General features: G+C 73.2%; 100 protein-coding genes and 1 pseudogene. 52 read left to right on the top strand and 49 right to left on the bottom strand.

Going from position 1 to position 110,431, the window contains the following annotated elements; genetic code table 11:
• Positions 1–278 precede the first annotated feature (278 nt).
• Both ACWGKU_RS04235 and ACWGKU_RS04230 read right to left on the bottom strand, forming a co-directional pair.
• Entirely contained in the window at positions 279–740 is a 462-nt protein-coding gene (locus ACWGKU_RS04235) for a spore-associated protein A (RefSeq protein ID WP_401054732.1), read from the bottom strand.
• Between the two features lie 238 nt (positions 741–978).
• Complete coding sequence (locus ACWGKU_RS04230; RefSeq protein WP_401054730.1) at positions 979–1,506, bottom strand: GNAT family N-acetyltransferase; 528 nt, start codon at positions 1,504–1,506, stop codon at positions 979–981.
• 292 nt (positions 1,507–1,798) lie between these two features.
• Between ACWGKU_RS04230 and ACWGKU_RS04225 the strand changes: the two genes are divergently transcribed.
• Positions 1,799–2,629: a TIGR03621 family F420-dependent LLM class oxidoreductase gene (locus tag ACWGKU_RS04225; RefSeq protein ID WP_401054728.1), complete on the top strand. Its 831-nt coding sequence runs from the start codon at positions 1,799–1,801 to the stop codon at positions 2,627–2,629.
• Between the two features lie 83 nt (positions 2,630–2,712).
• Here the strand turns inward: ACWGKU_RS04225 and ACWGKU_RS04220 are convergent, their stop codons facing one another.
• Positions 2,713–3,636 (bottom strand): JmjC domain-containing protein, encoded by a 924-nt coding sequence (locus ACWGKU_RS04220; RefSeq protein WP_401048648.1) that lies wholly within the window; start codon positions 3,634–3,636, stop codon positions 2,713–2,715.
• A gap of 201 nt (positions 3,637–3,837) precedes the next feature.
• Between ACWGKU_RS04220 and ACWGKU_RS04215 the strand changes: the two genes are divergently transcribed.
• From ACWGKU_RS04215 to ACWGKU_RS04205, 3 genes are all read left to right on the top strand, one after another.
• Entirely contained in the window at positions 3,838–5,805 is a 1,968-nt protein-coding gene (locus ACWGKU_RS04215) for a M13 family metallopeptidase (RefSeq protein ID WP_452177361.1), read from the top strand.
• Between the two features lie 151 nt (positions 5,806–5,956).
• Complete coding sequence (locus tag ACWGKU_RS04210) at positions 5,957–6,628, top strand: thiamine pyrophosphate-dependent enzyme (RefSeq protein WP_401048652.1); 672 nt, start codon at positions 5,957–5,959, stop codon at positions 6,626–6,628.
• Positions 6,629–6,749: 121 nt separating this feature from the next.
• Positions 6,750–7,667 (top strand): transketolase family protein, encoded by a 918-nt coding sequence (locus tag ACWGKU_RS04205; RefSeq protein ID WP_452177360.1) that lies wholly within the window; start codon positions 6,750–6,752, stop codon positions 7,665–7,667.
• A 71-nt stretch (positions 7,668–7,738) separates the two neighbouring features.
• Here ACWGKU_RS04205 and ACWGKU_RS04200 read toward each other — a convergent pair whose 3' ends face one another.
• Positions 7,739–8,992: an MFS transporter gene (locus ACWGKU_RS04200; protein ID WP_401048654.1), complete on the bottom strand. Its 1,254-nt coding sequence runs from the start codon at positions 8,990–8,992 to the stop codon at positions 7,739–7,741.
• 550 nt (positions 8,993–9,542) lie between these two features.
• Between ACWGKU_RS04200 and ACWGKU_RS04195 the strand changes: the two genes are divergently transcribed.
• The 8 genes from ACWGKU_RS04195 (at position 9,543) to ACWGKU_RS04160 (ending at position 19,517) form a co-directional block, all read left to right on the top strand.
• Positions 9,543–10,400, top strand: coding sequence for a JmjC domain-containing protein (locus ACWGKU_RS04195; RefSeq protein WP_452177359.1), 858 nt, complete (start codon positions 9,543–9,545; stop codon positions 10,398–10,400).
• Positions 10,397–11,242 (top strand): hypothetical protein, encoded by an 846-nt coding sequence (locus ACWGKU_RS04190; protein WP_452177358.1) that lies wholly within the window; start codon positions 10,397–10,399, stop codon positions 11,240–11,242. Before ACWGKU_RS04195 ends, ACWGKU_RS04190 begins: the two co-directional genes overlap by 4 nt.
• Positions 11,243–11,349: 107 nt before the next feature.
• Positions 11,350–12,549 carry a YcaO-like family protein gene (locus ACWGKU_RS04185; RefSeq protein ID WP_452177357.1) on the top strand — a complete coding sequence of 400 codons (1,200 nt, stop codon included), beginning with the start codon at positions 11,350–11,352 and terminating at the stop codon, positions 12,547–12,549.
• Complete coding sequence (locus ACWGKU_RS04180) at positions 12,540–13,244, top strand: TfuA-like protein (RefSeq protein WP_452177356.1); 705 nt, start codon at positions 12,540–12,542, stop codon at positions 13,242–13,244. Before ACWGKU_RS04185 ends, ACWGKU_RS04180 begins: the two co-directional genes overlap by 10 nt.
• A 341-nt stretch (positions 13,245–13,585) precedes the next feature.
• Complete coding sequence (locus ACWGKU_RS04175; RefSeq protein ID WP_401054395.1) at positions 13,586–14,569, top strand: ABC transporter permease; 984 nt, start codon at positions 13,586–13,588, stop codon at positions 14,567–14,569.
• A 139-nt stretch (positions 14,570–14,708) separates the two neighbouring features.
• Complete coding sequence (locus tag ACWGKU_RS04170) at positions 14,709–15,569, top strand: ABC transporter permease (protein ID WP_452177365.1); 861 nt, start codon at positions 14,709–14,711, stop codon at positions 15,567–15,569.
• Complete coding sequence (locus tag ACWGKU_RS04165; protein WP_452177355.1) at positions 15,566–17,767, top strand: dipeptide ABC transporter ATP-binding protein; 2,202 nt, start codon at positions 15,566–15,568, stop codon at positions 17,765–17,767. Before ACWGKU_RS04170 ends, ACWGKU_RS04165 begins: the two co-directional genes overlap by 4 nt.
• Positions 17,768–17,831: 64 nt before the next feature.
• Positions 17,832–19,517: an ABC transporter family substrate-binding protein gene (locus ACWGKU_RS04160; protein WP_452177354.1), complete on the top strand. Its 1,686-nt coding sequence runs from the start codon at positions 17,832–17,834 to the stop codon at positions 19,515–19,517.
• Positions 19,518–19,598: 81 nt separating this feature from the next.
• Here ACWGKU_RS04160 and ACWGKU_RS04155 read toward each other — a convergent pair whose 3' ends face one another.
• Positions 19,599–20,723 carry a hypothetical protein gene (locus ACWGKU_RS04155; protein WP_452177353.1) on the bottom strand — a complete coding sequence of 375 codons (1,125 nt, stop codon included), beginning with the start codon at positions 20,721–20,723 and terminating at the stop codon, positions 19,599–19,601.
• Positions 20,724–20,979: 256 nt separating this feature from the next.
• Between ACWGKU_RS04155 and ACWGKU_RS04150 the strand changes: the two genes are divergently transcribed.
• Positions 20,980–22,266 carry a hypothetical protein gene (locus ACWGKU_RS04150; protein WP_401049358.1) on the top strand — a complete coding sequence of 429 codons (1,287 nt, stop codon included), beginning with the start codon at positions 20,980–20,982 and terminating at the stop codon, positions 22,264–22,266.
• A gap of 80 nt (positions 22,267–22,346) precedes the next feature.
• On the opposite strand, the gene ACWGKU_RS04145 is transcribed toward ACWGKU_RS04150, so the two are convergent.
• From ACWGKU_RS04145 to ACWGKU_RS04125, 5 genes are all read right to left on the bottom strand, one after another.
• A complete protein-coding gene (locus ACWGKU_RS04145; protein WP_452177352.1) occupies positions 22,347–22,511 on the bottom strand; it encodes a hypothetical protein in 165 nt (54 codons plus the stop codon).
• Positions 22,512–22,638: 127 nt separating this feature from the next.
• A complete protein-coding gene (locus ACWGKU_RS04140; protein ID WP_452177351.1) occupies positions 22,639–23,769 on the bottom strand; it encodes a hypothetical protein in 1,131 nt (376 codons plus the stop codon).
• A gap of 68 nt (positions 23,770–23,837) precedes the next feature.
• Positions 23,838–24,995, bottom strand: coding sequence for a serine/threonine-protein kinase (locus tag ACWGKU_RS04135; protein WP_452177350.1), 1,158 nt, complete (start codon positions 24,993–24,995; stop codon positions 23,838–23,840).
• Positions 24,996–25,011: 16 nt separating this feature from the next.
• Positions 25,012–25,932: a trypsin-like peptidase domain-containing protein gene (locus tag ACWGKU_RS04130; protein ID WP_452191336.1), complete on the bottom strand. Its 921-nt coding sequence runs from the start codon at positions 25,930–25,932 to the stop codon at positions 25,012–25,014.
• Between the two features lie 30 nt (positions 25,933–25,962).
• The gene (locus tag ACWGKU_RS04125; protein ID WP_401049362.1) at positions 25,963–26,430 is read right to left on the bottom strand and encodes a hypothetical protein; all 468 of its coding nucleotides are present in this window, start codon (positions 26,428–26,430) and stop codon (positions 25,963–25,965) included.
• A gap of 283 nt (positions 26,431–26,713) precedes the next feature.
• On the opposite strand from ACWGKU_RS04125, the gene ACWGKU_RS04120 reads away from it, so the two are divergent.
• The 3 genes from ACWGKU_RS04120 (at position 26,714) to ACWGKU_RS04110 (ending at position 29,304) form a co-directional block, all read left to right on the top strand.
• Entirely contained in the window at positions 26,714–27,331 is a 618-nt protein-coding gene (locus ACWGKU_RS04120) for a TMEM175 family protein (protein ID WP_401055159.1), read from the top strand.
• A 421-nt stretch (positions 27,332–27,752) separates the two neighbouring features.
• Positions 27,753–28,001 carry a hypothetical protein gene (locus ACWGKU_RS04115; protein ID WP_452177348.1) on the top strand — a complete coding sequence of 83 codons (249 nt, stop codon included), beginning with the start codon at positions 27,753–27,755 and terminating at the stop codon, positions 27,999–28,001.
• A 151-nt stretch (positions 28,002–28,152) separates the two neighbouring features.
• A complete protein-coding gene (locus ACWGKU_RS04110; RefSeq protein WP_452177347.1) occupies positions 28,153–29,304 on the top strand; it encodes a hypothetical protein in 1,152 nt (383 codons plus the stop codon).
• Here the strand turns inward: ACWGKU_RS04110 and ACWGKU_RS04105 are convergent.
• Both ACWGKU_RS04105 and ACWGKU_RS04100 read right to left on the bottom strand, forming a co-directional pair.
• Complete coding sequence (locus ACWGKU_RS04105) at positions 29,273–30,079, bottom strand: GNAT family N-acetyltransferase (RefSeq protein ID WP_452177346.1); 807 nt, start codon at positions 30,077–30,079, stop codon at positions 29,273–29,275. The genes ACWGKU_RS04110 and ACWGKU_RS04105 overlap by 32 nt on opposite strands.
• A gap of 117 nt (positions 30,080–30,196) precedes the next feature.
• On the bottom strand, positions 30,197–31,042 hold the full coding sequence (locus ACWGKU_RS04100) for a class I SAM-dependent methyltransferase (protein WP_380540768.1): 846 nt from the start codon (positions 31,040–31,042) through the stop codon (positions 30,197–30,199).
• 239 nt (positions 31,043–31,281) lie between these two features.
• Between ACWGKU_RS04100 and ACWGKU_RS04095 the strand changes: the two genes are divergently transcribed.
• The gene (locus ACWGKU_RS04095) at positions 31,282–32,733 is read left to right on the top strand and encodes a N,N-dimethylformamidase beta subunit family domain-containing protein (RefSeq protein ID WP_452177345.1); all 1,452 of its coding nucleotides are present in this window, start codon (positions 31,282–31,284) and stop codon (positions 32,731–32,733) included.
• On the opposite strand, the gene ACWGKU_RS04090 is transcribed toward ACWGKU_RS04095, so the two are convergent.
• Both ACWGKU_RS04090 and ACWGKU_RS04085 read right to left on the bottom strand, forming a co-directional pair.
• A complete protein-coding gene (locus tag ACWGKU_RS04090; RefSeq protein WP_401046052.1) occupies positions 32,684–33,442 on the bottom strand; it encodes an HAD family hydrolase in 759 nt (252 codons plus the stop codon). The two genes, ACWGKU_RS04095 and ACWGKU_RS04090, sit on opposite strands and share 50 nt — an antisense overlap.
• A gap of 10 nt (positions 33,443–33,452) precedes the next feature.
• Positions 33,453–34,628, bottom strand: coding sequence for a serine/threonine protein kinase (locus ACWGKU_RS04085; RefSeq protein ID WP_380540777.1), 1,176 nt, complete (start codon positions 34,626–34,628; stop codon positions 33,453–33,455).
• 222 nt (positions 34,629–34,850) lie between these two features.
• Here ACWGKU_RS04085 and ACWGKU_RS04080 point away from each other — a divergent pair, with 222 nt between their 5' ends.
• From ACWGKU_RS04080 to ACWGKU_RS04065, 4 genes are all read left to right on the top strand, one after another.
• On the top strand, positions 34,851–36,113 hold the full coding sequence (locus ACWGKU_RS04080) for an extracellular solute-binding protein (RefSeq protein WP_452177344.1): 1,263 nt from the start codon (positions 34,851–34,853) through the stop codon (positions 36,111–36,113).
• Positions 36,103–37,014, top strand: coding sequence for a carbohydrate ABC transporter permease (locus ACWGKU_RS04075; protein ID WP_359904643.1), 912 nt, complete (start codon positions 36,103–36,105; stop codon positions 37,012–37,014). Before ACWGKU_RS04080 ends, ACWGKU_RS04075 begins: the two co-directional genes overlap by 11 nt.
• Positions 37,011–37,835: a carbohydrate ABC transporter permease gene (locus tag ACWGKU_RS04070; protein WP_380540786.1), complete on the top strand. Its 825-nt coding sequence runs from the start codon at positions 37,011–37,013 to the stop codon at positions 37,833–37,835. The genes ACWGKU_RS04075 and ACWGKU_RS04070 overlap by 4 nt, the downstream gene beginning before the upstream one ends.
• Before the next feature lie 62 nt (positions 37,836–37,897).
• Positions 37,898–38,995, top strand: a complete 1,098-nt coding sequence (locus tag ACWGKU_RS04065; RefSeq protein ID WP_359904638.1) for a radical SAM protein — start codon at positions 37,898–37,900, stop codon at positions 38,993–38,995.
• A 15-nt stretch (positions 38,996–39,010) separates the two neighbouring features.
• On the opposite strand, the gene ACWGKU_RS04060 is transcribed toward ACWGKU_RS04065, so the two are convergent.
• Genes ACWGKU_RS04060 through ACWGKU_RS04050 form a run of 3 tightly spaced genes read right to left on the bottom strand, consistent with a single transcriptional unit; the run spans position 39,011 to position 41,648 of the window.
• Entirely contained in the window at positions 39,011–39,997 is a 987-nt protein-coding gene (locus tag ACWGKU_RS04060; protein WP_452177343.1) for a GHMP family kinase ATP-binding protein, read from the bottom strand.
• Positions 39,998–40,011: 14 nt separating this feature from the next.
• The gene (locus ACWGKU_RS04055) at positions 40,012–40,506 is read right to left on the bottom strand and encodes an NUDIX domain-containing protein (RefSeq protein ID WP_359904633.1); all 495 of its coding nucleotides are present in this window, start codon (positions 40,504–40,506) and stop codon (positions 40,012–40,014) included.
• Positions 40,507–40,565: 59 nt separating this feature from the next.
• On the bottom strand, positions 40,566–41,648 hold the full coding sequence (locus tag ACWGKU_RS04050; protein WP_452177342.1) for an NAD-dependent epimerase/dehydratase family protein: 1,083 nt from the start codon (positions 41,646–41,648) through the stop codon (positions 40,566–40,568).
• Between the two features lie 246 nt (positions 41,649–41,894).
• On the opposite strand from ACWGKU_RS04050, the gene ACWGKU_RS04045 reads away from it, so the two are divergent.
• Positions 41,895–43,574 carry a hypothetical protein gene (locus ACWGKU_RS04045; RefSeq protein ID WP_452177341.1) on the top strand — a complete coding sequence of 560 codons (1,680 nt, stop codon included), beginning with the start codon at positions 41,895–41,897 and terminating at the stop codon, positions 43,572–43,574.
• Positions 43,575–43,605: 31 nt separating this feature from the next.
• Here the strand turns inward: ACWGKU_RS04045 and ACWGKU_RS04040 are convergent, their stop codons facing one another.
• Complete coding sequence (locus ACWGKU_RS04040) at positions 43,606–45,645, bottom strand: sensor histidine kinase (protein ID WP_452177340.1); 2,040 nt, start codon at positions 45,643–45,645, stop codon at positions 43,606–43,608.
• The gene (locus tag ACWGKU_RS04035) at positions 45,635–46,378 is read right to left on the bottom strand and encodes a response regulator transcription factor (protein ID WP_452177339.1); all 744 of its coding nucleotides are present in this window, start codon (positions 46,376–46,378) and stop codon (positions 45,635–45,637) included. Before ACWGKU_RS04035 ends, ACWGKU_RS04040 begins: the two co-directional genes overlap by 11 nt.
• Before the next feature lie 162 nt (positions 46,379–46,540).
• Here ACWGKU_RS04035 and ACWGKU_RS04030 point away from each other — a divergent pair, with 162 nt between their 5' ends.
• Positions 46,541–47,503 (top strand): M28 family peptidase, encoded by a 963-nt coding sequence (locus ACWGKU_RS04030; protein ID WP_452177338.1) that lies wholly within the window; start codon positions 46,541–46,543, stop codon positions 47,501–47,503.
• Between the two features lie 28 nt (positions 47,504–47,531).
• The gene (locus ACWGKU_RS04025) at positions 47,532–48,944 is read left to right on the top strand and encodes a M1 family metallopeptidase (RefSeq protein ID WP_452177337.1); all 1,413 of its coding nucleotides are present in this window, start codon (positions 47,532–47,534) and stop codon (positions 48,942–48,944) included.
• A gap of 57 nt (positions 48,945–49,001) precedes the next feature.
• On the opposite strand, the gene ACWGKU_RS04020 is transcribed toward ACWGKU_RS04025, so the two are convergent.
• Both ACWGKU_RS04020 and ACWGKU_RS04015 read right to left on the bottom strand, forming a co-directional pair.
• On the bottom strand, positions 49,002–49,574 hold the full coding sequence (locus ACWGKU_RS04020) for a hypothetical protein (RefSeq protein WP_452177336.1): 573 nt from the start codon (positions 49,572–49,574) through the stop codon (positions 49,002–49,004).
• A 183-nt stretch (positions 49,575–49,757) separates the two neighbouring features.
• Complete coding sequence (locus tag ACWGKU_RS04015) at positions 49,758–50,783, bottom strand: helix-turn-helix transcriptional regulator (RefSeq protein ID WP_452191334.1); 1,026 nt, start codon at positions 50,781–50,783, stop codon at positions 49,758–49,760.
• 133 nt (positions 50,784–50,916) lie between these two features.
• Between ACWGKU_RS04015 and ACWGKU_RS04010 the strand changes: the two genes are divergently transcribed.
• Positions 50,917–51,087, top strand: coding sequence for a hypothetical protein (locus ACWGKU_RS04010; RefSeq protein ID WP_401049300.1), 171 nt, complete (start codon positions 50,917–50,919; stop codon positions 51,085–51,087).
• A gap of 57 nt (positions 51,088–51,144) precedes the next feature.
• Positions 51,145–51,372 (top strand): response regulator transcription factor, encoded by a 228-nt coding sequence (locus tag ACWGKU_RS04005; RefSeq protein WP_401049302.1) that lies wholly within the window; start codon positions 51,145–51,147, stop codon positions 51,370–51,372.
• A 176-nt stretch (positions 51,373–51,548) separates the two neighbouring features.
• Here ACWGKU_RS04005 and ACWGKU_RS04000 read toward each other — a convergent pair whose 3' ends face one another.
• Positions 51,549–52,730, bottom strand: a complete 1,182-nt coding sequence (locus ACWGKU_RS04000) for an RICIN domain-containing protein (RefSeq protein ID WP_452177334.1) — start codon at positions 52,728–52,730, stop codon at positions 51,549–51,551.
• A gap of 295 nt (positions 52,731–53,025) precedes the next feature.
• Here ACWGKU_RS04000 and ACWGKU_RS03995 point away from each other — a divergent pair, with 295 nt between their 5' ends.
• Positions 53,026–53,325 (top strand): hypothetical protein, encoded by a 300-nt coding sequence (locus ACWGKU_RS03995; protein ID WP_401049306.1) that lies wholly within the window; start codon positions 53,026–53,028, stop codon positions 53,323–53,325.
• Between the two features lie 40 nt (positions 53,326–53,365).
• Here ACWGKU_RS03995 and ACWGKU_RS03990 read toward each other — a convergent pair whose 3' ends face one another.
• The 7 genes from ACWGKU_RS03990 to ACWGKU_RS03960 all read right to left on the bottom strand — a co-directional run bounded on the left by ACWGKU_RS03990 (position 53,366) and on the right by ACWGKU_RS03960 (position 64,018).
• Positions 53,366–57,889, bottom strand: a complete 4,524-nt coding sequence (locus tag ACWGKU_RS03990; RefSeq protein ID WP_452177333.1) for an nSTAND1 domain-containing NTPase — start codon at positions 57,887–57,889, stop codon at positions 53,366–53,368.
• On the bottom strand, positions 57,886–58,269 hold the full coding sequence (locus ACWGKU_RS03985; RefSeq protein ID WP_401055229.1) for a CU044_2847 family protein: 384 nt from the start codon (positions 58,267–58,269) through the stop codon (positions 57,886–57,888). The genes ACWGKU_RS03990 and ACWGKU_RS03985 overlap by 4 nt, the downstream gene beginning before the upstream one ends.
• Positions 58,270–58,625: 356 nt before the next feature.
• Positions 58,626–59,993: a hypothetical protein gene (locus ACWGKU_RS03980; protein WP_452177332.1), complete on the bottom strand. Its 1,368-nt coding sequence runs from the start codon at positions 59,991–59,993 to the stop codon at positions 58,626–58,628.
• Between the two features lie 554 nt (positions 59,994–60,547).
• Positions 60,548–60,622, bottom strand: coding sequence for a 50S ribosomal protein bL37 (locus tag ACWGKU_RS03975; protein ID WP_401052252.1), 75 nt, complete (start codon positions 60,620–60,622; stop codon positions 60,548–60,550).
• Between the two features lie 36 nt (positions 60,623–60,658).
• Positions 60,659–61,480, bottom strand: a complete 822-nt coding sequence (locus ACWGKU_RS03970) for an SDR family NAD(P)-dependent oxidoreductase (protein WP_401052245.1) — start codon at positions 61,478–61,480, stop codon at positions 60,659–60,661.
• Between the two features lie 494 nt (positions 61,481–61,974).
• On the bottom strand, positions 61,975–62,535 hold the full coding sequence (locus ACWGKU_RS03965) for a hypothetical protein (RefSeq protein ID WP_452177331.1): 561 nt from the start codon (positions 62,533–62,535) through the stop codon (positions 61,975–61,977).
• Positions 62,536–62,899: 364 nt separating this feature from the next.
• Entirely contained in the window at positions 62,900–64,018 is a 1,119-nt protein-coding gene (locus ACWGKU_RS03960; RefSeq protein ID WP_452177330.1) for a hypothetical protein, read from the bottom strand.
• 390 nt (positions 64,019–64,408) lie between these two features.
• Between ACWGKU_RS03960 and ACWGKU_RS03955 the strand changes: the two genes are divergently transcribed.
• The gene (locus ACWGKU_RS03955) at positions 64,409–65,890 is read left to right on the top strand and encodes an alpha/beta fold hydrolase (RefSeq protein WP_452177329.1); all 1,482 of its coding nucleotides are present in this window, start codon (positions 64,409–64,411) and stop codon (positions 65,888–65,890) included.
• Between the two features lie 26 nt (positions 65,891–65,916).
• On the opposite strand, the gene ACWGKU_RS03950 is transcribed toward ACWGKU_RS03955, so the two are convergent.
• Positions 65,917–66,213, bottom strand: a complete 297-nt coding sequence (locus ACWGKU_RS03950) for a hypothetical protein (protein ID WP_452177366.1) — start codon at positions 66,211–66,213, stop codon at positions 65,917–65,919.
• The gene (locus tag ACWGKU_RS03945; RefSeq protein WP_401055131.1) at positions 66,153–67,805 is read right to left on the bottom strand and encodes a phospholipase D-like domain-containing protein; all 1,653 of its coding nucleotides are present in this window, start codon (positions 67,803–67,805) and stop codon (positions 66,153–66,155) included. The genes ACWGKU_RS03950 and ACWGKU_RS03945 overlap by 61 nt, the downstream gene beginning before the upstream one ends.
• Before the next feature lie 369 nt (positions 67,806–68,174).
• On the opposite strand from ACWGKU_RS03945, the gene ACWGKU_RS03940 reads away from it, so the two are divergent.
• Positions 68,175–68,669: a universal stress protein gene (locus ACWGKU_RS03940; RefSeq protein WP_401055130.1), complete on the top strand. Its 495-nt coding sequence runs from the start codon at positions 68,175–68,177 to the stop codon at positions 68,667–68,669.
• Positions 68,670–68,898: 229 nt separating this feature from the next.
• Here ACWGKU_RS03940 and ACWGKU_RS03935 read toward each other — a convergent pair whose 3' ends face one another.
• From ACWGKU_RS03935 to ACWGKU_RS03925, 3 genes are all read right to left on the bottom strand, one after another.
• Positions 68,899–70,236, bottom strand: a complete 1,338-nt coding sequence (locus tag ACWGKU_RS03935; RefSeq protein WP_452177328.1) for an MFS transporter — start codon at positions 70,234–70,236, stop codon at positions 68,899–68,901.
• Between the two features lie 135 nt (positions 70,237–70,371).
• Positions 70,372–70,728: an ArsR/SmtB family transcription factor gene (locus tag ACWGKU_RS03930; RefSeq protein ID WP_380540857.1), complete on the bottom strand. Its 357-nt coding sequence runs from the start codon at positions 70,726–70,728 to the stop codon at positions 70,372–70,374.
• A gap of 139 nt (positions 70,729–70,867) precedes the next feature.
• A complete protein-coding gene (locus ACWGKU_RS03925) occupies positions 70,868–73,639 on the bottom strand; it encodes a SpaA isopeptide-forming pilin-related protein (protein WP_452177364.1) in 2,772 nt (923 codons plus the stop codon).
• Positions 73,640–73,993: 354 nt separating this feature from the next.
• Here ACWGKU_RS03925 and hcp point away from each other — a divergent pair, with 354 nt between their 5' ends.
• From hcp to ACWGKU_RS03910, 3 genes are all read left to right on the top strand, one after another.
• A complete protein-coding gene (gene hcp / locus ACWGKU_RS03920) occupies positions 73,994–75,664 on the top strand; it encodes a hydroxylamine reductase (RefSeq protein ID WP_452177327.1) in 1,671 nt (556 codons plus the stop codon).
• The gene (locus ACWGKU_RS03915) at positions 75,661–76,305 is read left to right on the top strand and encodes a 2Fe-2S iron-sulfur cluster binding domain-containing protein (RefSeq protein WP_452177326.1); all 645 of its coding nucleotides are present in this window, start codon (positions 75,661–75,663) and stop codon (positions 76,303–76,305) included. Before hcp ends, ACWGKU_RS03915 begins: the two co-directional genes overlap by 4 nt.
• A gap of 923 nt (positions 76,306–77,228) precedes the next feature.
• The gene (locus tag ACWGKU_RS03910) at positions 77,229–77,765 is read left to right on the top strand and encodes a DUF4240 domain-containing protein (RefSeq protein WP_401055015.1); all 537 of its coding nucleotides are present in this window, start codon (positions 77,229–77,231) and stop codon (positions 77,763–77,765) included.
• A 182-nt stretch (positions 77,766–77,947) separates the two neighbouring features.
• On the opposite strand, the gene ACWGKU_RS03905 is transcribed toward ACWGKU_RS03910, so the two are convergent.
• The 3 genes from ACWGKU_RS03905 to ACWGKU_RS03895 all read right to left on the bottom strand — a co-directional run bounded on the left by ACWGKU_RS03905 (position 77,948) and on the right by ACWGKU_RS03895 (position 80,897).
• On the bottom strand, positions 77,948–78,265 hold the full coding sequence (locus tag ACWGKU_RS03905) for a beta/gamma crystallin domain-containing protein (RefSeq protein ID WP_380351537.1): 318 nt from the start codon (positions 78,263–78,265) through the stop codon (positions 77,948–77,950).
• A gap of 525 nt (positions 78,266–78,790) precedes the next feature.
• Complete coding sequence (locus ACWGKU_RS03900; protein ID WP_452177325.1) at positions 78,791–80,251, bottom strand: PTS transporter subunit EIIC; 1,461 nt, start codon at positions 80,249–80,251, stop codon at positions 78,791–78,793.
• Between the two features lie 31 nt (positions 80,252–80,282).
• Positions 80,283–80,897: a MarR family winged helix-turn-helix transcriptional regulator gene (locus tag ACWGKU_RS03895; protein WP_452177324.1), complete on the bottom strand. Its 615-nt coding sequence runs from the start codon at positions 80,895–80,897 to the stop codon at positions 80,283–80,285.
• A gap of 187 nt (positions 80,898–81,084) precedes the next feature.
• Between ACWGKU_RS03895 and ACWGKU_RS03890 the strand changes: the two genes are divergently transcribed.
• The 7 genes from ACWGKU_RS03890 to ACWGKU_RS03860 all read left to right on the top strand — a co-directional run bounded on the left by ACWGKU_RS03890 (position 81,085) and on the right by ACWGKU_RS03860 (position 87,739).
• On the top strand, positions 81,085–82,284 hold the full coding sequence (locus tag ACWGKU_RS03890) for a cytochrome P450 (RefSeq protein WP_452177323.1): 1,200 nt from the start codon (positions 81,085–81,087) through the stop codon (positions 82,282–82,284).
• Positions 82,285–82,378: 94 nt separating this feature from the next.
• Positions 82,379–82,576, top strand: coding sequence for a ferredoxin (locus ACWGKU_RS03885; RefSeq protein ID WP_401047040.1), 198 nt, complete (start codon positions 82,379–82,381; stop codon positions 82,574–82,576).
• Positions 82,573–83,772, top strand: a complete 1,200-nt coding sequence (locus ACWGKU_RS03880) for an NAD(P)/FAD-dependent oxidoreductase (protein WP_452177322.1) — start codon at positions 82,573–82,575, stop codon at positions 83,770–83,772. The genes ACWGKU_RS03885 and ACWGKU_RS03880 overlap by 4 nt, the downstream gene beginning before the upstream one ends.
• A gap of 183 nt (positions 83,773–83,955) precedes the next feature.
• A complete protein-coding gene (locus tag ACWGKU_RS03875) occupies positions 83,956–84,546 on the top strand; it encodes a hypothetical protein (protein WP_452177321.1) in 591 nt (196 codons plus the stop codon).
• A gap of 175 nt (positions 84,547–84,721) precedes the next feature.
• Positions 84,722–86,584, top strand: coding sequence for an MFS transporter (locus tag ACWGKU_RS03870; RefSeq protein WP_452177320.1), 1,863 nt, complete (start codon positions 84,722–84,724; stop codon positions 86,582–86,584).
• The gene (locus ACWGKU_RS03865; protein ID WP_380351521.1) at positions 86,581–87,024 is read left to right on the top strand and encodes a MarR family winged helix-turn-helix transcriptional regulator; all 444 of its coding nucleotides are present in this window, start codon (positions 86,581–86,583) and stop codon (positions 87,022–87,024) included. Before ACWGKU_RS03870 ends, ACWGKU_RS03865 begins: the two co-directional genes overlap by 4 nt.
• Before the next feature lie 67 nt (positions 87,025–87,091).
• Positions 87,092–87,739 (top strand): hypothetical protein, encoded by a 648-nt coding sequence (locus ACWGKU_RS03860; RefSeq protein ID WP_452177319.1) that lies wholly within the window; start codon positions 87,092–87,094, stop codon positions 87,737–87,739.
• Here ACWGKU_RS03860 and ACWGKU_RS03855 read toward each other — a convergent pair.
• The gene (locus ACWGKU_RS03855) at positions 87,697–88,890 is read right to left on the bottom strand and encodes an enoyl-[acyl-carrier-protein] reductase FabV (RefSeq protein WP_401047026.1); all 1,194 of its coding nucleotides are present in this window, start codon (positions 88,888–88,890) and stop codon (positions 87,697–87,699) included. The two genes, ACWGKU_RS03860 and ACWGKU_RS03855, sit on opposite strands and share 43 nt — an antisense overlap.
• A 208-nt stretch (positions 88,891–89,098) precedes the next feature.
• On the opposite strand from ACWGKU_RS03855, the gene ACWGKU_RS03850 reads away from it, so the two are divergent.
• A complete protein-coding gene (locus ACWGKU_RS03850; protein WP_452177318.1) occupies positions 89,099–90,118 on the top strand; it encodes a S66 peptidase family protein in 1,020 nt (339 codons plus the stop codon).
• A 50-nt stretch (positions 90,119–90,168) separates the two neighbouring features.
• Here the strand turns inward: ACWGKU_RS03850 and ACWGKU_RS03845 are convergent, their stop codons facing one another.
• Positions 90,169–90,726 carry a GNAT family N-acetyltransferase gene (locus ACWGKU_RS03845; RefSeq protein WP_452177317.1) on the bottom strand — a complete coding sequence of 186 codons (558 nt, stop codon included), beginning with the start codon at positions 90,724–90,726 and terminating at the stop codon, positions 90,169–90,171.
• 78 nt (positions 90,727–90,804) lie between these two features.
• Entirely contained in the window at positions 90,805–91,407 is a 603-nt protein-coding gene (locus tag ACWGKU_RS03840) for a hypothetical protein (protein ID WP_452177316.1), read from the bottom strand.
• 311 nt (positions 91,408–91,718) lie between these two features.
• Here ACWGKU_RS03840 and qcrB point away from each other — a divergent pair, with 311 nt between their 5' ends.
• Positions 91,719–93,428: a cytochrome bc1 complex cytochrome b subunit gene (gene qcrB / locus ACWGKU_RS03835; protein ID WP_452177315.1), complete on the top strand. Its 1,710-nt coding sequence runs from the start codon at positions 91,719–91,721 to the stop codon at positions 93,426–93,428.
• Here the strand turns inward: qcrB and ctaF are convergent.
• From ctaF to ACWGKU_RS03820, 3 genes are all read right to left on the bottom strand, one after another.
• Positions 93,394–93,789 carry an aa3-type cytochrome oxidase subunit IV gene (ctaF, locus tag ACWGKU_RS03830; RefSeq protein ID WP_452177314.1) on the bottom strand — a complete coding sequence of 132 codons (396 nt, stop codon included), beginning with the start codon at positions 93,787–93,789 and terminating at the stop codon, positions 93,394–93,396. The two genes, qcrB and ctaF, sit on opposite strands and share 35 nt — an antisense overlap.
• Positions 93,786–95,513 carry an aa3-type cytochrome oxidase subunit I gene (gene ctaD / locus ACWGKU_RS03825; protein ID WP_452177313.1) on the bottom strand — a complete coding sequence of 576 codons (1,728 nt, stop codon included), beginning with the start codon at positions 95,511–95,513 and terminating at the stop codon, positions 93,786–93,788. The genes ctaF and ctaD overlap by 4 nt, the downstream gene beginning before the upstream one ends.
• Positions 95,514–95,690: 177 nt before the next feature.
• On the bottom strand, positions 95,691–96,332 hold the full coding sequence (locus ACWGKU_RS03820) for an L-threonylcarbamoyladenylate synthase (RefSeq protein ID WP_401051274.1): 642 nt from the start codon (positions 96,330–96,332) through the stop codon (positions 95,691–95,693).
• A 225-nt stretch (positions 96,333–96,557) separates the two neighbouring features.
• Between ACWGKU_RS03820 and ACWGKU_RS03815 the strand changes: the two genes are divergently transcribed.
• The gene (locus tag ACWGKU_RS03815; protein ID WP_380540904.1) at positions 96,558–96,911 is read left to right on the top strand and encodes a hypothetical protein; all 354 of its coding nucleotides are present in this window, start codon (positions 96,558–96,560) and stop codon (positions 96,909–96,911) included.
• A 60-nt stretch (positions 96,912–96,971) separates the two neighbouring features.
• Here ACWGKU_RS03815 and ACWGKU_RS03810 read toward each other — a convergent pair whose 3' ends face one another.
• Together ACWGKU_RS03810 and ACWGKU_RS03805 are read right to left on the bottom strand one after the other, a co-directional pair.
• Positions 96,972–97,127: a DUF6131 family protein gene (locus tag ACWGKU_RS03810; protein WP_401051289.1), complete on the bottom strand. Its 156-nt coding sequence runs from the start codon at positions 97,125–97,127 to the stop codon at positions 96,972–96,974.
• Positions 97,128–97,294: 167 nt separating this feature from the next.
• Positions 97,295–98,818, bottom strand: a complete 1,524-nt coding sequence (locus ACWGKU_RS03805; protein WP_401051278.1) for a threonine/serine exporter family protein — start codon at positions 98,816–98,818, stop codon at positions 97,295–97,297.
• 329 nt (positions 98,819–99,147) lie between these two features.
• On the opposite strand from ACWGKU_RS03805, the gene ACWGKU_RS03800 reads away from it, so the two are divergent.
• On the top strand, positions 99,148–99,426 hold the full coding sequence (locus ACWGKU_RS03800) for a plasmid stabilization protein (protein WP_452177363.1): 279 nt from the start codon (positions 99,148–99,150) through the stop codon (positions 99,424–99,426).
• Positions 99,427–99,688: 262 nt separating this feature from the next.
• Here the strand turns inward: ACWGKU_RS03800 and ACWGKU_RS03795 are convergent, their stop codons facing one another.
• Positions 99,689–100,351 (bottom strand): TetR/AcrR family transcriptional regulator, encoded by a 663-nt coding sequence (locus ACWGKU_RS03795; RefSeq protein WP_401051284.1) that lies wholly within the window; start codon positions 100,349–100,351, stop codon positions 99,689–99,691.
• A gap of 175 nt (positions 100,352–100,526) precedes the next feature.
• On the opposite strand from ACWGKU_RS03795, the gene ACWGKU_RS03790 reads away from it, so the two are divergent.
• The 3 genes from ACWGKU_RS03790 (at position 100,527) to ACWGKU_RS03780 (ending at position 101,779) form a co-directional block, all read left to right on the top strand.
• Positions 100,527–101,180 (top strand): SRPBCC family protein, encoded by a 654-nt coding sequence (locus ACWGKU_RS03790; protein ID WP_452177312.1) that lies wholly within the window; start codon positions 100,527–100,529, stop codon positions 101,178–101,180.
• Between the two features lie 162 nt (positions 101,181–101,342).
• Entirely contained in the window at positions 101,343–101,516 is a 174-nt protein-coding gene (locus ACWGKU_RS03785; RefSeq protein ID WP_359903189.1) for a CsbD family protein, read from the top strand.
• Between the two features lie 77 nt (positions 101,517–101,593).
• Complete coding sequence (locus ACWGKU_RS03780) at positions 101,594–101,779, top strand: hypothetical protein (protein WP_452177311.1); 186 nt, start codon at positions 101,594–101,596, stop codon at positions 101,777–101,779.
• Between the two features lie 157 nt (positions 101,780–101,936).
• On the opposite strand, the gene ACWGKU_RS03775 is transcribed toward ACWGKU_RS03780, so the two are convergent.
• Positions 101,937–103,340, bottom strand: a complete 1,404-nt coding sequence (locus tag ACWGKU_RS03775; protein WP_452177362.1) for an FAD-dependent monooxygenase — start codon at positions 103,338–103,340, stop codon at positions 101,937–101,939.
• Between the two features lie 85 nt (positions 103,341–103,425).
• Here ACWGKU_RS03775 and ACWGKU_RS03770 point away from each other — a divergent pair, with 85 nt between their 5' ends.
• A complete protein-coding gene (locus tag ACWGKU_RS03770) occupies positions 103,426–104,076 on the top strand; it encodes a TetR/AcrR family transcriptional regulator C-terminal domain-containing protein (RefSeq protein WP_401050483.1) in 651 nt (216 codons plus the stop codon).
• A 155-nt stretch (positions 104,077–104,231) separates the two neighbouring features.
• Here ACWGKU_RS03770 and ACWGKU_RS03765 read toward each other — a convergent pair whose 3' ends face one another.
• On the bottom strand, positions 104,232–106,232 hold the full coding sequence (locus tag ACWGKU_RS03765; protein ID WP_452177310.1) for a LamG-like jellyroll fold domain-containing protein: 2,001 nt from the start codon (positions 106,230–106,232) through the stop codon (positions 104,232–104,234).
• Positions 106,233–106,355: 123 nt separating this feature from the next.
• Between ACWGKU_RS03765 and ACWGKU_RS03760 the strand changes: the two are divergent.
• The 3 genes and pseudogenes from ACWGKU_RS03760 to ACWGKU_RS03750 form a co-directional block, all read left to right on the top strand.
• Positions 106,356–106,742, top strand: a pseudogene (locus ACWGKU_RS03760) (GNAT family N-acetyltransferase); the annotation flags it as partial.
• 139 nt (positions 106,743–106,881) lie between these two features.
• On the top strand, positions 106,882–107,328 hold the full coding sequence (locus ACWGKU_RS03755; RefSeq protein ID WP_401050489.1) for a DUF6343 family protein: 447 nt from the start codon (positions 106,882–106,884) through the stop codon (positions 107,326–107,328).
• 129 nt (positions 107,329–107,457) lie between these two features.
• Positions 107,458–107,682 (top strand): hypothetical protein, encoded by a 225-nt coding sequence (locus tag ACWGKU_RS03750; RefSeq protein WP_401050492.1) that lies wholly within the window; start codon positions 107,458–107,460, stop codon positions 107,680–107,682.
• A 77-nt stretch (positions 107,683–107,759) separates the two neighbouring features.
• On the opposite strand, the gene ACWGKU_RS03745 is transcribed toward ACWGKU_RS03750, so the two are convergent.
• Positions 107,760–107,996 (bottom strand): DUF6296 family protein, encoded by a 237-nt coding sequence (locus tag ACWGKU_RS03745; RefSeq protein WP_401050495.1) that lies wholly within the window; start codon positions 107,994–107,996, stop codon positions 107,760–107,762.
• 146 nt (positions 107,997–108,142) lie between these two features.
• Here ACWGKU_RS03745 and ACWGKU_RS03740 point away from each other — a divergent pair, with 146 nt between their 5' ends.
• Both ACWGKU_RS03740 and ACWGKU_RS03735 read left to right on the top strand, forming a co-directional pair.
• Positions 108,143–109,402, top strand: a complete 1,260-nt coding sequence (locus tag ACWGKU_RS03740) for an AI-2E family transporter (RefSeq protein WP_452177309.1) — start codon at positions 108,143–108,145, stop codon at positions 109,400–109,402.
• A gap of 246 nt (positions 109,403–109,648) precedes the next feature.
• A complete protein-coding gene (locus ACWGKU_RS03735; RefSeq protein WP_387692252.1) occupies positions 109,649–110,383 on the top strand; it encodes a sigma 54 modulation/S30EA ribosomal C-terminal domain-containing protein in 735 nt (244 codons plus the stop codon).
• Positions 110,384–110,431 lie beyond the last annotated feature (48 nt).

Raw genomic sequence — 110,431 nt, 5'->3', positions numbered from 1 at the left:
TGTTTTTTTTTTATACGACCCAGCCTGTCGCCCGGTGGGGGGCGCGGCCCGGGGAGGGCGGCGCCCCCACCGGCCCGTCGTCGCCGTTCACCGGTTCACGTCGACATCGCGGAACGCACGACCTGCCGGCAGGTGCCCACGTCCGTGAGGTGCCCCGGGGCGACCTGAGGATCGACCCCCGGCGCTGAGGCCCGACCGCGCCCCAAGGGTGGTGCGGCCGCTGCCGCCCGCCGTCCTGGTCGTCGCACCGGGACGGCGGGCGGCTTCACGGATGGGGGTCACGCCCCGCAGTTGGTGTGCCGCCGGAGTACTTCCAGGTCGTTGAACACGCCGCCCCAGGTGACACACGCGCCCTTCGCGTATATGTAGACGGGGCCGGCGTACTTCGTGTAGTTCCCGGAGTCGGTGACCCGGGAACCGGGGGTGTCGTCACGTTCTATGTACACCGTGATGGACCGCGTCGTGGTCTGGTTGTCCTTTATCCCGACGACGCAATTCTTGCCGGTGGCGGCCGAGTAGGTCAGGTAGACCGTCACCTCCTCGGTCGTCGACTGGATGCCGAACCAGCTCTTGACGTTGTACCCGCTCCCACATGCGCCGTTGTAGGCAACGGTGGCGGCGCTGGCAGTGCCGGGGATCGCCACGACGGTGGCCGCGGAGATCGCCAGCAGACCGGCGGCCGCGGCCATTCGGCGCCCCGGTCGGGTGATTCGGATTGATCGAGTCCTTTTGATGTTCATTTCCCCCTCTTTTCCGACTTCTTACGGTGAGGCTAGCGCGGTGCGCCAGGCTCCAGAAGAGGAACATTCGGCCACGTTCGGCCGCGACCATGAAATCGATACCGGGAAATCGGAGGATCAGATTTCAGTTCGGCACATCTCGCCCGGCCGACGGCACGGCCGGCGGCCGGGGCCGGCCCTGCGGTGCGCGGAGTGCGGGGTGCGGGGTGCGGTGCGGGCGCGGATCGACCGGACAGGCCTAGTCGACGAGGGCCCGCTCCCACAGCAGCTCGTCCCGCCAGTGCCCGTCGAGAAGGATCGAGAAGTGGGCGACACCGTACGGGCTGAACCCGTTGCGGCGCAGTACCCGCTGCGACGGCAGGTTCTCCAGCTGTGTGGACGCCTCGGCGCGGCGCAGTCCGAGCTCGTCCCTCATCTCCCGGAGTACGAGCTCGACGGCGCGTCCGGCGTGCCCTTGGTTCTGGGCGGCGCTGCCGATCCAGTACCCGACGGAGGCGCGGCGCAGGTGGGCCTGCGGCAGGATGCCTCCGACGGTGACCTGCCCGACCACCTGGTCGTCGGCGAGCACCACGCCCGGCCAGAGCGTGCCGGCCCGGTGGCCGGCCAGCAGCTTGTCGATCCGCTCCGCCTGGCCCCGCGGGGTGAGGGACTCGGCCGGCTGGGCCGGTTCCCATCGCCGGAAGGCCTCGGCGTCCCGCGTCCGGTGCGCGGCGATCGGGGCGGCGTCGCTGGGCTCGATCAGGCGGATCCTGGTGGTGCTGGGCATGGGTCGGTCCTCGTCGCGGTGCGTCGGGTGAAGCGGCCAGCCTATGCAACGGCCGTGGCGCGGCCGTTGGCCTCTGGCCCGGCCCGACCCGGCCACTGCGTCTCGTCTCCGCTCAGGACCGGTCAGGACCGGAAGACACACGATCGGCGGTGGTCTAGGCTGAACGGCCACGATCCGGCAGGGGACGATCCTTGGGGGCCGACCGCGTGATCTCCTCCTTCCTCCGCCGCGACCACGCCGCTGCTCAAGGACCGGAAAGGACGGGATCTGTGCGATGAGCTTACGGTTCGGCGTGAATCTGACGAAGCTCGAGGACCGGGCCTCCTGGAGGGAGAAGTGCCGGCGTGCCGAGGGCCTCGGCTACGACGTGATCACCGTGCCCGACCACATCGGCATGCCCTCGCCCTTCCTGGCGTGTGCCATGGCCGCCGAGGCGACGAGTAGCGTCCGGGTCGGCACGTTCGTGAGCAACACCTCGTTCTACAGCCCGGCCTTGTTCGCCAGGGATGTCGTCACCGCCGCCCGACTCACCGGCGGGCGGCTGGAGGTCGGGCTCGGTGCGGGATGGAAGAAGCCCGAGTTCGACCAGGCCGGAGTTCCGTTCGAGGCGTCGGGCAAACGCGTCGATCGACTCGTCGCGACCCTGGACGAGGTGACCCGCGTGACCGGTTCCGACCGGCCGCCCCTGATGATCGGCGGCAATGGCGACCGGGTGCTGCGACTGGCCGCCCGGCACGCCGACATCGTGTCCTTCGCCGGTACCAGGTTCGACCCGCAGGGCCGGGGCATGCGGTACCTGACGGAACGCCGGATGGACGAACGGGTGGCGCTGGTCGAGGCGGAACTGCGCGCGGCGGGTCGGGAGGCGGTGCGCCGGAACATCATCGTCCTGCGCACCGAGGTGACCGGTGACCGTCAGGCCGCGCTGGAGGACTACTCCCGCTTCCTGCAGGGCACGCTGAGTCCGGAGCAGGTCGGCGCGCTGCCCGCCGTGCTGATCGGGAGTGCGGCGCAGATCGCCGAGCAACTGCTCGCTCGTCGGGAGCGGTTCGGCTTCGACTACGTGGTCGTGCAGGAGGCGGCGCTCGACGCGTTCGCCGAGGTGATCGCACGGTTCGGCTGACCTGGGCGGAGGGGGGACGGGCCTGGGCGGAGGGGGACGGGCGGGAGCCCGGTGCTCAGTGCCGTGCGGCCCGGCCCGCCGCGCTACACCCCGTCGCCGCCGGTGGCCCAGGTGCCCGTCGGCGCGTCGGGCGGTACGAGGCCGAGCGCCGTGCTGACCCGGTCGGCCGGCGCCTCGGCGCCCTCGGCGTTGCGGGCCAGCAGGGTGCGGGCCAGTTCCCCGGCGTCGACGCCCACCAGGGCGGCGCGGAGGCGTGCGGCCAGCCGGTCGACTTCGCGTTCCAGTACCTGCTGTGCGCCATCCGCCGGCAGCGGGGGCAGCGTCTCGCCGTCCACCTGCCGCATCAGGCCCTCGGTGATCGCGGTGACGACGTCGGTGAGCGGAAGCGGGTTGACGGCCAGTGTCAGATGGACGCTGGGTGAGCCGGGCAGCGCGACGCCCGCGTGGAGCCAGCCCGCCGGCAGCCACAGCACGTCCAGCGGCCGCAGGAGCACCTCTTCCACCGGCGCGTCGGCCGAGGGCCGCACCTGCCAGCGCTTGGCGCCCGCGAGCTGGACGAGGAACGCGCTGTAGGGGTCGGTGTGTTCGGCGAAACCCTGGGCGGCGTCCGGCGTCAGGTAGGCGTTGACGAAGACCCGGGCGCCCAGCTCGCGCGCGAGCGAGCGGGCGAGTCTGCCCGCCGGCGGGTGGAACCGCTGGATTCCCTGGAGGACCAGGGTCGATCCCCGGCCCAGCTGCCGGGCGATCCCTTCGGGGTCGGCGAGTTGCCCGACGGTCGAGGTCGTTTCGGAGCCGGACGCCAGCGTGTAGTGACGGGGGTTGACCAATCTTCCGTCCCGCGCCATCCGGAACGCCGGCATCCGCAACCCGCGGTCGGCGACGAGCTCGTCCACGTCGTCCGGGGACAGCACCGCGCGCACCGCCTCGTGCGCCGTCGCCGTCATGGCACGGGCCGGCCAGCCGTCGGAGAACTCGCCGACAGAGAAGCCCAGTTCACGCAGCCTCACAGGGCCTCCCGCCCGTTCGTCACCACACGGCTTGCGATCCGTCAGGCATCGTAGGCGACCGCACGACGCCGGGACACACCCCGTTCCGGACCGATTCGCGCACACCCGCGGGAGGCGTCGTCGCATCGTTCCGCCACCTGTTCCGACACCGCACAGTCTGGATACGGTCTGACGGGCAGTCACGACACGGGAGGATCTGCGATGCGCGAAGCGGTCTCGAGGAACGTCGACCTCTCCTGGGGACGTCCGGAGGTGCGGCCGCAGGACGACCTCTTCCGTCACGTCAACGGCCGCTGGCTCGACGAGTCCGTCATTCCCGAGGACCGCGCCGTCGCCGGATCGCTCGCCGACCTGCGCGACGGCGCCGAGCTGCACCTGCGGGAGATCGTGGAGCGGGCAGCGGCCGGGGACACGCCGGAGGGCAGCGACGAGCGCCGCATCGGCGACCTGTACGCCGCTTTCCTCGACGAGCAGCGGGTCGAGGAGCTCGGCGCGGCACCCCTGCGGCCGGCCCTCGATCTGATCGCCGCCGCCGACTCCGGCCCGGCCCTCGCCCGGGTCCTGGGGCAGTTGCAGCGCCGCGGGGCGACCGGCCTCTTCACCGCGTACGTGGACACCGACGCGCACCGGCCCGACCGCTGTCTCGTCCACCTCCACCAGGCCGGGCTCGGCCTGCCGGACGAGTCGTACTACCGGGAGGAGTCCTCGGTCTCCGTCCGCGCCGCCTACCGCGCGCACATCGAGACGATGCTGAAGCTCACCGGTGCGACCGATCCGGCCGGCACCGCCGGACGCGTCGTCGCGCTGGAGACACGGATCGCCTCGGCGCACTGGGACCGGGTGAAGGCCCGCGACGCGGTGCGCGCCTACACCCTCCTCGACCGTTCCGGCCTGGACGCCCTGGCCCCGGCCTTCGACTGGGACGCCTGGCGGGAAGGGATCGGGGCGCCCGCTTCGGCGCTCGCCGAAGTCGTGGTCCGGCAGCCCGGCTTCCTCGAAGAGCTCTCCACGCTCTGGGCGCGGACGCCGGTCGCGTGCCGGCAGGCGTGGCTGTCCTGGCAGCTGGTCCGTACGACCGCGCCGCTGTTGAGCAGCGCCTTCGCCGAGGAGCACTTCGGCTTCTACGGGACCGCCCTGACCGGCGTTCCCGAGCAGCGCGAGCGGTGGCAGCGCGGGTTGGACCTGGTCGAGTCCGGACTCGGCTACGCGCTGGGCCGCCTCTACGTCGCCGAGCACTTCCCGCCGCGCTCCAAGGAGCTGGTGCTCGAACTCATCGGCAACCTCGTGGCCGCGCACCGGCACGGCATCAGGGCCCTGCCCTGGATGAGGCCGGAGACCAAGGACCGCGCCCTGGAGAAGCTGGACGCCTTCACGTCGATGATCGGATACCCCGACCGCTGGCGCGACTACAGTGCCCTGACGGTGCGCCGCGACGACCCGGTCGGCAACGCGCAGCGCGCCGCGGCCTTCGAGTTCGACCGGGAACTGGCCGGACTCGGCGCCCCGGCGGACCGCGACGAGTGGTCCAAGACCCCGCAGACGGTCAACGCGTACTACAGCGCCGGGATGAACCAGATCGTCTTCCCGGCCGCGATCCTCCAGCCCCCGTTCTTCGACCCCGAGGCCGACGCGGCCGTGAACTACGGGGCCATCGGAGCCGTCATAGGCCACGAGATAGGCCACGGCTTCGACGACCAGGGCTCGAAGTACGACGGCACCGGCGCCCTCCGGGAGTGGTGGACCGAGGCCGACCGCGCCGCCTTCGACGAGCGGGCCGCCGCGCTGATCGCGCAGTTCGACGCGCTGGAGCCGGAGCAGGCGCCCGGGCAGCACGTCAACGGCGCGCTGACGGTCGGCGAGAACATCGGCGACATCGGCGGCTTGACCATGGCCTACCGCGCCTACCTCCGGTCGCTCGACGGTGCCGAACCACCGGTCGTCGACGGCCTCACCGGCGCACAGCGGTTCTTCCTCAGCTGGGCGCGCGTCTGGCGGTTCAAGGCCCGCGATGCCGAGGTCCGACGGAGGCTGGTGGTCGATTCGCACTCCCCGGCGGAGTTCCGCTGCAACGCCGCCGTGCGCAACCTCGCGGAGTTCCACGAGGCCTTCGGTGTCCGCGAGGGCGACGGGATGTGGCGGGACCCGGCCGACCGGGTACGCATCTGGTAACCGGGCACCCGCCCCCTCGCCCGCCTGCCCGCCTGCCCGCCTGCCCGCCTGCCCGCCGGGACGCCGGGACGCCGGGACGCCACGGTGTCCCCGACCGCTCGACCACGCCACCTCACCGCCCGCCCCACACACGTCTGGAGACCCCGCTGCGATGACCACGGCAACCTTCGAAGACCTGCGCGAGCTGATGGCGATGATGGTGGGCGACGAGAAGCACCGGGAGGCGGCGATCTCCACCGTCGACGCCCTGTGGGTCCTGTACGACCGCGTCCTGCGCGTCACCCCCGAGATGGCCGAGGACCGGGACCGGTTCTTCCTCTCCAAGGGCCACGGCCCCATGGCCTACTACGCGGTGCTGGCCGCGAGGGGCTTCATCGACCCCGCCGAGCTGCGCCGGTTCGGCACCTTCCGCTCCCCGCTCGGCATGCACCCGGACCGGTCCCTCGTGCCCGGCGTCGAGATATCCAGCGGCTCGCTCGGCCACGGGCTGCCGCTGGCCGTGGGCACGGCGCTGGGGCTGCGCGCCCGCGGCATTCCGTCCGACGTGTGGGTCCTCATCGGCGACGGCGAGCTGGACGAGGGCTCCAACCATGAGGCGATCGCCTACGCGGGCCGCGTCGGCCTGGAGCGGCTCCACGTGATCGTGGTCGACAACCATTCCGCGAGCCACGGCTGGCCGGGCGGCATGGAGAAGCGTTTCGAGGTCGAGGGCTGGTCGGCGGTACGGGCGGACGGCCGGGACCACGACGAGCTGGAGGCGGCCTTCCGCGCCCCGCACCCCGGCGCTCCACGGCTCGTGGTGGCCGACACCGGGGTGCGGTGACACCGGAGCGCGGTGACACCCGTTCCGCACCGCACCGCACCGCACCGCGGCCGTCGCCGCCCCGAGCCGGCCGACCCCGCCACGGCCGACCCACCCCGTCGTGAACCCAAGGAGGACCCCCATGGCCGGAATCATGCGTGAGCGCTTCGTCGAGGTGTCCACGCGGCTGCTGGACAGCCACGAGCGGTTGGCGGTGCTGACCGCCGACCTGACGTCAGCCCTCTTCGACGGCGCCCGCGAGCGCCACCCGCACCGGGTGCTGAACTTCGGCATCCGTGAACAACTCCTGATCAGCGCCGCCGGCGGCCTCGCGCTCGCCGGGATGCGGCCGATCGCGCACAGCTTCGCGCCGTTCCTGGTCGAGCGGCCCTTCGAGCAGATCAAGCTGGACCTCAACCACCAGGGAGTCGGGGCGGTGCTGGTCAGCGCCGGGGCCTCCTACGACATCGCGAACAGCGGACGCACCCACCAGTCGCCCGGTGACGTCGCGCTGCTGTCGACGCTGCCCGACTGGACGATCGACGTCCCCGGCCACGCCGACGAGGCCGAGGCGCAGTTACGGGAGGCGGCCGACGGCGACGGGTTGGTCTACCTGCGTCTGTCGAACCAGTCCAACGCGCACGCCCACGGCATCGTCGACGGCCGTCCGCACTGCGGCTTGCGCAGGTTGCGGCACGGCACGACGGCCGTCGTCATCGCCGTCGGCCCGCTGGCCGACGCGGTTCTGGCCGCGACCGAGGGACTGGACGTCACCGTGCTGTACGCGTCCACCGTCCGGCCCTTCGACGCCGTCGCGCTCCGGGCGGCCGTCGCGGACCAGCGGGAGCCGGCCGTCGTCCTGGTCGAGCCGTACCTCGCCGGCACCTCGGTCCCGGAGGTCGTGGACGCGCTGGGCGGCCTGTCGCATCGGGTGCTCGGACTCGGCGTCGGCCGTGACGAGTTGCGCAACTACGGCTCGCCCCGCCAGCACGCCATCGCCCACGGTCTGGACAGCGCCGGACTGCGCCGCGCCGTCGTCGGGTTCCTCGGCGAGAAGTAGCACCCGCTGCGGCCCGGCCCGGGCTGCCACGGCAGCCCGGGCCGGGGCGCTCCGCCGCGCGGTCGTCCTGGTCAGTCCCGGCCGCGCAGCGCGGGCGTGAGCACCGGCGGCAGGGACAGCACGATCAGGGCGAAGACGGCCCACAGGGCGGCGCGGGTGCCGGCCCACTGGGCGAGCGCGCCGCCGAGCAGGCCGCCCAGTGGCATGGCGCCCCAGGTCAGTACGCGCATCGAGGCGTTCATCCGGCCGAGCAGCTCGGGCGGGCAGACGCCTTGGCGGTAGCTCAGCTGGGCGACGTTGCGCAGGGAGATGCCGACGGCGAAGACGAACGAGCCCACCGGGTAGAGCAGGATGAGCCAGCCGTGGCCGGTGAAGGGCAGCAGCAGGACGAAGGGCACGATGGCCAGGCTCGGCACCCAGATGGTGCGGGCGGTCCCGAGCCTGCGGATCACCGGCCGCGCGGCCAGACTGCCCACGAATCCGCCGATGCCGTCCCCGACCAGCAGCAGGCCGTAGAGCCCCGGACTCATCCCCAAGTCCCGGACGAGCAGGATCGGTTGGACGGCCAGCAGTGCGGTGGTCGCCAGGCACAGCAGCACGCCGCTGGAGACGAGCACGCGCAGCACCGGGTGGTGGAGGACGTAGCGCAGTCCCACGGCGATCTGCTGGCGCAGCGAGCCGTGCGCCGTCTGCTCCGGCTGCGGCTCGGAACGCCGGATCGCGCCGATGGAGGCGGCGGAGACGAGGAAGCTGACCGCGTCCACCATGAGGGCGCCGACCGGTCCGGCCGCCTGGACCAGCCAGCCGCAGACCGCCGGGCCGCTGAACTCGGCGCCCCGGTTGGCCGTCTGCAGCACCGCGTTGCCCTCCGTCAGCCGGTCGCGTCCGACCAGGAACGGCAGGTACGACAGGTGGGCGACGTCGAAGAACACCGTGGCCGTGCCGGCCAGCACCGCCACCGCGTACAACTGGGCCAGCGTGAGGACGCCGAACGCGTAGGCCAGCGGTATCGAGGCCAGCAGGGCGAATCGCAGCAGGTCGGCCGCGACGAGCACCGGTCGGCGCCGCATCCGGTCCACCCACGCCCCGGCCGGCAGGCCGGCCACGGCGACCGGGATGGTGGAGGCCGCCGTGAGCAGGCCCATCTGGAAGGCCGAGGCGTGAAAGGTGCTCAGGGCCACCAGCGGTATCGCCAGCATGGTGACCTGGCTGCCGAACTGGCTGACGGTGTCGCCGGTGAGCAGCAGTTGGAAGCCCCGGTGGGCGCGCAGCAGGGATCGGGCCGGCGCGGCGGCTGTCGCGGGAGGCTTGGACGAGGTGGTCATGACAGGGGTCTCCCCACGGATCGGGCCGTCGTGCGGGTGTGTCGGGGCGCGCGAAGAGCCTCCGGCAGACCGGCGAGGGCCCTTTCGCGCCCCGAGCGTAGAGCATGTGCGGCGGGCTCCCGGCGGTTTCCGGACCACCCGGCGCCGCGGACGGGAGGCCCCCGGGAGCCTCCTCGAACGTGACGTCTCACGACCCGACGAACCGGATCCTCCCGTCGGGCACGCGGGGTTGACCGTCGACAGGGATCGGCCTTACGTTTTTAGTGACTGACCGTCAATTCATATGGGAAGACGGGGAATCAGTCACTCGCGACGAGACGAGGAGATCATTGTGAGCATCGACACCCTGATCACGCCCACCGAGGACGAGCTGCGCGCCGCGGCGATCGACGAGCTCGACGAGTTCGACGGCGACGCTCCGATGCTCATGCAGAACATCGACTTCGCCTGACAGTCGCGCACATCCACGACGTGACCGACGGTTGGGCGGCCGGTGCCACCCAACCGTCGGCCACGGTGTCAACTCGTGACGGGAGAGCCACCGGTGCCGGTGAGCACGCTGACTGATCTGCTGGAGGACGGCAGCGACCTGCGCACGGCGTACCACGGGAGTGAAACCCTGGTCCTGCGCGACGCGGTCGCCCTCGACGGGCTGCCGCGCATCAGCGACATCCTCGCGCTGATCGACGGCAGCCTGCTGCGCCGCCCCTACTTCTCCGTCCTCCAGGAGGGCCTGGCGCCCTCCGACAGCGAGGTCCTGGCGACCCGCGAGGTCGCCGGCAGCCGCGTCGACGGGTTCATCGACCCCGTCGGAGTGGGCCGACAACTCGCGGACGGCGCCACCCTCAAGCTCAACCAGGTCGAGGACTGGCACCCCTTCCTCCGGGACGTCAACGACGCGCTCAACGCGGTCTTCCCCGCCGAGTCGAAGGCGTTCCTCTTCTACACGCCGGCGGGCAAGCGCGGCATGCTCCCGCACCGCGACGGCTCCCGCGTCGTCGCCGTCCAGCTCGAAGGCGCCAAGGAATGGCACCTGTACGACGCGCCCCCGGAGGCCAGTGCCGGGCTGGATGTGGACACCTCCGAGGAGCAGGTCGTCGTCCTCGAACCCGGCGACCTCCTCTACCTGCCGCACGGCACCGGGCACGCCGCCACCGCGATCGACCGCGCCTCCCTGCACGTGACCTTCACGCTCACCGAGCCCTCGCCGTCGGCACTGGTGCAGGCGTACATCGACGCGTGGATCGCCTCCGGCCGCCCCGCCGGGGCCGGCCGTGACGCCACCTCAGCGCTCGCCCGGGCCGCCGCGCTGCTGGCCGACCTCAAGGACTTCGCCTCCGGCGTCGACAGCGCCACGCTCGTCGACCGGGCCCTCACCACCGCACGCCTGCGGGACGGATCACGATGACGCGGACCGAACCCCACGCCGACGTCGACACCGGCCTCGCCGGCTGGCTCGCCGAACGCCGCGACGGCCCGACCGCCCGCACGGCCCTGTCCGACGGCACGGGCCTGTTCGGCGGCATCGCGCTGTCCGACGGCATGGCGCTGCCGACCGCCGCCGACGTGCTCGGCACGATCGACTGCGGCCTGCTCGCCCACCCCTACCTGGAGGTCTACCGGGGCGGCGCCCGGCTGCCGGCCACCGAGGTCTTCACGGCTCGCAGGGTCCAGAACCACAAGGTCACCGGCTTCGTCCACCACCGCAACGTCACCGGGCAGTACCGGGCCGGCGCCGTCCTGCGGCTGCCGTCCGTCACCGACTGGCTGGCACCCGCACGACCTGCCCTCGAAACCGTCCGCGCGGTGCTCGGCCGGCACATCGAGGCGACCGCCTACCTCGCGGCGGCCGGATCCCCGGTGGCGTACGCCGAGGCGACCGTGGACGCCGTCGTCCTCGTGTGCTCCGGCAGCGTCGCCTGGCACGCCGGCGAGGCGGACTCCGCGCCGCTGGAGGCCGCGGCCCGCACCGCCGTGTACGTTCCGGCCGGCACCACCCGAGGCGCCCTCGCCGGCGACAGCGGGGACTGCCTGCTGCTCGTCCTCGCCGAACGGCCGCCGGCCACGGCCGAGATCGTCAAGGCCCTGCGGCGGGCCGGCTCCGCCCACGTGGAGCAGCAGGAGACCCACCGGAGCCACCACCTGATGCCCGTCGACCGGAAAGCGGACTGGGTGCTCGGCGAACTCGCCGGACACTTCGCCGCCATGGACCCGGCCGACCTGCTGCGCCTCGCCGCCGGCCGCCCTTGACGGGCCCGACCACCGACGGCCCGGGGCCCCCGGCCGCGACGAAAGCCCCGCGTCGGCCGCCGGACGCCGGACGCCCCCGACCAGCGGGCCCAACCGGAGGATCTCCCGTGGACCAGAGCCTCGCCCTGCGCAGCCGTTCCCTCGACGAGGTCGAGTGGCTGGCGCAGTCGCTGTTGGAACGGGTCGGTGTCACCCGGGTCGGCGACGTGACCGACCTGGACGTCCTCGGCATCCCGGTCTACCACTCCGTGCGCCCGCTGGCCGCCCCCGGACTCAACACCGTCACCAGCGGGAAGGGCTACACCCGTCAGGGGGCCCGGGTCTCGGCGATGATGGAGGCCATCGAACGTCGCTACTGCGAACCGGACGGCCGCCCCGAACCGCCGCTACCGTACGAGGTCATGAGCGAGCGGATGCCGACGCTCGACCCCCGGCGGCTCGTCCCCCGCCGCGGCCACCACTGGACGCCGCAGACACCCACCACCTGGTGGCCGATGCACTGCCTGCGCAACGACGTCGACATCGCGGTGCCCGCGGTCGCCGTCTTCACGCCCTTCCCCCACGAGGGCGGACTGATGTCCTCCAACACCATCGGCCTGGCCGCGGGCAACGACCCCGTCGACGCCACCGTGCAGGCGCTGTACGAGGTCATCGAACACGACAGCACGGCCTTCGGCGAGAAGCTCGGTCTCGGCCACCTCGTGCCGCTCGACACCCTCCCCGACGCGCACCGGGAACTCGTCGAGCGCTTCGAGCGGGCCTCGATCAGCGTCACCGTCCACGCCTACACCGGCGCCCTGCCCGTCCCCACCTTCCTCGTCACCACCGACGACACCCACTCCCGCGACGGCATGCTCTTCACCGGAGGAGCGGGCTGCCACCTCAACCCGGAGATCGCCCTGATGCGGGCGCTCACCGAGGCCGCGCAGTCCCGCCTCATCGTGATCGCCGGGGCGCGCGAGGACCTGGAGGGCCAGGCGTACCGGCGCCACGCCTCGTACGACGAACTGCGCGACTACCTCCACGCCTGGAGCGAGGGCCGGCCGTGGCTGCCGTTCCACGCGATCCCCGACCGCGGCTCCGGCGACAACGCGGTCGACCTGGCGTTCCTGCTCGACATGCTCGGGGAGCACGGCCTGCACCTCGTCCTGCGCACCAGCCTGGCCCCCGAGGGCCTTCCCTTCTCCATCGTCAAGGTCGTGGTACCGGGCAGCGAGTTCACCCACGTCGACCACCTGCGGGCCGGCGTGCGCCTGCTCAAGGCCCGCACGGCGGAACGACCGGATTGGACGGCGGCATGGCGGTGACACTGACGGTGTACGCAGGCAGTTCCCTACTGCCCCGGGACACGCGACAGCTGTGCGGAACCGCCGACTCCCTCGGGATCGACCTGGCCGTGCGGCCACCGATCATCCGCGGCGACCTGCTGCGGACCCCGGTCGAGGGCAAGTGGAACAACCGCGCCCTGATCCTGGACGGGGAGTTCGGCCAGAACCTCTCGGTCTCCGTCACCGAGATCCGCGAGTACCTCGGACGCGGCCTCTACCTCGCCGGTGCCTCGTCCATGGGCGCACTGCGCGCCGTGGAATGCCGCACGCTCGGCATGATCCAGCACGGCTGGGTCTGCGAGCAGTACCTCGCCGGGCACGTCGAGGCCGACGCCGAGGTCTCCCTGCTGATGGACCCGGTCACCAGCGAAGCCCTCACCGTGCCGCTCATCAACGTGCGGTGGCTGCTGCAGCACCTGGTCGAACGCGGCGAGCTGGACACCGCGACCGCCGCGACCGCCCTGGAGGCCGCCCGACGCGTGAACTACCGCGCCCGAATCCCCGAGGCGCTCGCCAACGCCTTCCGGCGCGCCCTGCCCGCCGACGCCTCGGATCTGCTGGCACGGCAGTTGGAACCCGACACGATCCCCGACTGGGACCGCAAGCGGCTCGACGGCATCGAAGCCGTCGGGGCCGAACTGCACGCCCTCGCCCGCTTCCCCGCCCACACCTGACACCTGACACCTGACACCGGCCCCCGCCCCGGCCCCGGCCCCGGTCCCGGTCCCGGCCCCCGGGGCCGCGCACACCTCCGGGACCCGGCAGCCACTGTGGCCTCTCCCACCTGCGAATTCAACGAATTGTGACGCGAACACCTCCGCGTGCTGCGGGGGCGTTTCGTCTTCGTGTCCACATGCCCTGATCCCTGGTGCCACCTGTCGCTCGCACACAGACTGGCTTCTGCACGGTCGTGCAGCCACCCCTTGGATCGAGGAAGTTCCATCCGCATGCCCAGTTCCCCCAGACCCGGCGCTCCCCAGCCGCACCCGCCGCATCCGGTGGGGAGGTGCCGTCCGTGCTCCGGTACGTGACACGCAGGGCGGCGGGCTGGTTCCTGGTGATCGCCGTGGCCACCAACGCCACGTATTTCCTGGCCAGTTGGTTCCTCGACCCGCGTTCGAACTTCAAGGAGCTGCGCCCGGTCCGCACCGAGGAGCAGATCTCCCGGGCCCTGGCCCCCTACAACCTCGACCCGCACGAGCCGCTGCTCCACCGCTGGTGGGACTGGCTGACCGGGGTGGTCCTGCGCTTCGACTGGGGCCGCTCCCCCGTCGGGGTCCGGGTGAACGGGGAGATCGGCTACCGCTCCCTGGTCAGCGCCGAACTGGTGATCGGCGCGACGGTCCTGTCCGTCGTCGTCGGTGTCGCGCTCGCGGTCCACACCGCCTCGCGCCAGTACGGCTGGCGGGACCGGGCCGCCCAGGCCCTGTCCATGGCGCTCTTCAACGTCCCGGTGTCCATCGCCGCCCTCGCCCTGGTGCTGCTGGCCATCCGGCTGAACGAACAGGCGGGTTGGCACTTCCTGTACGTCGCGGGGGAGAACTCGCCCGACGTGGAAGGGTTCTGGGCGACGATCGGCGACCGGCTGCTGCACCTGATCCTGCCGACGCTGACGCTCACCCTGACGGGGTACGTGGGCTACCACCTCACCCAGCGCTCCCTGCTGCTGGACGTCATCGGCTCCGACTTCGTGCGCACCGCCCGGGCCACCGGGCTCACCCGCGCCCAGGCGATCCGCCGGCACGCCCTGCGCACCGCTCTGATCCCCACCGCCCAGTCCGTGGCCTTCAGCATCCCGGCCGTCTTCACCGGCGCGGTCCTCACGGAGACGATCTTCGGCTGGAACGGCATGGGCCAGTACTTCATCCAGACCATCAGCAAGAACGACGTGCACGGCACCGTGGCGACCGCCGCCTTCGCCGCCGCCCTGACCGCGGTCGGCGCGATCCTCGCGGACATCGCCACCGTTCTTCTCGACCCGAGAGTGCGGGTGAGCTGAGATGGGCACCCCTGTGAGTCCCGACGCGACCGCCGAAGGCGTCCCGGCCACCGACCCCGGGTCGGCCACCGGTCCGCTGCTCACCGAACAGGACGGGCGGGACGGGCGAGACGTGCACGACCGGAACGACGGTCGCTACCTGGGACGGCGCCGTCTCTACCTGCGGCGCTTCCTGCGCAACCGGACCGCCGTCGCCGGCGTGGTGATCTTCCTGCTGCTCGTGCTGTTCAGCGCGCTCGGCGACCTGTTCACCCCGTACGGCTACGCGGACACCGACTTCTCGGCCCTGACCCAGTCCCCCGGCGCCGAGCACTGGTTCGGCACCAACCAGGGCGGCAACGACGTCTACGCCGCCGCCGTGCACGGCCTCCAGCGCTCGCTGGTGATCGCGGTGACCGTCTCCCTGCTGACCGTCGCCATCGCCGCGGTCGTCGGCGCGGGCGCCGCCTACTTCGGGGGCCGGGTGGAGAAGGCCACTCTCGCCCTCATCCACTTCCTGCTGATCGTGCCCTCCTTCCTGATCCTCGCCCTGGTCTCGCACCGGCTCGCCGGCGACTGGCGGGTCCTCGTCCTCGTCCTGACGGTGTTCGGCTGGATGTCCACCGCCCGGGTGGTCTGGTCGGTGTCGACGTCCCTGCGCGAACGCGACTACGTGCGCGCCGCGGAGTACATGGGCGTACGCCCCCTGCGCATCGTGGTGCGCCACATCATCCCCAACCTGGGCTCCCTGCTCATCGTCAACCTCACCCTGGGCGTGGTCTCCACCGTGCTCAGCGAGACCGCCCTGTCCTTCCTCGGCTTCGGCGTCCAGACCCCCGACGTGTCGCTGGGCACGATGCTCGCCGACGGCGCGGGCACCATCACCAGCGCCCCCTGGCTCTTCGCCTTCCCCGCCGGGCTGACCGTACTGCTCACCGTCTCGATGACCTTCGTCGGCGACGGTCTGCGCGACGCCCTCGACCCCACGTCCACCACCGGCGCGGCCGGAGGCCGACGATGACCCTCGCACCCGCCCACCGCACCGGGCCCACGGCCGGACCCACCGGCCTCACCGACCCCACTGGCCTCAGCGGCCTCACCAGGCCCGCACCCGTCCTGTCCGTACGCGACCTGCGGGTCTCCTTCCCCTCCGAGGCCGGACCGGTGGAGGCCGTGCGCGGCGTCGACTTCGACCTCCTGCCCGGGCGCACCCTGGGCATCGTCGGCGAATCCGGCTCCGGCAAGTCCGCCACCGCCCTCGCCGTCATGGGCCTGCTGCCGCCCACCGCGCGGCTCGGCGGCCGGATCCTGCTGGGCGGCCGCGACCTGGCCGCCATGGACGACAAGGAACTCTCCCGGGTGCGCGGCAAGGACATCGGCATGGTCTTCCAGGACCCGATGTCCGCGCTCGCGCCCATCTTCAGCGTCGGCCGGCTGCTCTCCGAGGCCCTGCGCGTGCACCGGGAGCTGTCCAGGAAGGACGCCTGGGAGCAGGCGGTGGAACTGCTCGACCTGGTCGGCATCCCCGACCCGCGCGAACGCGCCAAAGCGTTCCCGCACGAGTTCTCCGGCGGCATGCGCCAACGCGTCGTCATCGCGCTGGCCATCGCCAACAAACCCTCGGTGCTCATCGCCGACGAGCCCACCACGGCGCTCGACGTCACCGTCCAGGCCCAGATCCTCGACGTGCTGCGCCTGGCCCAGCGCGAGACCGGTGCCGGTCTCGTCCTGATCACCCACGACCTGGGCGTGGTGGCCGGCCACGCCGACGACGTCGCCGTCATGTACGCCGGACGGATCGTCGAGCACGCGAGCGTCGACGAGCTCTTCCGCCGTCCGACGATGCCCTACACCGCCCGACTGCTGGCCAGCGTCCCGACCGTGGACGGCGGTGTCCAACGGCCCCTGGTCCCGGTCGGCGGAGAGCCGCCGTCCCTGGTCGGCCTGCCCGGCGGCTGCCCCTTCGCGCCGCGCTGCGCGGTGGCCCTGGACGTGTGCCGGACCACCGAACCGGACCTGACCGCGCCGGACTCGACCACGCCGGACTCGACCACGCCGGTCCTGACCGCGCCGGACCTGACCACGCCGAAGCTGACCGCACCGGCCGGGCAGCCCGGGCGCGCCGCCTGCCACCGCGCGCAGGAGATCGCCGACGGAAGCCTCGACCCGGTCGGGGCGGCCGCCCCCGTGCCACCGGCCGCGTCCGGGGAGCGGACGGCCGGCGACGTGGTCCTGCGCGTCGAGGACCTGGTCAAGACCTTCCCCGTCACCAAGGGGGCCCTGCTCAAGCGCCGAGTGGGGACCCTGCACGCGGTCAACCACGTCAGCTTCGAACTGCGCGCGGGCGAAACCCTGGGCCTGGTCGGGGAGTCCGGCAGCGGAAAGACCACCACGCTGCGCGAGGTGCTGCGGCTGCGCGCCCCCGAGGGCGGCCGCATCGAAGTGGCCGGCACCGACGTCGCCACGCTGCGGTCGGCCGCCCAGGTGCGCGAGCTGCGGCGCGAGGTCCAGATCGTCCTCCAGGATCCGACGGACGCCCTGGACCCCCGGCTGACCGTCTTCGACCTGCTGGCCGAACCGCTCCAGGCCGCCGGCGCCGACCGGACGGCCATCCGTTCCCGGGTCACCCGGCTCCTCGACCTGGTGGGTCTGGACCGCGCCGTGGGCGACCGCTTCCCCGCCGCCCTGTCCGGCGGCCAGCGCCAGCGCGTCGGCATCGCCCGCGCCCTGGCCCGCGAGCCGAGGCTGCTGGTCCTGGACGAGCCGCTGTCCGCCCTGGACGTCTCCGTACAGGCCGAGATCATCAACCTGCTCGCCCGGCTGAAGCGCGAACTGGGCCTGGCCTACCTGGTGGTGGCGCACGACCTGGCCGTGGTGCGCTACTTCTCCGACCGCATCGCGGTGATGTACCTCGGACACGTCGTCGAATCCGGCGCCACCGAGGAGATCTTCGCCCGGCCCCGGCACCCGTACACGAAGGCCCTGCTGTCGGCGATCCCGGTCCCCGACCCGGAACGCGAGCGCCACCGCGAGCGCATCGTCCTCGCGGGCGAGCAGCCCAGCGCCGCCCGGCTGCCGCAGGGCTGCGTGTTCGTCGACCGCTGCCCGCTCCACCGGGAGGCCGACGAGGGCGTACGGACGCGCTGCCGCACCGAACGGCCGGCGACCGTCGGCACCCCGGACGGCTCCGACCACCAGTACGCCTGCCACGCGGTCTGACACCAGCGCCTTCCCTTCTCTTCTCTTCTCTTCCCTTCTCACCGATTCCCACCAAGGACATCCCATGCGTCGCAAGCTCGCCCTGCCCCTCGCGCTCGCCGCGGCCGTCTCGGTCGCCGCCACCGCGTGCTCCTCCTCGTCCTCCTCCGGCGGCGCCCCCGGTCAGGAGGCCAAGAACACCGCCCAGGTCGCGTCCTCGGTCACCGACTACAACCCCCAGCCGTACGAGAACATCAAGGACGGCGGCACCTACACCACCGCGGGGACCTTCGACGAGCAGGGCAACCCCTTCAACGTCAACGGCACCCTGAACGCGCTGCGGATCTGGTCCTGGTACAACGCCGACGCCATCACCTACTCGCCCACCGGCGAGGTCCAGTACAACCCGGACTACTACAGCGACGTGAAGGTCACCGTCGAGGGCGGCGACCAGAAGGTCGTCATCACCCTCAACCCCAAGGCCGTGTTCAACGACGGCACCCCGATCGACTGGCGGGCCATCGAGGCCACCTGGAAGGCCAACAACGGCTCGGACAAGGACTACGCGGCCTCCTCCACCGACGGCTACGACCGCATCACCTCCGTCACCCGGGGCGCGGACGACAAGCAGGCGGTCATCGCCTTCAAGGGCGTCAACGCCTCCTGGTCCGCGCTGTTCACCACCTTCCTGCACCCCCAGGCCGCCACCGTCGACAACTTCAACAAGGCGTACGTCAAGACGGCCCACCCCGAATGGGGCACCGGACCGTACACCGTGGGCACCTGGGACGACCACTCCGGCAACATCACCTTCGTACGCAACCCCACCTGGTGGGGCCGGACCGGCAAGCTCGACAAGCGCGTCTACGTCAACCTGGAGAGCGCCGCCTCGATCAACGCCTTCAAGAACGGCGAAATCGACTACGCCCCCGTCGGAACTGCCGAGAACCTCAAGCAGGTGAAGACGGTCAAGGACGCCGGGATCCGCAGCGGCGGCAGTCCCTTCGAGTACGCGCTGTACCTCAACACCAAGTCCCCGCTCCTCGGCGACGTCCAGGTCCGCAAGGCGGTGCAGGAGAGCATCGACCGCACGCAGATAGCGAAGATCCGCTTCCAGGGCCTCGACTACACCGAGCCGCTGCCCGGCTCGGCAGTGCTCTACAGCTTCCAGCAGGGCTACCAGGACAACGTCGCCACCGTGCTGAAGTACGACCCGGAGGAGGCCCGGAAGACCCTGGACGCGGCCGGCTGGCAGCCCGGGGCCGACGGCATCCGCGCCAAGGACGGCAAGCAGCTCGAACTCGGCTACACCCTGCTCGGCGACGGCCCCATCGAGAAGGCCACCGCCGGAGCGTTCACCGCGATGCTCAAGGCCGTCGGCGTGAAGGTGGACGTCAACAAGGTCTCCGAGAACGACTTCTCCAAGGTGCTCAGCGACCGCCGCTTCGACCTGTTCATCTCCGGCAACCGCTCGACGGACCCCTTCGGCGCGCGGTACCTGTGCGACTTCTACTGCTCGGACCGTGACTCCAACATCACCGGCTCCGGCACCCCCGAGCTGGACAAGGAGATCCGCGCCACCGGAGAGATCGCCGACCTCGGCCAGCAGATCGCCGCCGCCAACAAGGTCGAGCAGAAGGCCCTCCAGCAGTACGCCTTCCTGCCGCTCTACAGCGGCCCCTCCACCTACGGCATCCGCAAGGGCCTCGCCAACGTCGGTGCCACCATCTTCCACAGCCCGCTGCCCGAGACCATCGGCTGGCAGAAGTAGCACGCCGGCAGCGGTACGCGGGCCGACTCGCCGGCGCGGCGGTCCGCTCGCCGGGGCGCCTGCGTACGGACGGAGCGGACGTCAGAGGGCTGGTGGCCAGGGACCGGCGAGCAGTCGTGCGGCCTCGGCGACGATCCTCGCGGCGATGGCCTCCTTTGATTCGGCGACGGCGGGGCTCCAATCCTCGTACTGGATGCCCTCGCTGACGATCGGCTGCAGCGTGTCGGGGTGGCCGAGCGGTGACCACACCTCGTGGCCCAGGAGGTCGGCACCGATGGCCGGGTGCATGCTGCCCTTCACGATCAGGGTGAGCCACCAGCGGGCGAGCTCCCAGCGGATCTCGCGTTCCTCCGTGGGGGCGTCCGCCAGCAGATCGAGCTCGTCCATCACCTGGTCGAAGAGCCTGGCCGCCTCCGGCTCCTCGGAACGCCCGAGCCCGGCGAGCAACCGCAGCGAGGGTGTGTCGACATCCAGAACGAGCGCCACCAGGCCGGCCCGGATCAGCTGATCCGCGCTGACGTGGCGTCCCAGGAAGCGTTCGAGAGCCAGCATCCGCAGGTCGGCGAGCGCCTCCCGCGAGGTGCGGGCGCAGGGGTCGTACGGCGTCGTGCAGAGGGCCGGACGCGGGGTGCCGTTGTTCTCCGCGAGGACGTGGGACCAGAAAGGGACAGTGGCGCGGGCGGAGTCCAACTGCCCGGGCAGGCCGGCGAACTCGTGGCGGAGGTAGTCGGTGAGGTCGGCCCCGTAGAGGATGATGTCGGTCTGGTGGACCGACAGGACCGGGTGTCCGACCTGTCCGGGAATCCCCGGCAGGTAGCGGTGGCCGAAGACCGGGACGAGCTGGGGGACATCGGCCAGGAAGGACCGCGCGATCCTCACCGCGGCCTCGGCCTCCTGCGGCCGCTCGCCCCACACCGGGTGCCAGAAGCCGTTGTGACGGACGTCGAAGAGCGTGCCCTCGACCGGCCGGTCGAGGCGCTCCCGCAGCACGGCCGGATCGCCGTCGCGCCAGTCGGGCCAGCCCTCCCCCAGCGGAAGCCCCGCCCCCAGGAAGACCCGGTGGTCGGCAGCGAACCGGAAACCGAACCGTGCCTCCACGGCGTCCAGCTCCCGCTCGCCCATGCCGGCGGAGATGTCGGCACCGTGCAGGCGGTGGAGGGCCCGCGCGGCTGCGGCCGTGAGAGGACGAGGCGGCTGAAGAGTCACCCACTCAGCCTAGTCGGCCCGGGCCCTGGACCCCGCCGCAGGGCAACGGCCGGGCCCCGCACGTCCGAGTCGCGAGGGGCGGCCGGCCGGGCCCGCACCCGGGAAGCCTGCCATCAGGACCTCTCGCCGCCGGCGGCACCGAGCAGGCAATGCTTCGCGCCGCACTGTCACAATTCGGTGACTGGGTGTCATAGGCGTGTTCTAGAGTTCCTGACGAAGAGCCGCAGACGGTGGTGTGGTGCAGAAGGGTGGCCGTGTGGAATCGAGGGGCCTGTCCGTCGCGGACTGCGGACGTCTACCGACCAGTGTCGTCGCCGAGGCCGCAGAGTCGGACTTCGAGGTGCTCGTGCGGACGGCGATCGCCGACGCCACGCGCCCTCCCGTCCGGCGCAGCACCAGAGCGTGGCTGCGGTCGCTGGAGATGCACCTGGACTGGGTGGACGCACTGTTGTTCGCCGAGGGTGAGCTCCAGATCGCCGTGGAGCGGCTCTCGTACCAGCGGGACCCTCGGGTCGAGGCGAACGAGAACCGGCTGCGGTGGGTCCGCCGGGCCCTGGCCGAAGCACGCGGTCTGGCCAACGACTACAGGCTGGAGGTTCACCGCTCCCGCGAGGATGTCCGTGACCACCTCGACGCCGTCCACGTCGCCCAGCGGTGGCTGCGCCGGCACTTCACCGAGGAAGGCGACCTGATCAGGGAGGCCCTCTGCGGAAGGGCCGGAATCGCCGCGCACGTTCCCAAACCGCCGGACGCCAGGGACGGCCTGCACGCAATCGAGATGGCCGCCGCGAGTGGAGCGATCGACGCCCCGCTCACCACCGCGGTCTCCATGCTGATCAAGGCGCCGTGGGAGCCCTTCCGCAGCACGGTGGCCCGTGACATCAACCAGCAGGATGCCCGCAACACCCTGCTGCGGCACCCCCTTCTGCTGCGCCGCTGGCACCAGGCCCTGCTGGAACTGCTGGAGGAGTGCACGCCCCGGGCCCACGCCGTCTCCGCACGCGCGTTGGGCGACCTCGAGATCGATCTGTATGTGCTGGGGCACGCCGAGGCCATGCGGACCCTGAACAACCGACGGTTCTTCGTCGCCGTGCTCCAGCGCCTGGCCGAGTACGAGCGCACCGTCCGGAGGCTGTCCAAGGAAGTCGCCCGATGGGACCTCAAGCGCAAGGAGCCGTGGGCCGGCATCGAACCCGAGGTCCAGGCCGAACTCGCCCGCCGGCACCCGGGCGAGTACGCCTTCGTCCGCCGCTCCCTCGACCCGTACGGTGAGGAGTTCGGTAGCCGCACCCTCGATCCGACCTGGCGGAACAACCATCAGCGCTGGTCCGAGCTTCGGCGCCAGGTGATGGCCGCGCTCGCGGACGGAACGTGGCAGACCACAGTCCTGCCGAAACAACGCGCGGACTCCGACGTCAAGCACGACGTCGACCGCGCGACTCGCAACGCCGAGCTCAGGCGGAAGGTCCAGGCCGGTCTGCTGACCCCCAAACAAGCCAAACGCAAGCGCGAGCAGGACAACCGGCGACGCCGGACCCTTTGAGCTCCGGACGTCCCTTCCCGGAAACGGGCAGCAATCACCGGGACCCCGGACACCCCCGTTCCCGCGGTCCCGGCCGGCTGTCACGGCCTGGCACTGCGCACCAGCCCGGCGGCCATGGCCACCTCGCCGCACCGTTCGCCGGGCAGCAGCACGTCCGGCCTCCGACGTCCCTTCGGCCCACCCGGCGTCGCGACGGCCTGCCGCCACCGGACCTGCAGCGCCTCGACATCGGCTTCCAGGACCAAGCAGTTGACCGAGCACAGCGAGAACAGCGAGTTAGTGGCTATTGTGACGCTCCATTCCAGGTCGATGTTGAGAGGCCGGGATCGCCCCGGCGGGCCGGGATCGCCCCGGCGGGCCCGGCCGCGCGGCTCAGCCGAGACCCTCGGAGTAGGGGCGGACGGATGCGTCGCCTTCCATGACGATGCCGTACACGTCGTCCGTGGTGAGCTTCTGCTGTGTCCGGTCTCCCTCGAAGAACACGACACGGCGGCGGTGCGGCATGCCGCCGAATCGGTCGATGACGTCCTGGGCGATGCCGGGCAGCAGCTCGGCGGGTGCCGAGACGGCGCCGAGGGCGCCGTCGGCGGGTTTGCCGGTGTGCGGGTCGAGGATCAGGCTCCAGGCGCCGTTGGCGGCGAGGATCTGCAGGAGGTACGTGTACGTGCTCCGTCGGGCGCCGTCCTGCGGGGCGGCCGGTGAGGGGCGCCGGTCTCGTTTGCGCACCACAGTGATCAGGTAGTCGGTGTCCCGCGCGGTGCCGGCCAGGACGTGCATGCGCCTGGAGCGCCCCCAGGCGTCGGGGGCCAGTACGCCTTCGCGTTCCAGGTCGAGCAGCAGGGAGCGGGCGAGTCCGTCGCGGGTCGAGTCGTCGCTCATGGTTCCGGGGCCGGCTCTGCGGACGTGGAGGAGGGGCGCGTCGTCGGGGATGAGGGGGAGGAACTTGGTCACCACGGCGAGGGCTTCGTCCGTCGTCGGGCGGATCAGGCCGTCCCGGACGACGATCACGCCTTCGATGCGGTCGGGGTCCGTCGGCGTCACGTCGTGGCGTCCGGTGGGGAGTACGGGCGTCGTCAGGGGCTTGGGGCCGCAGCCGGCGTTCGCGCAGTAGCCGCCGACCGGTTCCGCCACGTCGACGGGGTCCGTGTACGAGGGCGGCTGTTTCCCCCTCAAACAGTCCCTGCACAGCGTGTACCGGCAGCTCTGGCATTGCAGGCCGACCGGGTTCGTCACGTTGATGCGCCCACCCTGGTCGACAATCGTGTGGGTCGAGTACCAGCGGCCGTGGCAGGCCGAGCACTCCGTCGTGACGGGCGCCAGCAGTGCGCTCGCCCGTTGCACATCGGTCGGTGGTTCGGGGGACGTGAGCCGTGGCGTGCGGCCCTGGCACAGGACCGTGAGGGCCACGAAGAGCGCGTCGGCGTGCTCCGGATCACGGCGCAGGTGGCGCAGGGCCTCGTCCAGCGCGGTACGGTGTCGTCCCTCCCCCAGCAGTCCTGCCACCGTGTTCCGCAGGTCCGTGAGGTGAGGCGCTCGTTGCCATTCCGACAGTTCGAATCGCCGCATGGGGATCACCGCCAATCCGTGAGTTCGGCCGCTTCGGCAAGCCGCCCGGCCCCGATCAGTGCGTGCACGGCCGTCTGCCGTACGGTCGCGAGGAGCGCCGGCGGCAGTGGTGCGGCCAGCAGCCGGTTGAGCTGGTTGACGGCCTCGTCGAACCGGCCGAGCCGGATCAGCGCCTGGGCCAGCGCGAGTGCCCTGCGTTGCTGGTCGATCCGGGGCAGGGGGATCCCCGGGGAGTCGACCGGTGGGCTGTGGACCGCTCGGGCGAGCATCCTGGCGAGCATGGGGAACGACTGCGGACGCTCCGACATGTGGTGCTGCAGGCAGCTCGACACGAGGATGCTGATGCCCTCGCCGGGCGGGGTGACGGGTACCTGGGTCAGCTGCGACTGCCCCCAGTAGTAGAGCTCTTCCTGCCGGCGTTCCGGGCCCGGGGAGGCGTAGTAGTCCAGCAGCTGCGCCTGCTGGGTGGCCGGGTCGGGCGCCAGGGCGAAGGGGTAGGGGAGTTTGCCCGTGCATGCTTCGTAGAGGAGCACGCCGAAGGAGAAGATGTCGGCGCGGGTGTCGCTGGGTTCCCGGCGCAGCACCTCGGGCGCGGCGTACGCCCAGGTGCCGCCCCGCGCGCTCGCGAAGCGTCCGTCCTCAATGCGCACCCGCTGGGCCAGGCCGAAGTCGGCGACCTTGGCCTGACCGTTGTCGTCGATGAGGACGTTCGACGGTTTGAGGTCGAGGTGGGCGACCTCGACGACCTCGGACAGGTGGGCCATGCCGGCGCACACCTGCTGCAGGATTCCGGCGAGTCCGGGCCCGTGCCGCAGCCGGATCAGGTCGGTCAGGGTCGAGGGCGCGTAGTCGAGGACGATGCCCGGCCGACCGCGCACATCGATGACGTCGAGCATGGTGACGGTGTGCCGGTGCGGTTCGAGTCCGAGCAGCATCGCGAGTTCGCCGTCGCCGACGAGTGTGCCGGACAGCGGGGTCTTGATCGCGCGTCGGCCTCCGAGCTCGAGGTCGTCGACGATGAGCACCCATGCCTGCCCGCCGCGGCGGATCTCGGCCACCGCCCAGCGGCCGGACAGCACCTCGCCGAGGGCGGCGGGCGCGCCCGCGGCCGGTGGTGGTGGTTCGTGCGGTCCGTCGGCCGTCAGGTCGGTGTTGGTGTTCACCGTTCGGCTTTTCCCTTCACTCGGGTGCCTCCGGCGTCATGTCCGCGTTCGGGTCGAAGAGGTCGGGTACGGAGAACTCCACCAGCATCGTTCCGCTCGCGACGCTCAGCCGGTCCTTGTCCCCGACCGGGCAGGAGTCCCCCTTGGCGAGCCTCAATTGGCGTGTGGCGCCGACCAGGAACGCGGGGTGGGAGCCCAGGTGCCGGTAGGTCAAGGTCGTGCCGATCAGGGCGAGATGACCGTGGAAGCGGCTGTCGCGCCGGTCCGGCAGGTACACCCGGTTGTGGGCGTTGCGGCCGAACGAGACGTTGAAGTCGTCGGTTTCCAGGATGAGTTCCTTCGTGCCGTCGCGCAGCCACGACAACCGGAGGATGCCGTCGGTGAAGCGACGGGCCGGCGCGGCGAGACCCAGACGCTCGGGGGCGAGCGCGACGAGTCGCTCGGCCGGGGCGAGCAGCACGGTGTCGCGGTTCCAGTTGCCCGCGTTGAGGCGCGCCGACACGATGCCGATGACGCTGCCCGTCCCGGTGAGCAGCACGGGTGCGCCGCTCATGCCCGGCTGGGCGTGTCGGCAGCTCACTTTCACCCATTCCCGGCCGTTTTGCGCCGTGGTGCCGACGTAGTGGCCGACGCCGGAGTCGTAGTCGCGGGACACGGTGAATCCGCGGAGGTGGACCGGGTCGCCGGGGGTGGCGCGCGTGTGCGAGGCGAGCGTCATCGGCTTCCAGTCGTCGGCTTCGCGTACCTGGATCAGCGCCACGTCGGTCGCGCTGTCCGAGGGCGGCGAGCAGTCGACGGGGAGCGAGATTCCGGGCGCGGTGATCGGCTCGAAGGTCCATTGCGCGGTCGGGTGCGGCGCGAGGACATGCGCGGCGGTCGCGGCGAGCCCGTCGGCGGTGAGCACGAACGCGGTCCCGACGGGCTCGCCGTCGCGCACCAGCCTTCCGATGGTGTCCACGGTGACGCCTCAGTGCGGGAACAGCCGGTCGGCCAGTTCGAGCAGGGGATCCTTGCCGGATCGGCCTTCGGCCGACAGTTGTTCCGTGTCCGGCCCGCCGCCGGGGGTGCGGGTCGCCTGGACCGCCGCCGCCAGCCTGTGGCCGTTGAGGGCCGCTGTCGCGTTGGCGTCCGCGCGGGCCTCGGCGGCCTCGGTCCGGGCCGTCAGGTCCGCCACCCGCTGCCGCTGCATCGTCGTACCGAACAAGGCGCCGACGGCCGCGAACGCGACCGCCTCCACGGACCCGAGGACGACGAGCAGACGTGACCAGGTGACGTCGCTCGCTTCGGCGTTGAAGGCCAGCCAGGCGAGGAGCCCGAGCCACAGCGCGATGACGGTGACCGCGACGACGAGCGCGGTCCCGGCGAGCGACGCGCCCGCCGCCGCATCCCTCGTTCCCCCGCCCGCCTCGTCACTCGTACTCTCGGTTCCAGGCACAAGCCCCTCCTCGCATGCCGCAGCAGCCGGACCCGCCTCCGCGCGAGGACGTCGGCCGTTCGAGCCCTGGTCGCCCTGTTGTCCCCTGCGCCACCGGGCCCCGGACGCCCTGTTGTTGTCCGGTCGCCACCATGGTGTGCACGTAGCCTGCCTTGCCTGGGCCCTTCGCGGAGCGGGAAGTCGGAAAGTCGGGCCATCCGGTTCGTCGGGACGCCCGGGCCCGGCGTGCCCGCTGTGGGCGTAATGGAGGCCATCCCCGCAGTCATCGATCATCCTGTTCGCCATGAGCAGCAGTGAGGTGGACGAGACAGGCCTGCACCGGCTGGTCGCTCTGTCGGACGGCATCTTCGCCATCGCCATGACACTGCTGGTGCTCGACATTCATGTGACTCCGGGACTGGACGCGGCCGGCTTCCGCCGCATGGTGCACGGGTTGCTGCCCAACATCGGCGCCTACGGGTTGAGCTTCGCCATCCTTGCCGGCGTCTGGCGCGACCACCGCCGGATCCTCCGACTCGCCGGGCCGCTGAGCACGATGTCCGTACGGCTCGCACTCGTCGGGCTGGGCGTCATCGCGCTGCTTCCCTTCCCCACCACGATGCTGTCCGAGTACGCCTCGCAGTCCCTGGCCGTCGCCGTCTACGCGGGCACCATCATCGTCATCGACCTGCTGCAACTCGCGCTGCTCCTTTCGATCCGGCGCAGCCCGGAGCGGGCCGGTCCCTCCGACGAGCGTGTCCGCCGGAAGATCGCCGCGGACCTGGGTACGAACATCGTGGTCTTCGGGGCGACGGTACCGATCGCTTTTGCCTCACCGTCGGCCGCGATCTGGACCTGGACGTCCCTGGTCCCCGTCAAGATCGCGCTCGTAAGACGCGAAGCCGCCCGGGGCCGTCGATGAGAAACGGTCGGCGACGGCACGGCCGGTCGCCAAACCGGCCGGTCGAGTCGACATGGTGTCGGGTTGACGGCTGTCGTGGGTCGGTCCGGCAGAGGGCCAGGGCCGGGCACAGATCGCCGGGCGGCCCGCAGAGCTTCCTGCTGCTACCGAAGTCCAACGAAAGGCCGACGCCGGACGGCATCGGAGTGTTCTCGGAGCGTCGCCCCCGCCGGGTTCACCGGTCTCGCGCGTGACGCGCCCGACATGGTTCGTGTGATCACTATTGGTCTACTCCAATCTGTCCTGAATACGTCGTCACAGCAGGCCCCGGGCTGCCGTTCACTGTTCCTCCCGAGCAGCCGGGTTCGCTGCCGCAGGACCGGTCGACATGGGAGGCGGGATGCGAAGGGCCGTACGCTGTCTGGTCGTTGGGGTTGCCGCCGTGATCGGAGCCGGTGCGGTGGTGGCCGTGCACGTCGACGGGCGGACGCCGCTCGTGCCCGCCCTGTGCCTGGACGGGCTCCTCGCGGTCGGCTGGCTTTCCCTCCTCGCCCTGGCCGTACCGCGGCGACGGCCCGCGGGCCCGTCGGTGGACGACGGCGACGGGCCGCCGCAGCAGGCCGACCTCCCCTACCGGACGGACGCCGAGCCTCGCGCGACCTCGCACTGGAGGGGTCGCCACGGGCCCTGACCCCGGCCCCGGCCCGGCCCCGGCCCCGGCCCGGCCCCGACCCTGTGGAAACCGGCCGAGGTCGCGTCGCGGTCTTTCCGCCGTGGGCGGCTCCTGCCACCATGACGCGAGGACCCCGGAGCGAGGGAGAGCTGTGGTACCGACGGTGCGCGTGAGTTCGGCGGTCATGACCCACCCGGTACGCCTGGTTCAGGCCCGCGAGCTGGCCGAGCGGCTCGGGCTGGACGGCCTGGCGCTCGATCCGGAGCCGGACGGCCCGCCGTCGGCGCTCCGGACGGCCCTGGTCGCCTGGGCGGCGGCGGACTCCGGGGGGAGCCATCACCTCGTCGTCCAGGACGACGTCTCCGCCCCGGAGAACATGGTGGCGCTCGTCGGCCGCGCGGCCACCCGGTTCCCCGACGAGGCCCTGGTGTTCTACACCAACTGGCACGCGCGCAACGGCGGTGCCGCCCGGCTCGCCGCGCTCGCCGGAGCCTCCTGGGTGCGGGCGGTGCCGGACGAGTTCACGCCGTCCCTCGCCGTCTGCCTGCCGCTCGACACGGTGGAGGACTTCCGCCGGTTCGCCACCGGCAGCGCCGAGCGCCACGACGACGAGCTCTTCTCGGTCTTCTTCCGCGAGCGCGGCCGGATGAGTCTGATCGCCGTGCCCAACGTGGTGGAGCACATCGGCACCAGCAGCATCAACGGCCATGCCACCCAGGGGATCCGGCTCGCCGTCTGCCCCGTGGACGCCGCCGACGCCGCACCGCTGCTGGAGCGGGGCCGCGTCCTGGAGGAGCCGGGGTGGATCCCGTACATGCGGTACGGCGAGGGCTACGTCCGGCTGGTCGGCCAGGAGCACGGCCCGGACGGCGGACGGGGTCACCACCGCTGGCTCGACGCCCTGCCGGCGACCGGCATCCCGGAGCGGGCCGTGCGCGATGCGGTGGCGGCGGACATGCCGGAGGACCTGGCGTCGGAGGTGGCGCGGCGGTTCGGCCGGAGCTTCGCCGAGGAGCTGTGGATCCACTGCCTCCTGCTCGGCCGGCAGGCGGCCGAGGCCGCCCGCCGGCTGTCCGGCGACCCCGGACACCCCAAAGCCCCCAACGCCCCCGGCGACCCCGGACACCCCGGACACCCCGGACACCCCGGCGACGTCCCGCCGGCCGCCCTCGCCCGGCTGCGGGAGGCGGCGGTGGCCACCGTCGGCCCCGCCGGTCTGCCGCCCGAGCGCCGCCCCGAGGCCGGTCCGGACGAGGTGCGGCTCATGTCCGCCTTCGCCTGGACCGCCGTCAGGGCCGGGGAGCGGCTACCTGCGGCGTGACCACGGGCCTGACGCCCGGCACGTCCTCCGCCGCGACCGGGTGGGTGATCCACACCCCGGGCTCCCAGTACGAGCCGAGGTCCCGTGCACGCTCGATCCGCAGCGTGGAGAGGCCTCCCGGGAAGACGTAGTCGCCGTCCTCCGGGAAGGCGAGGCCAGTCCAGCGTTCCCATTCGGCCACCGTCCCGGTGATCCGCGACGACTGTTCCGAGGCTCCGGCGATCGTGCCGCCGGCGCCCACCTGGGTGCGGATCCACGGGTCGAGCGGGGCCCCGTCCGCGCGCCGCCAGCCCGCGTACCGTTCGATCGGCACCAGCGGGTACCGGTCCTTCCAGGTGGGCCGCACCGGTACCAGCACCGTCTCCACGGCGGCCCGCCGCGCCACTTGGCGCATCGCGTCGAGGAGCACGGTGGAGAATCCCTTGCGCTGGTAGTCCTCCGCGACCTCGATGCCCAGCGCGCACAGGGCGCCGGCGGTCCGGCCCGCCGCGCGGTCCGCGAACGCCCGGGCGATGGAGTCGTCCAGGCCGGGGCCGAGGTCGGCGGCCGTGCCGTCCCAGGTGCGCGGCAGCGAGCGTCCGGCGCCGGCCACCACCTCGCGCACGTCGTCGTACAGGACGAACTGGTAGTCGGGGAACTCCTCGAACAGCCGGTTCCAGTAGGCGTCGTTGACGTCTCCGTGCAGGTTGTACTCGGGCACGATGCCGGCGAACCGTTCCGGCATGCGGTCCCACAGTTCGGGGCGCTCCGCGTGGGTCACCACGACCAGGGCCATCGGACCGTTCTCCTCTCCTCGTGAACCTACGGGCCTGCGGGATCTGCGGGAGCTGCGGGATCTGCGGGACCTACGGGCCCCACCGGAACCACCGGAACCCACCGGAACCCACCGGACCTACGCGGGAACTTCGACGTCCCAGACGATGACGATCGGCAGCCCGTCCCAGGCCGCCCGTGCCGCGTCCGCGATGAACTCCTCGTAACCGCCGGGCGCGAGGCGTCCGTTGAAGAGCGGTTCGTGGCAGGCCCGCACCCGCAGCCCCGCTCCGGTGAACGCCTCCAGGTACCGCCCGGGGAGGTGGACGTGGTTGCGGATGAAGGCGAGCCGGTCGGAGCCGTGCACGAAGAGGCACTGCCCCTGCAGGGCGATGACGAACGGGTGCATGTCCGAGACGAGGATCCGCCCGCCCGGCCGGACCACCCGGGCCAGCTCGGACACTCCCGCCGCGAGGTCCGGCAGGTGGGTCATGGCCAGCGAGCAGACCGCGAGATCGACCGAGTCGTCATCGAGCGGCAGCTTTTCCAGGTGCCCGAGCCGGTACTCGGCCTCGGGGGCGCGCTCGCGGGCTCTGGCCAGCATCTCGGGCGACTGGTCCACGCCGATGGTGCGGTGCCCGCGGGAGACGAGGGCGCCGGTCTGGCGACCGGTGCCGCAGGCGGCGTCGAGGGCGGTGCCCGTGGGGAGGGTGTCGAGGATCCCGTGCAGCACGGGCTCCTCGACCTCGATGTAGGAGCTGGGCAGCGAGTCGTACACCGCCGACCAGGAGGCGTAGCCCTCGGCGGCGTCGAGTTCGCTGACGTCGGCGCCGCCGTCCGGCAGCCGCCCGTCACCCGACGCGAAGCGCCGGATGTCCTCGACGCGTTCCCGCAGGAACGTCTCGTCCCCGTCCACGGCGTGGCGCAGAAGTGCCAGCCCTTCGATTCCCAGGACGAGTTCCCGTACCCGGAATTCACTGCTCATGAGAGCCCCTTGTCGATGACCGGAGGTGACGGATTCGCGGTAGCCGGTCGGTGCGGCTGGATTTCGCCCTACCCCGTTCGGCCGGAAGAACGCGGCCTGCCCGGTCCGCTGTCCGAAAGGCGGCTCCGAATTGACCGGTTCACGGACCCGTTGCCCGGAATTCCCGCACCCCCTACCATGGCTTGCCGAATCGGCCGGAATACCCATTCGAGGGCCGATCGTTCTGCTGGGGAGGCGGAATGATAGAGGGATATGTCGGGCGGGAGAGCGTCACCTCGGGGGGAGAGCTGACGGTTCACGTCTCCACCGACGCCGCCCGGTTCCGGCTGAGGTTCTACCGGCTGGGCGCGGACCTGGACCTGGTGGCGGAGACCGGCTGGTACCCCGGTTCGCTCCACCTGCCGCCCCCGCACCCCGACGGCGTGCCCGGCCGGGCCTCGCCCGCCCACGGCTGGGGCTGGCCGCCGCTCGCCCTGCCGGTGCCCGCCCACTGGACTCCGGGGATGCACCTGGTCCAGTTCGTCGAGGAGGGCGGCGAGGGCCTGCCGCCGCTGGACGCGGGCAGCGTCGAGGGCCCCGCCCGCGAGTTCTTCGTGGTGCGGCCCCGGCGGGCCGGCAGCCGGTCCCGCATCCTCTACAAGAAGTCGACCTTCACCCGGCACGCCTACAACCGCTCCGACCGGCCGGACGAGGAACGCGCCGTCAGCCTCTACGACCACCCCGTGTACCTGGCGGACGCCGCTCCCCGCGGGCACAAGGTGAGCCTGCACCGGCCCGGCGGAGTCATCGACCTCGCCTACTGGGACGCCCCGTTCATCGCCTGGCTGGAGCGCAACGACTACCCGGTCGAATTCTGTACGGATCTCGACCTCCACGAGGACCAGGAACTTCTCTCCTCGTACGATCTGCTGCTGAGCGTCGGCCATGACGAATACTGGAGCGAGGCGATGCGCGCCCACGCCGAGCGATTCGTCCACGACGGCGGGAACATCGCCTTCCTCAGTGCCAACACATGCTGGTGGCGCATTCATCCGACCGACGGGAACACCGCCTTCGTCTCCGACACCGACCACCACGTGGGGGACGAGTATCCGCACCTGCCGGCGACCGACCAGTGGTGGCCGGCGCCGCCCGACGGCGCGGGCCGCCCCGAGAACTCCCTCACCGGGGTGAGTTTCCGCAACGGCGGGATGTGGCCGAGCACCGAATGGCCCGGGGACCGTCCGCGCGAGGGGTACACCGTCCAGCACGCCGACCACTGGCTGTTCGCCGGCACCGGGCTGCGCGACGGGTCCGACGGCGGCGTGCCCGACCGGCTCGGCGCGGGCACCGCGCTGATCGGGTACGAGTGCGACGGCGCCGCCTACGCCCGGGACGCCCGGGGCGTGGCCCGGGCGACCGGCGAGGACGGCACTCCCGCCTCCTTCCTCATCCTCGGGATCCACGTCCTCGATCCGGTCCACGAGGACTTCCACCACTTCACGTGGGGCCACTGGAACGGCCCGGTCCGGGAGCCGGGCCTCACCAGCCCCCGGGCCGCGACCATGGGCGTGCACACCGCCGGCGGCACCGTGTTCACCGCGGGCACCACCGACTGGCCGGTGGTCTGCGGGAGGGAGCAGGACGCCGGCGTCGTGCGGGTCACCCGCAACCTCCTGGACCGGCTGCGGCACCGCGCGGCGCGCCCCTGAGCAGGTCCCGCAGTCCGCGGATCCGGGCCGCCCCGGCCGGCAGGGGCGGTTCGGCTCCGCGCACCGCCGGGTCCGGCCGGCACAGGTGGACGGGCCGCATCCCGGCGGCGAGCGGTCCGAGGACGTCGGGCGCCCACATGTCCCCGACGAACAGCACCTCCCCGGCCCGCAGCCCGCACCGCTCCAGCAGGGCCCGGTAGATCAGCGGGTGCGGCTTGCGCGCCCCCGCCCGGGCGGAGCCGACGACCACGTCGACCACCGCGCCGAGGCCGACCTCCTCGACGCAGTCCTCCAGGTTCCAGAACCAGTTGGAGCAGATGCCCACCAGCAGGCCCCGGTCGCGGAGCTCCCCGAGGACGGGGCGGGCGTCCTCGAAGAGCTCCAGCGTGACGGCCTTCATGGCCCGGTCGATCTCCTCGACCAGGTCGTCGAGTTCGCGCTCCGGCACCCCGCAGGCCCGAGCCCTGCGCAGCAGCCGGTCCAACTCCCAGCGGTGGTAGGCGGTTTCACCGACCGAGTGGGCCACGTGCTGCTCGCCCTCGCGGGGGCCCACCGCCCACTGGTCGCCCCAGCGGGCGCCCTGGGCGGCGAGGCCCCGGCGTTCGAAGATTCCGCGGTGGTCGGGCGGCAGCGGCTCGACCATCCGCACCAGCGTCCCGTAGAAGTCGAAGACGACGGCACGGACCTGCGGCGGCAACACGTTCGGCACCCGCCCGGCCTCAGTACCGGCCGTACCGGCGCGGGAAGTAGTCCTGGAGTTCGCCGTCCCGCTCGATGTCGACGGTCGCGCAGTGCAGCCCGCCGCCGAACGGCCCGACCGCCCGGAACGGCACCGGGACGATCTCGAAGCCGTACGAGGAGAGTTGCTCCGCCAGCCGGACCTCGTTCTCCTCGATGCACAGGGTGTTCTCGTCGAGGTTCAGCATGTTCCCGGCGAGCCACGGGCTGCAGAACGACAGCTTCGGCGGGTGGTCCCAGCTCGCGGGCTGCACCGCCTCGACGATCTCCCAGTCGTTGAGCCGGAAGAACTCCATCAACTCGGCGTCCGCGAGCCGCTCGCCGCAGTGCAGCACCAGGCCGGGGCGCAGCGGCACCCAGGTGGCGTCGATGTGCAGCGGGTGGGTGTTGGTGGAGGTCACGGCGTGCACCCGGTGGTCGGGGAAGTGGCGCTTGAGCCACTGGTAGCCGCTGCGGTTGGTGACGAAGGACAGTTGGACGAACAGGTCCTTGCCGAAGCGGGCGACGTCGGCGGCGTCGAACAGCGGCTCGGCCTCGGTCAGCACCAGGTCGTAGTCGCGGACCCGGGCCAGCTGTTCCTCGGTGGACAGGTCGTTGTAGGTGTCCCAGAACTCGGTGTGGTACGAGGCGTCGGTGAGCCGGGGTTTCGGGGCGGCCTCCCAGCGCATGCGCTCGTCGGCCTCGAACAGGCCCTGCAGCACGGGCCGGTAGCACAGGTACTCGTGCCAGCGGCTGCGGTAGGACATGGTCGCTTCCAGGACCTCGTTGCCGACGGTCAGCAGCAGGTCCCGGGGCGGCATGCAGCCGAACATGGAGTCCTGGGTCCAGTCGGGGGTGCCGACCTGCTGGGTGAAGTCGACGGGGGTGGGGCGGTCGACGCGGATGCCGCGGCGGCGCAGCAGTTCGGCGAAGTCGTCGAGCTGCTGCTCGGCCTCGGCGACCATGTCGGCGGGCATCGGGCCGTGGGTTCCCAGGGGGAAGCCGTCGTCGGGGTAGTCCCGGCGGACCGCGTGCTCGGGGGCCTGGACCACGGTGCCCTCGGCGCGCCCGACGATCACATGACGCAGGGGGTCCCAGCCGTTCCAGGCGTTGACCCGCACCGGCCGTTCGGTGGTGTCGGGGGTCGCATCGGGCGCGGTCGTCGTCTGCTCGGTCACGTACAAGCCCTTCGATGGGGGTCGCGTGGGTGACGCAGAGGCCCAACCTGCGGGGGCCACCCGGGAGGAGTCAAGGCGTTGCGCCCGCCACGGGACACCGAACGTCATCTTCCGGCCGAATGTCCGTGCCTCCGCGCCGCGGGGTGATCGGACGGGTAGTCAGAAGACTGCCCCCATAGCGAACTTGGAGACCCCATGGCCATTCGCGTGCCCTGTCGCCCCTTGGTTCTCACATTGCTCCTGTCCCTGGCCGTGGCCGGGTGCGGTTCCGGATCGGGCGGCGGCTCCGGATCCGGCGGCAAGCTGACGGTGTGGCTGGCCGTGGACGCCCAGGAGAGTTGGCCACAATTGGTCCAGTCCACCAACGACCGTTTCGCCAAGGACCACCCCGGGATCCAGGTCGACGTCCAGTACCAGCAGTGGACGACGAAGAACCAGAAACTGGACGCCGTCCTCGCCGGGAAGAACGTGCCCGACGTGGTGGAGATGGGCAACAGCGAGACCACCAACTACATCGTCAACGGTGCCTTCGCCCCCCTCGAACCGGCCCGCTTCGACCAGTCGGACGCCTGGCTGCCGGCGCTCGCCGACGCCTGCCGCACCAACGGCAGGACGTACTGCGTGCCCTACTACGTCGGGGCCCGGGTCGGTGTCTACCGCACCGACTACTTCGCCCGGGCGGGTGTGCCGGGCGCCCCGAGGACGTACCCCGAACTCCTGTCCGCGTTCGACAGGCTGAAGAGCACCGTCGGCGCCCAGGACCCGAACTTCTCCGCCTTCTACATGCCCGGCCGCTACTGGTACGCGGCGATGGCCTTCGTGAAGGACGCGGGCGGCGAGATCGCGGTGAAGGACGGCGACCGCTGGAAGGCCTCGCTGTCCTCGCCGAAGTCCGTCGCCGGGCTCACCGAGTGGAAGCGGCTGATCGACGCCTACTACGTGGGCGACCGCGCCAAGGACAACGGCGACCAGCCGGCCGTCGTCGGCCAGGGCCACGTGGGCGTCTTCTACGGCAACACCTGGGAGGCCGACGCCGCCGCCGACGAACGCTCCGGCGGGGATCCGAAGCTGAAGGACAAGTTCGCCACCTTCCCCTTCCCCGGCCCGTCCGGGAAGCTCCTGCCGCCGTTCCTCGGCGGCTCCACCCTGGCCGTGCCGGCCAAGTCGACGCGCAAGGACCTGGCCGCCGACTGGATCAAGCTGTTCACCGACCGGGAGTCGCAGAAGACGCTGATCGCCGCGAACACCCTGCCCAACAACACCGTCCAGCTGGCCGAGGTCGCCGGCGGCGGCATCAACGGCCCGGCCGCCCAGGCCGCGGCCACCGGGGGCTGGATGACCCCGTTCGCGCCGGGCTGGACGTCGGTGGAGAAGTCCAACGTCCTGCCCGAGATGCTCGAACGGATCGCCAACGGCAAGGCGTCGGTGCAGGACGCCGCGCGGGAGGCGGACCAGCGGATCGACGAAGTGGTCAATGAGCGCTGACCGGGGCCGGCGGCGGCGTCCGCTGCTGCCGTACCTCCTGATCGGCCCGACCGTCCTCGCGCTCGTCCTGGTGCTCGGCTACCCGCTCGTGGACATGGTCGTCCTCTCCTTCCAGGACATGACCCGCGAGCAGCTGTTCAGCGGCACGTCGCCGCCGTGGGCCGGGCTGGACCAGTTCCGCCGGATCCTCGGCGACGGGTTCTTCTGGACGGTGGTGGCCCGTACGGTGCTCTTCACCGCGGTGTGCGTCGTCCTCACCGTGCTCTGCGGGCTGTTCACGGCCCAGCTGATGCACCGGGTCTCCCCGTGGGTGCGCGCCGTCATCGCCGGGGTGCTGGTGACCGTGTGGGCGATGCCCGTCATGGTCGCCGCGTCGATCTTCCGCTGGCTCTTCGACGCCGACTACGGCGTGGTGAACTGGCTGCTCTCGAACCTGCCCGGGGTCGACCTGGCCCGCCACAACTGGTTCACCGACCCCTGGCAGGGGTTCTCCGTCATCGTCGCCGTCGTGGTGTGGGGCTCGCTGCCGTTCGCCGCGATCACCCTGCGGGCCGCGCTGGCCCAGGTCCCGCCCGAGTTGGAGGAGTCCGCGGTGCTCGACGGGGCCCGGCCGTTCCAGGTCTTCCGGCACGTGACCCTGCCGGTGATCAGACCGGTCCTCGTCATGGTCACCACGCTGTCGGCCATCTGGGACTTCGGCGTCTTCAACCAGATCTGGCTGATGCGCGGCGGCCAGCCCGAGCGGGAGTACTACCTGTTGGGCGTCTACTCCTTCATCGAGTCCTTCGCCGTCAACCGGTACAGCACCGGGGCCGCGATCGCGCTGGTGACCGTCGTGCTGCTGCTCGCCGGTTCGGTCGTGTACCTGCGTCAGATGTTCCGGACGGGAGAGGTCGAATGAGGCGGCGGCGGTCGCCGGGCCGCGACCTCCTCGGGCTGCTCGTCGCCGCGGTGATCGGCTTCCCCGTCTACTGGATGGTGCTCACGGCGTTCCGGCCGGCCTCCGAGATCCTGCGCCTGCCACCGGAGTTCTGGCCGGGCCGGTTCACGCTCGACAACTTCGCCCGGGCGCTGGGCACCGAGACCTTCTGGGCCAACGTCCGCTCCAGCGTGGTCATCGGCCTCGGCACCGTCCTGGTGTCGCTGGTCGTCGGCGCCCTCGCCGCCTTCGCCCTCGCCCGGTTCCGCTTCGCCGGCCGCAGGGCCTTCGTCGTGGTGATCCTGATCGTCCAGATGGTCCCGCTGACGGCCCTGATCATCCCCGTGTACCTGCTGCTGAACGACGTCGGGATGACCGACAGCCTCACCGGCGTGATCCTCACCTACCTGGTGTTCACGCTGCCCTTCACGGTGTGGATGCTGCGCGGTTTCATCGCCGGCGTCCCGGTGGAACTGGAGGAGGCGGCCATGGTCGACGGCTGCGGCCGCCTCGGCGCCTTCCGCCGGGTGGTGCTGCCACTGCTCGCCCCCGGCATCGTCGCCACCTCCGTCTTCGCCCTCGTCCAGGCGTGGAACGAGTACGTCCTCGTCTACGTCCTGCTGTCGAGTCCGAAGAAGCAGACCGTCAGCATCTGGCTGGTCTCCTTCCAGACCAGCTTCGGGACCGACTACGGCGGTCTCATGGCGGGTGCCACGCTGACCGCCCTGCCCGTCGTGGTCTTCTTCCTCGTCGTCCAGCGCAGGATCGCCTCCGGCCTCGCGGCCGGCGCGGTCAAGGGCTGACCGCGAGCACAGCAGGCCCCGCTCTCCCGGCGGCACCCCGTTCACGTCCACAGGAGGATTCCGTGACGCACGACCGCCTCGATCTCGTGTCCAAGCTGTACCAGCCGTCCGGCTGGCCCCGTGTCCTGGAGGCCGCCTCGGGAGCCGCCTCCGGGGCGCCACTCGTCGTGGACCTCGATCCGACGACCTTCTGCGACCTGGCCTGCCCCGAGTGCATCAGCGGAAAGCTCCTCAACCAGGGCCGCTTCACCCCCGAACGGCTGGCGGCGCTCGCCGAGGAGCTGGTCGCCCTGTCCGTCCGGGGCGTGGTGCTGATCGGGGGCGGCGAGCCGCTCGCCCACCGGGGCACCCGCAAGGTCCTGCGCATCCTCGGTGAGGCGGGCCTGGCCGTCGGGGTCGTCACCAACGGCACCATGATCGACAAGAACCTCACCGAACTCGCCCGCTACGCCACCTGGGTCCGCGTCTCGATGGACGCGGGCACCGCCGGGACGTACGGGCTCTTCCGCCCCGACCGCAAGGGCCGCAGCGTCTTCGACAAGGTCGTCGCGAACATGCGGCTGCTCGCCGAGGCGAAGAGCGGCGCCCTCGGCTACTCCTTCCTCGTCATGACCCGCCGGGAGCCGGACGGCCGGACCGTCAGCAACCACACCGAGGTGCTGCGCGCCGCCGAACTCGCCCACGACATCGGCTGCGACTACTTCGAGACCAAGGCGATGTTCGACGAGGAGCACCACGTCATCCAGGTGTCCCAGGACATCCTCGACGCGGTCGACCGCCAGCTCGCCGAGGCGGCCCGGCTGGAGAGCGACACCTTCCAGCTCGTCAACTCCTCCACGCTCACCTCCCTGCGCCGCCACACCGGACCCGTCCAGCCCAAGGAGTACCACCGCTGCCGGGTCGCCGAACTGCGCACCCTGATCACCCCCTCCGGCGTGTACGTCTGCGCCTACCACCGCGGCAACCCGATGGCCAGGATCGGCGACGCCGTCACCGACAGCCTGGCCGACATCTGGCAGGGCTCCGACCGCGGCATCATCGACCCGAGCCGGGACTGCCGCTTCCACTGCGCGCGGCACCGCTCCAACCTGGAACTGGAGCAGATCGCGGAGGGAACGGGCGCAGTCCCCCTCCAGGAGGACTACGACCCGTTCCTGTGACCGTCGCGGTGACCGTCACACCGCGCTGACGCCGACCCGATCCCCCGCCCGGGCACCGCGGCTCCCCGCCGCCGCCCGGGCGGGGATCACCCGCGCCCCGGGGTACCGGCCGCGCAGCGCGCCGGCCAGGCCCGCCACCACCGCGGGCGCGTCGCCCGCGCGGCACACCCCGACCAGCGAGCCGCCGCCCCCGGCCCCGCTGAGCTTCAGCGGCAGGCCGACGGCGCGCAGCGCCACCGTCCGCAGCTCCTCCAGGAGCGGGGTCGACATGCCCTGGAAGTCGCGCATCGCCGCGTGCGCCCGGGCCATCGCCTCCCCCAGCGCCTCGTGGTCGCGCCCGCGCAGCGCCGCCCACGCGGCGGCCGAGGCCCGGTCGGCCTCGGACCGGTACGCCGCGAGCGCGGGATCGCCGGCCGCGAGCTGCGCCCGCACCGTACGGATGTGGTCGCCGGTGTTCTTCCGGGTGCCCGAATCCACCACGACCACCCGCCAGTCGTCCGGGAACTCCAGCCGCTCCCTGACGACCGGCAGCCCGTGCTCCCGGCCGTCGATCAGCAGCGCGCCGCCCTCGGCCACGGCGAGGTGGTCCATGCCGCCGCCGTTGAACCGGGCGAACTCGAACTCGTACGCCCACTGGACGATCGAGCGCTCCGGCACCCGCTCGCCGGCCGGCGCCCCGGCCTCGGCGAAGGCCCGGAACAGCGCCACGATCAGCGCCGTGGACGAGGACAGCCCGCTCGCGGGGGGCGCCTCGCTGCGGACGCGCACCGGCGGCGGGGCGGGGGCCATCCCGGGGAGCCGGGCGCGCAGGAAGGTCCACACCTCGGCCGGCCAGTCGCCGGCCGTCTCCGCGACGGCCGTCGCCCCCGGCACCACCTCGACCGTGGTCGGCAGGTCGAGGGCGAGGCTGACCGAGCGGCCCGCCCCCAGCCAGTCCAGGTCCTCCCCCGACAGGCACGCCCGGCACGGCACCGCGGCGCGGATCGGATGCTCTTCGCTCATCCGGTGCTCTTCGCTCATCCGGCCTGGAACCTCCCCTCGGCGACGAACGCCCGGTACATCGACAGCACCACCGCCGTGGGCGGGTGCAGCGGCCCCGGCGGATCGTCGAGGCGCCGGAACTCCGCCCGGCGCACCTCGTCCGCCCCGGGGGCGAGCTCCCCCGACCAGCGCCGGGCCACGAAGCACAGCGCGAAGCAGTGGGTGACGTCCCCGTTCGGATAGGTCAGGGTGTGCACGGCCGGATCGGACAGCGACCCGAACGCGACCAGGTCCTCCTTCTCCACCCGCAGCCCGGTCTCCTCCGCCACCTCCCGGACGGCCGCGTCGGCGAAGCCCCCGTCCTCCTCGCAGGCGCCCGCCGGCAGCTCCCACACGCCGTTGTCGACCCGCTGCTGGAACAGCCCCCGGCCGGCCGCGTCGAGCAGCAGGACCTGGGCGCCCGGCATCAACAGCTTTCTGCCGCCCACCTTCTGACGCAGTGACCAGGTGTACGACCCGACGTAACCCATGCCCGCACCGCCTCCTTCGCGGCCCGCCCCACGGCGGACGTCCACGGGGCCACAGACTGTCACGCGTTCTCCTCCACCAGCCAGCGCGGCACCGCCTCGGGTGTCGACTCCAGCCACCGCACGTACCGGTCCACGCCCTGCGCCACGTCGATCCGGGCCCGCCAGCGCAGCAGCTCCCGGCACCGCTCCGTGGAGGCGTAGCCCCCGAGCGGATCGCCCTCGGGACGCGGGGTGACGATCCGGCGCGCCCCCGGGAAGTAGGGGGTGAGCAGGTCCGCGACCTCCCGGACGGACGTCGGGCGGCCCGTCCCCACGTTCACCGTCCGGCCCGCCATCCCCTCCTCCACGAGCGCCAGCGCCGTCGCCTCGGCCACGTCCTCGACGTGGACCAGGTCGCGCACCTGGACGCCGCCCCCGTTCAGGCGCATGGGACGGCCGAGCCGGGCCTGCAGGGACAGCCACGGGACCATCCAGGAGTGGCTGCCCGGCTTGGGGATCTGCGGCTCCCCGTACACCGAGAAGTACCGGACGATCGCGTGCTCGCACCCCGACGACGCCCCGAGCAGCAGCCGGGTCTGGTGCTCCGCCCACAGCTTGCCGTTCGCGTACACCGACAGCGGGAACAGCGGCTGGTCCTCGTGGAACACGTGCGGGCCGGGCGAGTCGGCGGGGCCGTCGCCGTACACGGACGCGGACGAGACCAGCACCAGGCGGCGGATCCGCGCCCGGGCCGCCTCCTCCAGGACGACCTGGGTGCCCTGCACATTGGCCCGGAAGGCGATTTCGGGATTCCGGGTGCAGGCGGCCACGTCCGCGTAGGCGGCGGCGTGGACCACGAAGTCGGCCTCCCGGAGCAGCCCGGCGACCGCGTCCCGGTCGCACACGTCGCCGACGACGAGCCGGGCCCCACTCCTCTCCACCCCGAAGACCGCGTGGCCGGACTCGGGGTAGGCGTCCATCCGGTCCAGGACGGCGACCTCGGCACCGGCCCGGCACAGCAGGGCGCTGAGCCGGCTGCCCACCAGGCCCCCACCCCCCGTCACGACGACGCGGGCGTCGCGCAGTTTCTCCAGCCGGGCCTCGACGCTCTCGCCCCCGTCGGCTCCGGCTTCGTTCGATGGCGCGTGCGATCCAGCGGACATGTGTGTCCCTTTCCGTGGAGACGGCGAACTCGGATGCGCGCTCACACACAGCCACAGGCTTCACACGGAAGGTGGCGTGCCAGCCCAGCATCCGTGGATCTCCAACCGCTCCGCCAGTGCGAATTCGGCACTCTTGCCAGCCCTCGGCGCGATCCGTACTGTCCGGAACCGGTGGCACCCGCAGTAGCCGATCGCTCCAGTGGATCCACCAAGTCCCTTACGCCCCACCAGAGACAGGGAAATGAGATGACGCTCCATCAGCTCAGTGGGGTGGTCATGACCCACCCGAAGCGCCGGCGGGCCGCCGAGCGGATGGCCCTGGCGGCGCCCCCGGGCACGCTGCGCGTCGTCATGGACCCGGACCCCACCGGCACCCCCTCGGTGCTGCGCACGGCGCTCGCCGCCTGGGAGGCCGTCGAGGACGGCGCAACCCACCAACTGGTCGTCCAGGACGACATGCTGTTGTCCGAAACGTTCTTCGAACGGGTCCGCCTCGCCGTCGACGCGATGCCGGACGCGGCACTGGCCCTGTTCGCCCTGTGGGACTCCCGCAACGGGGCCGCGGCCCGATTCGGCGCCATGGCCGGCGCCCGCTGGATCGGCGCGGTCAACGAGTACTTCCCGTGCGTCGCGATCGTGCTCCCCCGGGCCGTCGCCGAAGGCTTCGTCCGCTACGGCCGCGAGCGCCTCGGCGGCTGGCCCGACGACATCCTGATGCACCGCTACCTCCGGGACGCCGGCGTCCCCCGCTACGTCTCCGTCCCCAACCTCGCCGAGCACCAGGACCGCGGCTCGATCTCGGGCAACGCCTTCCGGGGGCCGCGCCGTTCGGTCTGCTTCCTGCCCGGCGACCGGCCCGGCGACGAGGGGAACCGGCTGACCGGCCTGACGGTCCTGCCGTTCCTCAAGTACGGCGTCGCCCGCTGCGCGGTACGGGTCACCGGGCCGGGCCCCGAACGCTGGCTGCACCTGGACTGCGAGCAGTACCTGCACGGCCTCGGCCTGCCCCGCACGCTGTTCGCGCCGCCCGGGCCGGAGCCGGACGCGCCGGACGTCCGCGGGACCTGGCTCACGGCCCTCGCCATGGGCCACGAGGCCGCCCGCCTCGGCCTGGACGTCGACGGCTCCGCGCCGGCGGTACGGGCCGAGGTGTACGCCGAGGCGATCGCGACGATCGGACCCGGCGGCATCAGCAACACCAGCACCGAGGAACACCTCGCCGAACGCCGCGAGGCCCTGGCCGCCGTCGCACGACGCGCGCTGGCCGCCGGACACGAGGCCGCCGACCGCCCGGCCCCCCGCCGGCCCCGGCGGCCCGCCGGCCTCACCCTGCGCGGCGGCGCCACACCGCTCGGCGAGCACCTCGCACGCAGACTGGCCGACCTCACCGGCGACGCGGCGCCCGACGCCGTCCTCGACCTGACCGGCCTGCGCGCGGGAGCCCCGGCCCGGGAACTGAGGATCCACCTGCCCGACGACCCGCGGCCGTACACCCTGACCGTGGACGAGGTGTACGGCCCCGGCTGCTCCCGGGACACCCTCGTCGGCCGCATGGTGTGGGACGCCCTGCGCAGCCGGCCGGTGGTCGTCCAGGAGGGCCCCGACACCGAGGTGCACCCCGTCTACACGGACGACCTGGCCGACGCCGTGCTGGCCGTGCTGCGCACCCGGCCCACCGCCCGCGCCCTGACCGTAGCGGGCGAAAAGCCCGCCACGCTCGGCGAGTTGGCGCACGCCGTGCACACCGCCGTCCGCCCGGTGCCGGTCCGGACCGATCCACCGGCGCCCGGACCCCCCACCCCCCGGCCGGCGTTCCCGGACGGCCCCCGCCCACCCGGCTGGACACCGGCGACCGGACATGCCAAGGGACTGCACGCCTTCGCCCAGTGGCTCGCGTACGAGGGCACGCTGCTCACCGTCGTCTGACCTCGCGGGCGGCGGGCGGCGGCCGGGGCGCCTACGAGCGGCTCGACACCCCCGGGCGCGGCGAGGCCGTCGCCCCCGGCTCCTTCCGGCCCCGGCCCGGTGGCCCCGACGCCGCTGTCGGGGCCACCGGCAGGCGCACGGTGAACACCGAGCCCCTGCCGGGGGTACTGGCCACCCGGACGCTGCCGTCGTGGACCTCGGCGAGCTTGCGGACGATGGCGAGGCCGAGACCGCTGCCGCCGGTCCGACGGCTGCGGGACTTCTCCGCCCGCCAGAAACGCTCGAACACCAGCGGCAGGTCCGCCTCGGCGATGCCACTGCCGGTGTCGGCGACCTCGATGAGGACGGCGTCGGCGTCGGTGCGGGCCCGCAGGGTGACCGTGCCGCCCGCCGGGGTGTGCCGGACCGCGTTGGCGACCAGGTTGCCGACGGCCTGGCGCAGGCGCACCGGGTCGGCGAACAGCTCGGCGCCGGCCACCGAGCCGTCCGGCGCGCTCCCGGACGACATGTTCCCGGACGACGCGTCCCGGGAAGGCTCGACGGCCAGCGCCAGGGCCACTCCGGACGCCCGCGCCCGGGCTCCGTGCGCGGTGGCGACCTGGGCCAACAGGTCCTCGACGTCCACGGGTTCGCGGTACAGGGCCAGTTCGCCCGCGTCGGCGGCGGCCAGGTCCTTCAGGTCGTCGATGAGGTGCTGGAGCAACAGGGCCTCTTCGAGCAGCGAGCCCGTCAGCGCCCGGTCGGCCGTGGCGACGCCGTCCTCGACGGCCTCCAGCCAGCCGCGGATGTTGCTCAGTGGAGTGCGCAGCTCGTGCGCGATGTCGCCCACCATCGCCTTGCGCAGGTCCTCCAGTTGCCCGCGCCGTTCCGCCATCGCGTTGAAGGCGGCGGCGAGTCCGGCGATCTCGTCGCGGCCGGTCACGTCCACCCGGGCCGAGAGGTCCCCGTCGGCCATCCGCCGGGCGGCGTGGGTGAGGGCGTGCAGCGGCCGGGAGAGCCGCAGGCCGACCGTCACCGTGACCGCCACGGTCACCGACAGCACCAGGGCCGCGACCTCGGCGACCCGCCCGGGGTGGGCGGGGATCGACGCGGACACCGCCGTGGGGGCCTCGCCCCCGGCTCCGGCGCCGGTGACCTTCGGGGCGGTCACCGGGGTGTCGACGAACAGCAGCACGGGCGGCGCCACGTACTGGACGAGCTGCTGCCGGCGGGCGTTGGTCAGGCAGGCGGACATCGCCCGGTCCTGCGGCGCCGGCCCTGCCGGGATCCCGTCCGGCCCCAGGGACAGGGTGACGGGACCGGCCTGCCGGCGGGCCAGGCAGGCGTTGACCAGCGCGGTGAGGTCGGTGAGCGCGGCGCGCTCGGAGTCGGTCGGGGCCGCCATCACCACGGGGGACGCGCAGCGCACACCGTCGGCGCGGTCGTCGGTGGTCCGCAGCCGCGGCCGCCCGGCGAGGTCGTCGGTGACGGTCGCCTCGATGCCGAGCGCCGACCGCAGGCAGTCCGCCTGCCGCAGCAGGGCGGCCCGCAGGGTCGCGTGCTCGGCGGCGGTCGGCCGGAACGGCCCCGCCGCGCGGGCGTCGATCCGGTCGCTCGGTGCGCCGGGCAGCATGGCGATGTCGACGGCGAGCGGGTCCACCGTGGTGGTGGGCGTACGGGGCAGGGCCGTCCGCTCACCGGTCGTCGACGCGGGACCGGTCTCGGGCCCGTCCACGGAAACGGAAACGGGAGCGGCACCGGCACCGGCACCGGCACCCGCCCCGGCCGCCGAGTCCACGACCGGTTCGAAGCGCGGCGTCGCCAGGACGATGCGGCGCCCGGTGGCGTCCGCGAGCCGCCGAACGGTCTCCTGCGCCCCGCTCCAGTCGGCGTGGGTCGCGGCGTAGCCGAGCAGTTCGTCGTAGATCCGGGTGTGGTCCACGAGGACCCGGGTCTGCTCCCGCTCGATCGCGCCGGTGGTCGTGCGGGCGGCCAGCCAGGCGGTCGCGGCGATGGAGCACAGGGAGACCAGGGCGGAGAGCGCGAGCAGCCGGACCGTCAGGCTGCGGCGCAGCGGGGTGTCAGGACGCACCGGGCGGCTCCTCCGCGAGCTTGTAGCCGATGCCGTACACCGTCAGGAGGGCGACGGGGCGGCGCGCATCCGGTTCGATCTTGCGGCGCAGGTTCATCACGTGGGTGTCGACGGTACGGGTGGTGATGTAGCGGTCGATGCCGTGCAGGTGTTCCAGCAGCTGGGCGCGGGTGAAGACCCGGCCCGGCTGGCCGGCCAGCACTTCCAGCAGCCGGAACTCGGCGGGTGTGCAGCCGATCTGACGGCCGTGGGCGGTGACCTCGTGGCGCAGCGGGTCGACGGTGAGCGGTCCGACCCGCAGGACGGCCTGCGGCCCGGACGCGTCCTGGGCGTCCCGGCCGCCGTGGGTGTCCCGGGCCGGGGCCGGCCGGGAGCCGCGGCGCAGCAGGGCGCGGACCCGGGCGACCAGCTCCCGGGGGCTGTAGGGCTTGGTGAGGTAGTCGTCGGCGCCGAGGTCGAGTCCGAGCAGGAGGTCCTCCTCGGCGGTGCGGGCGGTCAGCATCAGCACCGGCAGGGGGGACTCGGCGCGCAGGGCGCGGCACACGTCCAGGCCGTCCAGGACGGGCATCATGACGTCGAGGACGAGGAGTTGCACCGATCCGAGGCGGGCCCGCTCCAGGGCGGCCCGGCCGTCGTGGACGACGTCGACGCGGTGGCCTTCGCGTTCCAGGTACAAGCGGATGAGGTCGGCCTGTTTGGGATCGTCCTCGGCAACCACCACGTGTGCGCACATACGGATGATCGTAAAGCGCCGTCCGATCGCCGTTCCCCGACCGTGTCCTCCCACGTCACCACCGCTTTCCGACTGCTTCCTGACAACTTCCTGACACCGGGCGGAGAGTGTGGCGGGGTCCGCCGGGGCCGAGTGCCCCGGTCCCCTCCCGAGAGGCCCCTCGTGAAGCCGTCCCCGAAGCCGTCCCCGAAGCCCTCCCCGAAGCCGTCCTCCCGTCCGTTGTCCCTCGCCGCCGGTGTCCTCGGCGTGGCCCTGGTCCTGTCCGCGGTCCCCTCCGCCGCCACGGCGGCCACCGCGGTCCCCTCCGGGCCCGCCACCGCGCCGACCGTCGCGGAGGAGGACGTGATGCCGCACCTGCGGGCCCTGCAGCGGATCGCCGATCGCAACGGCGGCAACCGCGCGCACGGCACCCGCGGATACGCGGAGTCGCTGGCGTACGTGCGCCACGCGCTGGACCGGGCCGGCTTCCGCACCGAAGTGCGCCGCTTCTCGCACGACGGCGCGACCGGCTACAACCTGATCGCCGACTGGCCCGGCGGCGACCCGAACCACGTGCTGCTCTCCGGCGCCCACCTGGACAGCGTCAAGCAGGGCCCGGGGATCAACGACAACGGGTCCGGCTCGGCCACGGTGCTGACCACCGCCCTCCAGGTGGCCAAGGCCCGGCTGAAGCCCGCCCGGCACCTGCGGTTCGCCTGGTGGGGAGCCGAGGAGGTCGGCCTGGTCGGTTCGGCCGACTACGTCCGCGGCCTGTCCGACGCCGACCGCAAGGCGGTCGACCTGTACCTCAACTTCGACCAGACCGGCAGCCGGAACACCCAGCAGTGGCTCGTGGTGAAGGACGGTCAGCAGGCCGACAGCGCGGCCGGGCAGGTCTTCGAGTCGTGGTTCGCCGCCCGGGGGCTCGCCACCTTCGACATCGGCGTGGGCGGGTCGGACAACGAGTCGTTCGGCAAGGCCGGCATCCCGTCCTCCGGCTTCAGCACCGGCATCTCCGACTGCATCCACGATGCCTGCGACAACCTCGCCAACGTCGACCCGGCGACGCAGACCACCAGCACCAACGCCCTGATCGGCGTGGTGTGGCAGCTCTCCGCCACCGCCCCCGCCACCGCCCGGCCCTGACCACCCGACACCCCCGCAGGAGGCACAGATGCCCGGAACACCGACCACCCGCCGCCGGACCGCCGCCGTGCTGGCGACCGCGACCGCCCTCGGCGTCGCCCTGACGGCCCTGCCCGCCTCGGCGGCCGGCCTCGGGGACCCGTACTTCCCCGATGACGGCGACTCCGGCTACGACGTGGGGCACTACGACGTCCGGATCGCCTACGACCCGGCGCGCACGGACCACCTGGACGGCGACACGACCGTCACCGCCCGGGCCGTCCGGGCGCTGGACCGCTTCAACCTGGACCTGAAGGGGTTCACGGTCTCCTCGGTCACCGTGAACGGCACGCCCGCGCGGTCCTTCTCGCGCTCCGGCGAGCACAAGCTGGTCGTCGTCCCGGCCCAACGGGTCGCCCGGGGCGCCACGTTCGCCGTCCGGGTGACGTACGCCGGCACGCCCGACGCCGAGGGCTGGCACACCCTGACGAACGGCGGCGCGAACGTGTCGGGCGAACCGCACTCCGCGACCTCGTGGTACCCGTCGAACGACCACCCGTCCGACAAGGCCACCTTCGCCCTCACGGCGACCGTCCCCGACGGCTGGACCGCCATCGGCAACGGCCTGCCGGGGCCCACCACCACCGCCAACGGCACGACGACGTTCCGCTGGCGCGAGGACCGGCCGATGGCGACGTACCTCGGCACGGTCGCCATCGACCGGTTCACCGTCCACCGGGCCCAGCTGCCCGACGGCAGGCCCGTCATCACGGCGTACAGCCCGGACGTCCCGATCGACGCGGCCACGGAGGCCGCGCAACCGGACGTCCTGGCCTTCCTGGCCTCGAAGTTCGGCCCGTACCCGTTCTCCTCGGCGGGCGCGATCGTGGTCGGCGAGTCCAAGAATCCCGGACGCGGTGCGGCGGCCCTGGAGACCCAGAGCCGGCCGACGTACATCGGGGCCCTCTACGACGAAGGGGTGGTCCACGAGAGCGCCCACCAGTGGTTCGGCAACAGCGTCTCGTTCACCGACTGGCGCGACGGCTGCATCGCCGAGTGCTTCGCCCAGTACGCCAACCAGCTGTGGGAGGAGCACAACGGCGCCGACCTCGACACCGGCTTCTACCCCCACGTGGTCGCCGAGAACAAGGACAACCCCTCGTTCTGGTCCACGAAGCTGTACGACCCCGGGAAGGGCAAGGAGCTCGCCCCCGCCCTGTACTTCAAGGGCTCCCTGATGCTGCACGCCCTGCGGCGCACCGTCGGCGACGACGCGTTCTTCGCCACCCTGCGCCGCTGGACCGCCGACCACGCCTACGGCAACGCCTCGTTCCCGCAGTTCGAGGCACTGGCCGCGCGGGTGTCGGGCAAGGACCTCAAGGGCTTCTTCGACGCCTGGGCCCACGGGACCACGCTCCCCGCCGAGGAGTACCTCTACCCGGGCCCCCTGGGCAACCGGTAGCCCGCCGCCGGGCCGGTGCGGCTCCGGACCGGAGCCGCACCGGGATCACCCCGGTGGCTACGAGCCGACGCCGGGCCGGGGGCCTCTCCCGGGACGGGCCCGCGGCCCGGTCCGCGGTGTCGGGATCTGAAGCACCGCATGCCGGGAGCCCGGCTCGGGCAGCAGCGTGCAGGTCGAGCGGCACGGGACGAAGAGCGCCTGGCCGCCCCGCAGTCGGACCGCCAGCGGCACCCGGTGCGCGTCGGTCGAGGCGGTGGAGCCGATCGGACCGGGGATCGTGTCCGTCGAGGCCGTCGAGGCGGTCGGCGCACCGACCAGGATGTCGGTGACGGAGGACAGCTGGAGTACCAGGAGTTCCTCCGAATCGGCCTGTCGCATCTGTGCCGCGTGCGGGTCCGCGGGGCCCTGAGGGAGGCTCCGGACGGTGACGCCCAGCAGTGCGCTCAGCCCGGTGGCGAGGGCTGCCGCGGCCTCCGCCGTGGACGGGTCGCCGGTGACGGGGGGCTCGTAGTCCGTCCACAGGACGGCCGGTCCTCCACCGGACCGGGCCGAAAGGAACGCGGCGAGTTCCCGGAGGTAGCCGCTCTCGTCGGCCGGTTCGTTCTCCTGATCGTCCGGCCCCCACTGCACCGTCGTCCTCCGTTCCGGAGCCTCGCGTCGGGAGGCTTCCCTTCGCCGGGCTCCATCATGGATTCCGGTGGTGGCGCCGGGACAGTCACGCGAACCCGGTCCCGCGCCTCCGGTCCCGGACTCGCGTGACCCTGCCACCCGAGTGACCCGGCCACCCCCGCACCCCTGCCTCCCGGGGTGTCGCTACTCGCCCAGCAGCCCGGTACGAGCGGCGGCCACACCGGCCTGGAACCGACTCTCGGCGTCCAACTGTCCCATGATGTCGGCGATGTGACGCCGCGCGGTGCGCAGAGACATCCCGAGGCGGCGGGCGATCGTCTCGTCCTTGAGCCCGGCGGCGAGCAGCCGCAGGATGGTCCGGTCGATCTCCTGGGAGACCTGCTCCAGGCCGTCCTCGGTGGCGGCGGAGAACGGCCTGGCACACGACCAGGACTGTTCGAAGATCTCGCACAGATAGGCGACCAGTGACTCCTGACGGACCGCCACCGCGCCCCAGGAGCCGTCGCTCGCGGGGATGAAGGCGAGTTCGCGGTCGAAGACGATGATCCGGCCGAACAGCTCGTGGACGGTGCGGTACTCGCCGCCGAGCGGCGAGGCCGCTTCCACGTACGCCTGACTGGGGCCGTTGAAGCGTGCGGTGTGGTGGTAGAGCGTGCGCATCCGCACCCCGCGGGCGAGCAGGGCGCGGTCACGGCCGAGTGCTTCCTCCATGGCTTCCGGCACGCGGCTTCCGCCACCGGGCTGGCTGGCCAGTACCTCGATCCGGCAGCTGTCCGAGGCCCGGTCGAGTGCCGCCCGTACCTCCTGCAGGCTGCTGATGACCTCGATCCCCTCACCGGCGCCGGCCATCCGCCCGCTCCGCCGGTAGTGGGGGAAGAAGCCGACGAGTTGGGCCTGTCCCCTGGCCAGCTCCTCCTGCTCGCGCCGGATCCGGGCCTCGACGGGGGCGGCGAGCCGGGCCATCGCGGCCTCCGGTGCGACGGCGTAGCCCGCCGCCGGGTCCTGCGGGTCCGGGTACACCAGGCGCAGGGCGCTCAGCCTGCGTACCGAGGAGGCGGCCCGGTCCGGGTTCAGTCCCAAGTCTGCGGCGATGGCGGCGGGTTCGAGCCGGTGGTGTTCCAGTACCCAGGAGTAGACCGCCGCGTCGACCTGATCGGGTTCCGTTCCGCCCGCCCGATCGTCCGGTTCGCCGGAAACATCCATGTACATCCCCCAGTCACTTTGCTGCCACCCAGCTTGGTGAGGTGGTCGGCCCGTAGGCGCGTGATCATCTCGCCGACATGCTAGATCACAGGCCGGGACCCGCTCGGCGAACCGTTGAGGTTCCCTCCAGGAGGACTCCATGAAGCGTTTCATCACCGCCGCCGTACTGCTCGCGGCGCTTCTCGGGATCAGCGCCCCCGCCGCGCTCGCCGTTCCGCAGGACCAGCCGACGGCGGCCCGCAACGTTCACGCGGACGACACCTCGTGGGGCGGCTCGTGCGCGACCCCCTCCTGCCAGCCCGTCTACTGAACGGTCGCCGTGACCACCGCTCCCGTTCGACGTCCCCTCAGCCAGGAGAGTGCCCCGATGTCCCGACCCGCCACCGCCACCCCCGCCCTGAGCCGCCGGGAGGTGGAGGTGCTGGAGCTGCTGGCCCGAGGAGCCACCTACGACACCATCGCGCGCCGCCTCCAGCTCAGCCCGCACACCGTCGACACCTACCTCCGACGGATCCGTAGCAAGACCGGCGCCACCACCCGCATGCAGTTGGCACTGTTCGCCTTCACCCACGGCCATGGCCTCCCCGCCTCGTGACGCGGCCCCGGGGCGCGTGCGCGATGTCGGGCCGGACACGGGCCCGCCCCCGCCGGCGGGTCCCGGCAGGGGCGGAGTCAGGCGCGGAGTCGGGCGCGGAGTCGGGCGCGGAGTCGGGCGCGGAGTCGGGCGCGGAGTCGGGCGCGGAGTCGGGCGCGGAGTCGGGCGAGGGGCAGTCAGGCCTTGATCGTCCAGCGCTGGTTCCAGTCGTTGGTGCAGGTCCAGACCCCGAGGGCCTTGTTGTCCTCGTCGTAGGTGAGGCAGTCGTCGGCGCTGACGCGGATCTGGTACTCGCCGTCGCCGAACGCGAAGACCTCCCACCTCTGGGCGGCGGAGCCCGTCCAGGGGCGCGCCTCGGCCAGGTAGCTCTTGGTGTTCTCGGTGAGGGCCAGGCCGGTGACGGCGTTGGTGATCTTGTACAGCCCGCCGGCGTCCTGGGTGAAGACCCAGCCGGTGGACTTGGCGGCGGTGCTGGTGGCGGCGGTGACCGGGCTGCCGCTCGCGGAGCCGTTGGCGGCGGGGGCCCGGCCGTTCTTGACGCTCGGGCGCAGCGTGCCGCCCAGCTGGGCGGCGCCCGAGTCGGCGACACCGAACCCCATCCGGATGTGGCCGCCGGGGATGCTGCTCCCGGTGTCGCCGGTCTCGTGCGCGGGGATGCCGGGGGTCTCCGGGCTGCTGATGGGGACCGCGGGGACGGTGATGACCTGGCCGCCGATCGGCACCTGCGGCGTCGAGGGGGTTCCGGGCGGCGGGGTGGAGCCGCTGGTGGACCCCGGCACCACTCGGGCCGGGAAGTGGATGTGCCGGCCCCCGTGGCCGCTGGTGTCCGAGTCGTGGCCGATGAAGGCCCAGTTCATGAAGCCGCCGTCACCGTAGTTGACGAAGTCCGATTCGCCCGCGAAGACCCAGACCTTGAAGTCGTCGTAGCCCTGCGGCCCGCCCTCCTTGTCGTGGTGCTCCAGCCTGACGTCGTCCTCGAACATCACCCCCCGCATGTTCGCCGAGTAGTCGTTCTTGAACCACTTGGTGTCAAAGGCGTCCGTCCCGTCGTACTTGAAGACGAGGACGTTGTAGCCGGGCGCGGCACTGCTCAGCTTCGTGACCAGGGCCTGGGTGAACTGGGCGTTCTCCATCTTCGCCTGCTTGGCCGCACCGAGGACGAACTTGACGGTGTCGGAGACGGCGCCGATCAGGGCGCTGGTGCAGTTGCCACCCCCGACGCCGTCCTTGCCGGCGCAGTCGGCCGCGACGGCCGGGGCCGGGGCCGCGACCAGAGCCGTACCGGCCCCGGCGAGGAGGCTGGCGGCCAGGGCGGTGGCGGTGGCGGACTTCTTCAGGCGGGCGCTAACGGCGCTCATGATGGGCTGCTTTCGGACGAGTTCGGAGGAAGCGTCAGGCGGACCGGCACAACGCGGTACGGGTGCGGGCGGCCAGGGGGCGTCACCGCCGCCACCTGTCCGGTCCGCCTTCCTGCCGGCGTTCCGTTCGGTGAGGTAGATCCTGCCGAGCCGCGATGGTCACGGACAGTCACGAAGATCCGGTGCCGGAGCGGCGGTACCTGGATCACGTGACACGCCCCGCGGCCGGAGCGGTGACGGACCTGCCGCCGGACGGAGGCCTGACAGCCGCGGGTCCCGCGTGTAGCGTCGCCCCATGACCGACGAGATCACGGCCAGGGCAGGCAGAGAGTTCTACACGTTCGACGGCCGGGTCCTGGAGGTCTTCGGGAGCTCTCCGAAGCGGTTCCACATCCGGAACACGGACCTGCGGGTCACGGGCCCCGACCGGAAGGGGAGGCGGACCGTCGAGGTCGTCGCCGGTCCGCCCGAGGCCCCGGCGACGCAGCACACCTGGCACCTCTCGGCCGAGGAATGGCAGCGGGCCCAGGGCCTGGAAGCCCTGCTGGAAACGGTACGGGCGGCCATCGCGTCCGCCCGGGAGCACGGAGCCTGAGAGTTGTCCGCAGCTGCGGCCGAGGACGGCCGCAGCCCTGTCAGCGGCTCGGGCACGGGTTCCGGTAGGCGATGTCGGGCGCGTACAGGCGCCATTGGGCGGGGCTGACGGAGCCCCTGCTGTAGGAGCACAGGCGGTCGGCGAGCCTGGCGGGATCGGTGTCGAGCAGCGAGACGGTCCTGTTGGAGGCGACGAGGAGGGTGGGCCCGGTCGCCACGAGCGCGACCGCGCGGATCGTGTCGCCGCTCGGATTGGCCACGGAGACCACGAGAACGGGGCTGGTGGGGTTGCGGACGTCCCAGAGTTCCAGGGTGCCGCTGTTCCAGATCGCCATGAGCGCGCCGTTCTGCGCGAATTCGACGCCCTTGACGCCCTGCACCGTCTGAATGGTCGTCTCGGGCCGGGGATGCCCCGGATCGCCGATGTCCCAGAGGGAGACGGCGCTTCCGTTGTTGGCGCCGGCGGCGAGCAGCCGGCCGTCGCTGCTCAGTCCCAGGACGTCGTTGAAGGCACCGGGCACGGTGACCCTCGACGTCGGCTCGCCGCCGGCGGTGAAGTGGAACAGTTCCAGGGCCGAGCACTTGCAGCTGGTGTCCGGTGTGCTCGTGACGGCCATGACCGTACCGGCCGGGGTGTCGCGGGAGAGCGCGGAACCCATGTTCAGCGAGTCGGCGGAGCCGCCGGAATCGGAGGAGCCCTCCGGGGGTTTGATCGCCGACGAGCCGGTGCGCCTCGGTTTCGCCGGGTCGCTGACGTCCCACCAGTCGAAGCCGGCCTTGCTCGCCAGGTAGGCCGTGCGGCCGTGGTTCACCAGGCCGGCGTCGTGGCCGTCGGCGTCGGGGGCGGGGATCGAGCCGACCTCCGTCGCGTCGAGCGAGTCGGTGACCCGCCACAGGTGGAGTGCCCGGCCCCTGATCACCGCGATGAGGTGGCCGCGGTCGTCCCAGGTCACCCCGAAGCTGATGATCACGTCACCGACGGTCGACGGGGTGGCGGGGAAGTCGGCGGTGCCGAGGGAGCCGGCCTTGACCGGGCGGTGCGGATCGCTCACGTTCCAGAGCCGGACCTCGCCCTCCCATCCGACGGTCAGCAGCGCGTCCGCGCGGAGGAACGCGGTGCTCCGCACGGAGACCGGCAGGGTCGCGACGAGTGCGGGGCCCGTGGACGCGGAGAGGTCCCAGAGCCCGACGGACTGCGTGGTCGGGGTCGGCGCCGTTGCGGTGACCTGCTGCGCCGCGGCCATCAGGCGGCCGTCCGGGCTGAACGACCAGGAGGGGAGGCCGCCGGGCAGCCGGGCCTCGTCGATCTGCCGGACCGGTGCGCGCCACCGGCGCAGCACGCCGTCGGCGCCCACGGTCAGCAGCCCGCCGGCCACGGTCGTGGCCATGGCGTAGAGGCCGGAGGCCGTCTTCATGCAGCTCGACTTCGCGGACACCAGGGCCAGGTTGTCCGCGGACAGGGGGACGAAGCACAGATCGCCCTTGGGGTCCTTCACGTCCGTCCCGCCGTAGGCGAGCTGGCGGCCGTCCCGGCTGAAGGCCACCGCACTCACGTTCGCGGAGCCCCCCGTCGAGACTCTGACGGCCTCGGGGTGGGCCGGGTCCCCGAGCCGCCAGAGACCGACGTCCCGCTGGCTTCCGGCGGCCAGCAGGCCGCCGTCGGGGCTGAAGACGATCGACTTGTACCCGGTCTCCAGGGTGGCCGGATTGGCCGGGTCGACCGGGTTGACCGGGTTGACCGGGTCGGCGATGTCCCACAGCTGGGTCCTGCCGCCGAGAACGGTGGTGGCGAGCAGGCTTCCCCGCGGTGCGAAGGCCACGGCGGCGAGGGCCGCGGGTCCCTGCCCGGTCGGGTTGCGCAGCCGGGCGAGCTCCGTGGGGGCGGTGGGCCGGGCGATCGACCACAGGCGGGTGTCGCCGTTTCCCAGGGCCGCTGCCAGCAGCGTGCCGTCCGCGCTGGTGGCCATCGACATGACGCCCGCCCGTTCCCCCGTCGGGTCGGTCGCCAAGGGCAGACGGGCCGCGATCACGGGCTTCCCGGGGTCGGCGAGGCTCCACAGGCACAGGCCTCCCCCGGTGCCGCACGAGGCGGCCAGGTGGGACCCGTCCGGGGTGAGGGCGATGCCCGTCAGGCCGACCTCGACGGTCGAGCGGAGCGCCGGCGCGTCCGGGTCGGCGATGTCCCAGATCCGGACCACTCCGTCCTGGTTCACCGCGGCGACCAGGGACGCGCGGGCGGCGGTCGCCATGACGAGGGTGTCCTTCCCGACCTCGCCGACGACACTGTTCAGCAACGAGCCGCTCAGGTCGTACAGCTGGGCGGCGGCCTCCCGGGTGGGGGACGTCCGGTGGGCGGCGATCGCGAACTGGGCGGCCAGTCCGGGATCGGTGCCGCCGAGGGCCTGCGCGCGGGCGGCCAGATCCTTGGAGTCGACGACCGCGGCCTTCTGGGCGGTGGCCTCCCGCTCCCGGGCGGTGGCGTGGCGTTCCCGCACGGTGAGCACGCCCCCGGTCGCGGCGGCCAGCAGCGTCACGCACAGCGCCGCGGCCACCGTGCCCTGCCTCCGCCGGCGCGACCGGCGGTGGACGCGACCGCGTTCCAGGTAGTCCCGTTCGGCCTCGCTCAGATCCCCGGCCCGGCTGTGCAACCAGGGCTCGGCGCCCGCCAGCGTGATCCTCTTCGGCAGCAGATCGTGGTCGCGCCCGCCGCGCTCCCAGCGCTCCCGGTCGTGCCGCAGGACCTCCCTCCAGGCCAGGAACGCGCGGTCCTCCTCGACCCAGGCGCGCAGCTTGTCCCAGGCGTTGATCAGCGCCTCGTGCGCGAGCTCCACCGTGTCCACGCCTTCGGCGCTGCGCCCGACGACCAGCAGCCGCTCGTCGGCGAGCCGCCGGGCGATGCGCCACTCGTCCTCGCCGAGCTCGGTGCGCAACGCCGTCCGACGGGTGGCGGACAGCGAACCCAGTGGCACCCGGACGAGCTGGGTGAAGAGACGACGGGCGACCCCCTTCTCCTCCTCCGGCGAAACCTTGTACCGCAGGACGTCGTTGGCGTAGGCGCCCAGCGCGCCCTTGACGCCGCCGAGCGCCTCGTAGGCCTGGTGGGTCAGCAGACCGGCGTCCTGGCGCCGCCAGAGCAGGTCGAGGGTGAAGCCCAGCAGCGGCAGCGCGCCCGGTTCGGCTCCGGTGTCGTCCAGCAGGCGCTCGGCCAGGTTGGGCGCGTAGCGCACCCCCGCGACGGCGTCGACCGGCGCGGTGACGACCTGGTGCAGCTGCTCGCGGCTCATCGGGCCGAGTGCGTAGACCTGCCGGCCGATGACCGGGCCGAGGAGCGGATGGGCGAGGGCCTCCTCCAGGAAGTCGGCCCGCAGGGTGGTCAGGACGCGGACGGTGTTCGGCAGGGTGTCGGTGAACAGCACTGCGGCCAGTTCGTCGACGGCGGACCGGCCGCGCACCAACAGCTCCTCGAACTGGTCCAGCACCAGGAGCAGTTGGTTCGCGCCGTGGATTTCCAGGAGCCGGGGCACGAGGTCGGCCATGCCTCGCGGCCCGGCCAGCACGGCGGCCAGGACGGGGGCCCGCTCAAGACGCTGCGTCGCCGACAGCGCCGGCTCCAGCAACGGCAGCAGCGCGGCGGCCAGCGCCGACAGCGGACTGCTGCCGGAGTCCGGCCGCAGGGTCACCGCCAGCGCCCCCGCCGCACGGCGCCGGGGGACCACCCCGGCCATGGCCAGCGACGACTTCCCGGAGCCGGAGGGGCCGACGACGGTGACCCAGCGCTCGCGCGCCGTCAGGACGGCGACCTCCTCGCTCTCGGTGTGCCGGCCGTGGAAGACCGCCGCGTCCGACTCCTGGAACGAGGTCAGGCTGCGGAACGGCGACGGCGGCATCGCGACGGCCCGCAGCCCGGGCCAGGCCGCCGTCAGGCCGTCGGTGGGGGTCAGGTAGCTCACCGGGGGATCGGTCGCCTCGGCGATCGTCACCATGCCGACCACCCCGCCGAGCCGGTCGTCCCACACCGGGCTCCCGCTGAACCCCCCGGAGACCCGGTAGCCCCGGGAGGCGAGGTCGACCTGGAGCAGCCCCCCGCCCTGTCGGCCCCTCAGCACGCCCGCGTGCCAGACCCCGTCCGAACGGCCCACCGGGAAGCCGAACACCCGCACGGGGTGGTCCCAGACGTTCTCGGCCCTGGTCTCGACGGGCCGGACCGGGCGGGCGCCGGCCAGCGGGGCGGCCAGCCGCAGCACCGCGACGTCCCCGCCGCGCTCCGGGGTCCGCGGCACCCAGTGCTCGACGACCGCCATCACCCCCGCCACGGCCGGCCGACCCGCCCCGGACGGCACCGGCAGCAGGGGCAGGTCCACGAACACCCAGGACCCGACGCCCGGTTCGACGCCCTGCCCGGCGAGCGCCGCCGAGACCACGTGCGCACAGGTGACGGCCAGGTCGGGTGCGACCAGGAAGCCGGCACCGACCGGCCTGCTCAGCGCGTCGTGGATCCGCAGCACCGCGGCGTCCAGCGCGTTCGACCCGACGCCCTCCACGGGCCCGGGGACCGGCGCCGTCACGGCGCGGGCTCCTCCGCCGCCGCTTCGACCACCTGGTCCGTCCCGTCGGCCGGTGTCCGTTTCCAGGTCAGCGAGACCTTGAAGTTCGCCTGCGCCGAGGTGCTGGAGATCACCACGTCCGCCTCCGCGGACAGCGACAGCCCGAACTCGATGCCGATCTCGTCCGGTGCGTGGGCCATGCCGCGGAAGCCGTCGACGAAGTCCTGCGCCACCGGCCTCACCCCGGCCAGCATCTCGCCCAGCGACCGTGTGGCACGGGCCACCACCTGGCCGGGCCGGGCCACCTGCACCAGGCCCTCCGCGGCCTGCTCGATCTCGATCCTCACGACGTCCGGGATACCGGCCCCCGGACCGACCGGCAGTTCAACGAGGTACGCCATCTCTCCCCCTCGGAGCCTCACGGCCCCATGCGTGCGTGGTGTCCCTGTCCCTGTCCCCGTATCGCTCCCGCCGACGCGGCCGGCGCGAACCCGTGGGAACCCGCCTGCCGGGCAGGGGGAATCACCGTACAAGCCCGCACCGGGGAGTGCCTCGGGAACGGACAGAAATGGCGACAACTCGTATATGAGTACTAAGACTTGTGGATCTCAGCGGTGGGCGGATGCCACCGCCCTCAGCGCGTTCCTCGCGCCGTACCGCACCCGGCGGACGGTCTCGGACCTCCCCACGGCAGAGGGCCCGGGCAGGAACGGAGAGCGTCCCCGGAGCCGACTCCATGACGGCCCCGGCCCCTGGGTCAGGAGAACTCGCGCAGGCGCGGCCGCACTCCCAGCACGGTCAGGGCGAGTGCCGCCGCCAGCACCGCCGCGCCCGTACCCGCGGTGACGGCGTCGAGGTCGCCGTCGGTGGCGGCGACGGCCGCGTCGAAGGCGCGCTGGTTGATGGCCTGGTTGTCGTCCAGGGCCGCAGCGAGCGTTCCGAAGTCGGCGTTGGACTGGCCGGGGGTGAGGCCGGTGTTGTAGGTGACGGCCTCCTTGAGCCTCCCCTGGGCGTTCAACTCGCGGATCCTCCGGTCGTCGCGCTGGTACTGCTGGAAGGCGGCCAGGACCCGTTCCGCCGCGTCCTGCTCCCCGGGGAAGGTGATGTTGCGCAGTTCGTCGCCGAGGTACCCGCCGAACCCCACCTGGCCGTGGTCGGCCCGGTGCCGGTCCGCCAGTACGGCGAGCCGGTCGTTGTACGCGGCGAGGGCGGCACCGTCGACCCGGGCGAAGGACTGGGTCTTGTCGAGGAAGCTCTGCTCGTAGGCGGCCGCCCGGGCGGGGTCGGTCAGGTAGCGGCTCTCGTCGGCGTTCAGGTCGTACGCCACCGCGCGCGCCCGGCTGAGCGCGATCACCGAGTCGAAGGAGTTGCTCTTGGCGATCACCAGCCGGTGATCGGTCCGGGAGGCCAGTGTCAGCGCGGCGGCCAGCCCCACGAGGGCGAGCAGGCTCGTGACGGCCAGCGGCACGTTCACCAGCCGCCGGAAGCGCACGGCGAGCACCCGCTGCAGCAGCCCGAGCGCGGCCAGCACGACCAGACCGGTGAGCAGGATCCACCACCGGCCGCCGGACAGGGCGTCACGCCGGTCGGTGTAGTTGCGTTCCACGACGGCCGCGTTGGCCTTGGTGACGTCGTCGACGGCGGGCAGCAGGCGCTGGCGCAGCAGGTCGGTGGCCTGCCGGTAGGCCGCGAGGGCCTCGGCCGACGGGCGGCCGGCCGGGGCCCGGGCCTGGTCCTCCAGCAGCTGGGCCCGGGCCGTCAGGGCCTCGTAGCTCCCGAGTTCACCGATGACGGTCTGCACGGCCCGCTCCCCGGCCCGGTCGCCCGCCGCCGCCTCCGCGACCTGCTGCAGGTCGGTGTCGGCCTGGGTGCGCCGCTGTTCGAAGGTGTCCAGGGTCGCCCTGCGCGGCGCCGCGTAGTCCGGATCGGCGCCGAACAGCAGCAGGTTGGCGGCCTGGGCGTCCATGTCGTTGAGCGCGAAGTACAGGTCCGCCGAGCGCACCACCTGCGGGGCCGCCCGGTGACCGATCACGTCCGTGCCGTCCCGGGCCCCGCCCAGGACGGCGCCGCCGACCGCTCCGGCGCCGAGCAGCGCCGCGAGGCAGAGGCCGGTGAGCCCGCGCACCAGGCGCGGGGTGGTCCACCGGGCCCGGCTGCGCCCGGGGCGCCAGTGACGGGGGGCGCGCGGCCCGGGTGGTGGTTCGGCTGTCTCCTGTCGCGCCGTCTCCGGCGCGACCGTTTTCCCCACGACCGCCGTACCGCCCGACGTTCCCGTTGGCATCGCCGCGCGCCCCCTCCCCCTGTTTCACCGGCCGCCGAACCTTCCCCGGAGGAACCCGCCGGGGGTCGGGGTTCGGCCAACGGTCCGCCGCCGGGACGCGTGCCCGACTGGAGAACCGTTTCCTCGCAGCTCACGCTAGGCGCGGCCGAACACCCGTCCGCTCGCTCTAACGCCTACTTGACGCCGCCGGCCGCGATCTTGACGAAGCCTTGGCGGTGCTTCGGCCGGTGATCGTCCGCTGTTGCCCGGCAAGGCCCGTCGCAGGCCCGTACGCCGAGCACCTTCCGGGAGCGCCGAGCCCCGGGGCCCTCCGTCCGTCCAGCCGGACGGCGGGCCCCGGGGTCCTCAAGCGGCGCACCCGGTGCCGGTGTCACGCGGCACCGGGTGGGTCCATCGGGTCAACGCCCGGGCTTCCGGCCGTGGTTGGCCTTCTTCTTCCGCCGGGCCTTCTTCTTGCGGGCGCGCCTGGACATCGTGCTCCTCCTCCCGGTCCGTGGGGTGCCGGCGGTTCAGGCGGCCAGGCCGGCCAGCTGGTCGGCGAGCCTGGCCAGTCGCTTCAGCGAGCGCTCCTCCTGGGCGGCCTGCGCCACGGGCGCGATGGCTTCGCCGTCGAAGTAGGCGCCGTTGGCCACGACCGTCCCCGGCAGGCAGAGCCGCACCACGGCCGCCGCCCCCTCCGCCGCCGGCGCGCCGGTGCGCCCGTACAGCGGCAGCAGCGCGGTGGCGCACTGGCCCGGGTCGAGACTGACGGCGGTGATGCCGGAGCCGGCCGGGGCCATCCCGGCGGTCGCCATGGTGAGCGCCAACTGCGACTGCGCGTACGCGGCGACCCGCGAGTACCTCTTCGTCCGGTGCGGGTCCGACCAGTTCATCGAGGCGGTGCGGTGCAGCGAGGAGGAGACGTTGACGATCCGGGCGTCGCCGGCCGCCGCGAGCGGGGCGCGCAGCAGCCTCGCCAGCAGGTGCGCGGCCAGGAAGTTGACCTGGAGCGAGACCTCGTTGCCGTCGCCGGTCAGGGTGCAGCGCTCGGGCGCCATCGCGGCGGCGTTGTTCACCAGCAGGTCCAGCGCCGGATAGTGCTTGACGACCGTACCGGCCAGCACCGCGACCTCCGCGAGGTGGGTGAAGTCGGCTGCCAGCTCGACGAGTTGGTCCCGCCGGGCGCCCGCGGCGACCAGCCGCTCGACGGCTTCCGCCGCCTCGGCGGCGGTCCGGGCGTGCACGAGCACGGTCGCACCGTACCCGGCGAGCAGTCGGGCGGTCTCCCAACCGATCCCGGAGGAGGCACCGGTGACGAGGGCGGTGCGGGCGGACAGCACAGTGTCGGACATGACCCATCCAAGGGTGGAAGGCACCGGCGGGGTGCGGGAGTTGCGCGGCACAGGGCCGCTCGCTCCCGGGGCCGCCGGTGCGGGAAAGGTGTGGTGCGATGAGAGGAGGCCGCCCGTCCCCCGCCCCTCGGAGCCGGTCGGGGCCGGGGGACGGGCGGCGGTGATCGGCACGGAGCCGGTGGAGGACACCGGACCCCGTACCCCGCGGCCGGCGGAGAGCGGGAAGCGGCTCGGTCCTACCGGACGGCGGTGGCGACCGCGACAGCGACGATCCGCGGCCGACTATGCGGCGGGCGGTCGTGGTGGCGTGTCGAGCGGTGCATGTGCTCCATCAAAGCCCGCCCGCATGCCCGGGGCAAGCGCGTTCACCCTCCCTGACGAACCCCTGACGCCCACCGACGCGCTACTGACGCATCGTTGACGCGCCCGCCCGGACCGGCGACGGGCGCACGCCGGTCCCTCGCGCCGACGACCCCGGCCCGGCTTCCGGTGCGTCAGCCGGTTGCCGGCCCCGGCCGGTGGGACAAGCGGATCACCGTCGTGGAGTCGACGGTGCGGGCGCCGGCCATGGTGCCGCACCCGGTGCTGATGCTGGTGCCCGCGCCGTTCAGCGTGTCACCGGCGAAGCGCGCGCTGTCGGAGGCGACCCTGCCCGCGGCGACCAGCGAGGCGGTCCCGTAGGCCTTGACGACGTCGACGCGGTCGAACCCGAACGTGGAGACGGCGCCGTCCGCCCAGGTGACGCGGGTGGCCGAGGTGTCGCCGTGCTCGTCGCCGGTGCATTCGGTGCGCGGCAGGGTGACGGTGTGGTCGACGGTCCCGGCCGCGACGGGCCGGCCTGCCGGGTCGACGCACTTCACGGTGCCGGTCATGTGCAGGGTGTCGGCCTGGGGCGCGTTGCCGCCGCCGGGGCCGACGGGGGTGTCGAAGGTGCCGTGGAGGGTGCGCACGCAGGTGGCGTCGACCTCGGGATCGGCGGAGGCGGCGCCGGCCGGAATGGCCGCTTCGAGGAGTGCCACGGCGGTCAGTGCGGCGCCGACGAGTACGGGTTTCATGAGCTGGATCTTCTCCTGTTGAATTCGGGTTCGATCAACGAATTTCCTGGACCACGGCTTCGGCGCCGCGCACGGGAGCCAGGGCCGTAACCACCCGGTCCACCCGCGAGAGATATTCCGACCGGGAAACGATCTGATCGTTATCCGAATCAAACATTGAGAAGATACGACGTTCTACTTCATCACACACAGCAGTCCCCTCCGGTATTCGTCTGCGGTTTTCCGGAACCGCACAATACCGACGGAGACGCCGGTTCCCAGGAGGCGCGCGATCCGGGGAGGCGCCCGATCCACCCGCCGTGGGCGGGCCGCGGTGCACCGGCCGCGACCACCGCCGGTGCACCGCTCCTCCTGGTTCCCGCGCTCAGTGAAGGACGTCGAGCGCGTTGTCCGCGTCGTTGACGAAGTAGACGGCGTCCTGGTCGAGATCCAGCGCGAGACCGAAGAGCGCACCGGCGCCGGGCGGGGTGCCCTCGTTGTTGATCTGCTTGCTCGCCACCTGCCGCCCCTCGGGAGTCGTCTCGACGATGTTGCCGTCCCCGCCGTTGACCGTGAGGATGTCACCCCGGGGTGCGATCGCCAGCCCCAGCGGGGCGTTGAGGCCGCCGCCCTCGGTGACGACCCGGCCGATGCCCGCGCTGTCCGTGCGGGCGACCGCGTGCGGGATCGCGGTGATCCGGCTCAGCACCGCGTCGGCGACGAACAGCGTGCCGTCATGGCCGAGGCCGACCCCGGTCGGGCCGACCACCAGGGCCGCCGGGTCCGTCCGCTCGGGGAACCCGGAGCCGATCTCGGTGGTGGCCACCCGCTGCGGCGGCTGGTCGTCCTCGGTGCACAGGGTGATCCGCAGGACGGTTCCCCGGTCGACCTCCGCGCCGCCGCCGGCGACCGTCCCGTTGAGCACGTTGGTGACGAACAGCTCGCTGCGCTTTCCGGTGCTGACGGCGGTCATGTCCCACGGACCGTTGATGCCGTCGCCCGCGATGGTCTCCCGGACGGTTCCGTGCCGGTCGAGCACCAGCAGGCAGCCGGCCTCGGCGGTGTCGGACGTGCCGTCCGCGGTGGGCAGGCTGCCGACCACGACCCAGCCGCCGGGCAGGACGGTCAGCGCCGTGGTGAGGCCGACCCCGCCGGGGCAGGGGCCGGGCAGGTTGTTCGGGTCGATCGTGGCGAACGTCGTCCTGCTGCCGCCCGGGGTGACCTGGACCAGGGTGGTGCCGGTGCCCTGGAGGTTGGCGGAGTTGTTGAAGTTGCTGATCAGGACGTTGCCCCGGTGCAGGTCACCGACGCTCTCCTGGATGGTGAACGTGCCGTACGGGTTGACGTCGCCGTTCTCGGGGACGGTGGACGCGACGGCGGACACGGTGTGCAGCCGGTCCAGGAACGGCGGCGGGTCCGCCGCGCCGGCCGGGGACGCGGCAGCGGCCAGACCGAGGGTCAGCGCGGTGGTCACCAGCGCGTTCGAACATGCCCGAAGCTTCATGTGCACATGCCTTCTGGAGGGCGGACCGGACCTCCGGTTCCCGGACGGCCCGACCCGCGGAAGTACTCGGATCGCCCCCGGAACGCCACGCTAGGCGCAAGCCGCCGCACCCCGCCTCACGACGTCCGCCAAACGCTGATCACACTGAGTGACGACAGTGCGCCGATGCTCGGCGGGGCGCTGGACCTCGTCGGCATCGCCCTGCCCGAGACGGAGCGGCACCCGTACGCGGGCGCCGCTCCGCCTTCCGGGGCCTTCCGGGGCCGTCCGGGGCCTGACGGTTCGTTCCCACTCGGATCCCGCCCGAACGCTCGCCATCGACGCGCCCCGGGCACAGGCTGCTTCCGTGACCGTGTCCGTACGGACGCGGTGCGAGCGGAAGGACGACACATGACGAGCACACGCGGCCGCATCGCCGCCCTGGCGGGCGCCTTCGCGGTGGTCGCCGGCACCACCCTGGCGACCCCCGCCCTCGCCTCCACCGGAGCCGGAGCCTTGGCCGGAGCCGGAGCCGGAGCCGGGGCCGGGGCCGGAGCCTTGGCCGGGGCCGGAGCGTTAGCCGAAGCCTCGGCCGACGGCGAAGCCCTGGCCGGCGGCGGGATCACCGGGCAGGCACCCTGCCCGGACGCGCCCGAGTTCACCTGCGGGACCCTCACCGTCCCGCTCGACCACAGCGGCGCCACCCCCGGCAGCCTCGACCTCGCGGTCGCCGTCACCGGCAACACCAAGGCCCCCAGGGGCGACCTGCTGTTCCTCACCGGCGGCCCCGGCCAGCCCGGCGTCCCGGCGATCAAGCAGATCGCGGGCAAGCTGGAGCCCGTCCTCAAGGACTACCGCCTGGTCATGTACGACCAGCGCGGCACCGGCCGGAACGCGCTCCAATGCCCCGGCCTCCAGGAGGACATGGGCTCCTCCGACCTCGCCCTGCCGCGCAAGCGGTCCGTCGCCGACTGCGCCACCGCCCTCGGCACCGACGCCCGCCACTACAGCACCGCCGACACCGTCGCCGACATCGACCTGCTGCGCCGTGCCCTCGGCGACCGGCGCCTCACCCTGGACGGCGTCTCCTACGGCACCATCGTCGCGAAGCGGTACGCGCTCGCCCACCCGGCGCACGTGGCGCGGCTGGTGCTCGACTCGGTGGCGCCGCCACAGGGTTTCGACCCCCTCGACCTGGCCGCGCTGCCCGCGAGCGCCCGGGTCCTGCGGGCCGCCTGCCGGGCCACCGGCTGCACCACCGATCCGGCCGCCGACCTCGCCACCACCGTTCGGCGGTACGGCAACGGAGCGCAGATCCTGAGTGCGCTCACCGGCTACGAGTTCATCGACCCGGACTACGGCGGGGTGCCGGACATCCTGCACGAGGCCGCCGCCGGGCAGCCCGCGAAGCTCCAGGACTTCTTCGAACTCGTCCACCGGGAGGTCGACGCCGCCCCGGCCGGGGATCTCAGCCAGGGGCTGCACTCCGCCACCCTGTGCGCCGACTCGCACTTCCCGTGGGGCACCACCGACACCCCCGTCGGGGGCCGGCCGGCCGCGCTGGAGCGCACCCGGCAGCGGCTGACCACCGAGCAGACCTGGCCGTTCGACCCTGCGACCGCGACCGGGCTCGGCAGCCTCCTGGTCTGCCTGGACTGGCCGCGCGAGCCCGTCCCGCCGATCCTGCCGGCGCACCGCAAGCTGCCCGACGTGCCGGTGCTGCTGCTCGGCGGCGACCGGGACCTGGCCACGCCTTATGAACTGCTCTTCCAGCAGGCCGAGTTCGCGCACCATCCGCGGATCGTGATCGTCCCGGGCGCGGCGCACTCGGTGCAGAACCGGGCGGCGAACCCGGCCGGACGGCAGGCGGTGTACGACTTCCTGCTCAAGTAGTGGCAGGCGTTGGCCCCGGGGCGACGCTACGGACGCCGGTCGGTCCACTCCTCGGCGGGGGTGCGGATGGCGAGGACGGCCATGTCGTCGTGGCCGTCGCTGGGGTGATGGTCGGCGAGGAAGCGGACGAGGTCGTCCAGGGGTTCGCCCGCGTGGGCGGCGGCGAGCTCGGCGAGGGTGTCCAGGCCGTCGCGGACGGCGGGCCCCCCGCCCCGGGATTCCGGAGCAGGGAGCCCGCCGGCCGGACGTCGGGCGCCGGACGTCAGGCGCGGCAGGTCCCGGTGGACCAGTCGACGGTCGCGGCGGCCTGCGAGTACTGCCACTCGGGGCCGAGCAGGTCGCGGTCGAGCTGCGCGGCCGCGCCGCGGCTCTCGACGATGTAGCCGAAGTCCTGCAGCCAGGCCGGGTACAGGTTCTTCGAGCCGATGTAGAAGGCCGAGTCGTCGACCGAGACCAGCTTGTGGTGCAGCGCGTACGGGTGCCCGTCGGCCCAGGTGGCGGTGGGGGCGGCGCGGAAGGAGGCGAGCTGGAGGTTGCCGCAGAGGGCCGCGGCGGCCTTGCCCTGGTCGCCGGTGAGCGCGGTGAGCCGGGCCTTCAGGACGTCGCTGATCTCGACGAGGGACTTCATCTGCGAGTAGCCTCCGCTGCCCACGGTGCCCCGGTTGGCCGGGTCGCTGACCACGATCCGCACCTTGACGCCGGCGGCCAGCTTGGCGGCCAGCGTGTCGTAGAGCCGGGAGTCGTAGCGCGAGAGCGGCGGGCAGGTGCCGTTCAGGTCCTGCTGGGAGATCTCGACGTGCCGCTGGGCGCTGCCGACCAGGGCGCGCAGGGCGTTCTCCTCGGGGTTGACGGTCTCGTAGTCGCGGTCGGCGTTGGTGTTGTCGTGCAGGGTCAGCGGGCCGCACTTGGCGTCCGCCGCCCCGGGGACGGGACCGGGCTGGTAGCGGGAGGAGGGGTCCGCGTCCTTGATGCCGACGCCGAGGCCGCCGACGGCTATCACCGGGACGTTCCCGGCGGCGGGGGCGGGCGGGTTGAGCTCGCGTTCGATCGACGGGCGGCAGGCGCCGCCGTCCGAGGAGGCGAACCACGCGTTGTCGAGCAGGCCGGTCCGGCCGCAGGTCCACTCCCACAGGGTGTCCAGGTAGCGGCCGGCGGAGGTCGCGGCGGGGCCGGTGAGCGCGAGGTCGACGTCCGAGACGGGGTGCGCGGTGTCGAGGTAGTCCTTGCTCCAGCCGTTGATGCCGCCGGTGAGGACGGTGCGCCCGTCGACCACCAGGAGCTTGGAGTGGTTCCAGGAGAAGGCGGTGCGCGAGGCGGTCATCGAGGCGATGTTGAGGCTGACCGAGGAGGCGGCCGGTCCGAGCTTGGCGACCAGCTCGTCCCGGTAGCGCGACGGCAGCACGTTGGCGTTGTACAGCGGCGCCGCGCCGACGAGGATGCGCACGACCGGGCGGTGCCCGGCGGCGACCGAGGCCTTGAGCCCGGCGACCAGGGCCTCCTCGAATCCGCCGTCGGGGAACGGCGCGAGGCTGGAGACGTCGACGGTCCGGGTGGCGGCGGAGACGTCGGCGGTCATTTTCGCGAGCAGCGCGCGGGTGCCGGGCCGGTCGGCGCAGGTGGCGTCGCCCCAGCAGGCTGGTGTCTGGAACAGCCAGTCGGCGGGGCCGCCGGCCCGGTCGGCGCCGGCCAGGGCGTTGCCGTCGGTGCGCTGCCAGACGGTGCCCTCCAGGCCGGGCGACACCTGGCGCAGCACCTGCTCGACGGCGTCGAGGTGGGCGGTGTCCGTGCCCTGCGCGGGCGCGGAGTCGGCGTGGGACGGCGCGACCGGCAGGACGGTGAGCAGGGTGCTGGCCGCGACGGCGGCGAGGGCACCACGCAGAGCGCGGCGGGGTCGGCGGGAGCCGGGTCGGTACACGTGAGGATCCTTCAGAACATGGCAGGCGTCGTGCTGTTCGCCTACGAGACACCCAGAGACTACCGGCTGGTAACAGGCCGTCAAACTTGGGCATGACAAGAGCGCGGACGGGCCCGGCCGACCCCGGCGAGATCCGGCCCACGCCCCTGAGCTGCACGACGCCGCCGGCCGAGCGACCGCGCAACCGTCCGGCAGCTGTTCGCTGCCCAGGGAGATCACGCCGCCGCGGGCGGTCGACGGAGGAGTACGAACATGCCGCCGCGCCGTTGCCGGAGGATCATGAAAGCAGTGGACGCGCCGGTCTCCGCGCCTCCCCGGATCCGCCGAGCCTGTCGGTCCGCTGCCAGGCCCCACCTCCTGGAGGTCCCCGTGAACAGCTCACCCGCGTCAAGTCCCGCCGGGCCGATCGTCGTCGGTACGGACGGCTCGGAGCCCGCCCGCAGGGCCGTGCTCTTCGCCCTTCGCGAGGCACAGCTGCGGAGAGTCGGCGTACGGGCCGTCTGCGCCTTCGGCGGCCGGCACGCCGATCCGCCGGACCGGGCCATGACGGGCTGGTTCCGCCCGAGCGGCGATCCGGAGCCGCATCTGCACGACGCCGTCGCCCGTGAGGTGACGGACCTGGTCGAGGAGCTGCGACAGCAGGTCGGCGAACCGTATGTCGAGGTCGAGGTGCGCTGCGAGCACGGCCGCCCCGCTCAGGTCCTGCTGGAGGAGAGCCGGGACGCCGGCCTGCTGGTGGTGGGCACCCGCGGTGCCGGCCGCTGGGGCCGGCTCGCCCTCGGCTCGACCAGCACCGAGATCGTCCACCACGCCCGCCTCCCCGTCGTCGTCGTACCGCCCGAGCCCGGAGCCGCACCCGGGTGAACCCCTGCGCCCGGCGTCCCGTCGAGGGCCTGCGGACAGGTGCGCCGGGGAAGGCCGGCGTCTCCGTGTTCACCGTGCGCGGGGTGGCGTTCGCCGGGTCGCGGAACACCCGGTGCGACCGCCCCGCCACGAGATCGATCCCGCCCACGGCCGTCACGCCGGACGGCGAGGCGCTGCCCGCCTTCCAGGACACGCGGGTCGGGGCCGGCAACACCAGGTGTCCGTCCGGTCAGCCGGGGACGGTGGCGCCGCCGCGTTTCCCGCTCGCCGCCACCGCGGCCGGGCCCGTCGTCCCGGGCACCGCGCGCCAGGCGCGGGCGGCGAGCGCACCGGAGGCGAGGGACACGGCGCCGAGGGCGGCGGAGGCCGCGGTGAGCCCCAGGGTGGCGCCGAGCCAGCCGGCCAGGGGGTAGGTGAGCAGCCAGCAGCCGTGGGAGAGGGAGAACTGGGCGGCGAAGACGGCGGGAAACTCCTCGGCCGCCACCGAGTCGCGCAGGACCCGGCCGGTGGGGGTGAGGATCAGCGAGCCGACCGCGCCGAACGCCGCCCAGACGGCGAGCAGGACGGGCCAGCGCCAGGCGCCCGGCCCGGCGGCGGTCAGCGCGGCGAGCAGGGCGAAGAGGCCGACGATGCCGAAGGCCGCCGGGAGCATGACGGTCCGGTCCGGCAGCCGGTCCAGCACCCGGGGCAGCAGCAGCGCCACGACCATCGACCCGGCCCCGTAGGCGCCGAGCGCGATCGGGACGTCGGTGGCGGGGCGGCCGAGCGGGCCGCGGACGTAGACGACGGTGTTGACGATCACCATCGCACTGGCGGCGGCCGCCGCGAGGTCCAGGGCGAGCATCGCGCGCAGCCGGGGCACGGCGAGGAACAGCCGGGTGCCGCGGACGGACCGGGCGAGGACGCCCCCACCGGGCCGCGCCCGCTCCCGCTTCGACCGGACCGGCTCCGCCCGGGTCGGCTCCGGGCCGCCCTGCCCGACCGGCTCCGGCCGTACCCGCTTCGGCAGGGCGGCGGAGACCACCAGGACGGCGGAGGCGAGGAACCCGGCGGCGGTGCCCCAGAACAGCCAGTTGTAGCTGATCAGCGCGAGCAGGGCGGCCGCGAGCACCGGGCTGACCAGGCTCTCGGTGTCGTAGGCGAGCCGGGACAGCGACAGGGCGCGGGTGTACGCGCGCTCCTCGGGCAGCACCTCGGGGATCACCGACTGGAAGGCCGGGGTGAAGGCCGCCGAGGCGGATTGCAGTACGAAGATCAGGACGTAGACCTGCCACACCTCGGTGACGAAGGGCAGGGTGAGGGCGACGCCGGCCCGGGTGAGGTCGGAGGCGGCCATCAGGCGTCGGCGCGGGATGCGGTGGGCCAGCGCGGTGACCACCGGGGCGATGCCGACGTACGCGAGCATCTTGATCGCCAGTGCGGTGCCGAGCACCGATCCGGCGTCCGCTCCGGCGAGGTCGTACGCGAGGAGGCCGAGCGCGACGGTGGCGAGGCCGGTGCCCACCAGGGCGACGATCTGGGCGGCGAACAGGTGCAGATAGGTGCGGTTGCGCAGCACGGACAGCATGGAGGACCCCGCTCGGACTGGGCGCGGCAGGACGACACGGCCAGGATAGGTCAACATGTGCACGCATGTGCACATGTTGACGAAAAGGCGGCCCGTACCCCGGAGGGCACGGGCCGCGGAGCCGGAAGGTACGGGTCAGTCGTGCGGGGGGAGCTCGCCGATCTGGTGGTCGGCGACGCTCAGCGCCTCGTCGACCAGCCGACGCAGGTGGCCGTGGCGCAGCGCGTAGACGACGCGCCTGCCGTCCTTGCGGGTCGTGACCAGGCCGGCCAGCCGGAGCTTGCCGAGGTGCTGGCTGACCGACGTCCGGGGGGCCCCGGTCGCCTCGGTCAGCGTGGTCACGTCGGCCTCGCCGGCGCTCAGCCGCTGGAGCAGGGCGAGCCGGGTGCGGTCCGCGAGCAGCGCCAGGATGCCGGCCGCGGCCTCCAGCCGCTCGTCGTCCCGATGCTCCTGCGCATGGTGTGCACCTGATATCCGAAGGCTCCCGCTCATGGCGCCATCGTAGGGCCCCGGGCCGGCCTGCCGAAGCGCCGCGACACCGGCCCGGGCACCGCCCGGCCGGAGGGGCCGCCATGGGCTCCTCCGGCCGGGTCGTCATCTCACGCGGTCACGAGCTCACGCGGTATCGAGCTCACGCGTTCATGCCCCACAGGAAGCCCGGTACGGGCGTGTAGCGCACGTACGGACTCCACTCGTCGCCCGGCGGGCAAGGGGTGGGCGGGCACGGCGGCGGCGGGCACTTGCTGTCCTCCACCGTGATCGCCACGCACGGGCAGTCCTTGCTCAGCCCGACCTCGGTCACCGCGTGCTGCGGCAGGCTGTAGCCCTCGGGCGCGGAGACCTCCTGCCAGTAGTACGTGCCCAGCGGGAGACCGCTCGCGGAGCAGACACCCGACGCGGGGGTGACGCACGGGGAGCCGACGGCCGTGTCGGGGTTGGCCCCGGAGGTCTGCAGACCGGGCACGCCGTTGCTCTCGCGCCACAACTGGAAGACCGCGCCCGCCAGCGGCCGGCCCGAACCGGCGTCGACCTTGGTGACGGAGGTCGACCCGCTCGGAGCGGGCGTCTTCCCGTCCCGGACGGTCACCTGGATGTTCTGCCCACCGGTGTCGAGGACCACCGTCGTCACCGCGGGCCGCGGCAGGTCGTAGCCGGGCGGAGCCGCCGTCTCCTGCCAGTAGTACGTCCCCAGCGGCAGGCCGTCCGCCGAGCAGACGCCCGACGCCGGCGTGACGCAGGCGGAACCCACGGCGGTGTCGGGGTTGGCCCCGGAGGTCTGCAGACCGGGCACGCCGTTGCTCTCGCGCCACAGCTGGAAGGAGGCACCCGCCAGCGGCTGTCCGGTGACGGAGTCGACCTTGGTGACGCCGGTGGTGCCGGTGGGCGCGGTGGTCTGGGCGTCGGCGACGCCGACCGGGGTGTGCTGCCCGTTCATGTCCAGCACCACGGTGGTCACGTTGAGCTCGGGCAGCTCGTACCCGTCGGGCGGCGAGACCTCCTGCCAGTAGTACGTGCCCAGCGGCAGGCCGTCCGCCGTGCAGACGCCCGACGCCGGGGTGACGCACGGGGAGCCGACGGCCGTGTCGGGGTTGGCCCCGGAGGTCTGCAGACCGGGCACGCCGTTGGTCTCGCGCCACAGCTGGAAGACCGCGCCCGCCAGCGGCTGCCCCGTCCCGGCGTCGGTCTTCGTCACGGTGGTGGACCCGGTGGGGGCGGTGGTCCCGGTGTCGGCGACGTTGACCGGGGTGCTCTGCCCGTTGGTGCTCAGCACCACGGTGGTCACGTTGAGCTCGGGCAGCTCGTACCCGGGGGGCGCGGCGGTCTCCTGCCAGTAGTACGTGCCCAGCGGCAGGCCGCTCGCCGAGCAGACACCCGACGCCGGGGTGACGCAGGCGGAACCCACGGCGGTGTCGGGGTTGGCCCCGGAGGTCTGCAGACCGGCCACGCCGTTGCTCTCGCGCCACAGCTGGAAGGTCGCGCCCGCCAGCGGCTGCGAGGTCGCCGAGTCAATCTTCGTCACACTGGTGGAGCCGGTCTCGACGACCGGGCTCCGGGTGTCCCGGACGGTGACCGGGACGTTCTGGCCGTTGGTGTCGAGGACCACGGTCGTCACCGCGGGCTGCGGCAGGTCGTAGCCGGGCGGAGCCGCCGTCTCCTGCCAGTAGTAGGTGCCCAGCGGCAGGTCGGCGGTGGTGCAGAGGCCGTTGCTCCCGGTGGTGCAGGGGGCGCCCACCTTGGTGTCCGGGGTGGTCCCCGAGGTCTGCAGGCCCGCGACGCCGTTGGTCTCACGCCACAGCTGGAAGGTGGCACCCGCCAGCGGCTGCGAGGTCGCGGAGTCGACCTTCGTCACGCTGGTCGACCCGGTGGGAGCCGGGGGGTTGCCGCAGTCCGGGAGGTCGCCGTTGAAGGGGTAGGCGTGGAACTCGGTCCCGGTCATGCCCGAACCGGAGTTGTGCAGCAGGGTGCCGGTGGTGAAGAACCGTCCGTTCAGGCCGGGCAGGTTCATCGTGGCGGTGCTGGCCGGGTTGCCGACCAGCACGCTGCCCTGGAACTGCCCCGATCCCGTGAGGGTGACGGTCGTCGCGGTGGGGAAGTTCCACAGCAGTCGCTCGCGCAGTTGGTTCCAGGGGTCGGTGTCCTGGAGGCTGCCGCTGTAGGTGTTGATGGTGCGGGCGCCGCCCACGAGGTTGACGAGCACGGTCGCGTTCGCGGGGATTCCGGCGAACGCGACGCCCTGGGTGGAGCCGCCGAGCCCGACGATGTCGAAGTCGACGTTGAAGACCTGGAGGGCGGAGGTGCCGTCACCGGTGAACAGGGTCTGGAACCCCTGGTTGACGGCGGTTCCGGTGGCGGGGCGGGGCGTGCCGACCCCGGCGTAGCAGGCGCTGGCCGTCTGCAGTTCGCCGCGCAGCGGCGTATAGGCGGCCACGGCCCGCGGGTCCTGGACCTTGGTGCCGGTGATGGTGCCGGTGGTTGTGCCCGCGTAGCGGACGACGCCTCCCTCGGCCAGGAGCGACTGCCCCGGGGCCACGGTGACGTTGCCTCCGGCGGTGAGGAAGTCGGCCCCGTCCGGCGGGGGGACGCGCGAGCCGACGCCGACGATGCCGATGTTGTAGACGGAGCTGACTCCGGCGGCCTTGTTCATGCTGAAGGAGCCGAGGGTCACCACGTGCCCCTCGGCCTCGGCGGCCGAGCCGCTGACGTTGAAGTCGCCGCCGACGAAGATGTTCACGCCGGCGTCGCGCCCCGCGAAGGGCCCGTTGTTGACCGGCGGGAACGTCGCCGGGCAGTCCGCGCCCAGGCAGGGCCCGAGGCCTCCCGGGAGGCCGGCCGCGTAGGCGGCCGTCGGTGCGACGAGCGACATGCCGAAGGGGACGAGCGTCAGGGCCAGGGCGGATCCCATCACCCTGCCTAGTCTTCGTCCCCAGCCGACGGCGGTCGTCGGATGCTGACTGGGCTTCACATCAGTCCTTTCATCACATGAACACAAAGACAACCCTCGGAGTGTTCTCCTCGAAGCCCCGAGCGGCGGCGACCCACCGGTGTTTTCGTCTGAACGCTGCGCCAGGTGCACCCGATCGGACGCGACCCACGCGCGGACCCGGCGGACCCGGCGCAGGCGCACCGGCAGGGTCTCCCGGCCCCGGATTGGGGTCCTCCGGCCCTGATGCGCCGTCAGCGCCGACCCCATCCTGGACGCGTCGAGGCCCACCCGCCGCCTCGCCCGAACGACACCACGAGTCCCCGGAGGACCCGCATGTTCTGCTTCCAGTGCGAACAGACCGACCGCACCGGCGCCACCCCCGGCTGCGCCGGTCCGATCGGCAACTGCGGCAAGGATTCCCCCACTTCGGACCTCCAGGACCTGCTCATCCACGCGGTCAAGGGCATCTCCCAGTACGCCGCCAGGGCCCGCGCCCTCGGCGCCCCGGACGACGAGGCCGCCGCCTTCGTCCTGTACGCGGTCTTCACCACACTCACCAACGTCAACTTCAACCCCACCCGCTTCGCCGCCCTGATCCAGCTGGCCGTCGGCGTCCGCACCCGGGCCAAGGAGCGCTACGAGCGGGCCGCGCGCGCCGCCGGCCAGGAGCCGCAGACGCTCACCGGGCCCGCCGCCTGGACCCCCGGGGCGCACCCGGCGACGCTGGTGGGCCAGGCCCCGGACGTCCGGGTGAACCTCGGGCTCCCCCTGGTCGGGCCGGAGGTCGTCGGGCTCCGCTCGCTCCACCTCTACGCGCTCAAGGGCATCTGCGCCTACGCCCACCACGCCGACGTGCTCGGCCGCCGCAGCGCCGAGGTCCTCGGCGGCGTCGAGGACGCCCTCGCCTACCTGGCCGGCGAGCCGACCGACCCCGCCGAGCTGCTGGAGCGCGCCGTCGGCCTCGGCCGGCTGAACCTCGCCGCGATCGAACTGCTCGACGCCGCCAACACCGGCACCTACGGCCCCCAGCAGCCCACCACGGTGCGCACCACCCCCGTCGCCGGAAAGGCGATCCTGGTCAGCGGCCACGACCTGCGGGACCTGGAAGCCGTCCTGGTGCAGACCAGGGACCAGGGCATCAACGTCTACACCCACGGCGAGATGCTCCCCGCCCACGCCTACCCGCTGCTCAAGGCCCACCCGCACCTGGCCGGCAACTACGGCGGCGCCTGGCAGGACCAACAGCAGGAGTTCGCCGCCTTCCCCGGCCCGATCCTGATGACCTCCAACTGCATCATCGAACCGCACGTCAGCTACCGCCGCCGGATCTACACCGCCGGACCGGTCGGCTGGCCCGGCGTCCGGCACCTCGCCGACCACGACTTCCGTCCGCTGATCCAGGCCGCCCACGCCCTGCCCGGATTCCCGGAGACCGCCGCCGAGGAGGAGGCCGTCACCGTCGGCTTCGGCCGGGACGCCGTGCTCGCGGTCGCCGACCAGGTGGTCCACGCCGTGCGGCAGGGCACCATCCGTCACTTCTTCCTGATCGGCGGCTGCGACGGCCCCACCCCCGGACGCGACTACTACACCGACTTCGCTCTCGGCGCGCCCCGGGACAGCGTGGTGCTCACCCTCGGCTGCGCCAAGTACCGCTTCAACCGGCACGACTTCGGCGAGATCGCGGGCCTCCCCCGGCTGCTGGACCTCGGCCAGTGCAACGACACCTACTCCGCCATCCGGATCGCCACCGCGCTGGCCGACGCCTTCGAGTGCGAGGTCAACGACCTGCCGCTCACCCTGGCGCTGTCCTGGACCGAGCAGAAGGCCGTCGCCGTGCTGCTCACCCTGCTCGCCCTGGGCATCCGCAACATCCACCTCGGCCCCTCGCTGCCTGGCTTCCTGACCCCCGCCCTGGTCGACGAGCTGGTGAAGCGGTTCGACCTGCGGGTGATCGGCGACCCGGCGGCCGACCTGGCCGCGGCCCTCGAACGGACGGCGTCATGAGCATCGCCGACCCGGTGGAGGCGACCGGCTCGCACCCCGTCACCCTCACCACCAGCGACGGCGGCCGGCTGGAGTTCGACTGCGCCCCCGGCCGCAGCGTCCTGGAGGCCGCGGCGGAGGCCGGCGCCGCCCTCCCGGCCTCCTGCCGCCGGGGCACCTGCGGCTCCTGCCACGCCTCGGTCACCGACGGCCCGTACGAACTCGGCGGCCCGCAGGGCGCCTTCGGCCTCCACGAAACCGGCCTGCGTCCACGCTGGTTCGTGGCCGGCGGCACCGGACTGGCCCCGCTGCTGGCGATGGTCCGCCGGATGGCCGAGTGGCAGGACCCGCAGCCCGCCCGACTCCTCCTCGGCGTCAACGAACCGCAGGACGTCTTCGGACTGGACGAACTGGCCTCCGTGGCCGCCGAGTTGCCCGGCTTCCGGTACGACATCTGCGTCCGGAGGCCGGGCCCCGACCGGTCCGGACCGACCGGCACCCCGGCCGACCTCCTGGCCGCCGCCCTCCCCGAACTCGGCACCACCACACCCGACCTGTACGTCTGCGGCCCGCCACCCCTGGTCGACGCCGTCCTGCGCACCGCCGCACTCGCCGGCGTACCGTCCGACCAGATCCACCGGGAGCGCTTCCTGGCCACCTGACCCCCGCCGCCCCCGCCCCTCACCCGCCCGGGCCGCCCCCGACCTGATCGGCGAGATCGTGACAGGACAGGCAGGCAGACCGATATCTCCACCGGCCTGTCCCAACATCACGAGCCGGGTCGCCTCGTAGACCCCGGGAGGAGCCCAACCCAGCGGTCGACGCTTCTCGTCCCGGCACCGAACCGACCGGCCGGTCCATCGCGGCGGGTCCTGCAGGGCGGCAAGTGCGGCCGGAAGCGCACAGCTGCGGGCCGCGGTGGTCATCTCTTCTCGTTCCTCCGTCTTCCGGGGAAGTTCCCCCACCCTCTGGGGCCGCCAACGGGCCAATCCGGCAAAGATCTTGAAAATGCTCCTGTGACGTACATCACATATCAGGTCGGCCATTGTCTCCTCGCACCGCCGGTTGCCCCCGGAACGTCCAACGGGATGCCCGTAGTTCACTTGGCCGAGGTCGCCGCCCGCCAGGTCCGCACCCCAGGGGGCCTGCCATCAAGACCTCTCGCCGCCGTTTCCGGCCATCGCCGAACGACCGGCCGATCACAAAGGGCCCGTCCCGGCCATGCCTGTCCGACCGATCCTCAGGCGTCGGCACCGAGGGGTTCCTCGCCCCGGAACAGCTCATCGGCGGACCGATCACGCATGCCGTGGATCTCTACGCCTTCGGCATGGTGCTGTGCCATGCCGCCGGAACCGCGCCGCTCCCGGACGGCGAATCCCTGGCGTGCGCCCTCAGCCTGCCGCCCTCCCCGAGGGCAGCTTCGCCTGCAACCGCAGGACGTACGCGGTGTTCGCGAGGACGAACTGCCGCTGCGGTCCGAAGTGCGCTGGTGCGGCGGCGATCCGGCGCGGCTCCGCGTGGGCGGAGCGGACACCGTTCCGTCCCTGGACTGTTCTGTCGGAGTCCCGTGCGATGCTCAGCCGTCATGGACACCCAGCAGTTCTGGAATCTGGTCGAGGAAGCCCGCTCGCAGGTGCCGGCTCCGGACAACGGCTACGCCGTCGCGCGCCGGGCCGGCGCGCTACTCGCGCTTCGCCCCGCCGAGGAGATCGTCGCGGCCCAGCAGGTCCTGTGGAACCTGATGGCCGACTCGTACCGGGCCCCGCTCTGGGGCGCCGCCTACCTGGTCAACGGCGGTTGTTCCGATGACGGATTCGACTACTTCCGCGGCTGGCTGATCACCCAGGGCCGCGCGACCTTCGACAGCGTCATCACCGATCCGGACCGGCTCGCCGCACTCCCGGCCGTACGGGCCTGTGCCGCCGGCGGAACCGACCTCGAATGTGAGGAAACCCTGACCATCGCCTGGAATGCCTACCGGGAAGCCACCGGAGAAGACCTTCCCGGCGACGCCTTCACCATCTCGTACCCGCCCCTGGACCCGGACTGGAACTTCGACTTCGGCGACGACAACCGGCTGAGCCAACGGCTGCCACACCTGGCCGCGCTCTACTCGGACTGACGAAGCGGACATCGGGGCGCCGCACGAGACCCGGGCCAGGAACGGGCCACCTCCACGGTCGCGCGGCCAGGGTTGGAACACGGGCGGCCGCGAAGTGGCCGACCTGCCGCACACGCTGATGCCGGTCACGCCCGGAGAGGCATGCCCGGCATCAGCGTGTGGAACGAGCGGCTGCCCCCGTGTCACCCGATCTGGATGGCGGCGACCCTCGGCGGTCGGTTCGGGAAGGTGATGTCGGTCCAGCGTTCGATCCTCACGGAGTCACCGTTCACGTCGTAGTACGTCAGGTCGTTGTTGCCCGTGGAGATCCGGTCGACCCACCAGCCACCGAAGTCGGTCCTCCCCCCGTTCGCGTAGCAGTCGACGCTGTCACGGCCGTCGAGGTGCGACCAGATCTTCAGGAAGTCATTGCGGCCCCCGTCGCACTGGACGTGGTCGATGGCGAAGGCGTCGCCGCTCGGCAGGCCGACGGTGGCCGTGGCGGCTGCGGCGAACGCCATGGCCATGGAACAGATGGCCCTCTTGGTCTTCGAGATCACGGATTCTCCCTCGTACGAGGCCCGGGGCGCGGCCCGGCGCTGTCAGTGGCGTCACGTCATGACGGAACGGTGCTCGGCCGATTCGGTGAACGGCCGACCGCGCACCGGTCCGATTCCTCCCGGCCGCGCCTGTCGGTGACACGGCCGCATGACCCGGACCCTCAACGTAGTGACCCCCGTCCCCCGTCCGGCCGCAACACTCCGAATGCGAACCGGCGGGCCGAGACATCACCCGATCGTGGCGCTCACGTGCGGACGAGGGGCCGGGAGGGGGCTGCTCCCCCTCGGAGGTGCTCGCCCGAGCGGGGAGGACGTCGGTGCCGGGGGTGTCTCCGTCTTCCTGAACTCCGCCGGCACCGTGCGGTCGCAGGTCCTGCTCGGGGCGCGTGACACGGCCTCGGTCCGACCGCCCGGCGCGGGCCCGTCGGGATGCGTCCCGGCGGGCGCGCGCCGTTCCGGGGCTCGTCGGGAGCAGGGCGGACCGGGCTACTCCGTCGTCCGGTCCGGCTCGGTGGCCGGGGCGTCGTACTCGGCGAGGGTTTCGCGGGTGAAGCCGAAGAAGTAGGTGGCCAGGAAGCCCGCGAGGTAGCCGGTGAGCAGTCCGCCGCCGTAGACGGCGGCGCCCGCGAGGAGTCCGTGCGGGCCGGCCAGCAGGGGGAAGAGGGCCCAGCCGGAGGGACCGATGGCGGTGGAGCCCACCGTGCTGCCGAGTTGGCCGGCCACTCCGACGAAGGCGCCGCCGGCCGCGCCGCCGATGCAGGCGGTGATGAAGGGGCGCCCCAGCGGCAGGGTGACGCCGTAGACCAGGGGTTCGCCGACGCCGAGCAGGCCTGCCGGGAGGGCGGACCTGATGGTGGCCCGGATCGAGGCGTTGTGGCGCAGCCTCAGGTAGACGGCCACGGCACAGCCGACCTGCCCGGCGCCGGCCATGGCGAGGATCGGCAGCAGGACGGTGGAGCCCTGCTGCTGGATCAGGGTGGTGTGGATCGGGATCAGCGCCTGGTGCAGGCCGAGCATGACCAGCGGCAGGAAGAGGCCGCCGAGCACGAGTCCGGCGAGCAGGCCGCCGTGGGCGAGCAGCCAGGTGGCGGCGTGGCCGATGGCGGTGGAGATCTCCCCGGCGACGAACATCAGGCCGAAGAGTGCGGCCAGCCCGCCGAGCAGCACGGTGACGGTGGGGGTGACCAGCACGTCCAGGGCGGCGGGCACCAGCCGGCGGGTCCAGCGTTCCAGGTGGACGGCCAGCAGTGCGGCGCCGAGCGCGCCCACCACGCCGCCCTGTCCGGGGGTGAGGTGGTGGCCGAAGGCCTCCACCTTGGTGACCCCCGCGTAGACGATCACGCTGGCCACGGCTCCGCCGAGCACGGGTGTGCCGCCGAACTCCTTCGCCGTGTTGTAGCCGACGAAGACGGCGATCAGGGACATGAACCCGGAGGAGACCGGGCCCAGGGCGGTGACCAGTGCCGGTGCCCAGCCGAGGTTGGCGAGGGCCCCGGCGAGACCGGCGACGATCCCGCATCCGATCAGGGCGGGGATCAGCGGGACGAAGATGTCGGCGATCCGGCGCAGCGCCCGTTTCACCGGGGTCGCGTTGCGCACCCGGGCCTGGGCCCGGATGCGCTCGCCGCGCCCGGCGAGGTCCTCGGCGGTGGGGGCGGCCGCCGGCCCGGCCGCCCCGTCCTGCGGGCCGGGGGGCTCCAGGAGCAGGCGCAGCCGCGCGGTGACCCCGGCGACGGCGGCGGGCCCGAGCACGATCTGGTAGGTGTCGTCCTCGACCGTGCCCAGGACCTCCGGCAGCGCCCGGAGCGCCTCGGTGTCGACCAGGGCGCGGTCCGCCAGGCCCAGCCGCAGCCGGGTCATGCAGTGGGCGACCGAGCGGATGTTGGCGGCGCCACCGACCAGCGGGAGGATCGCCTCGGCCACGGCGCGGTTCTTCTCGTCCGACATGCCGGGTGACGTACCCGGGTGCTCCCCCGGCTCAACCGCCTTGGTACGCGGCGGTTCTGGACCCCGTGGCCGGAGCCGGTGCGCCGGCGGCGCCGTCCGTCCGGTCCGGGAGCGGGTCGTCGTCGGCTCCGGTGGTGCGCACCCGGTGCACGTACCGGTCGATGAGGTGGCGCAGCACGGTGGCGGTGGTGACGACGTCCGCCTCGGGGACGCCGTCCAGCGCGTCGGCGAGCCCGATGATGTTGGCCTGTTTCAGACGGTCCAGCACGTCCCGCCCGCCGGGGGTGATGGCCACCTGGCGGGCCCGCCGGTCCTGGGCGTCCTGGCTGCGTTCCACCAGCTGCTGGCCCTGGAGGCGGTCGATCTGGCGGGTGACGTGGGAGGGTTTGACCATCAGGCGGTCGGCCAGGTCGCTCACCCGGCTGGCCTCCGCGCGCTCGGCGAGCGCGCGCAGCAGGTAGACGTCCGAGCGGGCGGCGGTGATGCCGGCCTTGGCGGTGCGGCGCTCGTGTTCCTGTGACCGTGTCAGCAGGTAGGCCAGGGTGGCCAGGACGTCCTCCAAGCCGTCCAGGCCGTCCAGGCCGTCCGGGCTCTGTGGCCCGCGGGCGGTGGTCCGATCGTCTTCGGCGTCTTCTTCGTCCGACATGGGGGAACTGTAGCGATCCGGTTCGGGCGGCGGCCGGGGCGGGGAACCGTGGCCGGATTTCGGACAGATTCGGCCGGCGCCCGGCACGCCCTTCCGCCACCACGGAACGCGAGCTACCGTGACGTTCAGTTAGTTGCTTTCGGCACATAAATATGGCCCGGCTCAACTCCCGGAAGGGGATTCACTGATGGCCACCGCCGAGAAGACCCCGCGGTTCACCCACCCCGCCGCCCGCGGCACCTGCCCGTTCGCCCCGCCGCCCGCCTACGACCAGGCCCGGCAGGAGGAGCCGGTCGGCCGCGTCACCCTGTGGGACGGCTCCACCAGCTGGCTGGTCACCCGCCACGAGGACGTCAAGGCGGTCCTCTCCGACGCCCGGTTCAGCTCCGACTCCACCCGGGCCGGCTACCCGTTCATCAGCGCGGGCGCCCGGCAGCTGAACACCGGACGGCCGACCATCATCCGGATGGACGCCCCGGAGCACACCCACTTCCGCCGGATGCTGACCGGCGAGTTCATGATCAAGAAGGTCGAGGCGCTGCGCCCGGAGATCCAGCGGATCGCCGACGAGCTGCTGGACCGGATGACCGACGGACGCTCCGGCGCCGACCTCGTCCACGAGTTCGCCCTGCCGCTGCCGTCCCTGGTCATCTGCCTGCTGCTCGGCGTCCCCTACCAGGACCACGACTTCTTCCAGAAGTGCAGCCGCGTCCTGCTGCGCCGCGACTCCAGCGCCGAGGACGTCGCCGACGCCCAGGCCCAGCTGGTCGACTACCTGGTCGGGCTCACCGAGACCAAGCGCACCCACCCCGACGACGGCATCCTCAGCCGCCTGGTGGAGCGCGGCGAGCTGAGCACCCAGCAGATCGGCGACATGGGCCGGCTGCTGCTGATCGCCGGACACGAGACCACGGCGAACATGACCGCGCTCTCCGTGCTCGCCCTGCTGCGCAACCCCGACCAGCTCGACCACCTGCGCGAGCACCCCGAGTCCGTGCCCGGCGCGGTCGAGGAGCTGCTGCGCTACCTGACCATCGTGCACTCCGGCGTGACCCGGGTCGCCACCGAGGACGTCGACCTGGCCGACGTGCGGATCGCGGCGGGCGAGGGCGTCATCTGCATGGTCAACACCGCCAACCGGGACGAGCGGGAGTTCCCCGGCGGCGACGAGCTCGACCTGACCCGCGACGCCCGCCGCCACCTGGCCTTCGGCTTCGGCAGCCACCAGTGCCTCGGACAGCCGCTCGCCCGCCTGGAGTTGCAGATCGCGCTGGCCACCATCCTGCGCAGACTGCCCGAACTGCGTCTGGCCGTACCGTTCGAGGAGGTCCGCTTCCGCGGCGAGATGCTCGTCTACGGCGTCCACGAGCTGCCGATCGCCTGGTGACCCGGGCTCCCCCGGGAGCCCCCACGACCCCGTCGACCCACCTGCCCCTACGCGGAGTTCACCTCCCCGGGGCACCCGCTCCGAAAGGAAGACCATGCTCGTCCGGATCGACCAGGAGAAGTGCTGCGGCGCCGGGCACTGCGTGCTCGCCGCCCCCGACGTCTTCGACCAGCGCGACGAGGACGGCATCGTCGTCCTGCTCGACGCCCAACCGCCCGCCGAGCTCCACCGGGCCGTCCAGGACGCCGCCGCCGTCTGCCCGGCCGCGGCGATCCACCTGGAGCAGGTGTGACCGCACTGCGGGAGGTGGCCGTGGTCGGCGCCGGCGCGGCCGGGCTGCACGCCGCCGAGGCGCTGCGCAGGTCCGGCTACGACGGCCGGCTCACCCTGATCGGCGCCGAGCCGGAGCCGCCGTACGACCGGCCGCCGCTGTCCAAGCACCTGCTCGGCGGGCAGTGGCAGCCCGACCGCCTGGCCCTGCGCGGCCCCGAGGCGCTGGACGGGCTCCGGCTCGACCTGCGCCTCGGGGTCCGGGCCGAGCGGCTGGACCGCCGGGAGCGCACCGTGCGGCTCTCCGACGGCCGGCGGGTGCGCTGCGAGGCCGTCGTCGTGGCCACCGGCGTCCGCCCGCGCCGGCTGCCCGGCGCCGACGCACCGCGGCCCGGCGCGCACGTGCTGCGCACCCTCGCCGACGCCCTCGCCCTGCGCGAGGAACTGCGGCCGGGCACAAGGCTGTTGGTGGTCGGCGGCGGACTGCTCGGCGCCGAGGCGGCGGCCACCGCCGTCGGGCTCGGCGCCGAGGTGACCTGGCTGGCCTCCACCGCCACGCCGCTCGCCGCCGTCCTGGGCACCGAGACGGCCGCGCTACTGGCCGGCCTGCACCGCGAGCACGGGGTGCGGCTCCACCGGGGCGTGGCCACCGGGCTGCTCGAACGGCGCGGCCGGGCCGCCGGCGTCCGGCTGGCCGACGGCACCGAACTGGCCGCCGACGCCGTGCTGATGGCCGTCGGCTCCGAGCCCGCCACCGAGTGGCTGGCCGGCAGCGGCGTCCCGCTGGACGACGGCGTGGTCTGCGACGCCTACTGCGCCGCCGGCCCCGGCGTCTGGGCGGCCGGGGACGCCGCCTCCTGGCCCGACCCGCGCACCGGCCGCCACCGGCGCCTCGAACAGCGCACCAACGCCACCGAGCAGGCCATGCACGCGGCCCGGAACCTGCTGGCCGGACCGGACGGCGTCCGGCAGGCCTACCGGCCGGTCCCGTACCTGTGGACCGACCAGTACGGACTGCGGGTGCAGGTGTTCGGCTGGCCCGGCGGCGCCGAACGGTTCGAGGTCGTCGACGGCAGCCTGGAGGAGCACCGCTTCGCCGCCGTCTGCGTCCGCGACGGCCTGGTCACCGGCGCGGTCGGGATCGCCTCCGCCAAGGCGCTGCGCGGGCTGCGCGCCCAGGTGGCGGCGCACGGCCCGTGGCCGCCCGAGCCGGCCTGAGCCCCGGTCCGGGCCGTCCCTGGACACGGGGACGTTCCGCCCTGGGCACGGGCCCGGGTACGGTCCGCCGGCCGCTGCCGCCCGCCAACCGGGCGAGGCGGCGGGCGGACCGGCATGGTGCGGGGCCCCGGAGCGGCCGCCCCCGGAGACTGGTGGCCCGCATCCGGCCAGGGGAGCAAGCGCATGGACGACCGCAGCCGCCGAGCCGGCCCGGGGCCCGCTCCGACCCTCGCGGTGAGCCCCCGGGCCGGTGTCCTGGGCACCGCGCTGGCCGCCGTGCTCGCCTTCTCGATCTCCTCCGGCTCGTGGCAGTGGTTCTCCACCTACCTCGGGCTGACCCTCCTCGCGGTGGTCCTCTCCTCCACCCGCCCGCCGGCCCGTGCGACGGACGCGGGAGCCGGCTACGCCCGGAGCCTGGCCGCCTACGCGCTGGTCATCGGCCTGACCGTGGCGCTCGCCCTGGCCCCCGCGATGCAGCGCTGGTCCTGGCTGTTCCCGATGCCCGGCACCCGCCGCGACTGCCCCCACCTGGGCGACTACGCGCGGCTGCAGGCGCAGGCCGCCCTCGGCGACCTCGCCGCCGGGGACGGCGCCGCGCTGGCCACCGCACAGGACCAGCAGGCCCGGCACGCCGTCGCCGACTGCCTGTCCGCCACCACCACGCTCTGGCTGCCGGTGTACGCACTGGCTGCGGCCCTGCTGGCCGTACTCCTCGTCCTGCTGCTGGACCGGGTCCGCGGCCGGCGGCAGCCGTCCGGGACGGCGGCGGGCTGACGGGCGGCGGCCGCGCGCGCCCACCTGCCTCCCGCCGTACCGCTCTCCCGCCGCTCCGCCGCCGGCGGTCTACCGATCGAACAGCCCTCGGACTATCGTTAGTTGGCGGAAGCTATCGAATTCCCACTCCGACCCGCCGGCCGGCCCCGGCCCGGTCGGCCGGCAGGAGGCAGCGGTGGCGACACGACTCTCCGGCGGCGGCAGGACCGGGCGGCCGCGCCCGGCCCGTACCGCCGTGGAACCGGATCACCCCCGGTACAAGTGGGTGGCCCTGTCCAACACCACGCTCGGCACCCTGATCGCCACCATCAACGCGTCGATCGTGCTGATCTCGCTGCCCGCGATCTTCAACGGCATCGGTCTGGACCCGCTCCGGCCGGGCAACGTCAGCTACCTGCTGTGGATGCTGATGGGCTACATGCTGGTCACCGCCGTCCTGGTGGTCACCCTCGGCAGGCTGGGCGACATCCACGGCCGGGTGCGGATCTACAACGCCGGTTTCCTGATCTTCACCCTCACCTCGGTGGCGCTCTCCCTCGATCCGCTGCACGGCGGGGCGGGCGCGCTCTGGCTGATCGGCTGGCGGGTGGTGCAGGCGGTCGGCGGCTCCATGCTGATGGCCAACTCGGCCGCGATCATCACCGACGCCTTCCCGGCCGACCGGCGCGGCACCGCGCTCGGCGTCAACATCGTCGCGGGCATCGCCGGATCCTTCATCGGCCTGGTCCTCGGCGGGCTGCTGGCCGAGTGGAACTGGCGCTCGATCTTCTGGGTCAATGTGCCGATCGGCCTGCTCGGCACGGTCTGGGCCTACCGGTCGCTGCGCGACACCGGCGTGCGCAGGCCCGCCCGGATCGACTGGTGGGGCAACGTCACCTTCGCCGTCGGCCTGACCGCCCTGCTCGCCGCCATCACCTACGGCATCCAGCCGTACGGCGGCCACACCATGGGCTGGACCAGCCCCTGGGTGCTGGCCGGGCTGTTCGGCGGGGTGGCGCTGCTGGCCGTCTTCTGCCTGGTCGAGTCCCGGACCGCCGAGCCGATGTTCCCGCTCTCGCTCTTCCGCGACCCGGTCTTCACGGGCGGCAACGCGGCCACCCTGCTGGGCTCGATCGCCCGCGGCGGGCTGCAGTTCATGCTGATCATCTGGCTCCAGGGCATCTGGCTGCCGCTGCACGGCTACGACTACGCCGACACCCCGCTGTGGGCCGGCATCTACCTCGTCCCGCTGACCGTCGGCTTTCTGGCCGCCGGACCGATCGCCGGCTACCTGTCGGACCGCGCCGGGGCCCGGCTCTTCGCCGCCGGCGGGCTGGTGGTGATGGCGTTCTCCTTCGCCGGGCTGCTCCTGCTGCCCACCGACTTCGGCTACCCGTGGTTCGCCCTGCTGGTGTTCCTCAACGGCCTGGGCGGAGGACTGTTCGCCGCCCCCAACACCTCGCTGATCATGTCGAGCGTGCCGGCCGCGGCCCGCGGCGCCGCCTCCGGCATGCGGGCCACCTTCCAGAACGCCGGCATGGTGCTGTCGATCGGCGTCTTCTTCTCCCTGATGGTGGCCGGTCTGGCCGGTTCGCTGCCGCACACCCTCACCGCCGGACTGACCGCCCAGGGCGTGCCCGCCGCCGACGCCCGCAGCATCGCGTCGCTGCCGCCGGTGGGCACCCTGTTCGCGGCCTTCCTCGGCTACAACCCGATCCAGCAGCTCCTGGGCCCGCACGTGCTCGGCCAGCTGCCGCCGGACAACGTCCGGACGCTGACCGGCCGGGAGTTCTTCCCGCAGCTGATCTCGGGGCCCTTCCACGACGGACTGGTGGTGGTGTTCTGGCTGGCGATCGCGATGTCGCTGGTCGCCGCGGCCGCCTCGCTGGTCCGCGGGCGGCCCCGGCCCGCTTCCGCGGCGCCTGCTTCCGCAACGACTGCTTCCCCGGCTCCCGCCGCCGGGGCGACGGCCTGCGGGGCGACGGCCGCCGGGCCGCGAGCGGCGGCGGAGCCACCGGACACCGCTCCGCAGGCGCCGACGAAGGAGCACGGACCGTGAGCGCCGACGGTGACGGGCTCTCCGCCGAGTCCGTGGTCCGGCTCCGCCTGGCGATAGGCCGGCTCAACCGCCAGCTGGTCCGTGCCTCCGGGGACCAGGACCTCACCGCCGCCCAGCTCTCCGCCCTGGCCCGGGTGGAGCAGCACGGTCCGCTGCGGCTCGGCGAACTCGCCGCCCGCGAGGGCGTGGCGGTCCCGTCCATGGTCCGCACCGTCGCCCCGCTGGTCGCCGACGGCCTGGTCGCCAAGAGCCCCGACCCGCAGGACGGACGCTCCCAGCTGCTCGCCCCCACCCCGCTCGGGCTGGAGACCCTCTCCCGGATCCGCCGCGAGCGCACCGCCCTGCTGGCCCGGCGCAGCTCCCGGCTCACGCCCGAACAGTGCCGTGCGCTGGAGGCGGCCCTGCCGCTGCTGGAACTGCTCCTGGAGGAACCCGGCTGATCCACCGCCGCCGACACGCCCCGGCCCGGGCAAGCACCCCCGGCCCGGCGGGTGGCAGGCTGGCGCGATGACTTCCGACCCCGCCGCCGCGCCCGCCGACTGGCACACCCCGCCCGAGCCGACACCGTTCCAGGGCGGCGAGGCCTTCCGGGGGGCGGACGTCGGGACGGTGCTGGAGTTCTGGCGCTACGCGATCCCCGACCTCCGGACGAACACCACCCGGGGCCTGTTGGCCGAGTTCCTGGTCCACCGGGCGGTGGGCGCGGTCCGGCGCAACGCGGAGTGGGAGAGCTTCGACGTCCTGGCGCCGGACGGGCTCAGGATCGAGGTGAAGACGAGCGCCTACCTCCAGGCCTGGGGTCAGCGCCGGCTGTCGGAGATCCGCTTCTCCCGGCTGCGCGGCCGCACCTGGTCGCCCGAGGACGGAGACGCGGCGGAGCAGTCCTACAACGCCGACGTCTACGTCTTCGCCCTCCACACCGCGCGCACCCACGACGACTACGACCCGCTGGACATCGGCCAGTGGGACTTCTACGTCGCGCCCCGCGCCCTCGTGGAGGCCACCGGGCAGGCCGGCCTGGGGCTGGCCTCCGTACGGCGGCTGTGCGGCGAACCCGTCGCCTACGAGCAGCTGCCGGAGCACATCAGGGCCGCCGTGGACGCACCGTCGGGTCACTCGGGCCAGGGCACCGAGGTCTCGACGCCGGTGGTGTAGTCGACGCCGGGGACGTCCCAGCCGTACAGCTGGCGGAACTGGTTGTAGAACCAGGCGGCGCCGTCCGGCTGGGCGGCCAGCGCGCCCGCCGGGTCGGCCCACAGCTCCCGCACCCGGTCCTGCACGGCGGGGTCGAGCTCCCAGCCGTCCAGGCGGATGCGGCCCTGCCCGTCCAGGGTGAGCTCCTTCGCGCCGGTCAGCTGCTCCCACAGGTCCACGGCCTGGTCGTCGGTGGTGCGCCAGCCGTCCTCGCCGAGGACGACGCGCAGCAGCGAGGTGTAGAGGGCGATGGAGGGGATGGCGGTGGACGCCTGGGTGACGGCCGCACCGGCGACGACGGTGAACGCCCGGCCGCGGTCGGCGAGCAGTTCGGTCTGCAGCTGACGGGCGGTGGTCTCCAGGTGCTCCTTGGCGGCGCCGATCGTGCCCTGCCGGTAGACCGGCGCGGTGATCTCGGAGCCGACGTAGGACAGGGCCACGGTGGTGAAGCCGGGGCCGAGCAGGTCCTCGTCGGCCAGCGCCCGCACCCACAGCCGCCAGTCCTCGCCGCCCATCACCTTGACGGTCGCCGCCCGCTCGGCCTCGTCGGCCGGGGTGAGCTCGACGGTGCCGATCCGCGGGGCGCCGTCCTCGAAGAGCAGGGACGGCGAGGTGTACGGCGAGCCGAGGGGCTTGATCACCGAGTGGTGGACCTCGCCGGTGGCCGGGTCGGTGCGCCGGGGCGAGGCGAGCGAGTAGACGAGGTAGTCGACCGGGCCGTAGCGCTCGGCGAGGAGCTTGAGCACCTCGGCGCGGGTGGCGTCCGCGTAGGCGTCGGCGTTGACGAAGGTGAAGTCTCCCCCGCTCCGCTCGGCCAGGGCCGAGGTCGCGGCGGTGCGGTACCAGCCGGCGGTGGCGGTGCGCCGCTCGGTGGCGGCGGCCTCGTAGCCGACGCCGATGCCGCGGATGCCCTGGCGGCGCAGCCCGGCGAGCAGCAGCGCCTGGCCGTATCCGGCGCTGGCACCGAGGACCAGGGCGACCGGGGACCGGCCGGTCGGTGCCGCGGGCGCGATGCGCTGCCACTGGCGGTCGACGGTCGCCGCGCTGCCGGCCGGGTGGGAGTTGACGATCAGGTAGCCCCGCTGCTTGGGGGTGATCTGCTGGATGCTCACGTGCTGGCGCCCTCTCCGATCCGGAGATCGTGATCAAGGTGTCGGTCGTCCGGAGCCTATCCGCGCCGGGGGGCGCCGCCTTTGCCATGCCGTCACGGAAGATGCGGCCTCCACTTGTCGGAGGTCGTCCTTGCGGCGGTGCCCCACTTCGGCTAGAAGCTCGGCAAAATCGCGTGCACCTGCCCGTGGCACCGGAGACACTGCCGCCATGACTGGTTCCGCACTGCCGCAACTGCTTCGACCGCGTGCCCTGGGGCCCGGAGATCTCGTGGTCATCGCATCGCTGTCCGGTCCGCTGCCGGCCGCTTACGAGCCCAACGTCGAGCGGACGGTGGTCGTGCTCGAACGGATGGGATTCCGCGTGCGTCGGGCTCCGCTCCTCGAAGCGGGACGCCGCCGTTGGTGGAGCGCGGCCACGCCGGCGGAGATCGCCGGGGAGCTCAACGGTCTTCTGCGTGATCCCGAGGTGCGCGCGATCGTCGCGAGTGACGGCGGCCAGACGGCGCTCGGCTACCTCGACCTGATCGACGTCGAGGCGGTCAGGGCCGACCCCAAGCCGATCCTCGGCTACAGCGACATCTCGCTGCTGCATCTGGTGCTCCACGCACGCACGGGGCTGGTCGGGTTCCACGCCGACATGGCCGTCCCGGGCTTCGGCGGCCACTGGCAGTCCGCGTCCGCGGCGCGCCGAGCGGAACTCGAGAAGCTCTACTCCGGGTTGCTGACCGGCACCGAGGCGATTGGTGCGCTGCCCGCGAGCCCGTCGTGGGAGTGCTGGCGTCCCGGTCGCGCCGAAGGGCGGCTGATCGGCGGGCTGATCAATCGCATCGTGCTGGCGCAGGCGACGCCTTTCGCGCTGCCGCTCGAACGGTTCGACGGTGCGGTGCTGTTCTGGGAGGAGATGGGCGGCCTGGCGTCGTACGTGTGGAGCTATCTGCAGGTGCTGCGACACAGCGGCATCCTCGATCGGATCGCCGGCATGGTCGTGGGCGTTCCGCGCGAGATCGGCGGACTCGAACCCGGCGCGTCCCCGACGCTGCGCGAGATCGTCCTCGACGTCCTCGGGGACCGTGACATCCCGGTCCTGGGCAACGTCGATTTCGGGCATGCCGGCCCGAATCTGCCGATGCCGGTCGGCATCCGTGTCGGCCTCGACGCGCAGCAGCGGACGCTGTCGCTGCTCGAACCGGCGGTAGCGCCGCACGCGACGACGGGGCCGGTCGGCTGAGTACCGCGGCTCGGTGAGCCGGCCCCGGGCAGCACCCCCCGAGCGCCGACTCACGCTCCGGTGGCGTCCTGGGGGCGGTTCAGCCGCCAGACCACGGCGGTCCCGCTGCCGGCCGGGGCCAGCGGCAGCGCGGCCGGCTCCCGCCGGAGTTCGGTGAAGCCCAGGCGGCGCGGGACGGCGGCACTGGCGGTGTTGGCCCGGTCGTGCACGATCTCCAGGTGGTCCACCTTCGGCAGGGCGAACATCTCCTCGGCCAGGGCCGCCACCGCCCGAGTGGCGAGGCCCCGGCCGGTGGCGGCCGGGTGCAGCCAGTAGCCGACGCGCCGGCTGCCGGGCCCGTCCGCGCGGACGGCCTGGCACATGCCGACCGGGGCGCCGTCCTCGGTGATCGCGTAGGTGTACACCTCGCCGCTCGCCCACCAGGTGTCGCACCGGGTGAGCAGGGCGCGGGTGTGCTCCTCGTCGTGCCGGGCCACCCACGGCTCCCAGGGCCGCAGGTGCGCCAGGGACTCCTCGATCAGCGTGAAGGCCGCCCCGAAGTCCCGTTGTCCCTGCCAGCGCCGCAGCGCGAAGGACCCGCAGTCGACGACGTTCCTCGGTCGCACCATGCCGGCCATGATCCTTTCCCGCACGGTTCGCCGCAACCGTCCGCCGCCAACTGCCGTGCGGTGCGCGCCCGGTGGGCGTCAGTGTCCGCCCCGGGGTTCCTCGCAGCCGCGGCCGTCCGGGTAGCCGGCGAACGCCTCCGCCCTGGTGGATTCGGGGATCATCGTCCCGGTCAGGCACATCCCGGTGGCCTCGACGGTGAAGCCGACCGTGGTCCGCCCGATGCCCTGCACCCGCACCTTGTCCGCCGGGTAGCCGAGGCCGGTGAGCCGGAGGCGGGTGCTCTCCGGGGTGTAGTCGTTGGCCGTGCGCAGCGGTTCGAGCGCCTCCTTGACGCGCTGGACGGCCGCCAGTCCGTCGCAGCGGCTCCGGCCGCGCAACGGGAGGGGCGCCTTGAAGCCGTGGTTCTCGGCGTAGTGGTCGAGCGGTGGCGCGGGCGCGGTCGTGGGGCTCCCCGTACGGGTGGGTGTCGGGGTCGGGGTCGGGGTCTCGCCGGGGCAGGGGAAGTCGACCGGCCCGCCCTGGGCCGTGGGCGCGGCGGTGGTCGCGGCCGTCGTCGGCGTGGCGGCGCCGGTGTCCTGGGCGGTGTCCACGTGCTTCGTCCCGCACCCCGCCGCCAGCACGGCGAGCGCCGCCAGTGCCGGTATGCCGAGGCGCCCCCGCCGGGTCCTGATCGTCGTCATCCCGTGATCATGCCCCGGGCGGCCGACCCGCGCCACCTCCGCGGCCGCACCGGTCGAACCGCCCGGCAGCGCAAGCGTGTTGTGCGGATTCCGTGCCCGCCGGCCGCGCCGCGGTGCGCCGGGCAGGCGCCGGGCAGGGTCGCCGGCCCGCCCGGGACCGCCGCCACCGCCACCGCCACCGGAGGCTCGTTCGATGCGGACGCCCGGGCACCCGATGCCCGTTCCGCCGTTGGAGTGCTCTGCCTCCGCCCACCGCGACATCCGCGACGCTCGGCCGCCCCGTGCGCCGCGCGGCCCACTAGGTTCCTGCCGTGGACGAAACCAGGGCTTCGAACGGGCGCGAGCCGTCCGCCGGCGAGCGCGTCGCGACCCGCCTGGACGCACGGCTGCCGGTCACGGAGGCGGGCCGGGAGCTGCTGCGCAAGGTCTTCCCGGACCACTGGTCCTTCCTGCTCGGCGAACTCGCGCTGTACAGCTTCGTGGTGCTGCTGCTGACCGGCGTCTACCTGACGTTCTTCTTCCAGCCGAGCATGAACGAGGTCGTCTACCGGGGTGCCTACCTGCCGCTCGACGGCGTCCGGGTGTCCGAGGCGTACGCGTCCACCCTGCGGATCAGCTTCGAGGTGCGGGGCGGGTTGATGATCCGTCAGATCCACCACTGGTCGGCGCTGCTGTTCGCCTCCGCGATCGGTGTGCACCTGCTGCGGGTGTTCTTCACCGGGGCGTTCCGCCGCCCGCGCGAGCTCAACTGGGTGATCGGGGTGACGCTGTTCAACCTCGCACTGCTGGAGGGGTTCTCCGGCTACTCGCTGCCGGACGACACCCTCTCCGGCACCGGCCTGCGGATCGCCGAGGGCGTCCTGCTGTCGGTGCCGCTGGTCGGCAGCTACCTCACCCTGTTCGCCTTCGGCGGCGAGTTCCCCGGTCACGAGGTCATCCCCCGGCTGTTCACCGTGCACGTCCTCCTGGTCCCGGGCCTGCTGCTGGCCCTGCTCGGGGCGCACCTGACGCTGGTGGTGGTGCTGAAGCACACCCACTGGGCCGCCCCCGGCCGCACCAACCGCAACGTGGTGGGGATGCCGTTCTTCCCCCAGTTCCTCACCCGCACGGTGGGCCTGATGTTCGCGGTGGGCGGCGTGATGGCGCTGTCGGCCTTCCTCGCCGAGGTCAACCCGATCTGGCGGTACGGCTCCTACCGCCCCGACGTGGTCGGCACGGGCGCGCAGCCGGACTGGTACATCGGCTTCATCGAGGGGGCGCTGCGCCTGATGCCGGCCACCGAGACCAGGCTGCTCGGGCACACCGTGTCGTGGAACGTGTTCCTGCCCGCCCTGGTGGTGCCCGGTCTGCTGTTCGCGGCGCTGTACGCCTATCCCTTCGTCGAACGGTGGCTCGACCCCGGGACCGGCGAGCACCACCTGTGCGACCGCCCGCGCAACCGGCCCACCCGCACCGCGCTGGGCACCGCCGGGATCACCGTCTACGCGGTGCTGCTGATCGCCGGCGGCAACGACGTCATCGCGTACGCCTTCGAGCTCTCCGTGAACGCGCTCACCGTGGTGCTGCGGACGGCCCTGGTGGTGCTGCCGCCGGTGGTCTTCGTGCTCACCCGGCGCCTCTGCCTGGCCCTGCAGGCCCGGGACCGCTCCCGGCTGCTGGACGGCGACGAGACCGGCCGGATCGACCAGTCGCACGACGGCGGTTTCTCCGGCCACCGCCGCCCGGTCCCCGAGGCCGAGCGGTACGTGCTGCTGGCGCGCTCCGCGGCGGATCCGGTCACGGCCCTACAAGGGGCGCCGCGGCACGAGCGGGTACGGGCCGCGGCGAGCTCCTGGTTCCACCGCGACCGGGTCGAACTCCCCTCCACCGAGCGGGAGTCGGAGCGGACGGCGGCCGTCCTCACCGCCCCGGCCCACCCCGCCGCCCCGGCCCTCCGGGCGCTCGAACCCGCCCCGGGCGGCCCGCTCCGGCGGCTGCTGCGCCGGTTCAGCCCGCGTCGTGGTCGCGGTACTGGAAGATGAAGCCGGCGACGGCGAACGCGAGCACCAGGGCGCCGACCACGATCAGCCACCGGGCGAAGACCAGTCCCAGGGCGAAGACCGTCACACCGACCGCCGCGAGGACCGGACAGCCGCTGCGGGCCGGGAAGAACCCCACCGGCCCGGCGGCCTCGGCGATCTCGGCCTCCTTGCGGTCCTGCGCCCGGCCGCCGCCCAGCCGCCGGTGCTGGACGAACCAGAACAGCGCGACCAGGCCGGACATCATGAACGCCACTGCCAGGATCGCCTTGCCGGCCGGCTCCCGGGCCCAGAAGCCGTAGACCAGCCCGGTCACCGCGAAGAACGCCGTCATGACGGCGAACAGCCATCCCTCCGCCTTCACCGCCCGCTCCCTCGTCCGCTCCCCGGCCCACCTGAACGGCCGTGCGGCACAGCGGCGTTGCCGCTCGACGGCTCCTCCGACGGCACCTCAGGATGGTGCAGGTCGAAGGCCGGCGACTCGGAGCGGATCCGGGGCAGCGCGTGGAAGTTGTGCGACGGCGGCGGGCAGGAGGTGGCCCACTCCAGCGACCGGCCCCAGCCCCACGGATCGTCCTCGGCGACCTTCTCGCCGTACCTGGTGGTCCGCCAGACGTTGGAGAAGAACGGCAGGTTGGAGATCCCGAGCAGGAACGAGCCGATCGAGGCGCAGACGTTCAGGGCCGTGAAGTCGTCCACCGCCAGGTAGCTCGCGTAGCGGCGCGGCATCCCCTGGGCGCCGAGCCAGTGCATCACCAGGAAGGTGGTCTGGAACCCCGTGAACAGCATCCAGAAGTGGACCTTGCCCAGCCGCTCGTCGAGCATCTTCCCGGTGAGCTTCGGCCACCAGAAGTAGAAGCCCCCGAAGGTGGCGAAGACGACCGTCCCGAACAGTACGTAGTGCAGGTGGGCCACCACGAAGTAGCTGTCGGTGACGTGGAAGTCGATCGGCGGCGCGGCCAGCAGCACCCCGCTCAGCCCGCCGAACAGGAAGGTCACCAGGAAGCCGATCGACCAGAGCATCGGGGTCTCGAAGGACAGCGAGCCGTTCCACATCGTCCCGACCCAGTTGAAGAACTTCACCCCGGTGGGCACCGCGATCAGGAAGGACATCATCGAGAAGAACGGCAGCAGCACCTGGCCGGTGGCGAACATGTGGTGGGCCCACACCGACATGGACAGTGCGGTGATGGCGATGGTCGCGCCGATCATGCCGTAGTAGCCGAACAGCGGCTTGCGGCTGAACACCGGGATGATCTCGCTGATGATGCCGAAGAACGGCACCGCGACGATGTACACCTCCGGGTGGCCGAAGAACCAGAACAGGTGCTGCCACAGCAGCGCCCCGCCGTTCGCCGCGTCGAAGGCGTGCGCGCCGAACTTGCGGTCCGCCTCCAGGCAGAGCAGTGCGGCGGTCAGCACCGGGAAGGCCAGCAGCACCATGACGGAGGTGAACAGCACGTTCCAGGTGAAGATCGGCATCCGGAACAGCGTCATGCCCGGCGCCCGCAGGCAGGTGATGGTGGTGATGAAGTTGACCGACCCGAGGATGGTGCCGAGGCCGGCCACCACCAGGCCGAGCGCCCACAGGTCCCCGCCCGCCCCGGGCGAGAACAGCGGCCCGTTCAGCGGCGCGTACGCGAACCAGCCGAACGAGGGCGCGCCCCCGGTGGTGAGGAAGCCGCTCAGTACCATCAGCCCGCCCAGCAGGAAGGCCCAGTAGGTGAAGGCGTTCAGCCGGGGGAAGGCGACGTCCGGCGAGCCGATCTGCAGCGGCATGATCGCGTTGGCGAACCCGGCGAAGGTCGGGGTGGCGAACAGCAGCAGCATGATCGTGCCGTGCATGGTGAACAGCTGGTTGTACCGCTCGTTCGACAGCAGCCCGGTGTCCGGCCCCATCAGCTGGGCCCGCATCAGCAGCGCGAGCACGCCTCCGACCAGGAAGAAGCCGAAGGCCGTCGCCAGGTAGAGGTTCCCGATGACCTTGTGGTCCGTGGTGAACAGCCAGCGCAGCAGCGTGCTGCCCTGCCGGACCCGCGCCCGGGTGCGGTCCTGCGCCCGGGGCGGCGCGGTGGACGAAGCGCTCATGGAACCTCCGCAGCGGAGCCGGTGACGCCCCCGGTCGCGGCGCCGACCCCCTCCCCGTCCCGGCGGAGGGCCCGCCCTCGCACGCCATCGCCGACTCTAGCGGCGGCGGCCCCGGCCGCCGGGGCGCCACGCGGTACGGCCCTTCGACCGGGCGCGGCGCCGTCCGGGGCTTCGGGCTCAGCGCTCCCGCAGGTCGGGGACCACCTCGCGCAGCCGCTCGGCGCCGAGCGCGCCCGCCCGCAGCAGGACCGGCACCTCGCCGGTGACGTCCACGATCGAGGAGGGCACGGCGGCCGCGGTCGGGCCCCCGTCGAGGTAGACGGCCACCGAGTCGCCGAGCATGCCCTGGGCGGCGTCACAGTCCTGCGGCGAGTCGTGCCCGGTCAGGTTCGCGCTGGAGACGGCCAACGGCCCGGTGGCGTTGAGCAGTTCGATGGCGACCGGGTGCGCGGGCATCCGCACCGCGACCGTCCCGTTGGTCTCGCCGAGGTCCAGCTCGACCGACTCCAGGTGGCGGGCGACCACGGTCAGCCCGCCCGGCCAGAACTCCTTGACCAGCTGCCGGGCGCGCTCCGTCACCTCGACCAGCCCGTCCAGCGCCTCCGGGGAGCCGACCAGCACCGGCGAGGGCATGTTCCGGCCCCGGCCCTTGGCCCGCAGCAGGCGGTCGACCGCCTCCGGCGCGAAGGCGTCGGCGCCCACGCCGTACACGGTGTCCGTGGGCAGCACGACCAGCTCACCGCGGCGCACCGCGGCCACGGCCTCGCGCAGCCCGGCCGCGCGCTGGGACGGGTTCGAGCAGTCAAAACGACGAGTCATCAGGGGTCTCCACCAGCGGGCCGCCGGCCCGCACCGTTCCTCCGGCCCGGCCACCTCTCCGACCGGACACGTCCTGGTCAGCCTACCCGTCCCGGACCCGGGCCCGGCCGGGCCCGGGTCCGGCCGGGCGGTCGCCTCCGCCGCTCGGGTGGCGCGGGGCTGCGGCGCCGTAGCGGGCCGTGGTCCCCGGGGGCGGGCCGTGGCGGGCGGACGTAGGTTGCGGACATGACCAGTGACGAGACCGTCCCGGGCGTGGGAGTGCGCCCGCTGGACGAGGTGTTCGCCGCGATCGACAAGGTCAACCGGCACCCGCGGCCCTGGACCGGCTTCGAGCACGGCGTGCTCGGCGCCTACCGGTGGGCCGCCGGCGCCCAGGTCGCGGCCCCGGTCACCGCCGCGGCCACGGCCGCCGCGACGGCCGGCGCCACCGGTCCGTGCCACGCCCAGCTGCTGGCCGAGTGCCAGGCCGCCGCCGTCCACCTCCACCGGGTCCGCGCCCAGGGGTCGGACCACAGCTACGTACTCGGCGTCCACCGGGCCCTGGCCTGGCTCTGCGGACTGCACGAGGACCGCCCCTGAGCGGGGCGGTCCGGTGCGTCGGGCGGCCGGCGCACGGCACTGAGCAGGGGTCAGCCCGGGTCAGTAGTAGTGCCGGCGGCCGCCGACAGCGTGCCCGAGTGCCCCGGCGACCAACAGGACCAGACCGATCGCGACCAGCACGATGCCGATGGTCCACAGGATCGAGATGCCGGTGACGAAGCCGACGATGAGCAGGATGACACCGAGGACTATCACGAGGGTCTCCAAGGTTGACGGATGGCCGACGGCGGGGACGGCCCCGCGCCGGCTCGAACCGGCCTGGGCCTTCCCCGGGGAGCGGGCCGGTCCCGCCCGGCCCGGCTCCACACCCCACGCGTGTACCGCGCCGCCGCCCGGGCAAACAACCGGCCCGTCATTCCCTCTCAGCGCCGGTGGCGGCCGCGCCGGCGACGGGGCGGCGCGGCCATCCGGGGCGCGGGCAGGAAGAGCCGGGCCAGCTCGCGGCCCAGGTTGACGCCGATGGCGAGGGCCATCGCCATCGCGCCGGCCCGCCCGATGCCGCTCAGCCCGACCTCGGGCTCGCCCCGCACGAAGGCGAGCATCCCGAAGTACAGCACCGAGCCGGGCAGCAGCGGCCCCAGCGCGGCGGTGATGTGCGGCAGCGCCGAGCTGCCCCGGCAGCGCGCCATGAGCTGGCCGGACAGTCCCACCAGCCCCGCCGCCAGGCCGGTGGCCAGGATCGGCTCGCCGCCCGCGTTCACCAGCACCCCGTACGTGGTCCAGCCGGCCGCGCTGTTCAGCAGAACCGCCGGCAGGGTGCCCGGCTCGGTGTTCAGCAGCACCGCGAACGCCAGGGTCAGGAGCACCGCGGCGGCGAGCTGCAACGGCGGGTTCACCGCCCCGGTCGGGACGTCCTGGGCGGCCAGGTCGGCGCCGTTGTTGACGCCGACGTAGAGCACCGTCATCACCCCGATCACCACCCCGGCCATCAGGTACAGCGCTTCGAGCAGCCGGGCGGCGGCGGTGAGGTAGAAACCCGCCAGGCCGTCCTGGGCCGCCGCCACCATGGGCCACCCCGGCAGCACCGCGTACAGCCCCCCGGTGATCACCACCGATCCACGCAGGTGCAGCCCGTTGAACGACAGCAGGATGCCGATCACGGCGGCGGGCACCGCCGCCACCACGAACTGGTAGAAGGCCGGGAGGTCGTGGCGCGCCACCAGCGCCGAGAGCCGCTCGCCCGCCAGCGCGGCGACGACGGCGCTGGCGAACACCAGCCAGGCCCGGGCGTCGGCCCGGCCGCCGATCAGCAGGGTGGCGGCCCCGGCCATCCCCCCGCAGCAGAGCACGAACAGCCGGCCCGAGTAGCGGCGGCTGTGCCGGCGGGCCGCCACCAGCCGGCCGTGCGCCTCCCGGACGGCCATCCCGCCCACGGTGATCTCGATGACCAGCCGGAACACGGCCGCCAGCCGCGCGTAGTCGACCGCCGGGCGGCGGACCGAGCACTCGGCCGTCAGCGAGGGCTCCGACGGGCCGGGCTGGTACGAGATCGCCACCCGGGTGAAGGTGACCTGCGGGTCGCACGGCTGGAGCCGGTAGGCGTGCGCAACCGCGAGCATGGCCGCCTCGACGTCCTCCGCGGCCTCGCCGCTGGCCAGCAGCAGCTCGCCGACCAGCAGCGCGAGGTCCAGCACCTGCGCCGGTTCGACACCCGCCGGCGGCTCCGCGCCGGCCCCCTCCGGCCCTGGCTGCCGATCGGCCGTCGGGGTGCGCAGCAGCGGCAGCATCATGTCGGGCCAGGGGGCCGCGGTGCCGTCGCCGTCCGGTCCGGACCGGGCGCTCGTCTCGCGCCGTCCGGGCGCGGGGGCCTGCGGCGGCACCCGTTCGGGCCGGGTGGGCCGCCCTTCCGGGCCGGCGGGCGCGCCGAGCTGCTCGTGTTCCGTCATCGCGACTCCCTGACCCCACCCCCTCCGTCAACAACGTGCAGCCGTTCAACTACCCGGAGTGACGCTGCGGCGAACGCGCCACACCCGGCACACCCGTACGGACCGGAGCACGACCCGCCGTACACGCCCCGTCGCCCCGCGCGTGCCGACCTCGGGGGCGGGGCCGACCGGCCGCCGGGCTCCCGGACGGGCCCGCGCACCGCCCCGACCGGCGGATTCGCGGCGGCGTTCGCGGGTACACGCGGCGGCGCGACGACCCCGAGCGAGGAACGGAGGCTCCGACCAGGCCCCGAGGATCCAGCCCCGAGCGGGAGCGCCAGTACGAGCACATCGAGGACAGGGCGCTCGACCGGAGTGAGAGCGAGAAGCGGGCCGAGGAGATCGCCGCCCGGACGGTGAACAAGGAGCGCGCCAGGCACGGCGAGTCGAGGACCGCCGGCCGGAGTTCGACCGACGACATGTCCTCCGGTCGGCGCGGCGGACAGCGCTCGCACCGGGGCGCCCGGGGCCCGACCTACGACCAGCCGTACAACGAGGCCAGGCAGGGCGGCATCAAGGGCCGCTCCACGATGAACAAGAGCCGGCTGGCGCACGCGCTCGGCCGCTGAGCGGCGCGCGCCACCCCAGGAGGTGCCCCGATGACCGTCCCGATGCCCCCGGATCCGGACACCCGGCCGACCCCCGGCCCCGGCCCCGACCCCGCGCCTCGGCCGGGCGAGCCCGATCCCGCGCCGCCGCCGATCCCGCCGTTCCCTCCGCCGGAGCCACTTCCGGACCCCGACGCGCCACCGCTTTCCCAGCCGCACGCCGGGCAGGCCCGAGACCTCGGCGCGGTACCGCCGATGCCGGTCGGGGCGGAACCGCGGGCGGTCAGAAGTGCGGTGCCAGCAGGCCTTCCAGCTCGGCCTCGAAGAGCAGTGCGGACCGGAAGCCCATACCGGTGAAGTGCCCGGCGAGCTCCAGCGACAGCACGCCGTGCAGGCGGGTCCAGAAGGCCAGGAAGCGGTGCAGCACCTCGGGCGGGGCCGGCTGATCGCCCGCCCAGCCCCGGTGGCCCAGCAGGTGGGTGGCGAACGGCGCCTGCGGGGTCTCCGACCCGGCCGGGGCGAGCGCCGCGCAGGCGTCGACCAGCGTCCGCATCACCTCGTCGGCGATGGCGGTGGTGTCCTCCGGTGCGCGGTAGCCGGGCACGGGGGTGCCGTAGATCAGGAAGTACCGCTGGGGGTCGGCCAGCGCCCACTCGCGCAGGACGTGGGCGAGCCCGGCCAGGTCGGCGCCCTCGGCGGCGGCCGCACCGAGGGTGTCGGCGAGGCTGCGGTAGGCGTCCCGGACGAGTTCGGTGATCAGCTCGTCGCGGCCGGCGAAGTAGCGGTAGAGCGCCGGGCCGCTCAGGCCCATTCGCTTGGCGATCGCGTTGACGGAGAGTGCCGAGGCGCCGGCCGTGGCGATCTGGTCCCAGGCGTGCGCCTTGATCTCCTCGCGCACCTGGGCCCGGTAGCGCTCGCGCGGGGTGTCCGTACCCGTCCCGGCCATGCTTCGCCCCGCTCCCCGAGTCGACCGACTACATGCTCACGCTTCCGTTAGAAGGTATCACGGAACCTGTTGACCTCTCGGGGCTCAGGGAGTTACAACTTCTAACGAAGGCGTGAGCATCTAGCACGCGGCGACCGTGCCGTTCCCGACGGCCGACCAGTGAATGGGGAGTTCCATGTCCGCCACCCGCAGCACCGGCACCCGCACCACCGGCACCACCGGCATCCGCAGCGCCCTGCTGACCGTCCCGCTCGCCCTCGGCCTGCTCGGCGCCGTCGCCGCACCGGCCGGGGCCGCCACCGCCCAGCGCCCCGGCTCCTCGCTCACCTGCCGCGGGGCGGGCGTCGACCCCGACGCCCGGGTCCGCTACCGGACCGGGACCGTGATCCACGCGCCGCTGCGGACCGTCTGGCGGCTCCAGACCGACGTGGAGCACTGGCCCGACTGGCAGGCCCCGGTGCAGAACGCCGAGCGCCTCGACGGCGGCCCGCTGCGCCCGGGTTCGGTGTTCCACTGGACCACCCCGTTGCCCCCGAACCCCGCCTCGACCGACCCCGTCCTGGAGATCACCTCCACCGTCCGGCAGCTGCGGCCCGGCTCCTGCATCCGCTGGACCGGCCCGGCGGTCGCGACCGGCCTGCGGATCGACGGCGTGCACGTGTGGAACGTCACCGAGGTGCCCGGCGGCGTCCTGGTGCGCACCGAGGAGACCCACACCGGCCCCCAGGTCGCCGCCAACGTCCCCGCCGCCACCGACATCCTCCGCCAGGGCCTCGAAGGCTGGCTGCACGACCTGAAGGCCGCCGCCGAGGCCGGCGCCGCCCGGTAGCACCGCCGCGCCGGCGAACCGCCGGGCTTCCCCGCACGGGATCGGGACCCGGAAGACCCCGGCCACGCACGGAAGTCCCCGGGCCGCGCATGGAAGCTCCCGACCGGGGCAGACGCCGCCCGGGGCGGACTTCGCCCCCGTCGACGAGAGGAGGCACCCGCTGTGGGTACCGAGAAGAAGCTGCACAACATGGCGGAGAAGGCGAGCGGCAAGGCCAAGGAAACCGCCGGGCGGGCCACCGGCGACCGCTCGACCGAGCTCAAGGGCAAGGCCGAGCAGGTGAAGAGCGACCTGAAGCAGGCCGCGGAGAAGGTCAAGGACGCGGGCAGGCACTGACCCGGCACCCGGCGGTCGCCCCGGGCGGCCACCGGGTGTCCGCTCATCCACCGCACCCCGCAGAGGAGTCGGATCCCGTGAACGACCAGCACGAACCCGTCCCCAGGGACTCCCCGGTCCCGGTCGAGACCCCCGAGTCCCGGATGACCGGCGAAAGCGCGCCGCGGTCCGGGCACGAGGAGGAGAACAGGCCTCAGCAGGGCGCCGAGTCCGAGACGACCGCGCCGGCCCGCGAGCCGGACCCGCACGAGCCGCCGGACTGAGCAACTGCCGTGCGCCGCAGTTGCGGTGACCACGGGTTCGCCCGTTCCCGTTGCGGCGGGGGTCACCCACCGGCGGACCGAAGCCGGGCCGGACCGACACCCGGCCGGACCGACACCCGGCCGGACCGACGCCCGGCCAACGGCTCCGGACGCCCGCTCAGGGGGCGAGCAGCCCCTGCCGGCCCGCGTACTCCCCGAGGCCGTCGGCCGTCGTACCGGCCCAGCCGACGAAGCCGTCGGGCCGGACCAGGAAGACGCCGGTGCCGTACGCCGCGTAGGCCGGGATGCGGACCACCGGGGCGGTGACGGCGGGCAGCGGCGCGTCCGTGCCGACGGTGAGCAGCGTCCAGTGCGGCCCGCGGAAGGCGTCGAACAGCCGGACCGCGCCCCGCCGGCCGTCCGGGGCGCGGTCGCCGGCCCGCAGCGCGTCCGCCGGGAGGTTCCGGCGGGTCTCCACCGAGAGCGTGGACTCCCGGTAGCCGAGGCCGAGTTGCCGGGTCGCCCGGCCACGGCGCTCCTCGCCGCGGTGGACCCGGGTGGACAGCTCCAGCATCGCCGCCGCGTTGCTGCGGCGCTCCTCCTGGTAGCTGTCGAGCAGTTCCTCCCCCGCTCGTCCGGCCAGCACCGCGGCCAGCTTCCAGCCCAGGTTGTAGGCGTCCTGGACGCTGGTGTTCAGACCCTGCCCGCCGGCCGGCGAGTGGACGTGCCCGGCGTCGCCCGCGAGGAACACCCGGCCCGCGCGGAAGCGGTCCGCGAGTGCGGCGCGCGGGCGGAACTCGGAGATCCAGCGCAGTTCGGTGACCTGCTCGGCGGTCAGGTGGGAGCGGGCCGCGACCACCTCGCGCAGTCCGTCGAGGGTGAGGTCGACGGCCGTGCCCTCCGGGAACTGGGCGACCAGCTGGAAGTCCTCGGTGTCGCCGAGCGGGCAGATCGCCAGCAGCCCCTCGGCGGACCGGAACACGTGCCAGTGCTCGCGGCCCAGGCCGTCGATCCGGACGTCCGCGACCAGCATCGGGTCCGGGTCGACGGTCTCCCCGGTCATCCCGATGCCGAGCAGCCGCCGCACCGTCGAGCGCCCGCCGTCCGCCGCGACGACGTACCGCGCCCGGACCGGGCCGCCGGCGGCGAACCCGGCGGTCACGCCCGCCTCGTCCTGCGCCAGGCCGACCAGCTCCCGGCCGAACGCGACCTCGCCGCCCAGCTCGCGCAGCCGCCCGTACAGCACCTGCTGGGTGCGCCACTGGGGCAGCATCAGCGCCTCGGTGTACGGCTCGGCCTCGGAGGGCTCGGTCGGGTCGTACATCCGGTGCTCGCCCTGGGGTTCGCCGTCCTGCCAGATCAGGTTGGGCGGGTAGTGCCCCGCCACCGCGCGGACCCGGTCGAGCACGCCGAAGTCGTCGAACACCTCCAGGGTGCGCGGCTGGAGACCCTTGCCGCGCGAGCCGGGGAAGAGTTCCGCGCCGCGCTCGACCACGAGCGCGGCGACGCCGTGCCGGGCGAGGTCCAGCGCCAGGGCGAGTCCGGTGGGCCCGGCGCCGACGACCAGGACGTCCGTGTGCATGCCGCGAGACGTCACGGCAACCTCCTTAACGTTGTTAAGCAGCCGTTGCCGACAGCCTGCACTTAACGGCGTTAAACTGTCAACCGTGACCCCGCAGAGAACCCCCAAGCTCGACCGCGCCCAGGTCGTCGACACCGCGCTGAACCTGCTGAACGAGGCCGGCCTGGACGGCCTGACGCTGCGCGCCATCGCCACCCGGCTCGACGTCAAGGCACCCGCGCTGTACTGGCACTTCAAGGACAAGCAGGCGCTGCTCGACGAGATGGCGACCGAGATGATGCGCCGCATGACCGGCCGGGCGGGGGAGGGCCCGCCTGCGAGCGACTGGCGGGAGAGCTACCTGAGGACGATGCGCACCCTGCGCGCCGAACTGCTTCGCTACCGCGACGGCGCGAAGGTCTACAGCGGCGCCCGGTTCACCGACACCAGCTACGCGGCCGGCCTGGACGCCTCGCTGCGCGTGCTGGTCGAGGCCGGCTTCACCCCGACGGCCGCCACCCGGGCCTGGCAGACCGCCTACAGCTTCACCATCGGCTACGTCGTCGAGGAGCAGGCGATGGGCCCCAACCCCTTCGACGGCGCGGAGGGCTACGACGTGGACGCCCGCGCCGAGCGCCTGGCCGCCCACCCCCTGGCCGCCGCGTCGGGCCGGGTGATGTTCCAGGACTTCGACGAGGGCTTCGAACAGGGCCTGGCGGCGATCCTCGCCGGGGTCGAGGCCACCCTGCTCCGCTGACGGCTCCGGCCCCGCTGTCGCGCACCGGCGCCTGCCGCACCGCGCCGTACCGCGCCGTACCGGGAGACGACACCGCCGGGCCCGTATCGGAGCCCGGCGGTGTCCGTACTTCGGAGAGGTTTCGACGGGGTGCGGTCGAGCACCGTGGAGCGCGGTCAGGCGGTCATGAACTCGCCCGCCCGCAGCGCCCGCCGCACGATCCGAACATCCCCGACGTACCCGTGGAAGACCTTGTCCAGCACCCCCGCGTACGCGTACCCGCCCAGCATCCACGGCCGCCCCAGGGTGGTCAGCCCGACCGCGGGCGTCGCCGGGTTGCGCGCCACCTCGCAGCCGTCGACGTACATCCGGCTGAGCTTCCCGTCGTTGACCACCGCGACGTGCCACCACCGGTCCAGCGGCAGCTGGTGACCCCAACAGGTCGACGCCCCGGTCTGGTTGATCGGGTAGACGCACCACTGGAGGGCCGGCGCCTCGGAGACGCTGAGCGTGGCGACCGGCTCGTCGGCGTCCGTCCCCGGCCCGCTCCTGCCCGCCTCACCGGCCGTCCCCCACCGGCTGAGCAGGGCGGACCAGCGGCTCTGCGCGGAATCCCAGTCGGCGGGCAGCTTGAAGAAGGCCTCGACGGTGAACCCGCGCTCGAAGGTCTCCCGGTTCAGCGGCGCGGTGGGCACGGTCTGCAGGTAGCCGCCGCGCACCGGCGAGCGGGTGCCCTTGAACAGCAGACTGCCGTGGCCGGGCTGGTCCGGGTGGTGCTCGGCGGACCAGCTGAGCGCGCCCTCGGGCGTGCCGGGGGCGCCCTGCCAGAGCAGGTCGTTGCCCTGCCCGCTCAGGTCCTTGACGACCTGCTGCGGGGAGACGGCCGTGCCGTCCCCGCCACCGCCGTCGAACCGCCAGTAGGCCACCGTGTCGCGCACCAGCAGCTCGCCCGCCCGGCGCGCCGGGCGCTGCGGGACGGGCGCGAAGCCGGCGAACCGGCGGTCGAAGTCGATCGCGAGCGAGAAGCGGTCCACGTCCGAGGTCAGCTCGACGTTCTGTGCCGCCAGCGCGTTGCGCTCCTTGGCCGCGATCTGCTGGATCCACGGCGAGAAGGTCGACACGTCGACGGTGCTGCGGTCGAGATCGAAGCGGTACGCCCGGATCATCGCCGCGCCGCCGTAGTAGCGGTCCTGGTAGTTGGTGATGTGGACGTGCACGTCGTGGCCGGCCCGGTTCTTCAGCACGGTGCGGCCGGGCGGCCAGTAGTGCCCGTTGACGGTCAGGAAGATCTGGTCGTTGCCGTCGACCAGCCGTTCCCAGAGCCGCTTCCCGTTGTCGGACAGCTCGGCGCGGCCGCTGTCGTCGGCGTACGCCAGGTCGTGGGTGGTCAGGATCACCGGGACCTTCGGGTTGGCCGCGATCACCCCGTTCGCCCAGGCGAAGCCCACGTCGGAGAGCCGCCAGTCCAGCGAGAGCACCATCCAGTCGCGGCCGGCCGCCCGGAACACGTGGCAGGTGTTGTAGCCGTCCGGGCTGGAACCGCGGTACCCGGCGGTGCGGGCGGCCCTGGCCTTGGTGAAGGTCTCCAGGTACGGGGTGCTGCCGCGCTGGTCGTCGGTCGAGGAACGGACGTCGTGGTTGCCGGCGAGCACCCCGTAGGCCGCGCCCGCTTCGTCCAGCAGGCCGAACACCTTGGTGACGGCGGCGAACTCGACGGCCAGGCCGTTCTCGGTGACGTCCCCGAGATGGGACAGGAAGACGATGTTGTCGTCCGTCCCGTCCTCCCGGTTGACCCCGCCGTCCAGCACGTAGCGGACCGAGGCCTCCAGCGGCGCCGGGTGGATCCGGTCCTGGTCGAACAGGTACTGGGTGTCCGGCATGACCACGACGGTGAACTGCCGGGCGTCCGGGTCCGGCTGCCAACGCCCCTTCCCCCCGGCCTTCTTCGGCTTCTTCCCGGCCCCGCCGGCCTGCTCGGCCCCACCGCCCTGCTCGGGCCCGGCCGCCTGCGCGGGCACCGCACCGAGCAGGCCGAGACCGGCGGTACCGACCCCGGCGCCCACCAGACCGGCCCCGCGCAGGAATCGGCGCCGACTGGCCGCGGCCGTCCCCTCCCCGTCGAGGTCGGCGGTCCGCGGGCAGCCGCACTCGTGCTCGGTCGCCTGGATGTCGTGCATGTTCGCTCCCGGAAGTGGTGTGGGCCCCGACGGTAGGCACCGGGAGCAGTCGTGGATCATCGGCCGGGCCAAGCCCCGTTGAACAGCGGCCGAATCCATCGGGCGCCGCGATGATTCCGCGCACAACTCGCCGACTACGCGATGGTCCTGGCCGCGAACCGGAACCCGCCGGCCGCCACCGTCCGCCGCTTCCACGCCGATGCGACCGAGCGGGCCCTGGCCCCCGACTGCCCGGCGCGCTACCTCATCGGCTACGCGGACGGACGACCGGTCTGCTCGGCCGAGGTCTTCCTCTTCGCGGGTGTCGCCGGGATCTACAACATCGCGACCCTCGCCTCCGACCGCCGCCGCGGGTACGGCGGAGCCATCACCCTGGCCACCCTGCGCACGGCCCACGACGCGGGCTGCCGCACCGCGGTCCTGCAGGCGTCATCGGACGGGGAACCGGTCTACCGCCGTCTCGGATTCCACGCCTGCGGCCGGTTCACCGAGTACGCAGTCACCCCCTGAGACCTCCGGCCGGGTCGACGGCCGGCGGTCCGGCTGCGGCTCGAACAGCGCGGGTGCGCACCCGCCGACGTGTACCGGCGCCGGGCGCGGGTAGGCGCACCGACGGAACACCACCGATCGACTCCGTTCGGGGGTCGTCATGTCCGTACATCGCAGACCGAGCGTGCAGCACGGCGGCGGGGCCCGTCGCCGGAGCGGCGAGCGCCACGACTTCCCGCACACCTCGCAGGGCCCCGGCCGGACGACGCCGCAGCTGCGGCCCGAGGAATCGGTGCGCCGGGGCACCGAGCCGGTGACCGCCCGTTCGGACCTGGAGCTGCGGCGGCTGCTGTCCCGGGTCTTCCTGGTCCTGTTCGTCGGCGGGACGGTGGCCTTCGCCGTACTGGCCGCGCTGGCCGGCCCGGGCCCCGCGCCCAACCGGGGGACCTACGCCTTCTTCGCCGCCCTGTGCGCCGGGTTCGCCGCCCTCGCCGGACTCGACCTGCTGGTGATCCGGCGCCGCCTGGCCGCCGGCCAGGGCCGCGACCGGACCGGTGCCCAGGGGCGCCCGGGCGCCGACCGTCGGGGCTCCGACCGCCAGGAGTGAGCCGGTGCCCGCGCCGGGCCCGACCACCACCGGCCCACAACCATCCCACCGGGTCTGGCCCGGTGGCCGTTCGGCAGAGCCCGGGTTTGCATGGACTCACCGAGCCCCCAGCGATCCGGAGGTAGCGCCGTGTACGAGATGTGGGCCGAGCACGACCCGGCGGTCTCCCCGCCCGCCGTGGTGTGGCACGTGGTGGCGAAGGACGACGCGTCGTCCTCGCTCTGCGGGCGGTTCCTGGAGCCCTCCCAGCGCGTCGTCCCGGCAGCGGACGGCGCCGGTGCGGCCGGGCCTGACCGGTACTGCGACCCCTGCCTGGTCACCGTGCGCGAGGCCTTGGCCGCCACCGCGCGGTGACCGTCCGTCGCGACGCCCGCCCGCGTCGCCTCCGCTCCCCCCTCGCCTTCGTTGCGGCACGCGTCCCGGCCGCGTGCTCAGGGCAGCGGCACCGCCATCAGGCACGGGTGCCGGCTGCCGGTTCCGGGAAACGCCAGCACGGTGGCCACCCCGCTGGCGATCTCCACCCGCAGGTCGCCTTCCGCACTCTCCCAGACCAGGCCCCCGTCGGGCCCCACGATCTGCGTCTCGTGCACGACGACCGAGCACAGTGGGGCGTGCCCGCCGATCGGGCCGGGGAGCGTCACCGCGTAACGGCGCGTGAGGCTTCTCATGTCTGCCTCCTTCTCCCCCCACCCTGCGTCATCGATTCTCCCCACATCCGACCGCTTGTACACGGAGGACCACTGTCCTCCCGAGGGAGACCGGTGCCGCTTCGCGCCTGCCCCGGCCCCGCGCGTTTACACCCGGCAGACCGCCCATGGGAGTGAACGGCGCCGAACCGGACCGGCGGCCCGGGCCGCTGGGCAGCCGCCGTCCCCGGGTGCCGGCCCGCCGGACCCGGGCGGGGGTGCCGGGCCGGGGCCCGTCCCCGTCCGGGGAGCACGTCCCCTCCGGACTGCGGACGGCGGCCGGGTACACCTGGCGGCTGGCGCTGCTCGGACTCTTCGCCTATCTGGTCGTCGACGTCCTCGCCCGGCTCCAGCTGGTGGTCGTCGCACTGTTCGTGGCCCTGGTCATCACCTCCGTGCTGCGTCCGTTGGTCGACCTGCTGGCCCGGGGCACACCGCGCTCGCTCGCCGTCGTGATGGCCTTCCTCTGCATCCTCGTGCTCGTCGGCGGGGTGCTGGCGCTGGTCGGCACGACCGTCGCCGACGAGTGGACCCGGCTGGGCAACGAGCTGCGCGGCGGGCTCTCCCGGATCGACCGCTGGCTCACCGGCGCCCCCTTCCACCTGCGCCCCGGCACCGTCACCGACCTGCGGGCCAAGATCGGCGCGTTCGTCTCGGCCCACCGCTCCGCCCTGGTCAGCACCGCGCTCAGCGGCGCCGGCCGGATCGTCGAGCTGGTCACGGGGCTGGCGCTCGCGGTCTTCTGCTCGGTGTTCTTCCTGCACTCCGGCGACCGGATGTGGTCCTGGGCGCAGCGGCAGGTGCCGGCCCGGAGCCGGTCGGCCTGGGACCGTGCCGGTCGTACCGCCTGGCGCACCTTCGCGGGCTACACCCGGGGCGTGCTGATCGTGGCGGCCTCCAACGCCGTGCTGGTGGGCGTCGCGCTGGCGATCCTGCGGGTGCCGCTGGTCATGCCGCTGATGCTGCTGGAGTTCGTGGCGACGCTCGTCCCGCTGATCGGCTCCCCGATCGCCCTGGCGATCGCCTCCGTGGTCGCGCTCGCCGCCCGCGGGCCGGTGATCGCCCTGCTGGTGCTCGCCCTGATCGCGGTCATCGGCCAGATCGAGGGCCACCTGCTGCATCCGCTGGTGCTCGGCTGGTCCGTCCGCATCCACCCGGTGGCCATCGCCGTGTCGGTGGCCGGCGGCACCGTGCTGGCGGGAATCCTGGGCGCGGTGGTGGCCGTGCCGGTGGTGTCGGTCGCCTGGGCGGTGCTCGGCGAGCTGCGCTCCCGTGGCGCACCCAGCGGCTCGGGGACGCGGCCCCTTGCGGCGGGTGATCGGTCCGGTCACCGACCGGACCGGGGCCGGCGCCAGGACCCGGGCGAGGGCGGCCGGCAGGGCGGGTGAGTGCCCGGTGCTCCGCAACGGCACCGCTCCCACTCCCCTCCTGGCCCCGCCACTCCCCTCCTGGCCCCGCCGCCCCCTCCGAGCCCCGCCACTCCCCTCCTGGCCCCGCCCCCCGACGGGCCCGCCCCCGGACCGCGGCTGGTCCGCCCGGCCCTCCCGGTGGGGCCGTTGGGCCCTGGCCGCGCGGAGCGGGGGCGGGAATCCTGGTCGCCGGTATTGCGCCGGCTGGGAGTGGAAGGGCCTGGGATGGGCGAGTTGGTCACGGTGAGGGCGTTCGAGGGGCTGACCTGCGAGGTCCTGGCCGAGGCGCGGGCCCGGGTGGGCGCCGCGGCGGCGGCTCCGGGAGTGGGGACGCTGGTGGAGGCCCTGCGGGTCCGGCTCGCGGCCGTGGCCGGGGGTGTGCTGGCGCAGGTGAACGCCGAGGTGGACGGCCGGCGGATCCGCGTCCAGGAGGCCGCGGCCGGGCTCGGCGACTCGCTCGACCGGGTGAGCGACGCGCTGCGCGGCAGGATCAGGGCCGTCACCGGGGCCTGGGCACCGCGCCCGTGGCCGGGCCACCGCGCCGCGGCCCCCACCGGGCCGGACGGCGGCGAGCTCCGCGAGCTCCGGGTGGTCCGGCACAAGGAGCCCTCGCTGGTCTGGTGCTCGCCGGAGGCCGCTGCCCGGACCATGGACGCGATGGACTACGACATCCACCTGTTCACCGATCCGGCGACCGAGACCGACGCCGTGGTCTACCGGGTCGGGCCGACCGGTTACCGCCTCGCCCGTACCGTCCCGGCCGGACCGGCGGGCCGCCGGACCTCGCCGATCACCCTCAGCCCGTACGGCGCGCCCCGGCTGACGCAGGCGCAGGCCGTCGACCGGCTGGCGGGCGCGGAGCTGCCGTTCCTGTTCTTCGCGCACCCGGTCACCGGCCGGGGCCGGGTGCTCTACCGCCGCTTCGACGGTCGGCTCGGCCTGATCGCCGGGCACGTCTGACGGGCCCCGACCGGAGCCCGGGGCCGCTCCTGCCGATCGGCCCGGAAC

The organism is Kitasatospora sp. NPDC054768, assembly GCF_053612025.1.
Note: the sequence above shows the minus strand (reverse complement) of the source record. Positions and strands in the feature narration are given on the sequence as shown.

Excerpts from the sequence above, each read along its gene's own strand:
- ACWGKU_RS04045 (WP_452177341.1), top strand. The coding sequence starts at position 41,895 with ATGACGCTCCATCAGCTCAGTGGGGTGGTCATGACCCACCCGAAGCGC.
- ACWGKU_RS03795 (WP_401051284.1), bottom strand. The coding sequence starts at position 100,351 with ATGGCCGGGACGGGTACGGACACCCCGCGCGAGCGCTACCGGGCCCAG.
- ACWGKU_RS03910 (WP_401055015.1), top strand. The coding sequence starts at position 77,229 with ATGGACACCCAGCAGTTCTGGAATCTGGTCGAGGAAGCCCGCTCGCAG.
- ACWGKU_RS04025 (WP_452177337.1), top strand. The coding sequence starts at position 47,532 with ATGCCCGGAACACCGACCACCCGCCGCCGGACCGCCGCCGTGCTGGCG.
- ACWGKU_RS03905 (WP_380351537.1), bottom strand. The coding sequence starts at position 78,265 with ATGGCGTTCGCCGCAGCCGCCACGGCCACCGTCGGCCTGCCGAGCGGC.
- ACWGKU_RS04015 (WP_452191334.1), bottom strand. The coding sequence starts at position 50,783 with ATGTACATGGATGTTTCCGGCGAACCGGACGATCGGGCGGGCGGAACG.
- ACWGKU_RS04165 (WP_452177355.1), top strand. The coding sequence starts at position 15,566 with ATGACCCTCGCACCCGCCCACCGCACCGGGCCCACGGCCGGACCCACC.
- ACWGKU_RS03820 (WP_401051274.1), bottom strand. The coding sequence starts at position 96,332 with ATGACTCGTCGTTTTGACTGCTCGAACCCGTCCCAGCGCGCGGCCGGG.
- ACWGKU_RS03850 (WP_452177318.1), top strand. The coding sequence starts at position 89,099 with ATGACTGGTTCCGCACTGCCGCAACTGCTTCGACCGCGTGCCCTGGGG.
- ACWGKU_RS04055 (WP_359904633.1), bottom strand. The coding sequence starts at position 40,506 with ATGGGTTACGTCGGGTCGTACACCTGGTCACTGCGTCAGAAGGTGGGC.
- ACWGKU_RS03875 (WP_452177321.1), top strand. The coding sequence starts at position 83,956 with ATGGACGACCGCAGCCGCCGAGCCGGCCCGGGGCCCGCTCCGACCCTC.
- ACWGKU_RS04095 (WP_452177345.1), top strand. The coding sequence starts at position 31,282 with ATGATAGAGGGATATGTCGGGCGGGAGAGCGTCACCTCGGGGGGAGAG.
- ACWGKU_RS04035 (WP_452177339.1), bottom strand. The coding sequence starts at position 46,378 with ATGTGCGCACACGTGGTGGTTGCCGAGGACGATCCCAAACAGGCCGAC.
- ACWGKU_RS04190 (WP_452177358.1), top strand. The coding sequence starts at position 10,397 with ATGACGCGGACCGAACCCCACGCCGACGTCGACACCGGCCTCGCCGGC.
- ACWGKU_RS03890 (WP_452177323.1), top strand. The coding sequence starts at position 81,085 with ATGGCCACCGCCGAGAAGACCCCGCGGTTCACCCACCCCGCCGCCCGC.
- ACWGKU_RS03755 (WP_401050489.1), top strand. The coding sequence starts at position 106,882 with ATGTCCGTACATCGCAGACCGAGCGTGCAGCACGGCGGCGGGGCCCGT.
- ACWGKU_RS03900 (WP_452177325.1), bottom strand. The coding sequence starts at position 80,251 with ATGTCGGACGAGAAGAACCGCGCCGTGGCCGAGGCGATCCTCCCGCTG.
- ACWGKU_RS04200 (WP_401048654.1), bottom strand. The coding sequence starts at position 8,992 with ATGACCACCTCGTCCAAGCCTCCCGCGACAGCCGCCGCGCCGGCCCGA.
- ACWGKU_RS04215 (WP_452177361.1), top strand. The coding sequence starts at position 3,838 with ATGCGCGAAGCGGTCTCGAGGAACGTCGACCTCTCCTGGGGACGTCCG.
- ACWGKU_RS04070 (WP_380540786.1), top strand. The coding sequence starts at position 37,011 with ATGAGGCGGCGGCGGTCGCCGGGCCGCGACCTCCTCGGGCTGCTCGTC.
- ACWGKU_RS03740 (WP_452177309.1), top strand. The coding sequence starts at position 108,143 with ATGGGAGTGAACGGCGCCGAACCGGACCGGCGGCCCGGGCCGCTGGGC.
- ACWGKU_RS03765 (WP_452177310.1), bottom strand. The coding sequence starts at position 106,232 with ATGCACGACATCCAGGCGACCGAGCACGAGTGCGGCTGCCCGCGGACC.
- ACWGKU_RS03805 (WP_401051278.1), bottom strand. The coding sequence starts at position 98,818 with ATGACGGAACACGAGCAGCTCGGCGCGCCCGCCGGCCCGGAAGGGCGG.
- ACWGKU_RS04000 (WP_452177334.1), bottom strand. The coding sequence starts at position 52,730 with ATGAGCGCCGTTAGCGCCCGCCTGAAGAAGTCCGCCACCGCCACCGCC.
- ACWGKU_RS04050 (WP_452177342.1), bottom strand. The coding sequence starts at position 41,648 with ATGTCCGCTGGATCGCACGCGCCATCGAACGAAGCCGGAGCCGACGGG.
- ACWGKU_RS03995 (WP_401049306.1), top strand. The coding sequence starts at position 53,026 with ATGACCGACGAGATCACGGCCAGGGCAGGCAGAGAGTTCTACACGTTC.
- ACWGKU_RS03775 (WP_452177362.1), bottom strand. The coding sequence starts at position 103,340 with ATGCACACGGACGTCCTGGTCGTCGGCGCCGGGCCCACCGGACTCGCC.
- ACWGKU_RS03935 (WP_452177328.1), bottom strand. The coding sequence starts at position 70,236 with ATGCTGTCCGTGCTGCGCAACCGCACCTATCTGCACCTGTTCGCCGCC.
- ACWGKU_RS03930 (WP_380540857.1), bottom strand. The coding sequence starts at position 70,728 with ATGAGCGGGAGCCTTCGGATATCAGGTGCACACCATGCGCAGGAGCAT.
- ACWGKU_RS03735 (WP_387692252.1), top strand. The coding sequence starts at position 109,649 with ATGGGCGAGTTGGTCACGGTGAGGGCGTTCGAGGGGCTGACCTGCGAG.
- ACWGKU_RS04120 (WP_401055159.1), top strand. The coding sequence starts at position 26,714 with ATGAGCAGCAGTGAGGTGGACGAGACAGGCCTGCACCGGCTGGTCGCT.
- ACWGKU_RS03840 (WP_452177316.1), bottom strand. The coding sequence starts at position 91,407 with ATGACGACGATCAGGACCCGGCGGGGGCGCCTCGGCATACCGGCACTG.
- ACWGKU_RS03955 (WP_452177329.1), top strand. The coding sequence starts at position 64,409 with ATGACGAGCACACGCGGCCGCATCGCCGCCCTGGCGGGCGCCTTCGCG.
- ACWGKU_RS03960 (WP_452177330.1), bottom strand. The coding sequence starts at position 64,018 with ATGAAGCTTCGGGCATGTTCGAACGCGCTGGTGACCACCGCGCTGACC.
- ACWGKU_RS03845 (WP_452177317.1), bottom strand. The coding sequence starts at position 90,726 with ATGGTGCGACCGAGGAACGTCGTCGACTGCGGGTCCTTCGCGCTGCGG.
- ACWGKU_RS03815 (WP_380540904.1), top strand. The coding sequence starts at position 96,558 with ATGACCAGTGACGAGACCGTCCCGGGCGTGGGAGTGCGCCCGCTGGAC.
- ACWGKU_RS03745 (WP_401050495.1), bottom strand. The coding sequence starts at position 107,996 with ATGAGAAGCCTCACGCGCCGTTACGCGGTGACGCTCCCCGGCCCGATC.
- ACWGKU_RS03895 (WP_452177324.1), bottom strand. The coding sequence starts at position 80,897 with ATGTCGGACGAAGAAGACGCCGAAGACGATCGGACCACCGCCCGCGGG.
- ACWGKU_RS04100 (WP_380540768.1), bottom strand. The coding sequence starts at position 31,042 with ATGAGCAGTGAATTCCGGGTACGGGAACTCGTCCTGGGAATCGAAGGG.
- ACWGKU_RS04075 (WP_359904643.1), top strand. The coding sequence starts at position 36,103 with ATGAGCGCTGACCGGGGCCGGCGGCGGCGTCCGCTGCTGCCGTACCTC.
- ACWGKU_RS03860 (WP_452177319.1), top strand. The coding sequence starts at position 87,092 with ATGACTTCCGACCCCGCCGCCGCGCCCGCCGACTGGCACACCCCGCCC.
- hcp (WP_452177327.1), top strand. The coding sequence starts at position 73,994 with ATGTTCTGCTTCCAGTGCGAACAGACCGACCGCACCGGCGCCACCCCC.
- ACWGKU_RS04235 (WP_401054732.1), bottom strand. The coding sequence starts at position 740 with ATGAACATCAAAAGGACTCGATCAATCCGAATCACCCGACCGGGGCGC.
- ACWGKU_RS04205 (WP_452177360.1), top strand. The coding sequence starts at position 6,750 with ATGGCCGGAATCATGCGTGAGCGCTTCGTCGAGGTGTCCACGCGGCTG.
- ACWGKU_RS03970 (WP_401052245.1), bottom strand. The coding sequence starts at position 61,480 with ATGTCCGACACTGTGCTGTCCGCCCGCACCGCCCTCGTCACCGGTGCC.
- ACWGKU_RS04105 (WP_452177346.1), bottom strand. The coding sequence starts at position 30,079 with ATGGCCCTGGTCGTGGTGACCCACGCGGAGCGCCCCGAACTGTGGGAC.
- ACWGKU_RS04060 (WP_452177343.1), bottom strand. The coding sequence starts at position 39,997 with ATGAGCGAAGAGCATCCGATCCGCGCCGCGGTGCCGTGCCGGGCGTGC.
- ACWGKU_RS03925 (WP_452177364.1), bottom strand. The coding sequence starts at position 73,639 with ATGGGATCCGCCCTGGCCCTGACGCTCGTCCCCTTCGGCATGTCGCTC.
- ACWGKU_RS04210 (WP_401048652.1), top strand. The coding sequence starts at position 5,957 with ATGACCACGGCAACCTTCGAAGACCTGCGCGAGCTGATGGCGATGATG.
- ACWGKU_RS04180 (WP_452177356.1), top strand. The coding sequence starts at position 12,540 with ATGGCGGTGACACTGACGGTGTACGCAGGCAGTTCCCTACTGCCCCGG.
- ACWGKU_RS04005 (WP_401049302.1), top strand. The coding sequence starts at position 51,145 with ATGTCCCGACCCGCCACCGCCACCCCCGCCCTGAGCCGCCGGGAGGTG.
- ctaD (WP_452177313.1), bottom strand. The coding sequence starts at position 95,513 with ATGAGCGCTTCGTCCACCGCGCCGCCCCGGGCGCAGGACCGCACCCGG.
- ACWGKU_RS04230 (WP_401054730.1), bottom strand. The coding sequence starts at position 1,506 with ATGCCCAGCACCACCAGGATCCGCCTGATCGAGCCCAGCGACGCCGCC.
- ACWGKU_RS04160 (WP_452177354.1), top strand. The coding sequence starts at position 17,832 with ATGCGTCGCAAGCTCGCCCTGCCCCTCGCGCTCGCCGCGGCCGTCTCG.
- ACWGKU_RS03965 (WP_452177331.1), bottom strand. The coding sequence starts at position 62,535 with ATGAAACCCGTACTCGTCGGCGCCGCACTGACCGCCGTGGCACTCCTC.
- ACWGKU_RS03985 (WP_401055229.1), bottom strand. The coding sequence starts at position 58,269 with ATGGCGTACCTCGTTGAACTGCCGGTCGGTCCGGGGGCCGGTATCCCG.
- ACWGKU_RS03885 (WP_401047040.1), top strand. The coding sequence starts at position 82,379 with ATGCTCGTCCGGATCGACCAGGAGAAGTGCTGCGGCGCCGGGCACTGC.
- ACWGKU_RS03915 (WP_452177326.1), top strand. The coding sequence starts at position 75,661 with ATGAGCATCGCCGACCCGGTGGAGGCGACCGGCTCGCACCCCGTCACC.
- ACWGKU_RS03790 (WP_452177312.1), top strand. The coding sequence starts at position 100,527 with ATGTCCGCCACCCGCAGCACCGGCACCCGCACCACCGGCACCACCGGC.
- ACWGKU_RS04010 (WP_401049300.1), top strand. The coding sequence starts at position 50,917 with ATGAAGCGTTTCATCACCGCCGCCGTACTGCTCGCGGCGCTTCTCGGG.